The organism is Oceanimonas aquatica, from assembly GCF_030732065.1.
Lineage (GTDB): Bacteria > Pseudomonadota > Gammaproteobacteria > Enterobacterales > Aeromonadaceae > Oceanimonas.
The window spans coordinates 163,965-279,307 of record NZ_JAVBHX010000005.1 but is presented as its reverse complement, the minus strand read 5'-3'; the positions used below and the strand labels follow the sequence as shown (position 1 = coordinate 279,307).

Below are 115,343 nucleotides of genomic sequence, written 5' to 3'. Positions count from 1 at the left end.
TCTTTGAAAACTACAAGCTGGGTCTGAACAACGCAGCCTCTAACCACGATGGCTACGATTCAATCCGTCCTTCTTATGAAGGCGAGAACACTGACATCGTTGGTCGTTTCGTGATTGCTAACGAAACCAGCAACCAGAACATTCAGAAAGGTCAGGTTCGTCTGACCATGACTGGTGACTTCTCTGGTTTCCAGCGTAATGATCAAAACTTCCTGCTGAAAGCCGATGGTACTGCCACTGAATGGAAAATCACCTCTGCCGGCACCGCTCGTCGTCTGGTTGACACTGTAGGTACTCTGCAGAGCCCGACTCAGCCTTCTCAGGTTATTGAGTCTATTCTGTACAACTTCACCCCGAATGATGGTACTGGCACTACTGGCTCTACCAGTGGTGATAACACTGGTAACAACAACGACATTCGCCCGGGTTATGGTGACGTTCAGAACAATGGTGCCATCAACGGCGGTAGCTACAATATCACTGCCGATATTGGTCAGTTCAACCGTGAAACTCTGGAAGCGGAAGCTAACCAGACTGATTCCTACTATCCGTTTGATGCCAATCTGGTCGACATCATCATTGTTGACCGTGATGGCATGAAGTTCGACACCATCACCACTGGTAGTTCTTCTGCCAACAAGATCTTCATCCGTGATGTGTCCAACCGTCTGGGCACCAGCGGTGGCAAGATCCTGGTGACTCTGGTTGAGTACGACAAGCACGGTGCCCACCAGGGTGGTAAAGGTACTGTTCGCGCTGACCGTCAGTTGCTGAAAAACGTAACCCTGCCCAGCGGCGGTGCTGTTACCCTGACCCCTGCTTCTGTTGCTGCAGACCTGGGTATTCAGATCGCTCCCGGACATCAGGCTCGCTTCATCTTTGAAGTTCAAACCAACCAGGGTGAAGTGGCTATCAAGAAGTCCAACTCTGAAGGTGTTGATGTTAAAAACGGTACCCGTAACGTTAACCAGCGTGACGGTGACAACGGCAACCTGGTTGACTTTACCCTGTAAAGCTAACTGGCTTGTTGCAAAGGGAGCTTCGGCTCCCTTTTTTAATGCCCGTCTAATATTGGCAGGTATCATTTCTGCTGGCTCAACATGGCTGTTGTGCTCTGTTATACTGCACTTCTTTTATCAATGTGCTGAGAGCAGATGTATGGCCGTTATCAAGGTTGATGAGGTATTCAAGTCGTTTATTACGACTCAGTCACCTTGGACACTCATTAAAAGGCACTTGCTTAATAAAGGAAATGCTCCTTCTTTTCAGGCACTTAAGGACATCAGTTTTCATGCTGATGCAGGGGAAACTGTTGGCATTGTGGGGCATAATGGCTCAGGCAAGTCTACATTGCTGCAAATTATCTGTGGAGTAATGCAGCCAGACAGCGGTGATGTCACAGTGAATGGCAGGGTAGCTGCGCTGTTGGAGCTTGGTTCCGGCTTTAACCCCGAGTTTACCGGACGGGAAAATGTCTATTTTAACGCCATGCTGTTGGGCTTAAACAGACAAGAAATTGATACTATTTTTGACCAGATTGTTGAATTTTCCGGCATTGGTAACTTTCTTGAGCAGCCGGTAAAAACCTATTCCAGCGGCATGATGCTGCGGCTGGCCTTCTCCGTTATTATTCATACTAACCCTAAAATTCTGGTGGTAGATGAAGCCCTTGCGGTTGGAGATGACGCTTTTCAAAGAAAATGCTATGTAAAGTTAAAGCAGCTTCAGGCTGATGGTGTGACACTCCTTTTTGTATCTCACTCAGCTGGCCAGATTATTGATCTGTGTGACAGGGCGATACTGCTTGATCATGGTGAGATAGTGATGACCGGTGAGCCCAAGCAGGTAGTACATAATTACCATAAACTTTTGCATATAGAGCAGAAAGACAGAGAACAATTTCGAGAATATCTTAAAAGTGGTAAATATAATATTGCTTACACCAGCTCGGATGAAAGTTGTACTCTACAAAAACAGACACATTGTTCTGCCTCATTATTAGACACTGCGATGCTGCCTGAGACTACAGTTTGGTATGAGTCCCGCGGTGCGCAATTAAGCCATCCTCATTTGCAGACCATGAATGGCAAGCCTGTTAATATTCTTGAGTCTGGTCAACGATACCGTTATTGCTATGATGTTACTTTTGATCAAGAAGCATTTGAAGTTGGCTTTGGTATGTTAATAAAAAGCTGTTCTGGTCAGGCAATCGGTGGTTTTACTACCACTCGTAACCATAACCGGCGTATTCCTTATGTTGCTGCTGGTAGCCATTATACTATTATTTTTGAGTTTGATTGTCTTCTTAGGAACGGAACTTATTTTTTGAATTGCGGATGTTCAGCTTTAATTAATGGAGAAAGAGCTTTTCTGCACCGTGGTGTTGATGTGGCCATGTTTCAGGTTATTTCTGAATCTGAAGATGCAACAGGTATAATGGATCTTGGCGCTGCATTTTCTCTTCAAAAGGTAAGTAATTAGTTATGCCAAAGATTAATCTTTTTATAGTTGGAGCTCAAAAGTCAGGTACAAGTGCTTTGGCTGAGTTTTTACAAGAACATGCGGATTTTTGTCTTGTAACAGAAAAAGAAGCTCATATTTTTGATCGTGAAGGTATTGAGGATATAAGTTTAGATAAAATAGATTCCCTCTATAGTGAAAGACTTAAACATTATCAAAATGAAAAAGTATCTTGTGATGCTACACCCGTTTATATGTTTTTTCCTGACATTGCTGCTCAATTAGCCCGGTATAATCCAGATGCTAAGCTGATAGTATTATTGCGAGATCCAGCTGAACGAGCTTTATCTCAATATGAAATGGAAAAGCATCGTGGAAATGAGCAATACGGATTTGCTCGGGCTATTTTTTTAGAGCGTCGGCGACTTTCTTCTGAATCTGGACTATATAAAGATAATTCTTCCTGGCGCATTCATAGCTATCGTAATCGTGGCCACTATAGCCGTCAGCTTGATAATTTGTATTGCTACTTCCATGAAAAACAGGTTTTAATTCTAAGGAGTAGTGACTTACTCCATTATCATTCTGATACACTGAGTAAAGTAATGGATTTTCTGGATCTTTCTCCTATGGAGTCTTCACCCAAAAAAGTTTTCTCTGGTAATTATAATGTAAGCTTGAGAAAGCGTCTTATGCTTTTTTTGTTGAGGTTATATTACCTGCCTGAGTATTGGCGTTTGCGCAAACATTATGGCATAAAGTTCGTGCGTTGAAACTGATATGAATGTGTATGGGGAACTTAAAAGATATAGGGTAATAAAATGACCAAACAGCTATTGGTGGTGCTAGGTATGCATCGCAGTGGAACCAGTGCACTTACTCGTGGCTTGCAGGTGCTGGGTATTGACTTGGGTGAGAATCTTCTGGGGGCCGATAAAGAGGTTAATGCTAAAGGATTTTGGGAAGATAGAGATATCTTGGCATTAAATAATGATATTCAGGAAGCGTTAGGGCTGAGGTGGGATAATTTAAAGCCAATTAGTGAGGAAGATTGTCAGCGTGATGTAGTGAGGGAGTTTATACCTCGTGCTATTGGTCTACTCAACGAAAAAATGGCAGGGAAAAGTTTTTTTGGAATGAAAGATCCAAGAACTTCTGTTGTTCTTCCATTTTGGCGTTATGTGTTTGATCTACTGGGGGTGAAAGTACATTATCTGATAGCCAGTAGAAATCCTTTAAGTATTGTAAATTCTCTTGCTAAGCGAGATGCGTTGATACCCGAGTATAGTCTGCAATTGTGGCAAAACTATATGTTAGCTTCGTTGCAATATACAGAAGGAGAGTCACGACTAGTTGTTGATTTTGATCTTTTGTTAAAAAATCCAGGTAAGCAGCTTGAGCGTATATCAAATCTTCTGAAGCTCGATTTTTCTGTATCTTCTGATTCTTTCCTTGAGTTTAAAGCAGGTTTTCTTGATCAGTCGCTTCGACACACCCAATATGAAATAGAAGATTTTAGAAACACTGAGTATGTAACGTCAGAACAGTTTTCACTTTATCACTTCCTAAGTAAACTTGCTCAGGATGATATAAATTTTGATAGTGAGGAATATAAGGATGAAATAAGTGATCTATTAAAAAAGTACTCTGTGATAAAGCCATTGCTTACACTTTCTGGTATGCAGAGCAGAGAATTAACTCGGTTAGCTTCAAAGTTACATACTCCTCTAGTTCAGATATGTCTTTATTTAGATAATGGTAGTGGGTTTAGTGAAGACCTTGCTCTACGAAAGCAGCTGGATTATCCTTGTGGATATATAAAAGAAAGCTTTTCCTTGGCGGGTATGTCAGGTTTTATCGAGAGTTTTCGGTTGGATCCGATTAATATTCCTTGCGTTATTTCTCTCAATAAGTTTGTTCTTAAGACAGATTTGGGTGAAGTAGATCTTAAAAAGTTCATCTCTCATAATGCTTGTGCATATGAAGGGGGCAAGTATTATTTTGCAACCTATGACCCTCAATTTATCGTTTCCTCTGAATTTATTAATGATAAAACTGTCTCTTCAATTGAAATTGATATAGAATTTCTGGCATTAGAAGAACAAGCGTTGAATTTATGTAAGCAGGCACAAGAAGAACAGCTTAAACGTCTTATTGAAAAGCATAAAGAGCAAATAAACGTTTATTCAAGTAGAGCTGATGAGGTTTGTATGGAACTCGAGCGAAAAAGTGAGTTTCATATAAGAGAAATAGAGCGTATTAAGACTGAGCACACAAATGAAATCGATCTTATTAAATGTGAGAATGAAGAAAACTATGCTGCTTATCAGAAAGCCATAGATGATCTTAACAGAGTGATGGATGCTAAGCAGACTGCGTGGGAAGGAGAGAAAGAAGCTATTCTTCGCTTTGCCTCATGCTGGTTAACGCAGCCTCTGAGAAAAATTATGCTATTTCTTAGGGGGGGTAAGGATAAGTGATTTTCATAATTAAACATTAATAAAAAGCATTGTCCCTGGTGTTATCAATTTAGTGGGTTATTTATATGATGAAGCAACTTGATATTATCGTTCCAGTATATCGTGGCTTACAAGAAACGAAGGAGTGCCTCTTGTCAAGTTTGCAGAGTCTCCCAAGTTGGGCACAGTTAATAGTAGTAAACGATGCTTCTCCTGAGCCTGAGTTAACCTTGTGGCTTAGACAGCAAGCTGATGCAGGTTTTTTTACTTTGCTCGAAAATGAACAAAATTTGGGGTTTGTAGGTACAGTAAATCGTGGAATGAAATTAAACCCTGATCGCGATGTTCTGTTGCTTAACAGTGATGTAGAGGTTGCTGATTCTGATTGGTTAGAGAGAATGCGAGAGGCTGCCTATATTCATGATAAAGTTGCCAGCCTTACACCTTTTTCTAATAACGCAACTATTTGTAGTTTCCCTGACTTTTGTGCTGATAATGGACTGTTTGCTGGGCTCAATGTTACTGAAATTGATGCTGTGTTTTCAGCTATTCCTCTTGAACATAAGCTGATTCAGGTGCCCACAGGTGTTGGCTTCTGTATGTATATGCGCCGTGATTGCATGAATGCAGTTGGTTTATTTGATGAAGAAACCTTTGGTAAGGGTTATGGTGAAGAAAATGACTGGTGTCAGCGTGCAGCCAAAGCAGGCTTTGTTAACTACCATCAGCTGAATGTGTTTGCTTACCACAAAGGCGGAGTCAGTTTTCAGGATGAGGGTGATCCGCGCAAGGCCAGGGCCATGGAGTTATTGCAGGAATTACATCCTGATTATACTGCTGAGGTTCATCGCTTTATTGCTGAAGATCCGGCAAGGCAAGCTCGGCAGCTGGCTGCTCTGGCTCTGGTACGTAGTCATCCATCATCCCGAATACTTTTGGTTACACATCGTCTTGGGGGAGGTGTTACTCAGCATTTGGATGAGTTGCAGAATTTCTTTGCACGTAAAGCCTGTTTTATTCGGTTAAAACCTGCTGCAGATGGTGAGGGGGTGTTGCTCTCTTTGTCTCCTCTTGGGGCAGACGAACTACATTTTAACCTGCATAAGCGAGATGAATATCAGGATATGCTCAGCTTGCTTAAATGGCTTGGAATCACTCGGGTACATTTTCATCATCTGATGGGCATTGATGAAGAGGTGCTTACGTTACCTGCCATGCTTGAATGTGATTATAAAGTAACTGTGCATGATTATTATCTGTTAAATGGCAACCCTAGCCTGACTGATGAACGGGGTCGTTTTGCCGGTGATGATCCAGCTGTTCGTGATATTGCTTGTTCCCGGCATTATCCATTACCAGATGGCACGAATGCTGAAAGCTGGCGTGATCACTGGTTGCCTTGGCTTCAGCAGGCAAAGCAGGTTATTTTTCCTTCTCGAGATGTGGCAGTGCGCTTTTTAGCTGCATTTAATGATGATGCACTACTCACTCAGCATAGCGTGGTTGCATATCATCCTGATAGTGAAAACAAAGACTGGCCAGCAGTGACACCTTTGCTGGCGAGAAAGCCGATTAAAGTATTGATATTAGGAGCGCTCAGTCGTGAAAAAGGGGCTGAGTTGCTGGAGCGGGTCGCATGCCTGCTGCCATCTGGAGAGGTGGAGTTTCACTTGCTTGGCTATGGTTTTCGAGAGCTTAAAAATGTAGTAACTCATGGTGCTTATGTGCCAGAAAACTTGCAAAGTAAACTAAGAGCAATTAACGCCGACTTAATTTGGTTCCCTGCGCTCTGGCCTGAAACTTATAGTTATACTTTTTCTATTGCCTTGGATAGTGGATTGCCAGTGGTTTATCCAAACCTTGGTGCCTTTATGGAGCGCGCTGCAGGTCGTAATGAAAGTTATATGTTGCCCTGGAATTCAACTCCTGAGCAGTTTGCAGCATTTTGGCAGGCAATGGCTGCTGACTTACCCGTGACTCAGTGGCTGGCTGCAGACTCTGAGGAGTTACTTTTATCTGAGCACTTAAGGCCACAGGCTGATTTTTATGGCAAGCATTATCTTGCAGCGTTACCGGCTGCTAATATTCCGACCGAATTATTAAGCGATGTGCTGGTGAAAGCCTCGAAACTGTTGACGCAACAGACTGACCAGCAGCAGAGCTCTGCAGTTACGTCACGAGAAAGGCTGCTCTTATTGCTTTGGCGGGTGCGACAATTGCCTGTTATGCGTGGTCTGGCGCAGCGTGTACCCTATACTTGGCAGCAAAAATTGAAGCTTGCTCTTAGTGAAAGGCAGCTTCATGAAATACTGAAAAAATAAGTTTTTCAGGTGGTTGTGAGCACTAAAAGAGATTTTATTTAAGGCTGAATGCGGAGTGTGAGTATTGAAGGCTATAAGGATTTTATTAGTTTGCTTTAGTTTTGTACCATTATCTTTACCAGCAGGTAATACTCTGATATCTCCCATGGTAGATGGGCTTGATGTGTGCCCGTCAGCATTGAAAAAAGAGATGTCATCACAATCTTCTGCAGCTGAATATTGTTTCAAAGTTGGTGAAACTTCCGCTGGAATTCTTAAAGAAAAACTGAACGAATTCGGCCCTAAAATCAGTCCGAGTGGCAGTTTCAGTATTGGATATACACTTCCTTTTCCGTTGCTTTCTTATGTTGATTTTGATGAAAGTGGTAGCTTTAGTATAGATGAAGCCAAAGTGGCTCATAGACTAAAACTTTTGAAAGAAACTGACCGTGATGTAGTGCTTTACCTTTTTTATAACCATTTCTCTACATCTTATAATGCAGTGGTAGAGAGTGAAGTGGCACGGCTGGATCCAGACGGCTTAATGCAACTTGCGGATGGTTCTATACCTATCGATGGTTATTTTTCTAACAAAACTTATCCTTGGGTAATTAATGATCCTGACGCGCTCATTAATAAGATAAGAGTTGCCGCTATAGATGAGGTAATGAATCAGCTATGTGATATGAATCAAGCTGATATTGACAAAGTTAGAGCTTTGACTGTGTTGGGTGAATTGCATCATATATATCCTGATTTTTTTAATGGTATGAGTTTTCGTAGTGACTTTTTGACCACGGATTACTCTCCTGCTACTGTTGCTCGATTTCAACAATATCTCCAAGATGAGTATGGCAGCATTCAGCGTCTGAATGAGGTGTTTGATGCTGTTTTTACAGAGTTTGAAGATATCTATCCGCCATCTAAAAATATCAACAGTGAACCACTTGAGAGTTTTTTTCAACATGTTGATTATTCTTCATCCGGAATTCTTACCTTACATGGCTGGGCTGTCAGAAAAGACGGAAAGCCAGTAAACATAAAGATATATGTTGATGGTCAGTTTGCTGGTAATGCTGAATATGGTCTCAATAGAATGGATGTGTATCAGGCCAAGCTTGGGAGCGGTCATGCTGCGGTGGGTTATCGTTATTTACTTGATATCAAGAGCCTTGAAGCGGGAGTTCATACTGTTGATATTGTTTATAATGACAATGGCCGAGAAACTTTGCTTAAAACGCTGGAAGTACCTGTTATGGGACGTAGTCAGGCTACACCGAAACTTGTTTCTGATGGACTCAATCTCGAGCAAGAAAAAAGCCTTGATTATTGGCATGATTATCCCAAGTCAATGCAGCCAGTGTTTTATAATCTACTATCTTTAGCTTTTTATGAATTTAGAAAAAAAGCTGTTTCTGAAGAAGTTGAGCGGTATTCCCGGCAGGCTGGTTCATTCTGTTTAGAGAAAAGTAAGGTTTTTTCACACCAGATCGCGCCAGTGTTTAACTCAGACTGGAGTGAAGAGAAACTGGCAGTAAGCGATACCTTTAAGAAAAATGAGTATTACCAACTTGGATTTAATGCGTATGGTGCTGCATTTTATAGTGATTATACATTTTCCTGGTTGCAGGAAAAGGGTGTTGAACTTTATGGGATGCCAGAAGTCCATGCCATGCTTCATGATGAAGAGATGATTTTAAAAGCCTTGAAAAGACACAATGCAGAGGGGGCTGTCTTTATTAGCCCTTATTATGTGGAAATAAAGCCGGGTACGTTCAAAGAAGATGAAGAACACTCCAAGTTCAAGGTGGAAAGTGGCAATGCTGCTTATCACTCTGATAGCTTCTTTAGAGCTGTTGCTGCTGTGATGGTGAAGTGAGAATGTTGTGGTTAGATGCCGAAGGTTGGTGCATGCTATGATGCGACCACATTTTATATTTATTCATCTTTATAACGATCGCAGCGGCAGTCCAGCTGTGCTTGCTCGGGTAATAAGTGTATTGCATCGGGCTGGTTATACTGGTGAACTTCTTACTAGTAAGCATTCTGGCTTTTTGAACGCAGTGCCTGTATTGCGCAGATTATTGTTTTTCAGGCGTAGTGATAATCGCTGGTTAACCCTGTTTTGGTATGTTTTGGGTCAGGTTCTGTTGTTTTTTCAGTGCTTGCGATACTGGCGGCGAGATGTGTGTTTTTATGTAAATACTATGATGCCAGCTGGGGCGGCACTATCTGCTCGGCTTATGGGTAAGCCAGTTATTTACCACCTGCATGAAACATCGGTTAACCCTCCTCAGTTTAAACGCTGCTTACGCTTTGTAATTCGGTTTGCTGCATGCAAAGTAATATTCGTATCTCGTTTTCTTCGATACGTTGAGGGGGGGTTAGGTAAGCAAGAGTACTTGCTGTACAACACATTCTCACCGCCAGAGTACTCAATTTCAGTTAAGCCTGGCTTTGAGGTGTTGATGGTTTGCTCGCTTAAAACTTACAAGGGAGTTGATGAGTTTGTGCAACTTGCCAGTGCTTTGAAAAATAATACTATGATTCGTTTTACACTGGTGTTGAATGCAGATCATGCCGAGATTACACGTTACTTTTCTGGAGTCGACTTGCCTGTAAACCTTGAGTGGTTTGCACGCCAGTATGATGTCAGACCCTTTTATGAGCGGGCTTCTGTATTGCTTAATCTGTCTAGGTCTGACCAATGGGTAGAGACATTTGGGCTGACCATAGTAGAGGCGATGAGCTATGGTTTGCCAGTAATTGTACCAACCAAAGGAGGGCCAGCAGAAATTGTACGTGACGGCGTTGAAGGTTATTTACTGGATTGTAAGCAAACAGAAGAAATTGCTGCTCGTCTTGAGTGCTGGTTGAGTAATTCTGAGTGTTATCAAGGTTTTTCTGAACGAGCAAAAAAGCGAGCTTTTGATTTTGTGCCAGAACGGTTTGAGAAGTGCCTGCTTGCCATTATTAAAGAAACAGAATCATGTTGTTCAGACACTTAAATATACTGGGTATTCGTGGTATTCCTGCTGCACACGGCGGCTTTGAAACTTTTGCTGAACGGCTGGCGTTATATTTAGTGCAGCAAGGCTGGCAAGTGACTGTATATTGCCAGGAGCAGGACAGAGGTCTTGTTTATGAGAGCAAATGGCAAGGAGTACGCCTGGTGCATATACCCGTGGTCGGCGATGGAGCATTGTCTACTATGGCGTTTGACTGGAAAGCCGCCCGCCATGCCAGCAAGCAGCAAGGCCTTTGTCTGACTCTGGGCTATAACACGGCGCTGTTTAATATCTGGCAGCGCCTGGCTGGGCAACACAACCTGTTTAATATGGACGGGCTGGAATGGCAGCGCGACAAATGGATAGGTCCGGCCAGGGCTTGGCTGTGGCTGAACGAGCGGGCCGGTTGCTGGTTGGGCAGTCATTTAATTGCGGATCACCCGCGCATTAAGGCTCATCTGGTCACCCGGGTGAACGAGCGCAACATTACCATGATCCCTTACGGGGCTGATGAGCTGACTAAGGTTGACGCATCGCCACTGCATGGGCTGGGCCTCGAAGCCGGTGAGTTTTCAGTGATTATTGCCCGGCCCGAGCCTGAAAACAGTATTTTAGAGCTGGTGCGAGCGTTTTCTACCGCACGACGCCATCACAAACTGGTGGTGTTGGGGCGCTATGATGAGCGCAATGAGTATCACAGAAGCGTAAAGGCGGCTGCGTCAAACGAGGTGCTGTTTGCTGGTGCTGTTTATGATGCTGACATAGTAGGTGCGCTGCGATGCTACTGCAGGCTGTATTTGCACGGTCACACAGTAGGTGGCACTAATCCTTCGCTGGTTGAAGCTCTGGGTGCTGGCAGTGCTGTGCTGGCTCACAATAATAAATTTAACCGCTGGGTTGCTGGTGACGGAGCTGTGTACTTTGACAGTGTGAATGACTGTGAGCGTAGTTTTGAACATCTGCTGGCAGATGATGCAGCCATCGCTCAATTACAAGCTGCCAGCCGTAAGCGCTTCAGAGCATGTTTCACCTGGTCAAAAGTGCTGGCAGAATACGAAGCTCTGCTTACTCGCTGGCTGCCAGACGAGTAATTGTTCAAGATTTAGGAATTTGCATGTTGCGCCACTCATCAGGATTAACCGAACGCTACCCTGCCCAGCTCGTGGTGCCGGTTTTTGATATGCTGGCATTGCTTGCAGGAGCCTTACTGGCCCATGAATGGCGTTTTGGTCATTTTGATTTGCGAGATCATTATGGTCTGGCTACTGCCATTATGGCGCTGTTGGTGGTACTGATAAACAGTACTCTGGGAGGGTATGAGCGCTGGCGTATTACACGGCTGCCTGCTTTGTTGGCACGTCAATTGGTGGTTTGGGTGCTGGTGGCCTTAGTAGCCGCCTCCATTATATTCGTTACTCATTCAGCCGAGCATTATTCTCGCCAGTGGGTTGGGCTGGCGCTATTGGTATCTTTTTTATCAGCTGCAGCTGGCCGAGTAGCCATTCAGTTATTATTGCGTCAGGCAAGGCGGATGGGGCGGTCGTTGCGCTCGGTATTTCTGGTTGGTCCTGTTCGTAATATTTTACAAGCGGGCCATGGCATGCGCAGTGCCCCTGAAGAGGGCTATTGCATTGCTGGCATACAAAGACTGAAAGAGAAAGTTAGTGAAGAAGACCTGATTAATCTTGCCCGGCGTGTGGCGGCCTCGGGTGCGCAGGAAGTGTGGATTTGTGTGCCGCTGGAGATGGGGCCGGCGGTGCGATCCATTTTTCAGGCGTTGCGAAATCATATGGTAGAAGTGCGCTTTATTCCTGAATTCAGGGATATGCAGCTGCTTAATCATCGCACCAGTGAAGTGGCAGGGCAGTTTGCCTTTGATTTGAGCGTGACGCCCATGAAGGGTGTGGCGCATTTATTGAAGCGCCTGGAGGACATGGTGCTGGGCGGCTTGATTAGTGTTCTGGTGTTGCCGGTATGTCTTGTTATTGCGGTGTGCATAAAGCTGAGCTCTTCAGGGCCTGTGCTGTTCAAGCAGTATCGCACCGGGGTAAATGGCAAGGTGTTTAAGGTGTATAAGTTTCGTTCCATGGTGGTGCATCAAGAGCCGAGCGGCGAAGTAACACAAGCTTGCCGCCACGACAGCCGTTTGACGCCTGTGGGTGCCTTTTTGCGCCGCACTTCTCTTGATGAATTGCCCCAGTTTTATAATGTGCTGCAGGGCCGTATGTCGATTGTAGGGCCACGGCCTCATGCGCTGGCACACAATGAACATTATAAGGAGCTGGTTGAGTCGTATATGCGCCGTCATAAGGTGAAACCCGGCATTACCGGCTGGGCTCAGGTGCACGGCTACCGGGGCGAGACAGATACCATAGAAAAGATGGAAGGCCGGGTTGAGCACGATCTCTGGTACATAGACAACTGGAGCCTGTGGCTGGATTTGCGCATTATCTTTTGGACCATTTTTAAAGGGTTTATCAATAAAAATGCCTATTGAGCGCGCCATTACCAATAGTCCGGCTGGCCGGGCTTTGCCGCTTTTTACCGGGCGTGGTTACAGCAGCCTGGCTGTGTTTTTAATGGGAGCCATCGCCCTGGTGGTGGACAGCGGGTATACCTATGGCGCTGGCCTGCTGCTGCTGGGCGCTCTTGTGCTGCCGTGGCAAAGGCCACAACTGGGGCTTGAACGCCAGGATGTCGCTATGATGGCGGTGCTGGCCGGTTATTCACTGCTATTTGTGCTGCAATTGTGGTGGGAAGGGGCCGATGTCTCGACTTTTGATCGGCCCAGCCGCTTTTTGTTTGCAGTGCCTGTGCTGTTGTTTGTGCTGGCCTTTCCGCCGCGCTTGAGTTGGCTGTGGAGCGGCGTGGTAGCGGGTAGCCTGGCCACCGCTGGCTGGGCACTGTGGCAGAAGTTGTTTCTGGGTATAGAAAGAGCCACCGGCCACACCTATGTGATCCAATTTGGCAATATCAGTATGTTATTTGGTCTGTTCTGCCTGGCAGGGCTTGGCTGGGCGGCAGTGCAGCCCAATACTCGGCGCTGGGTGGCTATGTTATTGCTGGGGGCGCTGTGCGGTGCTCTGGGATCCTTGCTTTCCGGCAGCCGGGGCGGCTGGATTGGCCTGCCTTTTGTGTTTTGGGTGTTGTATCGGGCTTATGGACGGATAGTTGGCCGGCGTTTGGTGCTGCTGGCACTGGCGGCCTTGCTGACACTGGGCACTCTGGTATATACGCTGCCGCAAACCGGTGTACAGCAGCGGGTGCAGCAGGCCTTTGTGGATATTGAGCAATATCAGCAGGGCAATAAGTGGACGTCTGTTGGTGCCCGGCTGGATATGTGGCAGGGTGCAATAACCCTGATTGCCGAAAAACCGTTAACCGGTTGGGGCTGGAATGGTTACCAGCGGGGCATGCAGGTGCTGGCCGACCATGGGGGGGTCATTCAATTTGCTGCCGATAATCACGCTCACAACGAATACCTCGATAACTTTGCACGGCGCGGCATTTTGGGGGTTTTATCCTTGCTGGCGCTTTATTTGGTACCGTTGAGATTATTTGCCCGCCGCTTGGGTAGTGCCAACCTGGAGCTACGTGCAGTGGCCACCGCCGGTGCCATTTTGCCCGTAGCCTTTATGGACTTTGGGCTTTCTCAGGTATTCTTTGGCCACAACAGCGGCGTAATGGTTTACGCTTTCTGGCTGGCGGTGCTGTGGAGCACCATGCGGGCGATGGAACTGACCCCTTCGGGGAGCTGTAAGCCTTAAGCTGTCAGCTGTAAGTAAAACAGGCCATGTTGGTGATGAGTGCAGTGAATCCCAACAGGGTTAATAACAATAATTCGGGATTTCAATGACACCTTTACACCGGCAGCCGCGTTTTGTGGCGTTAACAGCACTGGGCGAGCAAGAAGCCGAAACCACTCTTGCCGAGCGCTTTGCCCAAGACCCTGAGCGGTTTGCTCGCTTCAGTGTTGCTTTTGGCGAGCATATGCGAGTGGATATGTCTCGCCAGGCCTGGTCGGCTGAAGTGCAGGCCCAGCTGTGCGCGCTGGCCCACGACATGAAACTGGGCGAGGGCATTGAACGCCTGTTTGGTGACAATTGCCTTAACCATACCGAGGGCCGGGCCGTGTTGCACACGGCATTGCGCATGCCGGCCAATGCTGTAGTCGTGCACCAGGGGGAAAACGTGGTGCCCGCAGTGCAGGCCGAGCTTGAACGTATACAAGGGTTTTGCGAGCGAGTACATAGCGGTGTCTGGCGTGGTTACACCGGTCAGACCATTACTGATGTGGTCAACATTGGTATTGGCGGTTCCGATCTTGGCCCGGCCATGGTCACCGAGGCATTGCTACCTTATCAGGACAAGGGGATTCGCGCGCATTTTGTATCGAATATGGACGGCGCCCAGCTGGGAGCCGTGCTGTCGAATCTCAATCCGGCCCGCACCCTGTTTGTTGTCTCTTCCAAAACCTTTACCACCGACGAAACCATGACCAACGCGCAGGCCGCCAAGGCTTGGTTGTTGGCGGCCAGCAGCGACGATGCAGCTGTTGCCCGTCATTTTGTGGCGGTGTCTACCAACTTGGAAGCGGTGCGTTCCTTTGGCATTGATGAAGCCAGCATGTTTCGTTTTTGGGACTGGGTGGGTGGGCGCTTTTCATTGTGGGCGGCCATTGGTCTGCCCATTGCGCTGGCGGTGGGGTTTGAGCGTTTTGAGCAGTTGCTGGCCGGTGCTCATGCCATGGATAAACACCTGTGTGATACTCCCTTTGAGCAAAATATTCCGGTGTTGCTGGCCTTGCTCAGCATCTGGAACATCAATGTGCTGGGGCTCAAGAGCGAGGGAGTATTCCCTTACAGTCAGCAGTTAAAGCGTTTCCCTGCCTTTTTGCAGCAGCTGAACATGGAGTCGAACGGCAAGGGCGTAAACAACGCCGGTGAGCCGGTTGAGCACGCTACCGGCCCTCTGGTATGGGGCGAGGTGGGCACCAATGGCCAGCATGCGTTTTTTCAGTTGCTGCACCAGGGCAGTGTGGTGGTGCCGGCGGAATTTATTGGTTTTGTTCGTTCGGCTTATCCTTACCCCGAGCACCTGCGCAAGCTGCTGGCCAATATGCTGGCCCAGGCCCAGGCCATGGCGTTTGGCAAATCCCGCGAGCAGATAGAGCAAGAGCTGGCTGCCGAAGGGCTGAGCAATGATGCCATTGCTCATCTAGCACCTTACAAGGTGATGCCTGGCAATCGCCCCAGCACGGTGATTTTGTGTGACGAGCTGACCCCGTACAACCTGGGCGCACTGATTGCCATGTATGAGCACAAAACCTTTGTGCAGGGCTGGCTCTGGAATATTAACAGCTTTGACCAATGGGGCGTGGAGCTGGGCAAAAAACTGGCTGCTCGCCTGATTGACGATCTCGCCACCGGGACCACCAGCGGCCACGACAGCGCCACCAACGGTTTGCTGGCGCAGATAAAAGCATGGAGTTGAGCAAATATTCCGCTGTATGTGCTTTGGAGCGCAGGCTGCCTGCGCTCTAACGCTGTTACCCGCTGTAGGCCCGGATTTATCCGGGAAAATCATGCTGCATGTAACACCGCTGCCCCGTTTGCAACCGCGTTAAAACGGGGCCTACGGGGCGTTCCGCCTGAGCTCCAACGTCATTCCCCACCCACACCATACTCCCTCTTGCCTGATCCCGCGCAATCCATACCCGCATCACCTCGGCTAAGCTGAAGCCATGAATCCCATTGGAGTCCGGTATGTTCCGTTTGCTGGTAATTGGCTGCTGTGTACTGCTGGCCGGCTGTGAGCCTGCCGGACCGGCGCCCTGGCTGGGCACGCTGGAGCGGGATCGCATTGAGTTGCTGGCGCCCGCCAGTGAGCGGGTGGTGGCGCAGCCGGTAGCGGAAGGGGAGCGGGTGGTCGCCGGTACTCTGCTGGTGCAACTGAACCCGGAACGATTGCAGCTTGAGGTTAACCGGCAGCAGGCCCGCTTGCGCCAGGCCGAGGCGGGGCTGGCGTTGTTATTGGCGGGCAGCCGGGTGGAAGATATCGCTGCCGCTCGGGCCGAGCTGGAGCAACTGCAGGCATTGTTGCCCGAGGCCAGGCGCAATCTGGAACGAGTGCGGGTACTCACTTCCCGCCAGCTGGCCAGCCGGGCGGAGCTGGACCGGGCGCAGGCGCAATTCGATCGTCTGCGGGCCCAAATTGCGGCGGCGCGCCAGCGCCTGGAGCGGGCCGAAGCGGGCAACCGGATTCAGGAGATTGCCGCAGCCGAAGCCGCACGGGACGCCGGTCAGGCCGAGCTGGCGCTGGCCCGGTTTAGCCTGAACGAACTCGCCATCGAGGCCAGCCGCAACGGTGTGGTGGAAAACCTGCCCTACCGAGTGGGGGACAGGGTGGTGGCTGGTGCCGTGGTGGCGGTGCTGGAAACCGAGACGGCGCCCTATGCCGAAGTGTATGTGCCGGCAGCGGCGCGCACCGGATTGCACCCCGGTGATACCATGCGTGTGTGGGTGGAAGGCATTACCGAGCCCTTTACAGGGAGGCTCACCTGGGTAGCCAGCGAGCCGGTGTACGGCCCCTATTATGCCCTCAGCGAAGGTGAGCGCAGCCGGCTGATGTACCTGGCCCGGGTGCAACTGCCTGCCGAGGCAATAAAGCTGCCTTCCGGTGTGCCCGCGCAAGTGTTGCCGGAGTCGCCATGAGCGGGCTGGCCATTGAGGCGCACGATCTTACCCGGCGTTTTGGCGAGCTGGTAGCGGTAAACCGGCTCGATCTCGCCATTCCCGCCGGCACCATTTACGGTTTTCTCGGTCCCAACGGCAGCGGCAAGTCCACCTGTTTGCGCATGCTCACCGGCCTGTTGCTGCCCACGGATGGCCGGGTGACCGTGCTGGGCCTGCCGGTGCCCAAACAGGCCGAGGCCCTGCGGCGGCGGGTGGGCTACATGACCCAGCGTTTTTCCCTGTACGAGGATTTATCGGTGCAGGAGAACCTGGACTTTGTGGCCAGAGTGCAGGGGCTGGGCGGCCGGCAAGCCCGGGAGCGCATAAACGAGTTGCTGAGCACCCACGACCTCACGTCCCTGTCCGGCCAGCTGGCCGGCTCCCTGAGTGGCGGTCAGCGCCAGCGGTTGGCTTTGGCGGCGGCCATAGTGCACAGGCCCGACTTGCTGTTTCTCGATGAGCCCACCTCGGCGGTGGATCCGGAAAACCGCCGTGATTTCTGGGAAAAGCTGTTCGATCTTTGTGATACCGGTACCAGTATCGTGGTCAGTACTCACTACATGGATGAGGCCGAGCGCTGCCACGGTCTGGCGATTCTGGATGAAGGCGTCAAGCGGGCCGACGGCTCGCCGGAGCAGCTGATGAATGAGCTGGGCGCCACCGTGGTGGAAGTGCTCACTACCGGGTTACGCGAGCTGAAACGCGAGTTGTTGGCACTGCCCGAGGTACAGTCTGCCGCCCAGCTGGGACTGCGCCTGCGTGTGCTGGTGGATGGCACTATCAAGCAGCCGGTGGCCTGGCTGCGCCAGCAACTGCCCGAACGCCTTGCTGACGCCGAGCTGACCCTGGTGCGTCCCAGCCTGGAAGACGTCTTTGTCAGCTGCACCGGAGAAAGACAGTGAGCCTGGTCGTTCGTCTGCGCCGTATTCAGGCCATCATGATCAAGGAGTTTCGTCAGCTGTCCCGGGACCGGCTGACCTTTGCCATGGTGATCATGGTGCCCTTGCTGCAGCTGCTGCTGTTTGGCTATGCCATTAACACCAAGGTGCGGCATATTCCGGCGGTGCTGGTGGATCAGGCGCAAACCGGCGACAGCCGGGCCCTGGCGGCGCGGCTGGAAGCGGGCGGTCTGGTGACCTTTACCGAGCGGCTGGCGCGGCCGGCGGAAGCCGAGTCGGCCATCAAGGCGGGACGGGCAAGGGCGGCGCTGGTGCTGCCGGCGGATTTGGCCCGCCGGCGTCAGGACGAACGGCCCTTGGGTCAGTGGCTGGTGGACGGCACGGATCCGCTGTTGGCCGGTGCCCTGTTGCGCCAGGCATCGTTACCGGAAATCCCGTCAGCGCCCGGGCTGAATGCCCCCTTTGCGGTAACTTTGTTGTTCAACCCGGAGCAGCGGGCGGCTGTAAACATCATTCCGGGGTTGATCGGGGTGATCCTCACCATGACCATGGTGCTGTTTACTGCCCTGGCGGTGGTGCGGGAGCGGGAGCGGGGTAATCTGGAGTGGTTGATTACTACGCCGGTCACCCCCATGGAGCTGATGATCGGCAAGATAGTGCCCTACATTTTTGCCGGCCTGGTGCAGCTGGTGATCATACTGGCGCTGGGCGTAGCGTTATTTGATGTGCCCATGAACGGCAGCCCGCTGCAATTGCTGCTGGCCACCCTGTTGTTTATTGCCGCCAGTCTGGTGCTGGGGCTGGTGATCTCCACCTTGGCCCGCAACCAGCTGCAGGCCATGCAGATGACGGTGTTTGTGCTGATGCCGTCCATTTTGCTGTCGGGCTTTATGTTTCCCTATGAGGGTATGCCGGTGATGGCCCAGTGGCTGGCCGAAGGGTTGCCCGCCACTCACTACATGCGCCTGGCCCGGGGCATTTTGCTGCGCGATGCCAGCCTTGCCACCCTGGCCCCCGATGCCCTCTGGCTGGCTGGTTTTACCCTGCTCGGTCTGGTTGTTGCCGCCCGCCGTTTTCACAAGCGGCTGGATTAGCGGCCGCCCGTCGCTTGTGCCAGTGGCGCATCAACACAAAGCCCGCACCCATTACCAGGGCGTAGCCCGCTTCCAGCCCCAGATACACAAACACACCGGCACACAGCAGGGTGGCGACCACCGCCAGGGCACGCCAGAAGCCGGCAAGCAGTTTCACCCCGGCGATCATCGCCAGCAGATACACCAGTACAAAGTTGCCGTTGGCGTAGCGCATCAGGGCTTCCAGTGGCAGCTGGAACAGCCAGGCGGCCAGCACGCACAGCACACTGGCACCCACCACCCAGCACAGGGCGGCAAAGGGAGCGCCGTGACGGTTGAGCCGGCCCAGCGACGGTGGCAGTTTGCCTTCGTCGGCCATGCTCCACAGCAGCCGGCCAAAGCCCTGCACATACAGGTTGAGGCTGGCAAAGCAGGCGGCGTAGCCTACCAGCGCTGCGGCCCAGCGGCCGGGCTCGCCAAACAGCATGGCCAGCAGCACCGGGAAGGAGGTGGTGTTGGTGCGCTCGTCACCAAAGAGACCAAATTTCACCACCGCCATGGCATAGGCGAAATAGATAAAGCCCGCCAGCAGTACCCCGAACAGCAGCGCCAGTGGAAAGTCCCGCTCCGGACGGCGAAACTCCTCGCCCATATGGGTAAAGGCTTCCAGCCCCACAAAGCACCAGAACATCACCGCCAGCACGGCGGGCAGGGCACCCCAGCTCACCGAAGACGGGGCCGGCAGGGTAGTTGCTGCATAAGAGGCCAGATCGCCGGCCAGCCAGACCGCCACCAGCAGGCTGACAATGGTGACTGCAATCAGCAGCTGCACCAGGCCCGAGGCGCCGCTGGGGCGGCTGCCCAGCACCAGCACCAGACTCAGAGTGCCCAGCTGAATCAGCAGATCGCCGGTGTCATTGAGCGGAAACAGTGCATGCCAGAAGCCGGTGGTGAGGGTGAGCATGGCGGGCAGGCCCACCGGCAGCACCGCCAGAAACAAAAAGGCGGCCAGTTTTTCCATCGGCAGACCCAGCGCCCGGCCAATCAGGTGCGGCGCGCCGCCGGCATGAGGGTAGGCCCGGCCCAGGCGGGCAAAGGTAAAGGCCACCGGCAGCACCAGTACCATCAGCAGCAGCCAGGCCCACAACGAGTCTGCCCCCGCCAGGCTGGCGGCCACCGCCGGTACCACGAAAATGCCGCTGCCCAGCAGCGAGGTGGCCATCATGCCGGTGCCGTAGCCCAGACCCAGTTCTTTATGTAAACGTCCCATCGAGTTTCAAATCCGTATTCAGGAATTCTGATATATTACCGCCACAACATTCCAATCCGACTCGGCACTATGACGCTTTCAGTCGGCAAAACGTCGCTTTTACCCGACGTTTGTCCGGCAGCGTGAAAAAGGGGTAGCAGTGGACAAGTTCGACCGGAAAATCCTGTCTTTGTTAACGGAAAACGCCCGCATGGCGGTGGCCAGCATTGCCCGCGAGGTGAGCCTGTCCCGCTCGGCGGTGTCGGAGCGCATCAAGAGCCTGGAAGAGCGCGGCATCATCAAGGGCTACCATGCCCGGCTGGGCCGGCCCCAGGGGCTGGTGCGGGCCTATTTTGCCCTTTGTTACCATGTGCGCCAGTGCGAGCAATATGCCGAGGCCCTGCGCGCCGTGCCCGAGATCAAGCTGTGCTATACCATCAGCGGCGAGACCGATATGCTGGTGTACGTGGAGGCGGAGTCCATGGAGCGGCTCGACGCCATTCGCCACATCATAGAGCACACTCCCCATATCAAGACGGTGCGAACCCACATGATACTGGGGGAGGTGATAAACACCCTGTCCTGAGGCGGCATCATGCACACCTGCAAGGTTCACTGGCTGGGCCAGCTGTTTAATCATCCTTTTTCGGCGGTAGAGCCGGTGAGTGGTGGGGTGGCGCTGCACCTCAAGCGTGAGCAGCACACCATTGACTGGAGCGAGATGAGCACGCCACCGCTGCTTGAGCACGGCCGGCTGTTTCGTCAGCTGGTGCTGAACTGCCACCAGGGCCAGCTGGTGTGCGCCTGGCTGCCCCATGCCCGGGCCGAAGCCCTGGTGCAACGGCTGGAGCAGGGCTGGTTTGCACACCATGCCGCCCGGGTGGTGCCCCTGGCCGAGCGCTGTCTGGCGCTGCTGGAAAGCGGTTATCTGCGCCAGTCCCGCTGGCAGCAACTGAAGCGCTGGCTGAGCGACGAGCCGGTACGCTGGAGCGAGCAAACCCTGCCCGAGGGCCTGAGCGACCGGGATCACGCCGCCTTTGAACTGGTGGCCACCCTTCAAAATGCCGATGACCACTGGCGTGAGCAATGCCAACAAGAGCACTGTGAGCAGGCCCTGGCCGAGCACAAGGAACTGTTCGACACCCTGGAAGCCCATCCGCTCACTGCCGCCCAGCGGCTGGCCTGTGTCACCGATGAAGATCACAACCTGGTGCTGGCCGGTGCCGGCTGCGGTAAAACCAGCGTGATGGCGGCGCGCACGGCCTTTTTGCTGGCGTCCCGTCAGGCCGAGTCTCACGAACTGTTACTGCTGGCCTTTGGCAACGAGGCGGCGGCGGAAATGCGCGAGCGGCTGGCGCGCCGCCCCGAGAGTGCGCGGGTGCAGGTCAGCACCTTTCATGCCCTGGGGTTGATGATCATCCGTCAGGCTACGGGACAAACCCCGGCGCTGAGCCCGCTTGCTCAGAACGAGCAGGAAAAACAGCGCACCTTTGCCCGCTGGCTGTCGGAGCTGGCCGGTGAAGAAGGCTATGGCATGCAACTGCTGGCCTGGCTGCGCCAGCATCGTTTTCAGACCGTGCCGGCGCCGGACTTTACCCGTCTGGCCCGGGAATGGGCGCCGCTGGTGGCCGCACTCAAGCAGTACGGCGAGCCCGAAGAAACCACCCCGGAGCAGGCAACGCAGCTGGCACTGGTGCGGCCGCTGCTGGCCCGCTATCAGCAACACCTGCGTGATACCGGTGAAATCGATTTCGACGACATGATAGAGCAGGCCACCGAGCTGGTGCGCAGCGGCCGCTTTGCGGTGCCCTGGCATCATGTGCTGGTGGATGAATTTCAGGATATCTCCCGGGACCGGGCCGAACTGCTGCTGGCGCTGCGCGACGCAGCCCCCGAGCTGTCGCTGTTTTGCGTGGGCGACGACTGGCAGGCCATTTACCGCTTCAGTGGCGCCGATGTGACACTGACCACCGACTTTGCCGGCTTTTTTGGGGCCACCGCCGTGACCGCCCTCGACACCACCTTTCGCTTCAATAACGTGATTGAGCGGGTGGCCAGCCGCTTTGTCACCCGCAATCCGCACCAGCTGCCCAAGACCCTGGGCACCCTGAACCGCACCGAAGGGCCCTGTGTGCATGTGCTGCCGGTGGCTGACGACGAACGCATGGACCTGGTGGCCCGGCTGTTGAGCCAGATAGCCGCCCGGCGGCCCGAGGCTTCCGTTTACCTCTTGTCCCGCTTTCGCTTCAGCCTGCCCGACGACGCTCTGCTGGCGGGGTGGCGCAAGCGCTTTGCCGGGCTGCAAATTGATGCCCAGACCCTGCACGGCGCCAAGGGCAAGGAAAGCGACTGCGTGATCCTGCTTGGCCTGAGCCGGGGCTGCTACGGCTTTCCGCCGGAAAAAAAACAGGCCGATCTGCTCGACGTATTACTGCCCGCCGAGGAAGACTTTGCTCACGCCGAAGAGCGCCGGCTGTTTTACGTGGGGCTCACCCGCGCCCGCCAGCAGGTATTTCTGCTGGCTGACCGGCAGCTGCCATCGCCCTTTGTCAAAGAGCTGCTGGAATGCGGATATTCGGGGGTGAGCCGCTGGGATGCCTGACAGAGGTCAGTGCGGCTCACTCCGGGGCCGTCAGGGACGGCTCAGGGGAAAGCTGGGCGGAAATATCTCCTGCAATGGCGGATGCTGGTAGCAGCGTTCGGGGTAGCTGGTCATGAAGCGCTCGAACTGCTGCTGGGCCTGATGATGCATGGCCTGCAGGTCAATGTTCACTTTAACCAGCTGGCGGTCCCACACAACTTTTTCGCCGTTGATAATGACGCCCTTGATGTCGCGGCCATTGCCATTCAGCACCATGGTGGTGATGGGATCGAAGTTCTGCCCGGTATAAATACTGTCAAAGTCGAATACCATAATGTCGGCCTTGGCACCGGCACACAGCCGGCCCAGATCGTCCCGTCCCAGCGCTCTGGCCCCCCCCAGAGTGGCCATGTTGTAGTAGTCGGCAGCCGAGGCGGCGGTGATGTCGTTGCTTTCAACCCGGCTCAGTATGGTGCCCATGTGCATGTTCTGAATCATGTCCGGCGGAAAGGTATCCGTGCCCAGACTTAGGTTGATGCCGGCCTGCTGGAACTGGCGTACGCCATGGAAAAACTTGCTGTGGCGTCCGGCAACAATCGGGCAAATTACCGCGTTGACGCCGGCCTGTCCCAGCAGAGCCAGATCCCGCTGCACTTTTTCCGGCGTGCTATGCTTTCCGCCCAGATATTGCAAGTGAGGCAGCAGCAAGCGGCGATCCAGCAGGCCGTACTCGGCCATCAGTTGCACCGACGACAGGCCATTGTGCAGCTCGTGCACCATGTCCAGCTCAAATTGGCCCTGACAACTGTGCAGACGAGCCGGGCAGTCGAGTGTACGCATGGCATCGGCGGTCTGGCGCAGCAGTTCGGGGGTACAGCCCTCGATGCGATCCGGTGCCAGCATGCCGCTGATGGTGTCACCGTACTGGTCCAGCTGTTCAGCGAAGCGCACCGCCTCTTCCAGCCCTTTGAGTCCCCGTTGCTCGTCAAAGCGCATGTCGAGACTGCCGTCCGGGTTCACCACGCCATAGCCGGACATGTAGGCCGGCCCCAGGTAGGCGCGAACACCGAGGCTGGCAGCAATGTCGGCGGCACGGTGAAACTCGTCGGCGGTTTCGGCCCACTCCCGGTAAAGAATGGAGGTAATGGGGGCGATGGTGGTGATGCCGTTGAGCAGCAGCTGAGTAAAGGCGTAGCGTTTGTTGAAGTCGAGCTCGTCGCTGCTGTAGGTTTCCCGCCGCTGCCAGTCGCTGGCGGGCAGCCGGCCTTTTTTCCAGCCGGGCTGATTGTCAAAGGCCAGAACGGTCGAGTCCAGATCCGATAACGCATCCAGATCGATAAAGCCGGGCCCTATCAGGGCATTGCCCATGTCCTGGGTTTCATCCAACGGCCCCTCATAGCCATGGCCGGCAAACAGAATGCGATCACCCTGGTACACCAGTTCGCCGTTTTCATAGATATGATGACCACCATCCTTGAAGCCGATGACGTAACGAGCGGTCATTTTGATGATTTTCATGCAATTTAGCTCCTTTTCGTGCTTGATTGCGGCGCTTAGAACAGGCATTCACCCCGATCTGCCACCAGCTTTCCGGCCTTGAATACGGCACGGTCCTGAGGCGGGTTGGCAATGATTTCTGCCACCGTTTGCCCGCTGACCAGCACCAGGTCTGCGTGGCATCCAGGCTCAAGGCCATAGCCTTCCAGTTCCATGACCTCGGCACCGCCCTGAGTAATGGCGTGCAATGCCTGGGCGATCTCCCGATCCTGGCGCCAGCGGTAGCGCAGTCCCATCAACATGGCCCGCTGCAGCATGTCGCTGTTGCCATAAGGGCTCCAGGTGTCGCGAATGCCATCATTGCCGGCGGTCACGCGAATACCGGCGGCCCGCAGTTTTTCATAGGGGGGAACCGGCCGGTTAGACGGCGCCGTGGTGGCGATGGCGATGTTCATGTCTGCGAGCCCTCGTATCAGGGCATCCTGACGGGGGAGGTCCACTTCACCCAGGCAGAAGGCATGGCTGATGGTGACCCGACCTTTCAGCCCCAGACGTCGAGTACGCTCGGTGATAAGTTCAACCGAAAAGGCCCCCAGTTCGCCGGGCTCGTGCAGATGAATGTCGACGCCCTTGTCGTGCTTGCCGGCCAGCGCAAATATGGCATCAAGGTGGGCCACCGGATCCCGCTCAAAGCTGGAAGGATCAATGCCGCCCACATAGTCGCAGCCCATGCCGAGGGCATCATCCATCAGTTGCTGAGTACCCGGGCGGCCCAGCAGGCCGCTCTGGGGAAAACACACGGTTTCAAGGTAAAGCTGTCCGGCCAGCTTTTCTTTGGTGGCCAGCACACCTTCCACATGGCGCAGTCCGATCTCGGTATCTACATCGATATGGGTGCGGATATGGGTGGTGCCCATGCTGATGGCCTGACGAGCAATACGCTCTGACTGACGCTGACTGTCAAATTCATGGTGACGGCGAAAGTCCCGTTCATTGCTGATAATGGCGGGCAGATCCCGGGATACTTCATTGACATACCACTCCATTCCCCACTGGGATTTGTCGATATGGGCATGACCGTCAATAAACCCTGGCAGCGCCAGACGATGATGGCCTTCAACTATTTCAGTCTGTACCGGTGGTGCTATGGCGGGGGAAATGTGAGTGATGCGACCCTTTTCAATAAGGACATCCTGACTTTCCGGCTGCCCGTTCAGGCGTACGTTTCTGAGCAATGTGGACTTCATGATACCTCCCGACTGGCCCTATTGGTGCTGAGCTTCCTGTGATTGATTAACAAAGCAATAAACATTGATCGCACAACATTATTTCCTTTCCGCTCTATCCCTCCTAACTATCCCTACACTAATTGTTAATGAAGTGATAAATCAAGGTGAATTTAAAGATAAATAATTGTTATCAAAATGTTTACTTATGGTTTGTTTTGTTGTTGGATATAACTGCTTCAGTTGTTGCAATACCGTCGGTCACGGCCGGGCAGACAGGCCTGATTGATGTTTTCACTCAAGGGAAGGAAACTGACGATGAAAATGAAGACAATTACCGCCTGCCTGATGGCGGCATCCTGTACGCTGCTGGCGCAGCAGGCTCAGGCAGAAAACGTGGTGCGCTGGGCGCAACAGGGCGATATTCCCACGCTGGATCCTTACGCCTTTGCCTCCACTCCGGCGCTGGCGTTTCAGAACCATATCTATGAAGGATTGGTGCAATGGAACGAGCAGCTGGAAATGTCGCCGGCCCTGGCAACCCGTTGGGAGCAGGTAGACGATACAACGCTTCGTTTTCATCTGCGTAAGGGGGTCAAGTTTCACAACGGCAATGACTTCAATGCCGACGACGTAGTGGCCTCCATCGCCCGTGTGACCCACCCGGATTCTGGCATTCGCGGTAATGCTTCTTCCATCAAGAGTGCCAGCAAGGTGGACGACTACACGGTGGATATTCATCTCAGCGGCAAGTCGCCCATCGCGTTGAACGAGCTCACCGGCATTCTGATGATGGACAAGGAATGGATGGAGGAGCACAACGCCACCGAGCCCACCAGTATGAGCAAGGGCACTGAGGGGTATGCCACCAACCATACCAACGGTACCGGCCCCTTTATTCTGGAGAGCCGTCGCCGCGACGCGGAAATGGTGATGGTCAAAAACGACAATTGGTGGCAGGCGGAGCAGGCCAGTCACAACATCGATCGCATTGAGTTCCGGCCGGTGGCCTCCGAGTCCACCCGTCTGGCGGGCATGTTATCCGGTGAGTTCGACCTGGTAAGCGACATTCCGCTGCAGGATTTGCCCCGCCTGGAAAGGGAAAAGGGCATCGACGTCAAGGTGCGTCCCTCACTGCGCGTCATGTTCCTTACTCTCAACATGAAGGATGAGCTCAACGCCGGCAACGTGGATGGCAAGAACCCGCTGCAGGACAAGCGTGTCCGTCAGGCCATGCACATGGCTATCGATCGCGAAGCCATCGTCAAGAAGATCATGCGTGGCATGACCTCGGTGGCCAATTCCTATGTGGCGCCCGCCATTGCCGGTTATGACGAAGAGCGCGCCATCAAGCATGGTTATGATCCGAAAAAGGCCAAGGCCCTGCTGGCCGAGGCCGGTTACCCGGATGGTTTCCGTCTCGCCTTTGACTGTGAGCAGGGCTATTACCTGAACTCGGAGCAATGGTGTCAGGCGGTTCAGCGTTACTGGTCCAAGGTTGGGATCGATACCACCCTCAACATGCACACCCGCAGTGTGTATTCCCAGATCCGTGATAACGGTCGTACCGATGTGGCCGTGCTGGGCTGGGCTAACCTGCCGCTCTACGATGCCTACAGCATCAACCAGCAGATGCTGCACTCCAAGGACGGCGGTATCTACGGCGCTTTCAACATTCCCCGCTATCAGAATGACACCATCGACAAGCTGATCGAGCAGTCCTCGTTTGAGCTGGATCGGAAGGTGCGTACCGAGCAGATGGCGGATGTGCTGGCCATGGCCCAGCAGGAGCTGCCGTTCCTGCCGCTGCACTTTGAGCCCATGGCCTGGGCGACCTCCGACAAGCTGGAAATCACCCAGAATCCCGACAACGTAGTACGTCTGTGGTACGCCAGCATCAAGGAAAGCTAAGTGTATGCCGGCCCTCTGGTGACAGGGGGCCGGCGGTGAAAATGGCTTTGCCATTGCAAATCAAAGGAGTGAGATGAATGTTGGCTTTTATCATACAACGGCTGATCCAGGCCTGTGGGCTGATGCTGACGGTCGCGCTGATCGCATTCACCATGTTTCAGTTCGTCGGTGATCCCATCGACGGTATGCTGCCTGAAAGCGCCACTCAGCTTGAACGGGATCAATTGCGGGAAAAACTGGGCCTGAATGACGGCGTCATTACCCAGTACGGCCGCTTTGTCGGCAACATTGCCCAGGGTGATTTCGGCATTTCCTATTACAACAAAATGGATGTACTGCATCTGATCATGGAGCGCCTGCCCGCCACCCTGGAGCTGGTGTTTGTGGCGGTGGTCATTTCCCTGCTGGTGGGATTACCGGCCGGGGTCTGGGTGTCGTTGTCACGCAATAAATGGTTGACCAGTCTGGTGCAGACCATTTCTCTTATCGGTGTATCCCTGCCCAGCTTTATTGCCGGTATCGTGCTGATTATCGTGTTTTCGGTGTGGCTGGGCTGGCTGCCATCCCACGGCCGGGGTGACATTGTGGAATACGGCTGGTGGAGCAGTGGCCTGTTCACCCAGACAGGCTGGGCGTCCATTATTCTGCCGGCACTGTCACTGGCGCTGTTCATGATCACCATGGTCATGCGCCTGGTTCGCAGCGAAATGAAGGAAGTGCTGCGTACCGACTACATCAAGTTCGCCAAGGCCAGGGGCATTAAAAAGCGCAGCATCAATTACGTGCATGCCCTGCGTAATTCCCTGTTGCCGGTGATCACCATTATTGGCCTGCAGATCGGCGGCCTGATTGCCTTTGCCGTGGTCACCGAAACGGTATTCCAGTGGCCGGGCATGGGACTCCTGTTTATTCAGGCGGTCAACTACGTCGATATTCCGGTGATTTCCGCCTACCTGGTGTTCATCTCTCTGATCTTTATCTGCATAAACACTCTGGTCGACATTCTTTACCGGGTGATAGATCCGCGCATGAAAGCCGCCGACTGATTAACACAAGGACGAGGTAACGTATGGCTATCAATACCACCAAGGTGGCGCTGAGCGCCCCGAACAGCCCTCATGCCGGGGGGCTGAAAAAAGTATGGCAGCGGCTGCTGGCGGCCTGGGACAGCGACATCGCCTATAATTTCCGCACCTCCAGGCTGACGTTGTTTGCCAGCACAGTACTGGTGCTGTTGTTGTTTGCCGGTATCGGCGCCTCTTTGTTTTCGCATTACGATCCCTTCGACATGACCGCCTTTGACCTGATGGACTCCGAACTGCCGCCTTCCTGGGTGGCAGGCGGTGAGGCCCGGTTCTGGCTGGGTACCGACATTCAGGGCCGTGACGTGTACTCATTGATCCTGCACGGCCTGCAGGTGTCGCTGATTGTCGGTTTTATCAGCGTGCTGTGTGCCATGGCGCTGGGGGTAACACTGGGGGTCATCAGTGGTTACTTCGGTGGCGTAATCGACGCCCTGATCATGCGAATGGCCGACGCCATGCTGAGCTTCCCCACCATCATGTTTGCCTTGCTGGTAAGCGGTGCTGCCCGTGGCCTGCTGCCCCAGGAAATGCACGATCAGATGGCAGTCTACATCATAGTGATTTCCATCACTCTCACCGGCTGGATGCAGTATGCCCGTACCGTGCGTGGCTGCACCCTGCTGGAAGGTAACAAGGAATATGTGCAGGCCGCCCGGGTGATGGGCAGTAGCAACATGCGCATCATGTTCCTGCATATTTTGCCCAACGTGCTCAGCCCGGTACTGGTGCTTGCCACCCTGCACCTGGCGCTGGCGGTGCTGACCGAGGCCACGCTGTCGTTCCTCGGTGTCGGCATGCCCCCTCATCAGCCGTCACTGGGTACCCTGATCAACGAAGGCAACAAGTACCTGTTCTCGGGGCAGTGGTGGGTGGTGTTGTTCCCGTCACTGGTGCTGGTCGTGCTAGCCCTGTCGGTCAACCTGGTAGGTGACTGGCTGCGCGACGCCCTCAATCCCAAGCTGCGTTAAGGAGAAGTCAATGAACAAGGTTAAGGACAATCGCGGTGAGGTGATTCTGGAGGTCGATGATCTCTGTATCGAGTTCCTGCACCGCAAGGGCAACCTGAAGGCGATTCAGCATGCCACCTTTGACATGCGTCAGGGCGAGATCCTGGGTGTAGTAGGCGAGTCGGGGGCAGGCAAGTCGTTGACCGGCTCAGCCATCACAGGTTTGCTGGAAGCCCCGGGACGCATCAGCGGTGGTGAAATCCGCCTTCACGGCAAGCGTATCGACAACCTCGACGAAGAGCAGCGCCGGCTGCTGCGGGGGAAGGAGATCGGTGCCATTTTTCAGGATCCGCTGACCAGTCTGAACCCGGTACTGACGGTGGGCAAGCAGCTGATTGAAACCATTCAGACCCACCTGCCGCTGTCTTATGCTCAGGCCCGGCAAAAGGCGCTGGATCTGATGAAGGAGGTGGGCATACCGGCGGCAGAGCAGCGTATTGACCAATACCCGCACCAGTTTTCCGGCGGTATGCGTCAGCGTATCGTGATTGCCCTGGCGCTCTGCGTCGAGCCCAGGGTGATCATCGCCGACGAGCCGACCACGGCGCTGGATGTGTCGGTACAGGCCCAGGTGCTGCAGCTGCTGCGCCGGCTGTGTAAAAATCATAATGCCTCGGTCATGCTGGTGACCCACGACATGGGGGTGATCGCCGAGATCTGTGACCGGGTGGCGGTCATGTACGCCGGCAGGCTGGTGGAAATCGGCCCGGTCGAGGCGGTGCTCAAGTCGCCCAGCCACCCTTACACGGCGGGGCTGATGAGCTCCATTCCCCGTATCGGGGTTCGGGAGCAGCGGTTGTCCCAGATCCCCGGATCCATGCCCCGGTTGAATGCCATTCCTCAGGGCTGTGCCTTTAATCCGCGCTGCCCCAACAGCAGTGCCGAGTGCCGGCAGCAGGAGCCGGCACTGAAGGCGGTGGGAGACTCCCGGGTGGCGTGTCTGAAAGTGATGGAAGAGGAGTTGGTGTCATGAGCGAGATGATCAAGGAAAGCAGTCTGCTGGATGTACAAAATCTGCATATCAAGTTTGATATCTCCAAACCCTTTATACACCGACTGCTGAACGGTGCGGAAAAGACCTATGTGCATGCCGTACGCGGTATCGACTTCAGCGTTCGCCGGGGCGAAACCTTCAGCCTGGTGGGTGAGTCGGGCTGTGGCAAGTCAACGGTGGCGCGGTTGTTGTCCGGGCTGTATGAGCCCACCGACGGCACCATAAGCTATGAAGGCACCGTACTGGCCGACGCTACCCGGGAGCAGCGCCAGCACATTCGTCGCCGCTGTCAGATGATCTTTCAGGATCCCTTTGCCAGCCTCAATCCTCGCTGGAAGGTCGAGCGGATCATTGCCGAGCCGCTGGTGCTGTTCGGTCTTATCAAAAACCGGGAAGAAGGCAAGAAACGGGTCGGCCAGCTGCTGGAGCAGGTGGGCCTGGCGGCGTCGGACATGGAGAAGTTTCCCCATGAGTTTTCCGGTGGCCAGCGCCAGCGCATTTCCATCGCCCGGGCGCTGGCCGGCGAGCCGGAGTTTCTGGTCTGCGATGAGCCTACTTCGGCACTGGATGTGTCGGTACAGGCCCAGGTACTCAATCTGATGAAGGATTTGCAGGACGAGCTGGGACTGACTTATCTATTTATCAGCCACGACATGTCGGTGGTGTCCCACTTCTCCGATCGGGTTGGCATCATGTACCTGGGCCGGCTGGTGGAGGTAGGCACGGTGGAGGAGGTGTTCAATCGCCCCCGCCATCCCTACACGCGCATGCTGATGGACGCCATTCCCAGCATGGACGTGATCCACAAGGAGCGTACCCCGGTTACCGGCGAGGTACCCAACCCGATTTCGCCACCGCCCGGCTGTGCCTTCAACCCAAGGTGTGCCTTTGCCACCGACCAGTGCCGGCAGGCTTCACCACAGGCGCAAAATATCAGTGATACCCAGCAGGTCGCCTGTCACCATCCACTGGCCGTGGACTGATCAGGACATCAGCCTTGTTCCAGGGCTGATGCTTCATGTTCCAGGGTCGCTTTATCACTTTTGATAAGGCGGCCTTGCTGTTTTTGTCATGATTTCTTTACACCCGTTTTCCACGTCTCCCGCATCTGAATGCCCCTCGTTCATATACTTAATGTTGCAACATCCGGGGTAAAAGGAGGGCGTCATGGCAGCCAGCAACAACAAGGGCCTGTGGGAAAACCCGCTGGGGACCGATGGTTTTGAATTTGTGGAGTATGCCTCCACCGAGCCCGAGCGGCTGGCGCAGCTGTTTGAACGGTTGGGGTTCGTGGCCGTGTCGCACCATCGCAGCAAGAAGGTGACCCTGTACCGCCAGGGCGACATCAATTTTATTCTTAATGCCGAGCCCGACAGCCAGGCAGCGCGATTTGCCCAGAGCCACGGCCCCTGCGCCAATGCCATGGCGTTTCGCGTGAAAGACGCCGCCGCCGCCCTTCGCCGTTTGCAGGCCGATGGTGCCAAAGTGGTGCCGTCCGGCGCCGGCCCCATGGAGCTGCAAATTCCGGCCATCGAGGGCATTGGCGGCTCGCTGATTTACCTGGTGGACCGCTATGGCGATCACAGTATCTACGACGTGGATTTTCGGCCGGTGGAAGGCGTGGATCGCCACCCCAAAGGCGTGGGGCTCACCTATATCGACCACCTCACTCACAACGTGGCTCAAGGACACATGGACACCTGGGCCGGCTTTTACCAGCGGCTGTTCAATTTTCGGGAGATTCGCTATTTCGACATCGAAGGCAAGCTCACCGGGCTGCGCTCCCGGGCCATGACCAGCCCCTGCGGCAAAATTCGCATTCCCATCAATGAATCGTCCGACGAACGCAGCCAGATCGAGGAATTTCTGCGTCAGTATAAAGGTGAGGGTATTCAGCACATTGCGCTTGGGACCGATGACATCTACCGCACAGTGGAGCAGCTGCGCGCTGGCGGCATGGGCTTTATGGACACGCCCGATACCTATTACGAGCGTCTGGATGCGCGCCTGCCCGGTCACGGCGAAGACCTGTCCCGGCTGCAAAAAAACCGCATTCTGATGGACGGCGCCCCTACCCAGGGGCTGTTGTTGCAGATCTTTACCGACACCGTCATCGGCCCCATTTTCTTTGAAATCATTCAGCGCAAGGGTAATGAAGGCTTTGGCGAGGGCAATTTTCAGGCATTGTTTGAATCCATTGAGGAGGATCAGATACGCAGAGGTGTGCTGAAGGCGGAATAATCTCCACTTTTTAACCCAGGCCGTTTTTTATTTGAGCCCAAGGTGGCAAAATAGCAGGACATGCTGTCAGCCATTCTTTACACCTTTAGCCGGGGTGGCTGATGTTGCCAACAGGCTAAAACAAGAACGGAGTGGGTGTGGTTAACAGTGTGCATGAGGCCGGTGCTCGTCCGGCCCAGTGGTCCAGCCGGTTTGCCTTTATCATGGCGGCGGTCGGCTCGGCGGTCGGACTCGGCAATATCTGGAAGTTCCCTTATATCACCGGTGAAAACGGCGGCGGCGCCTTTGTGCTGGTGTATCTGGCCTGTATCGCCGTGATCGGCCTGCCGCTGATGATGGCGGAAGTCATGCTGGGCCGCCGTGGCGGCCGTAGTCCCATCGGCACCATGGAGCGGGTGGCAGCCAGTGAGGGGCGCAGCCAGGGCTGGGTGGGCGTGGGTATCATGGCCACCCTGGCGGCATTTTTGATCCTGTCCTTTTACAGCGTGATTGCCGGCTGGACCATGCCCTATATCGTGTCGGCAGCCAGTGGCGAGTTTGGCGGCATCTCGGCGGACGATACCGGCGCCCTGTTTGAAGGACTGCTGGCGTCTCCCGGCGAGTTGCTGTTGTGGCACTCGGTGTTTATGGGATTGACGGTGCTGGTGTCCGCCGGCGGCGTGCGCCATGGCCTGGAGCGGGCGGTCACCAAGCTGATGCCGGCGCTGTTTGTGCTGCTGCTGATCCTGGTGGGCTATGCCATGACCACGGGGCATTTCGGCGAGGCGGCCGCCTTCCTGTTCCGGCCCGATTTTTCCGCGCTCACCGCCGAGGCGGTGCTGGTGGCGCTGGGCCATGCCTTCTTTACCCTGAGTCTGGCCAGCGGCGCCATGATGGCCTACGGCGCCTACCTGAAAAAGGAGGTGTCCATCGCCCGCACTTCCGTGGTGGTGGCGATCATGGACACCGGCGTGGCCCTGCTGGCGGGGCTGGCCATTTTCCCCGTCGTGTTTGCCAATGGCCTGGAGCCGGGGGCTGGGCCCGGACTGATTTTTGTGACCCTGCCGGTTGCCTTTGGCCAGATGCCCGGTGGCAGCTTCTTTGCCACCCTGTTCTTTGTGCTGCTTCTGTTCGCAGCCTGGAGCTCGTCCATCTCCATGCTGGAGTCGCTGGTGAGTTACCTGAACGAAAAAGGCGTAAGTCGGGTGAAGGCGGCCATCGGCGGCGGCTTGGTGGCCTGGCTGGTGGGCATTACCACAGTGCTGTCGCTGAACGAATGGTCCGGCTTTACTCCCCTCGACATGTTTGCGCGCTTTGAGGGCAAGACGCTGTTCGATCTGTACGACTACCTCACCGCCAATATCATGATGCCCCTGGGCGCCTTGTTTACCGCCTGCTTTGTGGGCTGGAAAATGAAGCCGGCGCACTCGGCCGCCGAGCTGGGCGGCTGGCACCGGCTGTGGTACCCGGTGATCCGCTACCTTTCCCCCATCGCCCTGCTGATCGTGTTTTATTTCAATCTGAAGTAAAACTCACCGTCAGCCCGATCATACTGCTACTGATGCCGGCCTTTGAGCCGGCATTTGCTCATTCGGCCTCTCAGCCGGTGGCCGCTTATCTGTTTTCACCTTCACGCTTGATATGGATCAATGTTGATTTGTTGTCATTACAATAATTTAACATTCTTTTTTGAGGTTCAAGAGGATAAGGAAGTCGTATGTATCAGCTGTTACTCAAGGCGCATCTGGTGCTTGTTGTGCTCGGGTTTTTAAGTTTTGTGTTGCGTACCTGGTGGGGAGTCACCGGTTCGGCACGGTTGCACAATGCGCTGGCATTGAAGGCCCATAAAGTGGTGACCCTGCTGATGCTGATCAGTGCTCTTGGCTTGTGTTTGGTGATCGGGCAATACCCGGTTACCGATGCCTGGTTAACCGAGAAATTACTGCTTCTGGTTGCCTATGTTGCCGTTGCCATGCTGGCGTTCAGGCCAGTGGCCCCTGCCAGGCAGCGTTATGTGCTGGCGGGAATTAGCTGCGGCTTGTTTGCAACCATGCTGTTGATTGCCAAAAGCCATACTCCCTTGCTGCTGGGATAACAGCCGCCCGTGCTCGGGGACCGGGTGGGGAAATGCCGGGTTTAACACACAGTCATACCGGGCTTAACCCGGAATCCATGCTGCTGAAGGTGATGGCCTGCGTATAAAAAAGCCCGCATCGCGGGCTTTCGTCATTGGTCGTTCTTTCGCGGTAAGCATTAAACCTGAAACTTGCCCACCAGATTATTGAGCTGCTCGGCCAGGCGGGCCAGATCGTTGCTGGAGGCGTTGGTCTGGTTGGCGCCGGCGGAGGTCTGTACCGACAGATCGCGAATATTGACCAGATTGCGATCCACTTCGCGGGATACCGAGGCCTGCTCTTCCGCGGCGCTGGCGATGGTCTGGTTCTGCTCGTTGATCTGCATGATGGCGTCGGCGATGAGCTGCAAGGCCTCGCCCGCTTCCTGAGCGATTTGCCGGGTCTGCACACTGCGCTCGGTGCTGATCTGAATGGCGCTGACGGTGTCGTTGGTCTCGTTCTGAATGGCGTTCATCATCGCCTCGATTTCCTTGGTCGACTCCTGAGTGCGATGGGCCAGCGCCCGCACTTCGTCGGCCACCACTGCAAAGCCCCGGCCCGACTCGCCGGCCCGGGCGGCCTCGATGGCAGCGTTCAGCGCCAGCAGGTTGGTCTGCTCGGCAATGCCCCTGATCACGTCGAGCACGCTGCCGATGTCGCGCACCCGATTGGCCAGGCTTTCCACGCCCTGGCGGGTGTGGGTAATTTCCTGCTCCAGCTCGGAGACGGTGTTGATGGTGTGGGTCACCTTGTCGCGGCCGATACGGGCCTTGTCATCGGCTGTGTCGGAGTTGTGGGAGGTGGCGGCGGCGTTACGGGCCACTTCTTCCACCGCCGAGGTCATTTCGTTGACGGCGGTGGCGGCCTGCTCCAGCTCGTCACTTTGCTGCTGCAGGGTGCGGGTGGACTGGTCGGTGACCACGCTTAGCTCTTCGGCGGTGGAAGCCAGCTGGGAAGAAGAATCGTTGATCTCGAGAATGGTCTGTTTCAGCCGCTGCTGCATGGTAGCCAGCGCCCGAATCATGTCGCCGGCCTCGTCCCTGGCGTCATCGTCGAATTGGGAGGTAAGGTTACCCGAGGCAATGGTGCCGCTCACTTCCACCGCCTTGCGAAGGGGCAGCAGCAGGCTGCGGCTGAACAGCAGTGCTAGCGTCACCACCAGGGCCAGGGCCAGTATAATGGCTGCGGTCATGGCGGTGTTGGAGAAGGAGATGATGTTGTCGGTAATGGTGACCGACTCATCGGCGCGCCGTTTCTGATAATCGCCCAGCTGGTCGAGGTCGGTGCTGACCTTCAGACCCCGCTCGTTAAAGCCCTGATGGCGAAACAGCTGCGCCTGTTCAATCCGGCCGGTATTGAGCATGTTCAGCAGTCGGTGATGCAGCTCGTCATAGTCGGCCTTGCTGCTGACGATATTGCTCAGCAATTGCTTGCCCTCGGCGGACTCCACATGGTGGCTCATTTGCTCCAGGTGGGCTTCAAAGTCTTTTTCCAGATCATCGAGCCGGGTGAGGGCGGCGCGCCGGCGCTGCTCGGTGTCGGCAAACAGGGCATTCATGGTATAGAGGCGGATCAGCAAAAAGCCGCTGCGCATTTCGCCTACTTGAATGGCGGCGGGAAGGCGCTTATCGGCCATGGTCTTCACTTCCTGACCGATGCGGCCAAACTGCATCATGGCAGTCAGCCCCAGCAGCAGGGTTATGGCCCCCAGTAATCCAAAGGAAACAATGGACCTGGGTCCGATTTTGAGTTTTCTCAGCATGGCCATCCCTCGTTGGCGCGATGAAATAGGCGCCAATCATAGTCGCTGTTTGTGTCCATTTTTTTGCGAGAGATCAATAACACAGGTGGTGTTTTTGTGATGGATTCAACTGGTTCCTGGTTGTTTGGTGGTGAATTTAATTGCTTGGTTTCCAACCGGTAAAATGATGCTCTGTCGTGCTGGGAGGCCCGCTGGGTGGGGTATTTCGGGGATGGAAGCAGGGGAGGTTTGCGCCAACAGAATCCAAACAATGGGTTGCAAGTGAGTCTTGTTTTATTTAGATTGCATCACTTGCAAAACATTATGCAAATATGGGGCTGAATTTACCTCAAGTGTGCCCCCTTGCCGCAAGCAAAAAATAGAGAGCAAAAAATGAAAAAAACCATGATCGCGGCCCTGGTTGCCGTTACCGGCCTGTCCGGCTGTGTATCCAACGACACCAGCGGTCTGCTCGGTGCCGGCATGACCGCCTTTAAGGGCGTGACCCTGTCGAAAGCCGAACTGCAGGCGCAGGCCAGCCTGTCGGCGGAGCAGATGGACGCCCAGAGCAAGCTGTCTCCGGCCAACAGCCGTTACAGCAAGCGCCTGGCAAGGCTGACCAAAGATCTGACCAGCATTGACGGCACCCCGCTGAACTTTGCGGTATACGAGTCCGACGAGATCAATGCCTTTGCCATGCCCGATGGTACCGTGCGCGTGTATTCCGGTCTGATGGACGTGATGGATGACGCCGAGCTGGTAGCGGTGATCGGCCACGAGATCGGTCACGTGAAATACGAACACTCCCTGAATCAGTTCAAGACCGCCTACCTGACCGAAGCTGCCAAGCAGGCGGCTGTGGCCGCCGGTGGCAAGGTGGGGGCGCTGGCGTCGTCCCAGTACGGCGACATTGGCACCAAGTTTCTCAGTGCCCAGTTCTCCCAGCAGGACGAGCTGGAGTCCGACGTCTATGGCGTGGAAGTGCTGTGTCAGCTGGGCATGAACCCCTACGCCGCCGCGCGTGCCCAACAAAAACTGATGAAGCACGCCGGTAACGGCGGTGGCCTGTTCTCCAGCCACCCGGCCACCGACACCCGCATTGAAAAAGCGCAGCAAGCGGCCGCCAACGCCTCCTGCCAGAGCTAATCGAGTTCTTCCTTGTTAGTTTTTTGCCGGCTCCTCGAGCCGGCATTTTTGTGTCTGAATGTCCGGTTACAGTCCGTAACGCTCAATCTTTTTCAGCAGGCCCTGGCGCGACAGCCCCAGGGCCTGGGCGGCATGGGTGCGGTTGTTGTCGTGGCGGGCCAGGGCGTCGGTGATAAGCGTTATTTCCAGGGCCCGTACCTGGGCGTCAAGGGTATCACCGGCCGCCGTAAGCGGGGCGGGGGTATGTTCTCTGGCGTCGGGGTAGAGCAGGGCGATGTCGTCCAGGGTAATAATGCCCCCCTGAGCGATGGCAGCCACGCTGTCGAGGGTGCTTTTCAGCTCGCGCACATTGCCCGGCCAGCGTCGCTGAATAAACCATTGAAAGGCGGCGGCGTCCGGGTGCAGGGGCGCTTGGCTGCTGGCTTGAGCCTGCAATTCGAGAAAATGGCTGATGAGCAGCGGAATGTCTTCCGGGCGCTCGTCCAGAGGCCGGGTTTCAATGGTCACGCCCTTGATGCGGTAAAACAAATCCTCTCGGAATTCGCCGCTGGCCACCTTGTCGGGCAGGCTGGCGTTGGTGGCGGAGATCACCCTTACGTTAATGGTTTCAAGCTCTCGCCCGCCCACCGGATAGAAGCTGCCTTCCTGCAATACACGCAACAATTTCACCTGCATGGCTGCGGGCATGTCGCCGATTTCATCAAGAAACAGGGTACCGCCGTCAGCCAGCTTGAGCAGGCCGTCCTTGTTGCGGTCGGCACCGGTAAAGGCCCCTTTGATGTGACCAAACAGCTCGCTTTCCAGCAGCTCGGCGGGAATGGCGCCGCAATGCACCGAAATAAAGGGGCCACCGGCCCGATTGCTGAGATCGTGAATGGCGCGGGAAATCACTTCCTTGCCGGTGCCCGACGGGCCGGTCACCAGTACCCGCACATCGGTGGGGGCAATACGGCTGACCAGGGCGCGGGTAGTGTTCATGGCCGGCGAGGCGCCAATCAGGGTAGTGATGGGGTGTTGCCGGCCCATGCGGGTTTTCAGGCTGTTGAGCTCGCGCACCAGCTGGTGCTTGGTAATGGCGCGCCGGATCACCACCGCCAGCAGATCCGGATCCATCGGCTTGGCCAGCAGATCCCAGGCGCCCTGACGCAGGGCTTCCAGCGCCAGCTCCCGCTCGCCGTGGCCGGTCAGAATGATCACCGGGCGATCCGTGAATTCGGGCAGGGCGCTCAGGGTGTGGTGGGGATCGAACTGAGGCGGCAGCGACAGATCCAGCAGGATCAGATCGGCATCCACTTGCGCCAGCAGGGTGCGCAGGGCATCGAGATCGGCGCCGGTGTGCACCTCGTAGCCTTCCGCCTGCAGCCACTGGGCGCTCAGGGTGCGAAAGGCGGGCTCGTCGTCGATGACGATAATACGGGCCGTGGTCATGATGTGGACTCCTCGGGAAAGGTCAGCTCAAAGGTTACCGGCCAGCCGGCGTCGTGTCGGTGGCGAATATGGCCGCCGTGGGCCTCCATAATGCGCTGAACAATGGCCAGCCCCAGGCCGCTGCCACCGGGCCGACGGGTCACAAACGGCCGGAACAGGCTGTCCTGCATGTCGGGCTCGATGGCCGGGCCGTTGTTGTGCAGCCACAGCACGCCGGGGTTGGGGCTGCTTTCAAGCCGCAGGTGGCCATCCGGGCGATTGCGTAAAAACGACAGGGCGTTGTCGATAAGGTTGGTCAGCACCTGCTGCAGCCGGTATGGATCCGCGTACAGGCAATAATCGTTCGGCAGGGCGTAATCAAAGGTCACTTGCTGCCAGTCAAACTGCGGCCGCAGGCTTTCCAGCAGGGGGGCCAGGGGCAGGGATCTGGGCTGAATTTGCAGCTGACCGGAGTAGGCCAGCATGTCGACGATCAGCCGATCTGCGCGCTTGAGCTGGTCCTGAATCATGGCCTTGCGATCCGCCTCCAGACCGGCGGTGGCCATGGAGATAATATTGAGCGGGTTGCGCAGCTCATGGGCCATGGCCGCCGACAGGCCGCCCAGCTCCACCAGGTGCTGCTCCGACACCCGCTTGCGCTCGGCCTCGGCCAGTTGCAGCGAGCGCTCCAGCAGGCCGCAGCGGGTGGCCAGCAGAGAGCCGAACACCTCGGCGGTCAGGCGCATGCCCGGCGTCACATCGTCAAAGCCCTTGAGCCGGAATTGCCAGCCCTGGGCCTGGTGCAGGCACCACAGCTCCAGCCCGCTACCGGGCTGCAACAACGGCGGCCGGTTCAGCAGCCGTACTGTTACCGGCTGGCCCATTTGCCGGGCCAGCAGCCGCTGGGCGGTGTCGGCCAGTGACGCCCAGCCGTCGGCATCGCGCAGCTGCGCCAGCCAGGTGTCGAGCAGCTGTTCATCGAGCCGGCTGCCCGGATAAATGAGCCGTTCTACCAGCTTGCTCACCGGCTGATACAGGGCCAGCGCCAGCATCAGCAGCAGCAGCGAATACAGCCACAGCTGCCACTGGGGCACGGCAGCCAGGGCCTGCATTCCCAGGCGTCCGGCCATGGCGCTGAACAGCGCCATCAGCCCCAGCAGCAGCGTGGTCATCAAAATCCACAGCAGCGCCCGGTTGGCCCAGGCGTTGACTTCCAGCATCTGGTAGCGCACCACGCCGTAGACCAGCAGCAGCACATAGCTCGGCAGCAGCAGCATGGGCCAGGGGTACCACAGCAGCCCCAGTGACGGAAAAATAAAGCTGGTGGCCAGCAGCAGCCCCCAGGCGCCGGCGGCAAACATGGCGGCAATGGAGCGGCGGCGGTTGCCTCGCTGGCGTACAAAGCCCCACAGCAGCAGGGCATGGGCCAGCACGCCGATGAAAATGGTGTAACCGATATTGAACCAGCCGCTGCCGCGAAACACGAAATAGTGCTCAAAGGGGCCAAAGCCGATGATGTCGCCGCCCCCCCGCCACAGGGTGAGTGAGCTGACCAGCATGGCGGCGGTATAGAGCAGGCCGCGATAGCGGGCCAGCCGGCTCAGCCAGGGGTGCTGCCCCGGGCCCTGATTGACAAAGCCAATGGCAAAGTCGAGAAAGAAGGTGGGCATTAGCGGGTTGGCCAGTATCAGCGCCATGCCGAGATCGTGCAGGCCGTAAAACACCGCCACATGGCCCGCGCACCACAGCGCCATCATGATGCCAAAGCCCGCCAGTGCCTTCATGCTGCGCCGGTTACGGGCGCGCCAGAACAGCCAGGCCGATACCAGCAGGGCGCAGCCGCTGGTAAGTATCATCATCAGTTCAAAGGCGAGTTCCAGGGGCATGAATCGGCGAGTCCGGGTGTAAATGACGTTGACAGTTGGAAGCGAAAAAACTGTAAACCCTGTTGTCGGTGAACACAAGTTTTTGCGTTTTTATTGATCCAAAGCAAGGCGGGGCGGGGTTTTTAAAAGGCTGGCACGCTTCATGCAGAACCAGCTCACCAGACTAACGAGTGAGCAAAACAATAATGAACCTGATCACGCTGTTGATGGAATTTTCCGCAATCCTTGTTGTTCTTCTGATGGCGGGGCTGCCGGCACTGGTACGCCGCCGGCTGGCCCGCTAAGGAGGACCCGTGGAGCTCGATGCCGCCATTTTGTCGCGAATACAGTTCGCCTTTACCGTCAGTTTTCACATTATCTTTCCGGCCATGACCATAGGTCTGGCCACCGCCATTGCCATCTGGGAAGGGCTCTGGCTGAAAACCCGCAACCCGGTGTATTTTCAGCTGGCCAAGTTCTGGATCAAGCCTTTTGCCATCACCTTCGGCATGGGGGTGGTGAGCGGGATCGTGCTGTCTTACGAGTTCGGCACCAACTTTTCCCGCTTCTCCGAGATCACCGGCGCCGTGCTCGGGCCGCTGATGGCCTACGAAGTGCTGACCGCCTTTTTCCTGGAAGCGGGCTTTCTCGGCGTCATGCTGTTCGGCTGGCAACGGGTGGGGGAAAAGCTGCACTTCTTCTCCACCTGCGTGGTGGCACTGGGCACCTGGATCTCGGCGTTCTGGATCATCGTCGCCAACTCCTGGATGCAGACCCCGGCGGGCTATGAGCTGGTGGATGGCCGCTTTGAAGTGGCCAGCTGGATGGAGGTGATCTTTAACCCGTCCATGCCCTACCGGCTGGTCCACATGCTGCTGGCAGCCATGCTCAGCGCCACCTTTCTGATTGGCGGCATCAGTGCCTGGTACCTGTACAAGGGCCGGGATCGCGCCTTTGGTCGCAAAGGGTTGTCGATGGCGCTGTGGGCGGCGCTGCTGCTGGCGCCGCTGCAGGCCATTGTCGGTGACTTTCACGGCCTGAACGTGAAAGAGCACCAGCCCATCAAGGTGGCGGCCATGGAAGGGATCTGGCCCGAAAGCGAAAGTGGTGCGCCGCTGCTGCTGTTTGCCGTGCCCGACATGGAGGCCGAGACCAACCATTTCGAGATTAAAATTCCCAAGCTGGCTTCATTGATCCTAACCCACGAGGCCGACGGCGAGTTGCAGGGCCTGAAATCGGTGCCCGCCGACGAGCGTCCCTATGTGCCGCTGGTGTTTTATTCCTTCCGCATCATGGTGGGGCTGGGCGTGCTGATGATCGGCGCCGCCCTGTGGGGACTGTGGCTGCGCCGCAAGCATGGCCGGTTCGACAGCAAGTCCTTCCAGTGGCTGATGATGCTGATGATCCCCTCGGGTGTCATCTCCACCTTGGCCGGCTGGTACGTGGCCGAGGTGGGCCGCCAGCCCTGGCTGGTGCACGGCCTGGTGCGCACCATGGAGGTGGTGTCACCGTTGCCGGCGGAGCGGGTGTTGTTTTCGCTCACCCTGTTCGTGCTCACCTACAGCCTGCTGTTTTTCGTGTACCTCTACTTTATGGCCAAGCTGGTGCGCAAGGGGCCGCCGGACATGGCCCGGCTGGAGCAGCACATGATTGGCGTCAAGGCCCCCGGTTTTGCCCTGGCCTGGGTGAAGAAACTGCAACACGACGTGGTGGAGAACTGAGATGGATCTGGCACTGTTTTATTATTTGCTGCTGGGCTTTGCGGTCCTGATGTACGTGGTGCTGGACGGCTTTGATCTGGGCCTTGGCATTCTGTATCCCTGGTTTCAATCCGAGGGCGAGCGGGATCACATGATGCGCTCCATCTCCCATGTGTGGGACGGCAATGAAACCTGGCTGGTGTTTGGCGGCGTGGTGTTGTTCGCCGCCTTTCCCGCGGCCTACGCCGGCATACTGGCGACCCTGTATACGCCCATTATCATCATGCTGATCGGGCTGATATTCCGTGGTGTGGCCTTTGAATACCGTTTCAAGTCGCATCGCTCCAAGCCCTGGTGGGACAAGTCGTTCTGGCTCGGCTCCACCGTGGCCACCTTTTGCCAGGGCGCTATTCTCGGCGCCGTGGTGCAGGGTGTGGAGGCCGGCCCCGGCGAGCTGGGCGCGCTGGCCTGGCTCAGCCCCTTCAGTATTTTCACCGGCTTTGCGCTGATGGTGGCTTATGCCCTGCTGGCCTGTTGCTACCTGGTGCTGAAAAGCCGGGATCCCATGCTGGCCCGGGCCGCCCATCTGGGCCGACGGCTGGTGGTGGCCATTATGATGATTCTGCTGGTACTCAGCCTGTGGATGGTATTGGCCAACGAGGAAGTGAGCGCTCGCTGGTTTGACGGCCTCAATCTGCTGTGGCTGTCGCCGCTGCCGCTGCTGAGCGCGGTGCTTGGCTTTTTGCTGTACCGGGATCTGGACGGCGAGCCTCACGAGACCCGGCCCTTCTGGCTGGCCTGTGGCCTGTTTCTGCTGGGCTTTGGCGGCCTGGTGGTGAGCCTGTTCCCGTATTTGATCCCGCACCAGCTCACCCTGTGGCAGGCCAGTGCACCTGATTCCAGCCTCACCTTCCTGCTGCCGAGCATTGCCATCTTTCTGCCGCTGATCTGCGCCTATACCCTGTGGGGTTACCGTATCTTTTCCGGCAAGGTGGAAGACTTCGAGGAAGGCTACTGATGGCCGGCAAGAAAAGCTGGCTGTGGTTTGCCGGCCTGTATCTCGCCGGGGTAGGGGGGATCACCCTGATTGGCATGGCTATACGGTCACTAACTGGATTCTTATGAATCCAAATTGAAACCCATCACAAAGCGACCCGTACGGGTCGTTTTTGTTTGGGGGGCGCGTTAAGATGCGCGAAGAATCACGCGCTTTATAGTGACGCACGCTTTGACACGGGATGTTGATAATGAAAACCACTGCGCCTTTGCCTGCCAACGAGTCGGACCGACTGGCCTGCCTGCACCAGTTGTGCCTTCTCGATACCCCCCCGGATCCGGAATTCGATCAGCTGGTGGAGCTGGCCTGCCTGTTGCTCGATGCCCCCATGGGCGTGGTGTCCCTTATCGACGAAAACCGGCAGTGGTTTCGAGGCCGGCGCGGCCTGTCGGTGCAGGAAACACCCCGTGACATCGCCTTTTGCAGTTGGGTGGTGGCCGACGGCGCGCCGTTGATCGTCGAGGACGCCGGCCAGGATCCGCGCTTTGCCGACAACCCCCTGGTCACCGGTGAGCCCGGCCTGCGCTTTTATGCCGGCTTTCCCCTCTATCTGGAGTCCGGCCTGGTGTTGGGGGTGCTGGCGGTGCTGGATACCCAGCCCCGGACCCTGAGCGAGGAACAGCTGCGCCGGCTGGAATTACTCGCCGGCCAGGCCCGGGCGCTGCTGCGGCTGCGCTGGAAGCGGCAGATGCTGAATGAGCAGGGGCACCTGAGCGACAGCCGGCTGGCCCGTTATGAGGCCATTACCCAGGGGGCCGCCGCCGGCATAGTGCGCATCGACGGCCGGGGCCGGATTCGGGAGATCAACGATTACGCCCTCAATCTGCTCGGCCATGAACGCACTGAACTGCTGGGGCAGAATGTCAGCCGGCTGATGCCGGCCCAGTGGGCAGAGCATCACGATCAGTATCTGCACAACTACCACGAGGGCGGTGAGGCCAGGGTCATCGGCAAGGGCCGCCGGGTGGCGGCCCTGCACAAGGACGGCCATCAGGTGCCGGTGCACCTGGCGGTGGGCCAGGTACGCCGGGACGGTCAGGGCGACGACGCCGAGTTTATCGGCATTCTGACCGACCTCAGTGAAATGCATCGGGCCGAGCAGCGCGAGCGCAAGGCCGCTCACTTGCTGGAGCGCCAGCAGCGGCTGCTGAGCGTACTGCACAAGGGCCTGACCGATTACCACGCGCTTATGTCCGGCAACCAGCTGTGGGCCTTTTTGCAGGAAGCCCTGCGTGAGCTTACCGGCAGCGACTATTCGCTGATTGGCGAAGTGCTGTCCGCCGACACCGGCCCGGCGCTCAAGATCCACGCCATTACCGATCTGTCCTGGAGCGAGGAATCCCGCCAGTTGATGCTCAGGCTGCAGGCGGGGGAGATGCTGCTCACCAACCCCGACAGCATGCTCGGCCAGGTGTTTGCCGGTGGCCAGACCGTGCTCAGCAACCAAATGACCAGCGATGCCCGCCGGGGCGGCTTTCCGCCCGGCCACCCGCCCCTGCACAATTTTCTGGGCGTACCCATTCTCGACGACGGCCGAGTGATTGGCATGTACGCCATCGCCAACGGCCGCGAAGATTACAGTCAGGAACTGGTGGCCTGGCTGGAGCCCTTTACCTCCACCTGTGCCCTGCTGATCAATCTCTACCGCCAGCTTAACGAGCGGGAGGCCTTTACCGAGCAGCTGCGTCAGGCCCGGGATGAAGCCGAGCGCGCCAGCCGGGCCAAGAGCGAGTTTTTGTCGTCCATGAGCCACGAGCTGCGCACGCCGCTCAATGCCATCATGGGCTTTGCGCAATTGCTGCAGAACAACCGGCGCACGCCTTTGGGGGAGCGTCAGCAGCGCCAGGTGGAGCAAATCTACAAAAGCGGCAGCCACCTGCTGAACCTGATCAACGAGGTGCTGGATCTGGCGCGCATCGAAGCCGGCCGCCTCGACATGTCGCTGGAAGCCATTGACGTGACCGACGTGGTGCGCGAGGCCTGCGACATTCTCTCGCCCATGGCCCAGCAGCAGGGCATTCAGTTGCTGATGCAACCGGGGCGCTGCGGCACCGTCACCGCCGATTACACCCGGCTCAAGCAGGTGTTGATCAATCTGTTGTCCAACGCCATCAAGTACAACCGGCCCAACGGCCGGGTGGAGATCGGCTGCCGGCGCGACGGCAAGCGCATGCGTATTTCGGTGCGGGATACCGGTCCCGGCATTGAGGCCCATTACCTCGAGCAGCTGTTTCAGCCCTTTAACCGCCTGGGGGCCGAAAACGGCGCCATTGAAGGCACCGGCGTGGGCCTGGCCCTGACCAAGAGCATCATCGAACAGATGCAGGGAGAGATTGGCGTCGACAGTATGCCGGGCGAGGGCTGCGAGTTCTGGTTTTATCTGCCGCTGGAGGCACCGGCGGCGGTCACGCCGGTGGCGGAAGAACGGCCGCTGCGCGAGGCCATTGCCGAAGGCGGCAAGCGGGTGCTCTATGTGGAGGACAACCCGGCCAACCAGCGGCTGCTGTGCGATCTGTTTGAGGATCTCGATGACTTTGAGCTGGCCTGCGTGCATTCGGCGGAGCTGGCCTTTGAAATGGCCTGCGCCAGCCCGCCGGATCTTATTCTGATGGATATTCACCTGCCCGGCATGAGCGGCATTGACGCCACCCGGCTGCTGGGCCGGCATCCGCGCACCAGGCAGGTGCCGGTGGTGGCGCTGTCGGCCAACGCCATGCCGGACGAAGTACGCCAGGCCCGTCAGGCCGGGTTCCGGGATTACCTGACCAAGCCGGTGGACATTTCCCGGCTGCTGGCCCTGCTGAATGAACTGACCGGAGACACGCCATGACCGCGCCCGTTCATGCCGATGCCCGCATACTGGTGCTCGACGACAACCCGGTCAACGTGGAGCTGTTGCTGTGCCTGCTGGAAGATGAAGGCTATACCCGGGCCCGGGGAGAAACGGATCCGCGCCGACTGGCGCTGCATATGCGTGAGCAGGCAGTAGACTTGTTGTTGCTCGATATTCGCATGCCCCATTTGGACGGTTATCGAGTACTGGAATGGCTGCACACCGAGTGGGGCGAGCGGGCGCCGCCGGTGATCGTGCTGAGCGCCCAGACCGATGCCGAAACCCGGCTTCGGGCGCTGGGCCTGGGGGCCCGGGATTTTCTCAACAAGCCCTTTGATCATCTGGAGGTGCTGCAGCGCATTCGCAACACCCTGGAATCCCACTTTTTGCTGCGTGAGCGCAGTGTGCGGGCCGCCTGTCTGGAAGACGAGGTACGCCAGCGCACCAGCGAGCTGCAGCACCAGGCGATCAGCGATCCGGTCACCGGCCGGCTCAACCGGCGCGGCCTGCTGGAGCGGTTGCAGGGTCGGGCCGGGCACGACGTGGTGCTGTATTTTGTGGCCCTTGATGGCCTGGAAGACATCGCCCGGCTGCACGGTTTGCGGGTGGCCGAAACCCTGAGCCGGACCCTGAGTACGCGCTTGCAGACACTGTTGCCCGAGTCTCATTGTGTGTTCGGCGCCTGGAGCAGCAGCGAGTGGCTGGTGCTGGACTTTGTTCCGCCTCGGCCAGACGCCATTGCCCGGCTGGGGGATGGCCTGCTGCACAACCTGTCCCAGGGCATAGAAGTGGAGCAGCTGCTGTTGCATCTGGATGGCCGTGTTGGCATCAGCCACAGCGACCTGGCTCACGACAGCGCCGAGCACCTGATCCGCCAGGCGGCCATTGCCCTGCCGCCCAAGGCCGGTGAGTGGCGTTGCTTTGAGCCGGCGCTGGAGCAGCGGCTGCTCACCCTTAGTTATTACCGCCAGGCGCTGCGCACCGCCGCCGGGCAGGGCGAGCTGTTTTTGGTGTATCAGCCCAAGGTGGCGCTGCATGATGAGCGGGTGGTGGGGGCCGAGGCCTTGCTGCGCTGGATCAGTCCCGAGTTCGGCTTTGTGTCGCCGGCAGACTTTATTCCCATCGCCGAGAGCAGCGGCGATATTCTGCGACTGGGAGACTGGGTGATCGACACCGCCATTGCCCAGCTGGAACAGTGGCTCGAGCAAAAGCTGGTAGCGCCGGACTTTCGTGTGGCGGTGAACGTGGCGGCGTTGCAGCTGATGCAGCCGGGCTTTGCTGACAGCCTGATCACCCGCCTGGCTCACAGCCGGCTGCCCCCGGGGGCGATAGAAATTGAAGTGACCGAGTCGGGGCTGATGCAAAATATGGAGCTGGCGCTGGTTCAGCTCAACCAGCTGGCGGCGGCGGGCATTGGCATTGCCATTGACGACTTCGGCACCGGTTACTCTTCGCTGGCCTACCTCAAGACCATGCCGGTGTCGGTGCTCAAGATCGACCGCGCCTTTGTGGACGGTATGGACACCGATGAACAGGACCGGGGGCTGGCCCAGGCGGTGATCCACATGGCCCGCATTCTGGGCTGCGATACCGTGGCCGAAGGGGTGGAGCGGCCCGAGCATGTTGAGTTGCTGAAGGCCATGGGCTGCACCCAGATGCAGGGTTACTGGTATTCGCCGCCGCTCAAGCCCGAGGCCTTTGTGGAGTATTGCCAGAGTCAGAACGGGTAAGGGGGATTGGAGCGCAGGCAGCTTGCCCGCAATTTGGCGCAAAGCGCCAACAATGTCGTGTCTAAAGGCCGGTCATTCCGGGCCTGAACCGGAATCCATTCTGCAGATATCTGCGTAACCCGCTCTGGACTCCGGACTCCGGCCTTTGTAGGCCCGGCTAAAGCCGGGCCTACCTGTTACATCATCCAGAAGCCCGCGGCCAGCAGGGCGGCCAGGGTCAGCACGCCGCCGATCAGGGCGTAGGGCAACTGGGTGATGGCGTGATCCATGGTGTCGCAGCCGGCCCCTTGAGCCGAGAGCACGGTGGAGTCGCTAAAGAAGCAGGCGTGGCTGCCAAAGGCCGAGGCCGACAGCAGGGCACCCACCACCAGCGGCATGGGCACGTCCATGGCCTGGGCCAGGGGCACTACTATGGGCAGGGAAATCACGAAAACGCCCCAGCTCGAGGCGGTGCTGAACACCACGGCGGCCATCACCAGAAACACCACGGCGGGCAACAGCGCCGGCGTCAGCAGCGGGGTGACGGTGTCGATGATGTAGCGGGTCATGCCCAGCTGATCGTTCACTTCCTTCAGAATAAAGCCGGCACAGACGGTGGCGAGGGGGTAGAGCATCACCTTGAAGCCGTCCAGGGTGGCGTCCACCTGCTGCTGGAAGGACAGCAGCCGCTGTACCGAATAGAGCACCATGGTCACCCCCAGGGCCACCAGTACGCCTTTCAGCAGATCGATGTCGTAATACACACTGGCCAGCACCAGCACCACCATGGGCAGCAGGAAGTTGGTCAGTCCCAGCCAGCCGGGCACGGTGCGCTCGGGGGCCGGCGTTTCCTCGTCCTGCCAGCCGGTGGGCACCGGCTGACCGCCTTGGGCCCGAGCCTCGGCCTTCTTCATGGCACCCAGATCCGGCAGTTTGCGCGCCGCCACCAGCGCCACCACCAGCAGCGCGGCCCAGCCGTAAAGCATCCAGGGAATGCTGTTGACATAGAGCGACATACCTTTACCGCCCTCGGCGGCGCCGGAGTCTTCCAGCAATGAGGCGAAAAACACCGCCCAGGTGGACACCGGCACCAGAATACAGATGGGCGCGGCGGTGGAGTCGACGATATAGGCCAGTTTTTCCCGGGAAATGCCAAAGCGGTCGGTAATGCGCTTCATCGATGACGATACCGCCAGGGAGTTGAGGTAGTCGTCGATAAACACCACCAGTCCCAGACCGACTGTGCCCACCATGGCGCTTTTCGGGGTTTTGATCAGGCGGGTCATGACGGCGCCAAAGCTGCGCACGCCGCCGCCCCGGGCCAGCAGGTTAATCAGTCCACCCATCATGCCGCACACCAAGATCAGCCAGGCGATGGTTTCGTCCATCATCACCGCCAGGGTCACGTCCGCCAGCGGGCTGACCAGATCGGCAGGGTTGATCAGCAGCAGGCCGAGCAGGCTGCCCGCCAGCAGTGATTCTACGGTTTTGCGGGTGAGCACCGCCATGGTGATCACCAGCGCCGCCGGCAACAGGCTCAGGGCACCGTAATCGCTGCCTTTTTCATGGGTGAAGCCGAGCCAGGCAAAGGCCAGGGCGGCGATCACGGCCACCGCCAGGCCACGCCAGAGCGGTGGCCATTTGACACTGGGGTTAAGGGCCAGGGTGTTGGGTTGTTCCATCATCATCTTCCTTTGGTCGAGAGGTCGGCGCCTGCTGGCGCTCTTTTACCTGTGTGGTGAAATCAGGCGTTTTTCAGCATCCATTCCAGTTCGATGTCGGTAATGCGTGTTTCAAATTCGAGCAGCTCGTCCTGCTTGCAGATGCGGTACACATCAATGAACTCTTCGCCCAGGTAACGCTTGAGCGGCGTGTCACCTTCCAGCCGGGCCAGGGCGCTGCTCTGGCGGGTGGGCAGGGGCAGGCCTTCCTGCTCCAGGCCGTTGCCCACCACCGGCTCCGGCAGCGGCAGTTCGTGGTCGAGGCCATGCAGCAGGCCGGCCAGTATGGTGGCCACCACCAGATAGGGGTTGGCGTCGGCGCCGGGCACCCGGTACTCGATGCGGCGGGCTTCATCGTCGCCGGCGGGAATGCGCAAGGCCACGGTGCGGTTGTTGTGGCCCCATGAAGCCTGCACCGGCACGTACATGCCCGGCTGAAAACGGCGAAAGGCATTCATGTTGGGGGCCAGCAGCGCCATGCTGTCGGGCATCAGATCCAGCATGCCGGCGAGGGAGCGCTTCAGCAGCGGCGAGTCGTCGCCCTGCTCGTCGGCAAACAGGTTTTCACCCTGGTCGTCGGTGACGCTGATATGCACGTGCAGGCCGCTGCCCGGGTGCTCTTCATAGGGCTTGGCCATAAAGGTGGCGTCCATCTCGTACTGTTCGGCCACCAGCTTGATCAGCCGCTTCAGCGCCAGTGCCTGATCGCAGGCCGCCAGTACGTCGCTGCCGTGGTGCATGTTGATCTCGAACTGGCCCGGCGCGGCCTCGGCCACGGCGCCATCGGCGGGCAGCTTCTGCAGCGCGGCAATGTTGTCGATATCGGCGAGGATCTCCGCAAAATTGTTGAGGTTGTCTACCGAATACACCTGGCTGTAGGTATCCCGCTTTTGGGTCAGTGGTGAGCAGGGGGGCTGCAGCCGGCCTTGTTCATCCCTGTCTCTGTCCACCAGGTAAAACTCCAGCTCCAGGGCGATCACCGGCGTCAGGCCTCTGGTTTTTACCTGGCGCCACACCCGTTCCAGCACGTTGCGCGGCTCCAGGGCAAAGGGCTGTTGGTTCTCATCCACCATGGTCAGCAGCAACTGGGCCACGGTTTCGGCGTCGGCCGCCGAGGGCACCAGGGTGCCGGCAATGGGATAGCAGGGCAGATCCGGCTCGCCAATGTCCTGGCCGATGCCGGTTTCTTCCACCACGTTACCGCGAAAGTCCATGGCAAACATGGACGCAGGAAAGAAGCAGCCGGCTTCAAGCTTGTCGAGGGCGCTCACCGGCAGCCGCTTGCCGCGAAAGATGCCGTTGAGATCGGTCAGTAACACGTCTACATACTGGGTATCGGGGTAGCGGTTGAGATAGGCGGCCACCTCTTGTTCAAAGAGAGTCGAAGCCGGTTCGCTGGCCGAAGGAAGAGTCGTTACCTTTGTGTTCGCTTGCATGATGTCACCGTCATGTGGCTGTTAAATATAATTTACGTTGATACGTTAGGTGTGTTCATTTTGTTTTGCAAGTGTTAAAAGTTATTGAGCTTTGAAAGCGCCGGTGCTAGGGTTTTCACTATATTTTTTACGGCACCTGCACGATAACGGGTAAGGTGTTAAAAATTTAAAGCGGGTGAATGAATATGACGATGGTTCATATATTTAACAGGCCCTGGGTGGGCGTCATCCTGTGCCAACAGCAGCTGGGGCCCCATATCGGCCTGACCGTGCAGCAGAAATACCTGGATGCCATTGTGGCCGCCGGCGCCGTGCCGGTGCCTCTGGTGCATCAGCTGGGCGAGGATGAACAAAGCCTGAATGCCATGCTGGCGCGTCTCGACGGCATTCTGCTCACCGGCAGCTACAGCAACATGGAGCCACACCATTACGGCGAAACCGGCGTGGAGGATCATACCGACACTGGCCGGGATCGGCTCAGCCTGCAGCTGATTGCCGCAGCACAAGCCATGAAGCTGCCGCTCTTTGGCATTTGTCGCGGTTTTCAGGAAATGGTGGTTGCCAGCGGCGGCAGTCTGCACCGGCGCCTGCACGAAACCGGCCTGTTTGCCGAACACCGGGAAAACAAGGATCAACCCCTTGAGCAGCAATACGCGCCGGCCCACGACATTCAGCCGGTGGCGGGTGGTCTGCTGGCGCGGCTGGCGGGTGAAGGTGTGCACAGAGTGAATTCATTGCACATGCAGGGAACCAAAACCACAGGCCCCGGTGTGCGGGTGGAAGCCACCGCCCCCGACGGCCTGGTGGAAGCCATCAGCCTTGTGAACCATCCCTTTGCCCTTGGCGTACAGTGGCACCCGGAATGGCACAGCCGTGACAATGCTTTGTACCGGGCGCTGTTTGACGGCTTTGTGGCCGCCTGCCGGGAACACGGCCGAACCCGGAGTTCATCATGAGTGCCGCTCAGGAGCTGGCGCCGGGCAGCCGGCTGGCGGATATTCGCCGGCGGCTGGGGCTCAGTCAGCGTCGGGTGGCCGAGCTCTCCGGGCTGACTCACGGTGCCATCTGCACCATAGAGCAGGACAAGGTCAGCCCGGCGGTGAGCAGTCTGCAAAAGCTGCTCAAGGTGTACGACATGTCGCTGTCGGAGTTTTTTGCCGAGCAGCAGCCACTCACCCGTAACAAGGTGGTGGTCAACGAAGACGAGCTGGTGGAAATCGGCAGCCGGGGTGTGTCGTTCCGGCTGGTGCACAACGGCAATCGCCAGCGGGCGCTGGGTTTTTTGATTGAATGCTATGCCCCGGGCACCAGCACCGGCGGCCACCTCAAGCACCAGGGCGAGGAAGTGGGTACCGTGCTGGAGGGGGAGATCGAGCTGACGGTGGACGGCGAGCACTACCGGCTCAAGGCCGGCCAGAGCTACGTGATCGACACCGGGCTGCCCCATACCTTTACCAATTCATCGAGCCGGGAATGCCGCATTATCAGTGCCCATACCCCGGCCAACCTGTGATCAAGGCGGAGACACATTATGGAGTTCAGGAACAAGGCTCACTGGCAGGACGAAGCGGAAAAGCTGCAACCCGAAAGCCGGCTGTTTATTGAAGGTGAATACCGCGAGGCCGTGGCCGGAGAGCGTTTTGCGGTGATTAATCCCGCCACCAATGCCAGCCTGACCGAAGTCAGCCGGGCCAAAGACGCCGACGTTAACATGGCGGTGATCGCCGCCCGGGCCAGTTTCGAGGCGGGGGTGTGGTCACAAAAGGCGCCCGCCGAGCGCAAGGCGGTGCTGCTGAAGCTGGCGGCACTGATGGAGCAGCACAGGGAAGAGTTGGCGCTGCTGGAAACCCTGGACACCGGCAAGCCCATTCGCCACAGCCTGCGGGACGACATTCCCGGCGCCGTGCGCTGCATGCGCTGGTATGCCGAGGCGGTGGACAAGATTTACGGCGAAATTGCCCCCACCGGCCCCGATGCGCTGGCGCTGGTCAGTCGCGAGCCCATCGGCGTGGTGGCGGCCATTGTGCCCTGGAACTTTCCGCTGTTGCTGGCCTGCTGGAAGCTGGGCCCGGCGCTGGCCGCCGGCAACTCGGTTATTTTAAAGCCCTCGGAGAAATCCCCGCTGTCGGCCATTCGTCTGGCGGCATTGGCCAAAGAGGCGGGCCTGCCCGACGGCGTGCTCAATGTGCTGCCCGGCTTTGGCCATGAGGCGGGCAAGGCCCTGGCCTTGCACGAGGACGTGGACTGCCTGACCTTCACCGGCTCCACCGGCGTGGGGCGGCTGCTGATGGAATACGCCGGTCGCTCCAACATGAAGCGGGTGTGGCTGGAAGCCGGCGGCAAGAGCGCCAATATCGTCTTTGCCGACTGTCCGGATTTGGCCAGGGCCGCCCGTGCCTCGGCCTCCGGCATCTTCTACAACCAGGGTCAGGTGTGCATCGCCGGCACCCGGCTGCTGGTAGAAAGCAGCATCAAGGACGCCTTTATGGCCGAGCTGAAAAAGGCCGCCGAGCACTTCAAGCCAAAGGATCCGCTGGATCCGTCTTCCACCATGGGCACGCTGATTGACAGCGATCATCACGGCAGCGTGTGCCGCTACATTGCCGAGGGCCTGGAAGAAGGCGCGGTGCTGGGCCTGGATGGCCGGGATCAGGCGGGCAACTTTGTCGGCCCCACCGTGCTCGAGCAGGTCAATCCGCACATGACGGTGGCCCGGGAAGAGATCTTTGGTCCTGTGCTGGCGGTGACCACCTTTGAACAGGAAGAGGAAGCGCTGCAGCTCGCCAACGACAGCCAGTACGGCCTGGGCGCCGGGCTGTGGACCTCGGATCTGCGCCGGGCCCACCGGCTGGCGCGCCGGCTCAAGGCCGGCTCGGTGTTTATCAACAACTACAACGACGGCGACATGACGGTGCCCTTTGGCGGCGTCAAGCAAAGCGGCAACGGCCGTGACAAGTCCTTACACGCCTTTGACAAATTTACCGAACTCAAGACCACCTGGCTGGCACTGGATTAAGGGAGTATTTAAACCATGGAACACGTCAACAGCTATTACGCGGCCACCGTCAACAAGCATGCGCCCTGGCCGCAACTGACCGAAAATATTCAGTGCGATGTGTGCGTGGTGGGGGGCGGTTACACCGGCCTGTCCACGGCGCTGTTTCTGACCGAAGCGGGCTTTGATGTGGTGCTGCTGGAAGCCGGCCGCATCGGCTTTGGCGCCAGCGGCCGCAACGGCGGCCAGCTGGTCAACTCCTACAGCCGGGACATCGACGTGATTGAGTCCCGCTACGGCGCCGATACCGCCCGCATGCTGGGCAGCATGATGTTTGAAGGCGGCGACATTATTCGCGAACGCATTCAGCAGTACGACATTCAGTGCGACTTCAAGCCCGGCGGCATTTTCGCGGCGCTGAACAGTCGTCAGCTGCACGAGCTGGAAAACCAGAAGCGCAACTGGGAGCGCTACGGCCACGACGGCCTGGAACTGCTCGATGAAACTCAAGTAGCCGAGGAGATCGACACCAAAAACTACGTGGGCGCCCTGCTGGATCACCGCGGCGGTCATATTCACCCGCTTAACCTGGCGCTGGGAGAGGCCGAGGCCATTCGCAAACTGGGTGGTCGCATCTTTGAACAGTCGGCGGTCACCGACCTTCAGTATGGCGATCCGGCTCTGGCGAAAACCGAAAAAGGCAGTGTCAGTGCCCGCTTTGTGGTGCTGGCGGGCAATGCCTATCTCGGCAACCTGGAGCCCAAGCTGTCGGCCAAGGCCATGCCCTGCGGCACCCAGATTGTGACCACCGAGCCCCTCAGCGAGGATCAGGCCCGGTCCTTGATTGCCAACCAGTATTGCGTGGAAGACTGCAATTACCTGCTGGATTACTACCGCATTACCGGCGACAACCGGCTGCTCTACGGGGGTGGTGTGGTCTATGGCGCCCGGGATCCGGACGATATCGACCGCCTGGTGCTGCCCAAACTGCTGAAGACCTTTCCCCAGCTGGAAGGGGTGAAGATCGATTACCGCTGGACCGGCAACTTTCTGCTGACCCTGTCGCGCCTGCCCCAGTTTGGCCGGCTCGAGCCCAATGTGTATTACATGCAGGGCTACAGCGGCCACGGCGTGACCTGTACTCACCTGGCGGGACGCTTGCTGTCGGAAGTGCTGAAAGGCCAGGCCGAGCGCTTTGACGCCTTTGCCAGCCTTCCGCACCTGCCGTTCTTCGGCGGCCGCCGTTTTCAGGTGCCCTTCAGCGCCATGGGCGCGGCCTACTACAGCCTGCGGGACAAGTTGGGGGTGTAACCCCCGTTTTAATGGGAAAAATGGTGTCTGTCATTCCGGCCTTCGAGCCGGAATCCATTTCTCAGGCGGCTGTGGAACAGCCCAGTGCCGTGCACCATGCCCTGGACTCCGGCCTTCGCCGGAGTGACGGTGTTTTTGTAGGCCCGAATTTATTCACGGTTGTAAACGGGCAAACCGTGCAACATGCGGCACCTTTGCCCGGTTGAAACCGGGCCTACAGCAACTGGTCGGTACGCGCCGCCATGATGAAGTCGTTGCGGTGCAGGCCGCCGATGGCGTGGGTCCACCAGGTCACGGTGACCTTGCCCCACTCCAGCAAAATGGCCGGGTGGTGAAACTCGCTCTCGGCAAGCTCCGCCACTTTGTCGGCAAAGGCCCAGGCCAGCTTGAAGTTCCTGAATTTGAACTCCCGTTCCAGCTGCAGCACGCCGTCCCGGGCCTGTGGAGTCCAGTCGGGAATTTGCGTCATCAGCTCGGCCAGCTCGGCATCGCTGACTTTGGGCGCATCGGCCCGGCAGGCCTCGCATTGTTGTTGGGCCAGGTTGGTCATGAATGCTCCTTAAACGGCGGTTTGTTTGGGTGGGAAAGTGGGCTCAAACAGCCCTAACTGTTGTGCCTTGCGAACCTCGGCCATGATGTCCATATCGGCAATGGCGAACAGATCGTCCAGGCTCTCCAGTACATAGTAGATGGGCTGCATAATGTCGATGCGGTAGGGGGTGCGCAGCACGTCCAGCAGGTTAAAGGGCCGGAATTCGGGCTCGCTCGATTCAAAGGCGTACTGGGTTTCGCCCGGCGACGACAGTATGCCACCGCCGTAGATGCGCCGGCCTTGGGGCGTGTTGAGCAGGCCGAACTCCACGGTAAACCAGTACAGCCGTGCCAGAAAGCCGCGCTCTTTGGGCGTGGCGCTCTGGCCGAGTTGTCCATAGGTATGGGTAAAGCGGGCAAAAGCCGGATTGGTAAGCATGGCGCAGTGGCCAAACAGCTCATGAAAGATATCCGGCTCCTGCAGATAATCGAGATCTTCCCGCCGGCGAATAAAGGTGGCCACCGGAAACTGCCGGTCGGCCAGCAGTTCGAAAAAGCGGTCAAAGGAGATCAGCGCCGGCACTCTGGCCACGCGCCAGCCGGTGGTGGGCTGCAAGACCCGGTTGATCTCGTCCAGCTGGGGAATGCGGTCATGAGGCAGGTTTAGCCGCTTCAGCCCCGTCAGGTATTCATCACAGGCGCGATCCTGCACGCAGCGGAGCTGGCGCGTAATCAGCGTGTGCCAGATGGCGTTTTCTTCCTCCGTGTAATGAATGATGCCATCGGGCCCGGGAGTACGGGCCACGTAGGTGGAGGCGTTCATGCAGCATTGCCCTTCGTCAGTGTCATTTTGTCTTTAAATCTAGAGACTTGAGTGACCACTGAGAAGGGCAGGGTGGCAGTTTGGCGTTACGGTGGTGTCAGCCCTGGTTTACGGTGGGCGTCGGCACCCCAAACACCTGGGACAGATAGGTCAGGTAGCCGGCGTCCTCGCACATGGCCTTGCCCGGGCTGTCGGAGAGCTTGGCCACCGCCTGGCCGTTGCAGCGGGTCATCTTGATCACCATGCTCAGCGGCTTGTTGTCCACTACGTCGTTGGTCAGGTGAGTGCCAATGCCAAAGGCCGGTCGGCACTGGCCGGCGAACCGCCGGTAAAGATCCAGCGCCCGCTCCACGGTGAGGGCGTCGCTGTACACCAGCCGCTTGCTGCATGGGTCGATCTTCAGTTTGCGATAGTGGGCCAGGGCCTTTTCGGTCCAGGCGACCGGATCGCCCGAGTCGTGGCGCAGGCCGTCAAACAGCTTGGCAAAGTAGAGATCGAAGTCGCGCAGAAAGGCATCCACGCCCACCACATCGGTGAGGGCGATGCCGAGCCGGCCCCGGTATTCCCGTACCCAGGCGTCCAGGGCTGCCTTCTGGCTGTCGATAAGGCGTGGCCCCAGTGCCTGAAACGCCTGCAAAAACTCGTGGGCCATGGTGCCCATGGGCGGCCGGCCAATATGCCGCGACAGCATCAGGTTGCTGGTACCGGAAAACTGCTCGGGCAGTCCCTTGGCAAAGGCCTGCACCACTTCCTTGTGCCAACGCCCGGAAAAGCGCCGACGGGTACCAAAGTCGGAAAAGCGAAAGCCCTCGCTGCCCTTGGTACGGGTCACCAGGTCGATTTTTTGCTGCATTTTTTCCCGGGCGTGGTGCCAGTCGGGGCTTGAGTAGTGATGGCGGCAATACACCTCGCTGATGATGGCCAGCAGCGGCACCTCAAACAAAATGGTATGCAGCCAGGGGCCGCGAATGCCGAGCTCCAGCCGGCCGTCAATGCATTCCAGCTGCACAAAGCGCCGGTCCAGCCGGAACAGTCGCAGAAAATGAATGAAATCGGGTTTGAGGTAGTCGAGTCCGGCCAGGTAGTCGAGCTCGTCGTCGGCCAGCTGCAGGGTGCAGAGGTGGTCGATTTCCCGGCTGATGTCATCGAAACAGGCGGAAAAGTCCACGTTCGGTGTACGGCAGCGAAAACGGTATTCCACTTCTGCCGCCGGGTGCTGGTGCAGCACCGCCTGCATCATGGTGTATTTGTACAGATCGGTGTCTAGCAGAGAGCGAATGACGGGCTCAGTCATCGGGCTGCTCCAGCTCGCCGGCATCGTGCACGAAGTGAGCACCCAGCTGGATCATCTCGGCCATGGCATGGCGGCTGCTGTCGTCGGCCACCCCGCGAGTGGCGGCGCGGTTGACGACCACGTTAAAACCGGCAGCCAGCAGCTGTTTCACCGTATGAAACACGCAGTAATCGGTGGCCAGGCCCCCCACCAGCACTGTGCTAATGTCGTTGCCGCGCAGGAACTCAATGACGCCCGTACTCTGGCGCTCGGCCAGATCGTGATAGCAGGCGCCGTAGGGGTGCATGTCGGGCTCGACCCCTTTCCACACGAAAAAGTCGTAGTCGGCGGGGTGAGGCAGGCCGTCGAGCAGTTCAAAGCCTTTGGTACCGGGCACCGCATGCAGGGGCCAGCGAATGTCGGCGTGGTCGCCGTCCACCTTGCTGAAGGCGGGCTTGTCGTCACTGGCGACCCAGGTTGCCGAGGGTGAGTGGGCGTCCTTGGAGCCCAGGCGAAAGCCGGCAAAGGCGGCCTGGCGGTTGAGCTCGGGAGCAATGGTATCACCGCCGGCCACCGGCAGTTCATCGGGACAAACGGGGGTAAAGGTATACTGGGCATCCACGTCAATACTGGCTACCCTGTGTTTGGCGGGCAATTTCATACGCCACCTCCTTAGTTAGTGTGGGCACTGCGTCGCATTGTTTTTAATATTGTTTTGATTGAGTCTAAGGTTAATTTGGTTCAGTATCGCCCCCATTCGGGGTGTCTTCCCCTCATTAAGCCAAAGGTGACCATAATGAGCCAGCTCCACCAGCCAGAATACCAGCGTTTTATCGAACAGGTGAAAGCCGACAACCTGATGTGGGGGCTTCGCTTCGGAGACGAGTGGGTGGTGTGTGATTCCACCGAGTTTCAGGATACCGAAGTGATGCCCTTGTGGTCCACCAAGGCCGAGGCCCAGGCTCAGTGTGTGGACGAGTGGGCCGAGTATGAGCCCTTTGAAATCTCCCTGGCCGAATTTCTGGAAATCTGGGTGGAAGACCTGTCGGAAGACGGCGTACGCATTGGCCCCAACTGGAATGAAGAGCTCGATGGCATTGAGCTGGACGTACTGGAAATGGTGAAGGAATTTGCCTGACGCTGTCGGTTAAGTTCGCAAAAACGGCACTCTCTGGAGTGCCGTTTTTTTGTGCCTTGTGCCTGTCGCAACTAGAGTGTGAAGGGCGGTATTCACAAGGCACAGGAGAAGCGAAATGAGCAAACTGCTGGTGTTGTATCACTCCATGTATGGTCATATCGAAACCATGGCCGAGGCGGTGGCCAAGGGCGCGGGTGAGGTGGCCGGCGTCGAGGTCACCATCAAACGGGTCCCCGAAACCATGCCGGAAGAAGCGTTCAAACAGGCCGGCGGCAAGGTGGATCAAAAAGCGGAAGTCGCCAGCCCGGAGAGCTTGGCGATTACGACGCCATTATTTTTGGCACGCCCACCCGGTTTGGCAACATGAGTGGCCAGATGCGCAATTTCTTCGATCAGACCGGCGGGCTCTGGGCCAATGGCGGCCTGGTGGGCAAGCTGGCCAGCGTGTTCAGCTCCACCGGCACCGGTGGTGGTCAGGAAACCACCATTACCAGCACCTGGAACACCCTGGCCCACCACGGCATGATTATCGTGCCCATCGGCTATGCCGCTCCGGAAGTGGCCGATATCTCACAGGTGGGCGGCGGCACCCCCTACGGTGCGACGACCCTGGCCGGGAGCGACGGCTCGCGCCGGCCCGACGAACGGGAGCTGGCCATCGCCCGCTACCAGGGTAAAACCGTGGCTGAGCTTGCGAGGAAGCTCTTTGGATGAATGTTCATTAGGCCCCATGTTAACGGGGTAATAGCCTGACATACGGCACCGCCGCCTGAATAACTTCGGGCCTACAATTGCCAGCTTAACTGCTGCCAGCCTCGCTCGGTGGCGATGGTGTTCAGGGCATCGCTGCCATTGATCACCGCGGCTTCATCCACGTATTCCAGCAGCGCCAGATCGTTGTGGGAGTCGCTGTAGCCGTAGCAGAAGCCGGGCTCCAGGCCTTGATCCCGCAGCCAGTGACCGAGGCGCACCACCTTGCCGTGCTGAAAGCTGTAAATGCCTTGCGGCCGGCCGCTGTAGCGGCCGTTGGCGATCTCGGTCTGCACGCCAATGGCATCCGCCACGCCCAGGTGATGGGCGATGGGTTTCACCAGGTGCTCGCCGGTGGCGGAAATCACCAGGCAGCGGTGGCCCTGGGCGCGATGCCAGTCGAGCCGTGCCTTTGCCTGAGGGTAAACGATGGGCGCAATGTGACGACCGATAAACTCATTCACCAGCGCAGTGATGTCTTCCGGGCGGCGGCCTTCCAGCGGCGCCAGGGTCAGCGCCATGTAGGCGTCCATATCGAGGATACCGGCGTAGTAATCGTCCATCAGCCGCTGCTCTTCGGCCAGCAGGGCGTCGCTCACCAGGCCGCGTTCGGCCAGAAACGTCAGCCACAGGGTGGCGGAATCTCCGGCAATCAGGGTTTCGTCCAGATCAAATATGGCCAGGTTCATCAGGCAACCTCTTTCAGTTCGTTCTTGGGCAACAGCAGCTCCACTCGGCTGCCTATGGACAGCAGTGAGGCCGGGCCCCGGTTGAGGGTATCCACCTCCAGGGTGGCGTGGGCCAGTCGCATGCGGTAGCGGATCACGTTGCCCAGCAGCTGGTGGTGCTCCACTCGGGCCGGCAGGGGAGTGGTCATGGCCGGACCATAGTCGCGGCCCGGCTCGCGAATGTAAATGGTCTCGGGGCGAATGGCCAGCCGGCCATGAATGTTAAGGCCGAACAGGGCGGCGGCCTGCTCGGGGCCAAGCAGGTTGTAGCTGCCCATAAAGCCCGCGACAAAGTCATTGACCGGCCGGGTGTAGACGCCTTCGGCGGTGTCGGCCTGCACGATACTGCCCTGGTTCATCACAAAGATGCGATCCGACAGGGTCAGCGCTTCTTCCTGATCGTGGGTCACGAATACCGTGGTGAGCTCGAGCTGTTGCTGAATGCGCCGAATCTGCTCGCGCAGCCGTTTGCGAATGGGGGCGTCCAGCGCCGACAGCGGCTCGTCCAGCAGCAGAATGCGCGGCTGCACCACCAGGGCCCGGGCTAGGGCCACCCGCTGGCGCTGGCCGCCGGAAAGCTGAGAGGGGTAGTGCTTCTCACGGCCTTTCAAGTCCACCAGCTCGATCACCTCTGCCACTCGGCGGTTCAGCTCGGCCCGGTTCAGCTTTTGCAGCGCCAAGCCAAAGGCGATGTTGCCGGCTACCGTCAGATTGGGAAACAGGGCATAGCTCTGAAACACCATGCCGATGCCCCGCTTCTGGGGTTTGAGGTGAGTGATGTCTTCACCGGCCACGCGAATATGGCCATGGTCCGGGCTGACCAGGCCGGCCAGGCTGCGCAGCAGGGTCGACTTGCCACAGCCCGAGGGGCCGAGCAGGGTGACCAGCTCGCCCCGGCGAATATCGAAGTCAATGTCGCTAAACACGCGAGTGTCGCCAAAGGATTTGGCGAGATGGGCAACTTCCAGATAGAACATCAGGTGCTCCGGGATTGCAGGCGCAGCGCCACCCAGGTGGCGAGGCCGATAAACAGGAAATAGGACATCACCATGGCGCTGGTGAAGTGGCCGCTGGTGGTGCGCTGGCTGTACAGGTAGACCTGCAGGGTTTCAAAGCGGGTACCCACCAGCAGGTTGGCAAACACGAACTCCCCGAACAGGAAGGAAAACGCCAGAAACAGGGCGCTGAGCAGGCCATTGCGCAGGTTGGGCAGCACCACTCGCAAAAAGGCGCGGGTGGTGCTGGCGCCCAGCAGGTGGGCGGCATCCATCAGATCGGGCAGGTTGACCGCCTCCAGGTTGTTGGCCAGGGCCCGGTACATAAAGGGCAGGCTCAGGGTGAAGTAGCACAGCACCAGGATCCAGGGCGTGCCCACCAGGGGCAGCGGGCCGCCGGCGTACAGTTGCAGCAGGCCCACCGACGACACCACAGGCGGCACCGCAAAGGGCAGCAGCACCAGCAGGTTCATCAGCCCTTTGAGCTTGGGAAAGTAGTAAAACACCACAAACAGCGCCGGCAATATCAGCACCAGGCTGAGCGCGAGCGCCGCCAGACACACCAGCAGCGAACGACCAAAGGCGGCCAGAAAGCGGCTGTCGGTCCACAGTTTGGCATACCATTCGGTACTGAACCCTTGCGGCAGAATGTGGGCGCCCCAGCTCTCGGCCAGGGAGTAGGCCAGGGTAATGGCGATGGGGGAGGCCAGCAGGACCACCAGGGTCCAGACCGTAAGTCGGGCGGACAGGGGAGGCTTAGACATGACGACTCCGGGCAACAAGCCACTGGTTAACGGCGGTGACCAGCACCAGCAGGGCCATCAGCAATAACGACAACGCCGCCGCCAGCTGGGGCTCGAGGAAGATGTCTCCCGCCACCAGGCCGGCGATTTGAATGGTGACCAGGTTGTAGTTGCTGGTCATCAGCGCATAGGTGCTGGCGTAGGCGCCGAGGGCGTTGGCCAGCAAAATGATAAAGGTGCCGAGCAGGGCCGGGCTCAGCACCGGCAGCACCACCCGCAGCCAGTAGCGCACCGGGCCGGCCCCCAGCAGGGCGGCGGCGTCGCGCCAGTCGTCGCGCACGGCATCAAAGGCCGGGTACAGCAACAGCACAGCCAATGGCACCTGGAAGTAGGTGTAGAGCACCAGCAGGCCGCCACGAGAATAGAGGTTGAACTGTTCGGCCAGCCCCAGCTGCTGCAGCAACAGGGTCAGGGCGCCGTTCATGCCCAGCAGCACGATAAAGGCAAAGGCCAGGGGCACGCCGGAAAAGTTGCTGGCCATGGTGGTAAAGGCCACCACGGCGTTTTGCAGCCGGCCCGGTACCCGGCGCAGCGCCGCCGTGCCAAGAGTGGCAATGGCCAGCCCTGCCAGGCTGGACCAGAACGCCAGATCCAGGCTGTTGGTAAAGGACTGGCGGTAATAGGGAGAGCCGAGGACGTCACCAAAGTTGGCCAGGCTCCAGTCGCCGCCGGCCTGAAAGGCGTTGATGGCCACCCAGGCGATGGGCGCCAGCTGAAACAGCGTAAACACCAGGCCAAAGGGCAGCAGCAACAGCAGCGGCAACCGGCGCCGCCAGGGAGAAGGGCGGGCGGCTGCAGGGGTGCCGGTGGCCGCCGGGGGCACGGTGTTCAATGAACGGGCCGGGGTCAGGGTGTGCTCGGTCATGTCAGCAGCTCCCGGCACTGGGGCTTGTGATGGTCGATGCCGAGCAGGCTGGCCAGGGTGCCGCACAGCTCGGTCTGGCGCGGGTGGGCATGCCTGTCGTGACTGAACGCCGAGCCCAGCACGAACAGCGGCACTTCCCGCTCTTCCGGCAGCGCGCCGCTGTGGCTGCGGTCCCGGTTCATGCCGTGATCGCTGGTGATCATGATCTGGTAGCCCTGCTTCAGCCAGCCCGGCACGTAATCGGCCAGCAACAGATCGAAGTGGCGGGCGCTGTTGCGGTACTGGGATGAGTCCAGCCCGAACTGGTGGCCGGCATGGTCCACGTTCATCGGGTGGATCAGCAGCAGCTCCGGATCCGCACTTTGGCGCAGCCACTCGGCGTCAACCAGCAGGTGGCTGTCGGGGTAATCATCCTGGTGGTAGAAAATGCCGTGCTGTATGGGCAGTTGATCGTCCCGAGTGAAGCGATCCCGCACCGGATCGTAGGGCGCGCGGTTATACAGCTCGCTCATCCAGTGGTAGGCCGCCGCCGCCGTGGTGAGACCGGCTCGCTGAGCCAGGTGGAACAGGCTGGTCTCGCTGCTCAGGCGCACCACGCCGTTGTGCACCACGTCGTGGTCCACCGGCCGGGTGCCGGTGAGAATGGTTTCGTACAAGGGGCGCGACAATGCCGGCAGCTCGCATTGCAGCTTGTAGCCGGTGGCGCGGCCCGCTTCGGTCATGGCCAGCAGGTAGCCCAGGCTGTGCCGGGCTACCTCGTGGGCCAAACCGTCAATGATGATCAGTATGACCTTGTGCATGCTTACCTCTGCTGGTGCACCAGCACTTCGGTCTGCCACTGGCGCGGCAGGCGCTTGGTGCTTTGCTCCCAGGTACCGAAGTCTGCAATGGGGCGGGCATTGGCGTACATCTCGTTGGGCAGCAGCTTGGCCTGCACATCGTCGGGCAGGGTCACGTTACTGCGAATGGGACGGGCATAGCCGCGGGCCAGGTTGATTTGGCCGGCATCGCTCAGAATGTACTCCCGGGCCAGCTTGGCGGCGTTGGGGTTTTTGGCGTACTTGTTGATGATGGTGGCATAGCCGGAGATCAGGGAGCCGTCCGACGGGATCACCACGGTAAAGCGATCACGGTCGATTTGATCCCGGTAGTTGAGGGCGTTGAAGTCCCACAGCACCGCCATTTCAATTTCGCCTTTTTCCAGGTTGGCGATATTGGTGTCCACCGGCGACAGCCGTCCTTGACGGGCCAGATCCGCGAACAGATCGAGGGCCGGCGCCAGGTTGGACTCATCCCCGCCCATCGCAAAGGCGGCGGCCAGAATGGCGCTGTTGGCCTGAGCGGCCACGCCCACATCACCCACGGTGACCTGGTAGTCGCCGTCGCGCAGATCCGCCCAGGAAGTGGGCACCTTGCTGACCAGCTCGTTGTTGACGATAAAGGCGATGGTGCCGGTGTAGCCCAGCATCCAGTGGCCGTCTGCATCCTTGGCCCAGTCGGGGATCTCGATCCAGGTGGACGGCTTGTAGGGCTGGGTTACGCCCTGCTGCACGGCGATGGGGGCAAAGGCGGCGCCCACGTCGCCGATGTCGGCGGTGGCATCCTCTTTTTCGGCGGCGAACTTGGCGATTTCCTGGGCCGAGCTCATGTCGGTGTCCTGGTGCTTCAGGCCATACTGCTTACCCAGATCCCGCCAGGTATCCTTCCAGTTGGCCCAGCTGTCGGGCATGCCGACGCTGTTGACTTGGCCTTCGGCCCGGGCCTTGGCTTCCAGTTCGCTGAGGTCGGCAGCCTGGGCGGTGGTGCCCAGGGCCAGGGTAAGCAGACTTGCGGTGAACAACTGTTTCATGAGTGTGGTGTCCTCTGGACTAGGTCAGGTTCGAACTCATGCTAGGCGGGGTTGATGACACTTGGGCGACAGTTTTGAGGCAGTTATGTGGCGGTAAGCCCAGGAATTTCGACCGAATATGACATTCGGTGCTCGAGTGTTGCGCATTTTCACCATCTGCCCGGAATGAATCCGTTATGCTAGGATGAGTCCTTCGCCGGGCCCGCGCGCCCATGAATCATGTTGAGGATGCACGGAATGCGCAAAGTGACCACAAGGGTAACCTTGTTGCTGCTTCTGGGCTTGCTTTGTCGGCCTCTTCCGTTTTCCTACGGCGCGGGCGGCATCAGTGCCGATTTTTCCCGTGTGCACCACTTGATGGAAAACCGTTACGGGCCTGAGCGCGCCACTGTGTCCCGGGAATGGGAGCGCATGCTGAGCGACATCGGCACCCTGCCGGAGCGGGACAAGATCCAGCGGGTTAACCGTTTTTTTCATCGCCACCTTCGCTATCAGCTGGACAAGGATCTGTGGGGTAAAGAGGATTACTGGGCCACACCGCTGGAAACCCTGGGGCGGGGGCGGGGTGATTGTGAAGATTACGCCATTGCCCAGTACCTGAGCCTGCGCATGGCGGGGATCGGTGATGATCGTTTGCGGCTGATCTATGTCCGGGCAAAGATAGGCGGCCCTCGCAGCTCGATCACCCAGGCTCATATGGTGCTTGGTTACTATGCCACCCCGTCATCGGATCCTCTGCTGCTGGACAGTCTGATCCCCGACATTCTGCCGGGCGCGCAGCGAACGGATCTGACCCCCGTTTTCAGTTTCAACAGCCAGGGATTATGGACCCCGGGCGCGACCTCGTCGGCGGCCAATCCGGTGGCCCGGCTGTCGCGCTGGCGGCAGGTGCTGGCAAAAGTTAGACAGGAAGGAGTGAGCTGGTGAAATACACAATGCCCAACCGGGTTTGCAGGGAGAAGGCGCCATGTCACTGAACAAACAGCTGTGGCTGGCCATTGCGGTGTTAATGCTGCTGGCGTTTGTGAGCAGTTTTACCATCAGCACCCTGAGTGCACGCAATTATTATCAGGAACAGTTGCAGCAGAAGAACATCGACAATGCCAACTCGCTGGCGCTGACCCTGTCTCAGGTGGAAAAGGACGAAGTCACCGTCGAGCTGCTGGTGGCGGCCCAGTTTGATACCGGCCACTACCGGCGCATCGAACTGATTGCACCCAGCGGTGAGGTACGGCAACGCAAGCTGTTTGAGCCGGCGGCGCAGCACGATACCGTGCCCGCCTGGTTTGTGAAGCTGGCGGCCCTGTCGGTGCCGGCGGGAGTGGCCCAGGTGCAGGATGGCTGGCATCAGTACGGTACTCTCTATGTGGAAAGCCTGACCGAGGTGGCCTATGCCGCCCTGTGGCAGACCACCCTGCGGCTGTTGGGGTGGCTGTTGCTGGTGGCCCTGCTGTGCGGTGCCCTGGGCAGCTGGTTGCTGAAACAGATCACTCAACCGCTCGAGGATGTGGTTCATCAGGCCGAAGCCATTGGCGGACGCCGCTTTATTACCTCCAGCGAGCCGCGCACCCTGGAGTTTGGCCGCCTGGTAAGGGCCATGAACCTGTTGTCGGGCCGGGTGCGGGACATGCTCGAAAGCGAATCCCGACGGCTGGAAGCGCTGCGCTACCAGCATCAGCATGATGCCGTGACCGGACTGGCCAACCGCGATACCGTCAACAGTCAGCTGGATGCGCTGCTGAGCGAAGAGGATGGCCGCCATGGCATTCTTCTGGTGCGGGTGCAGGAACTGGCGACCATCAACCGGACCCTGGGCCGCGCCGATACCGACAGGCTGTTGCATGAGCTGGCCGAGGCCCTGTTGCAGTGGGCGCCCGACCAGCAGGCCTTGTTTGCCGAAGCGCTTGGCGGCAGGCTCAACGGCAGCGACTTCCTGCTGCTGCTGACCGAGGCCGAAGAGCTGTCCACCCTGAGTGCGGCCCTTGACCTGCGCCTGCGGGCGTTGGCTGAGCGCTGGCCTCAGGTGCAGCCACAACTGCCTCACGGCGCCTGTTATTTTCTGGCGGGCGAGCGTCGTGGTGAGGTGATGAGCCGGGTGGATGGCCTGCTGGCCACCGCCGAGCAGCGCTGTGTTACCTGTGCCGAGGTCAGGGATACTTTCTCTGGCAGCGATAACCAGGGCGCGGGCGAATGGCGCCAGCTGCTGACACCGGCGCTGGCGGCGAAGGCCGTTTCGGCGGTGCGTTTTCCGGTACTGCAATTGGCCGGTGATCAGCCCCTGCATGAGGAAGCCATGATGCGGCTGCAATGGCAGGGCAATACCTGGAAGGCGGGGGAGTTCATGCCCTGGGCCCGACGGCTGGGGTTGTTGCCGGCCTTTGATGTGGCCATGGTGGAAACCGTACTGAACGGCCTGCGCTGCGGCACGCCACAGCCGGTGGCCATCAACCTGTCGATGGAGACCCTGCGCCAGCCTGCCAGCCGGCAGCAACTGATGGCCCTGCTCACCGAGGCGGGGGAGCTGGCCCCCATGCTGTGGCTGGAATTTGCGGAAAGTCAGGTTATTCGTGAGGTGTCGCTGTTCAGGGAATTTTGTGTACAGGTCAAGCCACTGGGCTGCCGGCTGGGCATGGAGCGGGCCGGGCGCGACTTTGCCAAAATTGCACATCTGCAGGAGCTGGGGCTGGATTACCTCAAAGTGGACGGCGCCTTGCTGCGAAACCTGCCCGAGCATGAGGGCAATCAGGGCTTTTTACGGGGGCTCTGTTCGCTGGGGCACTCCATTGGCCTGTGCATGATTGCCGATGGCGTACAGTCACCGGCGGAGCGTGAGTTGCTGCTGGCGCTGGGCTTTGATGCCGCCGGAGGGCCGGGTATACGGCAGGCCGGCTGACCGGCCTTTCAGAGCATGGGGATCTGCTCGTCGTCGTCACCGTCGCCGAGCAGATCCAGCAGGTGCTGTCTGCGCAGTCCCTGGCGGTTCAGCAGCTTTTGCTGCGCCATAACCGGCAGGTCGGTGAACTGGATCAGGTGTTTGTCGATGAGAATGTCGATCAGATCCTCCAGCACCCGTGCCAGCGCCAGATCCGAGGCTTGCAACGCATCCAGCTCGGAGCGGGACGGTGAATCCTGTGCGGCACCGATGAATTGCCATAGCTCAGGCGAATCCGCAGGAATGGCTTCATTAATGTCTTCTGTCGCCTCCAGGCTGGCGGCGCAGATGTGTCCTTCGTCATTGCGTTTAACAAACATCAGCCTTGCTCCTTTCCGTGGGCCAGCAGCATCAGGTGCATGCGATCCCGCGCGCCCAGCTTTTCAAATACCGAGCTCAGGTGCGCCTTGACGGTGCGCTCGGTAATGTTGAGGGTGAGGGCAATGCGCTTGTTGCTGGCACCGCCGAGTACTTCGTCCATGACCTGACGCTCCCGGGCGGTGAGCCTGCTGAGATCACAGCTCGCCGGCTGGGGGCTGGCTGCATTTTTCGCCAGCAGCGGCGACAGCAGTCCCACCATGCGGTTAACCAGCTCCGCCGGCAGCCAGATGCCACCGGCCTCAACGGTGGCCGCCGCCTGGGCAAGAATCGCCGTGCTGGACATGGCCTCCAGATAGCCCCGGGCGCCGGCGGCCAGGGCCTGGCGCAGCTCCTCCAGTTGCGGACGGCGTGTCAGGGCGAGCACGGTCCGGCCCAGTGCGGTCTGCTCCCGAATCAGTTGCTCCCAGCCTGGCAGGCCGGTCAGCACCCACACCAGGTTGGCGTTGGCGGGCTCATGCTGGCCGGCAATCATTACGCTGGCATTGGCAAAGGCCTGCCGCCAGCGCGGGCTGCTGAATCCTTCTTCGGTGATAAACAGTACGTGTCTCATCGTTCGGTCATCGCTCTTGAGGTGGCTCTGAGTACGGGCTTGAGCAGGTATTCCAGGACAGTCTTTTTGCCGGTGAGAATATCAACCTCGGTGATCATGCCGGGAATAATGGCCAGATCATCCGCCAGGCCGGCACGCTGGGTGGCCAGCCGCACCAGATAATGGCTGTTACCGTCTTCGTCCCTGATGGTATCGGCACTGATGTGCCTGACTTCAGCATCCAGGCCGCCATAAATGGCAAAATCGTAGGCGGTAAACTTGATCATGGCGTCCTGCCCGGGGCGAATAAAGGCGATGTCCTTGGGCTGGATTTTGGCTTCGATGATCAGCTCGTCATCCAGCGGGATCAGCTCCAGTACTTCACGGCCGGGAGACACCACGCCCCCCACGGTATTGGCAAACAGGCGCTGCACCGTGCCCCGCACCGGGGCCCGGATTTCGGTTTGCTCCACCCGGTCTTCCAGCGCCGATTCGGCCTCGCCAAGGGCGTCGAGCCGGGCCTTGGCGGTCAGGTATTCCCGGCGCCAGCGGTTGGTGACGTTGAGCTCGGTTTCCCGAATCTTGTTGCGGGCTTCTTCAATGGCGGCTTTGCTTCGGCTGATGGCGGCCCGGGCCCGTTCGGCATCGCCCCGGGCCCGGCCGATCTCCCGCTGAATACGCAGAATGTCCACATCGGACACGGCGCCGAGCTCCAAGAGTGGCCGGGTGACCCTCAGCTCCTTCTGGCTAAGTGCCAGCGACTGGGTGTGTTGCTTCAGCTCGGCCTGAGCTTCAACCAGATCCTGTTGTCGCTGGCTGAGCTGATGATTGTAAATGGCGCGTTGCTCGTCCAGCTCTTCCTGGCTGGCCTTGTACAGACGCAGCTCCCGGCTGATAAGCTCAGGTGCCTGCTGGTGCAGGTCATCGGCAAACACCGGCTCGGTATTGTCAATCAGTGCCTGCAGCCGGGCCACCTCGGCGCTGGCGGACAGGTATTGCACCCGGCTTTCGTTCAGACTGGACACGGAGCGGGTGGGATCGATACGCAACAGCACTTCGCCGGCTTCCACCGTTTGTCCTTCCTTCACCAGTATCTGCTGCACTATGCCGCCGTCGAGGGACTGCACCACCTGCAACTGCCGTGAAGGAATGACCCGGCCTTCGCCCCGGGTGACTTCATCCAGCGGCGCAAAGGCAGACCAGATCAGCAGGGCGAGCAATACCGCTGCCATGGCATAGAGCAGGGCGCGGGCGCGCACCGGCTCCTGCTGCATGCGAGCCCACTGGGCATCCTGAGCCCAGTTGCGACCGGTGTGCGAATGGGGTTTTTGCGGGTTCATGCGGCACTCCCGATTTTGCCCTGGCGCAGTGCGTCGAGTACCTCGGCCTTGGGTCCGTTGGCCACCACCTGGCCGTTGTCGACCACTATAATGCGATCCACCAGGCTCAGCAGGGTGCTGCGGTGGGTCACCAGTACCATGGTCCGCCCTTTGGCGCAGTGCTGCAGACTGTGCTTAATCTGCTCTTCGTTGCGCTGATCGAGGGAGCCGGTGGGTTCGTCGAGCAACAGCACCGGGGACTCCTTGAGCAGGGCCCGGGCGATGGCCACCGCCTGGCGCTGGCCGCCGGATAGCAGCTGGCCGCGCTCACCCACCTGCATGTCAAAACCGGATGGGTGGGTATTGATGAAGTCGGACAGGCCGCTTTGCTCAGCGGCCTGCACCATATGTGCATCCTCCACATGGGGCATGCCCAGCACCAGGTTGTCGCGCAGGGTGCCGTAAAACAGGGAAACATCCTGAGGCACATAGCCCATGCCGCGTCGCAGCTCGGCCGGATCCAGCTGGCGAATATCGGTGCCGTCCATCAGTATGGTGCCGGCATCGGGCTCGTACAGCCCCAGCATCAGCCGCTCCAGGGTGCTTTTGCCCGAGCCGTTGCGGCCCAGTATGGCCACGTGCTCGCCGGCTCGAATGCGAAAGCTTACATCGGTCAGCGCCGGCCGCTCGGCGTTGGGGTAGGTAAAGTTTACATGGCGAAATTCAATGTCGCCCTGCTGAATGGGGCGGCTGACCCGGTGGCGGTCATTGCTGCGCTCCCGCGGGCGCGCCATGATGCCGTTCAGGCTGTCCATGGCGGTGACCGCATGATGATACTGGGACAGCAATGCCGCGGCCTGACCAACGGGGCTCATGGCCCGTGAAGACAGCAGATAACAGGCGATCAGTCCGCCCTGAGTGAGCTGGCCTTCGCGGATCAGGTAAACCCCGAGAATAATCAGGCTGACCGCCACCACATGCTGGGCCCAGAGCGCGCCATTGCTGACCGATGAGGCCAGCAGACGCATTCGGGTGGTAAGTTTTGACAAAAACAGAATGCTGTTTTCCCAGTTACCCTGCATTTTGCTTTCGGCGCCTGTGGTCTTGATGGTTTCCAGGTTGCCGAGGCTTTCGATAAGGGTGGCGTTGCGCATGGCGCTGGCACGGTTCATGGTGTCTGACAACTTGCGCATTTTGCGCTGAGCCAGAGCGGCATAGCCCAGCACCGCCAGTGCGCCAACGATGATGGGAATGACCAGCAGGCCGTTGATAAGCCCGATGATCAGGCAAAACACCAGCATAAAGGGCAGGTCAACCAGCGCCACCAGGGTGACCGAGCCGATAAAGCCGCGCACCGACTCAAAAGACTGCACATTGCTGGCAAAGGAGCCGGCCGAGGCGGGCCGCTCCGACAGTTTCATGCCGAGGATCTGTTCCATGATGGACGCCGACAGCCTGACATCGGCCCGGCTGGCGCCGAGATCGACAAACCAGCCCCGCATCAGGCGTAATCCCAGATCGGCACAGAGCACCACCAGTACGCCCACCGCCAGCACCCACAGGGTGTGGGTGGCGTGGTTGGGCACCACCCGATCGTAGATGTTCATGACAAACAGCGGCATGGCCACCGCCAGCAGGTTGATCATGATGGCGGCGATGATGATGTCACGGTACAAATGGCGGTTGTCGGCGATCACACTCCAGAACCAGTGCCCCTGTGCCCGTCGAGAGTTGCCGGGAGCCCGCTCATCAAAGTGAAATTCGGGCTGGGCGTAGATGAGGTTGCCGGTATATTGCTGCTCCAGGCTGTCGAGCGGCACCGTCACCTCGGCATCAGCCAGCTCCGGCCAGATCACTCGCGCCGTTTGTTGCTCGTTATTGATGCCGGTGATGACACAGGCGGTGTGGTCGTTGAACAGCAAGACTGCGGGCAACAGCGACGAATTGAGTGCAGCCAGGGAATGGCGTTGTACCCGGCTGGTCAGCCCCGCACGCCGCGCTGCCCGGTGAAACACCGAGGGCGTGAGCGCGTTGTCGACCAGCGGCAGGCCGGCCAGGGCGGCATCCGGGGTCAGCTTGCGCTCATGCAGGCGGCACAATATCAGCAGGCATCCCAGCAGGGGACCACCTGGTTGCTCTTGATGTCTTGCTTGTGGCATTTCCGTTTCCGTTAAATTCCCCGGTGCTTACCGGGCCGGGCTGTAGCGGGCCATGGCAGTGATGTTATCGGCCGGACAGGCCGACTCCGCATCCACTGTCATGGGCTCGGCACCCAGTTCGTTCAGGGTAGGCAGATCGTTACTGACCACTTCCAGCGCCGGTAACAACTGGCCCATGGCGGTCAGGGTTCTGGCAATGGCCGTGCCCCGGTCGTATACCGCATTGGTGTAAGCTCTGCTGGCCTGAAAATACTCGTTTTGCGCATCAAGTACATCCAGCAGGGTGCGCTCGCTGATACCGAACTGGCCCTTGTAGGCGGCCCGAACCCGGTTGGAGGATAACCGGTGCTGGTTCAGAATGGGTAGTTGCTGATCAAGCTTTTGTACGTCGTTATAGGCAATTTGCAGAGTCTGGCGCATGTCGATACAGGCCTTATCCCGCAGATCCCGGGCCTGGTTGAACTCTTCACTGGCCTTGTTCAGGCTGGCCTGATCACGGCCGCCACGGTACAGGTTGTAGCGCAGATCCAGACCAATGCGGCCTTCATTGCGGCGCTCATCCACCTCACCGTTAACATAATCCTGAGTACCGTATCTGGCGCTCAGGTTCAGCTCCGGATGAAAGGCGGCTTTCTGGCTGTCGATGGCGGCATTTTGCGCCTCGATATTGCGCAGAGCAGCATGAAACGCCGGGCTGCCCTGGTAGGCCAGGGTCATGGCTTCTTGCAGGCTAACAGGCAGTTTGCTGTTGTTCAGCTCCAGCGGCGCCATGTCGGCAGCCGGCAGCTCACCCACAATGCGCAGGTAGCGGGCGCTCACATCGTGCAGGTTGGCCAGTTCCGTCAGCAGGTTGGACTCGGCCAGCGATACCCGACCGCTGGCCTGCTCGAGATCAGCGCGCCGGGCAACGCCCGCCCGGGCACTGACTTCAATCTGCTCATATACCTCAAGGTGGCTGGCCAGGTTTTCTTCGGCCAGGGCAACGAGCTCCCGATAGCGTTGTACATCCTGATAGGCGCGCACGGAAGCCAGGGCTGTGTCTTCAAGCTGCGTCAGCAGCTCGAAATAGCGCACCAGCTGGGCGTTTTCAAAGCGTTTTACATCGCTGGAGGTTTTAAAGCCGTCATACAGCATCTGTACCACGAAGATTTCGGCGGCGGCACCGCTGAACTCCCTGGGATCGTCATAGTTGCGCCATTGCTTGCCATAGCCGGCAGTTACATCGGCGGTGGGCAGGTAGCCGCCTTTGGCAAAGTCGATGTCGTATTCGGCAGCACGAAAGGTGCGCCAGCTGGCCTGAACTTCGGGGTTCGTATCAATGGCCTTTCTGACCACGTCGGCTGCATTGCTGGCCGGTGGCTGGGCCCAGGCCATACCGGCACACAGGCCGGCAATCAGTACTGCACAAGATTTAAATGGATTCATGTTTCAGGGTCTTGTTGGCTTAAGCACACTTGTGGAATAGGTAGAGTCGATATGTTAGCGAGAGCATTCTTGGGTTCTGTTGTTCGAAGGCTTCCGTGTACGCACCGCTCTGCATATCGGTTCGTTTACATTTGAATCCCAATCATCCCATATTAACGCTTCAGGCGAAAATACCTCCTGTACTTCAGTCCAATACTTTTTCGCCGGTCGCCGGGAGATGATAACAGCAATTCAGAATGAAAAGAGGTCGGTGAGATCATGAGTATTCCAATTGCAGTGGTAACCGAAGTTAGCGGCCAGGTAACGGCACAGGCGGCGGATGGTTCCATTCGTGATCTGGCTGCTGGTGACACTCTGTTTGCCGGTGAACGGCTGATCACCGGTGACAATGCCAGTGTGGTGATTGATTACGGCGATAACGAAACCGTGCAATTCGGCAGTAATCAGTTATTACAGATGACCCCGAACATGCTGGCCTCGGCCGAGCCCGAAGTACAGGAAAGCGCGTTACTCGACCCCAGCGTGGAGGCCGTGCTGGCGGCACTGGAAAATGGCGATGATCTGCTGGAAGAGCTGGAAGCGCCTGCTGCAGGTCTGGCCGGTGCTCCAACGGGAGGTGGCAGCTCTGTTGTGACACTCACCCGTGTTGCCGAGACCGTCGACCCCCTTGCATTTGATTTTGATATTGAACCGGTTAGCCCATTTGAAACATTGGTGGGAGCCGGAACTGCTTTTGATGACGTAGCTGCTGAAGACAGCGATGCCGACGCGGATGCGGATGCAGACGCCGATGCGGATGCTGACGCTGATGCAGATGCCGACGCAGATGCCGACGCAGATGCAGACGCCGATGCGGATGCCGACGCGGATGCGGATGCGGATGCAGATGCTGACGCCGACGCTGATGCCGACGCTGATGCGGATGCAGATGCCGACGCAGACGCCGATGCGGATGCCGACGCCGATGCAGATGCTGACGCCGACGCGGATGCCGACGCTGACGCGGATGCGGATGCGGATGCTGACGCCGACGCCGACGCCGATGCGGATGCCGATGCAGATGCAGACGCTGATGCGGATGCCGACGCCGATGCGGATGCCGACGCCGATGCAGATGCTGACGCCGACGCTGACGCGGATGCCGACGCTGACGCGGATGCGGATGCGGATGCGGATGCTGACGCGGATGCTGATGCCGACGCCGATGCGGATGCCGATGCAGATGCAGACGCTGATGCGGATGCCGACGCCGATGCTGATGCCGACGCTGACGCCGATGCTGACGCCGACGCAGATGCAGACGCCGATGCGGATGCCGACGCGGATGCGGATGCGGATGCAGACGCCGATGCGGATGCAGATGCTGACGCCGACGCAGATGCAGACGCCGATGCGGATGCCGACGCGGATGCGGATGCGGATGCAGACGCCGATGCGGATGCAGATGCTGACGCCGACGCTGATGCGGATGCAGATGCCGACGCAGACGCCGATGCGGATGCCGACGCCGATGCAGATGCTGACGCCGACGCGGATGCCGACGCTGACGCGGATGCGGATGCTGATGCCGACGCCGACGCTGATGCCGATGCCGACGCCGATGCTGACGCCGATGCTGACGCCGACGCTGATGCCGATGCAGACGCCGATGCAGATGCTGACGCCGACGCTGATGCAGATGCTGACGCTGATGCCGATGCCGACGCAGACGCCGATGCGGATGCTGACGCGGATGCCGATGCAGACGCTGATGCGGATGCCGACGCTGATGCCGACGCCGACGCCGACGCCGACGCCGATGCCGATGCGGATGCGGATGCCGATGCCGACGCTGATGCCGATGCCGATGCGGATGCCGATGCAGACGCTGATGCGGATGCAGATGCCGACGCAGACGCCGATGCGGATGCCGACGCCGATGCAGATGCTGACGCCGACGCCGACGCCGACGCTGACGCGGATGCCGATGCCGATGCTGACGCGGATGCGGATGCGGATGCTGACGCTGACGCTGATGCGGATGCCGACGCTGACGCGGATGCTGATGCTGATGCCGACGCTGACGCCGACGCGGATGCCGATGCCGACGCGGATGCTGACGCGGATGCCGATGCTGACGCCGACGCTGATGCCGACGCTGATGCCGATGCAGACGCCGATGCAGATGCAGATGCTGACGCCGACGCGGATGCCGATGCCGACGCAGACGCCGATGCGGATGCTGACGCGGATGCCGATGCAGATGCCGACGCTGACGCGGATGCCGATGCGGACGCGGATGCCGATGCGGACGCGGATGCCGACGCCGATGCCGACGCTGATGCTGACGCTGATGCTGATGCCGATGCCGACGCAGACGCAGACGCCGATGCGGATGCTGACGCTGATGCCGATGCCGATGCCGATGCGGATGCGGATGCTGACGCGGATGCCGACGCAGACGCCGATGCTGATGCTGATGCCGACGCTGACGCGGATGCCGATGCGGACGCGGATGCGGACGCCGATGCAGATGCTGACTCGGATTCTGACGCCGACGCCGACGCTGATGCCGACGCAGACGCTGATGCCGATGCCGATGCGGATGCTGACTCGGATTCTGACGCCGACGCCGACGCAGACGCTGATGCCGATGCCGATGCGGATGCTGACTCGGATTCTGACGCCGATGCTGATGCTGACTCGGATTCGGACGCTGATGCCGATGCCGACTCGGATTCGGACGCCGATGCCGATGCCGACTCGGATGCTGATGCCGATGCAGATGCCGACTCGGATTCGGACGCCGATGCCGATGCAGATGCTGACTCGGATTCTGACGCCGACGCGGATGCTGATGCCGATGCCGATGCCGACTCGGATTCGGACGCGGATGCCGATGCAGATGCTGACTCGGATTCGGACGCCGATGCCGATGCCGACTCGGATTCGGACGCTGATGCCGATGCAGATGCTGACTCGGATTCGGATGCCGATGCAGATGCTGACTCGGATTCGGACGCTGATGCTGATGCAGATGCCGACTCGGATTCGGACGCTGATGCCGATGCTGACTCGGATTCGGACGCCGATGCTGATGCAGATGCTGACTCGGATTCGGATGCCGATGCAGATGCTGACTCGGATTCGGACGCTGATGCCGATGCGGATGCCGACTCGGATTCGGGAGCTAATGCGGATAACGACCTGGACCCGCTGGATCACGCTATCTCAAATGCCACCTTCTATGTCGAAGGCAAGGATGGAAGCCTTAAGGAAGTTAAGCTCGACTATAAGGTTGACGGCATAAAGAATGCCGCTCAGCCACAGGATCTGATTGCCGAGATTGAGAATGGATCTGGTGGTGCTGTTGTTGGCTACACCATTAAAGGCGGAAAGGATTACACCCATATCAAGCTGGAAGGGGATAGCTGGCAAGAGGTTAGTGCTGCTGATATGCCGGTTGATAATCCGGAAGCGCATAATGATCAGGATTACGAAGGCACCTGGAATGGCAGTAATGTAGATATTGACTGGTCTGCTCAGGGTGGCGAGGATGATGCTGCCTCTGCAGGGAGCGAAAAAGAACCTAGTGGTAAACCGGATAAAGGTAAAATGCTCAAGCAGGGCACTCCTCAACAATCCGAAGAGGAACAAACGGAAGATGATGACTCGCAGAGCACCGGTGATCAAACTGTAGAGCATCAAGGAGAGGCTTCAGAGGGAGAAAGTCCTCGGGCACTGAGCTTCTTTGCTGATGAAGAAGACGATACGATTCCCATGCCTGCAGACAATGATACGGATAAAACGTCGGAGTCCGGCAATGCAGAAGAGCAGCAAGGACAAGGAAAACCGTTGGAGGTCGGCAGTCTGCTTTCCGGTGATGACGATGACCTTGGATTGAATGACGCTGGTTCAGACGAGACTGGTAAGCCGGCAGGCTCTGGAGACAGCGGCGGAGCTCCTGATTCGGGATTCTCAGGAGATGCGGGGGATCCGCTGATGGAAGATCCATTTGACTCAACCGGTTCTCAGGGGGCAATCGATCAATAAGGTGGGGTTGTCTGGTCCTGTCGGCGTACAGTGATATGCCTTGCTGAGGCCGACAGCTGGTCCAAAACCACCGTGTGATTGCGTTCTCATGTGCCTTGCCGGTGTTATGCTCATGGGCCCTCTTGATGAGGGCCTGTTTTTTATGCTTCCCATGGTAGTGTCCGTTGTCAGGCATGTGGCCATGAATTTGAGAAGCGGATTCTGGGAGATGTGATTGAGGTGTTGAACACATTACTTGAGCAGGCGTATGCCGAGCTTTCTCATCTTTTTGAGCGGGTGCGGGCCATCAAGGTTGAAAGGACCCGCACATCAAGTGACATTCCTGAACCGCTTTTTCCGAGGATGGTGCTGTTTTTCTCCCTGAGCAATGGGCATGAAAAGGCCCGTGTGATAACCGCTGTCGGACATGATTTTGAAGAGGCTTGGGAGAAAGGGGAGGAGGTATGCCGCCAGGCAGATACCGATACTGCTCTTCCGGTAAAGTGGCTGCGAGTAGACTGGGTTACCAGGATCAAGCCCATGAAGCAAGCCGAGCTGAATGACCTTCTGAGCAGAACCAAGCGCAACTACTTCCGCTATGGCCTTTCCTTTTCTGAAGATTTTGAGCAGGCACTGCTGGAGCAGGAACTGAATGCCAACGCCATTCTTTATGCCGGTAGTGAAGTGCCTCATGCCAGCCTGAATCAGAAAAACCTGGCTGCCTATGCCAAAAAACGTTTTGGTAACCGACTGGTTCTGAATGTGAATGATGATGCCCCTGTATATATGTTTTCCACTCGTGGGCGATTCTATGCGCGGGATCCGGGCCTTGATGACTTGCCAGGGGCTAGCAGCAAGGGTATTGCGCTGGCTGGTCCGGGGCGTAATGGTGGCCGGCGTCAGCCCGGGCTGCTGAACTCGGAGCAGGTATTCAGCCTGGTGAATCGCGGTGCTTCCTTTCTTGCCCGGCAGGTGATGCCGTCGGGCAAGTTCATTTATGGCTACTTTCCCTGCTTTGGCCGCAAAATTTCCAATTACAATGCGCTGCGCCATGCCAGTACTACGTACGCCATGCTTGAAGCCTGGGAGCTGACAAAGAATGATGAGCTGAAAGTCGCCATCGATCGTGCCCTTGCATGCCTTGCCAATGAGCTGATCCATACTTACCCGCTTAATAGTGAACAGCAGGCGGCCTACCTGGTAGACACCGGTAACGAAATCAAGCTGGGAGGCAACGCTGTTTGCCTGCTGGCCATGGTGAAGTACACCGAGTTGACCAATGATGAACGTTATTTATCACTAATGGAATCCTTGGCGGTGGGCATTGAACTGATGCAGCACACCGATACTGGGCAGTTTGTACATGTTCTGAATGCGGAAGATCTTTCCATTAAAGAGCCGTTTCGTATTATTTATTACGATGGCGAAACCGCGTTCGGACTGATGCGTTTGTATGGTTTAACGAAAAATGAACGCTGGCTGAAGTTGGTTGAACGTGCTTTTGATTACTTTATAGATAATAAACACTGGCAAGCCCATGATCACTGGCTTTCCTACTGTGTGAATGAGCTGACTCGTTATCGTCCGGCAGAAAAGTACTTCCGTTTTGCGGTTAACAATATCGCGGGCTATCTCGATTTCATCCAAAACAGACGAACTACCTATCCGACCCTGCTTGAACTGAGCATGGCCTTTCATCATACGCTGGATCGCATCAAGCAGTTGCCTGAGATGCAGCATCTGCTGCAAGATTTTGATGAAGAAGCGTTTTATACGGCATTGCACGCCCGGGCCAATTATCTGATGAACGGCTTTTTCTGGCCCGAATTTGCCATGTACTTTGCCGAGCCTGAAACAGTACTGGGCAGCTTTTTTATTCGACATCATTCATTTCGAGTAAGGATTGATGATGTTGAGCATTATCTTTCGGGGTATGTGGCTTATTGGGCATTGCTCAGAAGTCTGGAGGAAGAGGGTTCAACTAAACCTTTTTCTGCAGAGCCTGAAACTGAGTCCGTGCTGCTGGCCTGGGGGGGAGATGTCAATCTGGGACGGCGACAGCATTATCGCACAGCCAAACTGGGGGCAGAGAAAGTGCTGAATATCCCGGTACTAAGAGAGTCCCACTTGAGCCTTATTAACCTGGAGTGCGTGGTCACCACACAGGGAGAGCAAGGAGTGGATAAGGGCGAGGGGGGACCCTACTACTATCGCGCTCGCCCCGAGATGCTGGAGGTGCTGGTCCGGGCGGGTGTTGATGTGGTGACCACGGCCAATAACCACAGTGGTGACTATGGTTCTGACGGACTCCTTGATCAGCAGCGCTGGCTGGCTGCGACGGGCATTGAGCAGATTGGCTCGGGAGAGAATCTGGAATCGGCCTTCCGGCCTCTATTTCGACAGTTTGGGGCATTGCGGTTGGCTCTGATGGCGGTGGATGCCACCCAGCAAAGTTTCGCCGTTACCGGGAATAATCCGGGTACGGCTTATCTGTCATTGCAGGATACGACCGCCTGGCAGCAAATGAAGCACCGCATCGACAGGGCGCGGGAAACGGCAGATATCGTGCTGGTCTGTGTGCACTGGGGAGCCAACCATGCCGTTCACCCCAGTGAGTCACAGATAGCGGCAGGACATGCGTTAATTGATGCCGGTGCCGATGCCGTATTGGGTGCTTCTGCTCACCGTTTGCATGGGGTGGAGCTGTATCGACAGAGGCCGATTATCTACGATGCTGGCGATCTGCTGTTTGATGCGGTGCGTTCTTCTCCCAAGTATGGCGGCATCTTTCAACTGGAGTTAAGCAATAAAGGGGTTGAACGGATCATTTTTGTTCCGGTCGAAGTGGGTTTTGGTCACTCATGGCAGGCAGAGGGAAGCAGAGCGCAGAATATATTGAACCTGTTCACCAAAAGGTGTCAGCCTTTCAATACTCGCTTTGAATCAAACGATGATGGCACCGCTGTGCTGGAAATACACTCGACGCCGCGAAGCACATGTCTCGCGCCTCTTCCGTCCAAGACTTTTCGGCCTTCATCCAAGCTCTGGGCTTCAGTGCTGGACTCTTCCTGGGCGGTAAAAGAAGTGCCCCTGGAAGCGAAGATGGACCCGGTCACTTTGGGACCTTTTACTTTACTGGGGCTTAAAGCCGGTCCCCGTTGGATAACACAACGACAAATGATCTGGGTCGAAAGCTTCTGGTACATCGATGCCCCAGTGGATGAAGACTTCCGGCTGGAAGTAACGGCGGTGCCAACCTGGGAAGAAAATCTCAAGCCCTGGGGGCTGGGGATGGATCACGACTTCTGCGACTGGGTGCACCCTGCCAGTCGGTGGCAACCCGGCGTTATCTATCGGGATTTTTACGGTATTCGCCCTCCTGTAAGAAAGGAGTGGGTTAATACCGAGCTGCATTTACAACTGAGGCTACTCACTGCTTCGGGATCCGAAAGTGCCCGGCTCAGGCTGCCCATTCATTTTGGTTTGGGGTTGCCCGAAAAGCCGGCCATGCGTTGGCCCTTTATTCAGAGCGGCTATCGCAAAGATTTTTCCTGGCTGCCTTTTAATAAGGAGCAGCAATATGCCTGGGATGCAGAACAATTGCAGGCAGTAACCGGCGGAAGCTGGCTGACGCCTCCCCTCGATGACTGGCATGTGAATTCAGTGATACGGGGGCGAAGCCATGCTGCCATGGTGAAGTCTCCTACCCTGTATGTGGCGTCCACCTCGCTCGAGCTGGCTCGTCATGAACAATATTCAGCGATTGCCAATTGCTACCGACGTGGCTGGGACAGTCATCATGTACTGAAAGGGCTGCCCAAGGTAGTGGTCGGGGTGATTGTTAGCCGCCCGGTAGCCGGCTTGCCAAAGGAATTGCCGGTATTGATGGTGGAAGATCCCGTCAAGGCGTTTATTGAGCTGGGTATCGCGTCCCGGCAGAGATTGTCTTGTCCCTTGGTGGCAGTGACCGGCAGTGCGGGCAAAACAACACTGGTATCCATGATCCAACAGTTATTCTCGGAGCGGCTGGAAGCTCATTCCACCTACGATAACTACAATTCCCGCGTAGGTATCTTTGCGGTAATGGCGAGCATACCGCCATCGGCACAGCTGGCCGTACTGGAGGTGGCCGTGTCCGCCATCAATGCCAGAGAGTCTAGAAGCGTCAAACTGCTTGCCCCCGATGTGGCGGTGATCACCAATATTGGTCCGGCTCACCTGCGTGGTAACGAAGGTACGATTGCTATTGCCGCCAGGAAGGCAAAGCTTTTCAAAGGTGTACGCCGGGGCGGCTTGGCCATTGTGTGCCGTGATACCGCCCATTACGATGAAATAGCGGTACGGGCGCAGGCGGAAGGACTTGTTCTTATCACTTATGGTGAACATGAGCAGGCTGATTGCCGGTTGCTGGCTTTTGATGGCAAGCATGGACAGGCTGTGGTGAGTTATCTGGGGCGTGAGCTTGAATACTCATTAGGAATGGCTGGCCGTCATTTTGCGGTGAATAGCCTGGTATGCCTGATCCTGGCCCGGCATCTTGGTATACCCCTGGAGGTGATTACTGAAGGTTGCACTGCATTGAAACCGGTGGAAGGACGAGGGGAATTGCTGCCGTTAAATATTGATGACAAGCGTGTCATGTTGCTGGATGACAGCTATAACGCCAACCCCTTGTCCATGGTGGCAGCGTTTCAACAGCTGACAGCGCTTGCTCACCGGGGGCGCGTTTTGTTGGTGCTCGGAGATATGCTGGAGCTGGGACAGCGAGCACAGCAGTATCATTTGAAGTTGGTTCCTGACATTGTCAGGAGTTCACCCGACAAGGTATATCTGGTTGGTACTTACATGAAAGCGGTAGCTGAGCGGTTGAGTGAGCAGGGCGTTTCATGCAGCTGGTTTGAGCGGTCTGGAGCCGTGATGAGCGGCCTTCGGCAGGATTTGCAGGAAGGGGATCTACTATTGGTGAAGTCGTCCAACGGCATTCGTTTAAGCGAGGTTGTGAATGCGCTTAAGCGTTTGTCAGAGTTTTCTTCGTTGAAAGAGTAGTGAACTAGAATGTATAAGAAAGGTGCTGGTAAAAAATCAATATCCAGGAATTATCAAAATATTAACTGCTCAGGGAGTGAAGCAGGCTGTAATTATAAGTCCAAGGTGGTTAATTGGGGGAGTATTGAAGGTTATACATTAGGTAAAAAACTCGGCGAAGGAACTTTTTCTGAAGTCTTTAAAGGTGTTCATAAAAAGTCGGAGGCTAATGTTGCTATAAAAAGGATAATGAAGGGTAACCCCGGAAAAATAAAAAGAGAAGTGTCTATACTCAAGCGTATAAAGGGTAGTAAGAATAATGCCCATATTTTCGATTCGGTAAAAGGGAACTCTGGTAGTGAAAAGTATATTGTCATTAACTATTACGTTGATGACAGGTTAATAAAAAATAACACACCTATTTCTGAAGCTGAAGTTAAAGAGTACATGTTTCAGCTTCTTAACGGGTTGGATGAAGCTCACAGTAGAGGCGTTATACATCGAGATATTAAGCCTGCTAATATTGTCATTAACAGAAAGAGAAGTCGTTTAAAGATTATTGACTGGGGTATGGCTGACTTTTATCATCACTTATAGTGAATATCCCATTACTGTTAGTTCTTATCATTATAGAGCTCCTGAGCTTTTGCTTGGCATGAAGCAATATGATTACTCTTTGGATATGTGGTCTTTTGCTTGCATTTTCGCTGGCCTTGTTTGTAATTCTTTTCCTTTTGTAAAAGGTAGAGATAAGTCTAATGTTGAATTGCTACGCAATATTTCTGGCTTGCTTGGTGAAAATGAGTTTTGGAATTACATTGAAAAGTATGGTCTGAATGGAGTTAGTGAGGAAATTCTGGGGGCTATTGTTAACCCCAGCGAGGAAGGCAGGCTTGTTTTGATGCGTTCAGACTCTGCTCTTAAATCTAACTTGGCATTGGATCTGATCTCTAAAGTATTGAAAGTTGATCACCAGGAAAGATTGACAGCAAGAGAAGCGATGGAGCATCCATATTTTGATGAGGTCCGTAAAACATAGCCTCGTGATTGGCTCTTTTTATCTTTATATGGCTTAATCCATTTATTCTGTTGCTGTAGGAGCCCTAATGACCCCCTTATCCCCCTACGCCGCCTATTCTGCCGCCCTTGAGTCCGGTTTTGTCGAGGATGCCGCCCAGCGTCATGCAGCCGAGTGGCTGGAAGGTTGTTACCGTGGTGTACTGGCCGATGAACCGGGCACACAGGGCGTGTATCTGTGGGGGCCGGTGGGCCGGGGCAAGACCTGGCTGATGGACCGGTTTTTTGCCAGCCTGCAAGGCGCCGGTGTGCCGGCCCGGCGGCTGCATTTTCATCACTTTATGCAGCAGCTGCACCGGCGGCTGTTTCAGCTCACCGGCACCGAAGATCCGCTCAAGGTGCTGGCCCAGGAGCTGAGTGCCGAGGTGCGGGTATTGTGCCTGGACGAGCTGTTTGTCAGCGACATTGGCGATGCCATGTTGCTGGGCCGGCTGCTGCGGCACCTGTTTGAGCAGGGGCTGGTGCTGGTCACCACCTCCAACCAGCACCCCGAGGGGTTGTATGCCGACGGCTTTAACCGGGCGCAGTTTTTGCCGGCGGTGACCGCCATGACCGAACATATGCAAGTGGTGCCGATGCACGGCGAGCAGGATCATCGCCTGCACCCGGGGCAGCAGCACCAGCGCTATTGGGTACAGGAGCCTGAGGCGCTTGCCGCCGTGTTTGAGCAAGTGGCCGGTAAGGCCAAAAACACCGAGCCACTTATACTGGGCAACCGGCCCATTGCCGTACTTGGCCGCAGCGAGCGGGGGCTCTGGTGCCGTTATGCCGATCTGTGCGAACAGCCATTGGCGGCCCAGGATTTTATTGTGTTGTGCGACCAGTTTGAGCAGGTATTGCTCAGTGACGTGCCCCGGCTCAGTTGCGACAGCCGGCAAAATTCCATAGCTCGGGGTACCGAAGACGGTGCCGTGCGAGTGGCCGCCGGTGATCGCATACTGCCGGCATTGTCCCGCCAGGACGACGGCGTGCGCCGCTTTATCGCTCTGGTGGACGAATGCTACGACCGCAGCATACCACTTTACATAGACGCGGCGGTGCCGATGGATGAACTCTACCTTGATGGCGCCCTGGCATTTCCGTTTCGTCGCACCCTAAGCCGGCTGAAAGAAATGCAGCTGGCACGGTTTGGAGAGAGTGCCTTGCAGGCCGAATAAACCGGGCCTGGAGAAATATTGTCACTCCGGCTCGGTGGCCGGAATGACCAAAGCTCCGGCAATCTCTGCTGCTGCTTCAGTCTTTATAATGCTTTCGCATTTCCGCCATATAACGCAGGCTGGCCTCGGTGGACGGCGTCAGTGCGCCGGTGGCCTGTGGGGTTACCAGCAGGTTGCCGCTGGCTTCCCGGGTTACCAGCCCCATGCTTTCCAGCTTGCTCACCTTTCTGCGCACCGTCTCTCTGGCAATGCCGCTGCACTCCGCTACCGACTGAATATTGATGGGCCGGCTGGCCGGCACCGGCCGGTCGTTTGCCATAAACTGGCTATAGGTCATGGCGCTGGCCTGACGTGCCGGCTGGGTACGGGTGCCGATAATGCCGAGGATCAGCATTAAATCGAGATCGCCGTCAAACTGCTGCCGAAGCTGTATTAGCAGGCCGGTCAGCGCTTCCACATGGGCCGGCCAGATGCGCCCGAAATGGGTGGTCAGATGATCGTCGTCTATCGCCATGGTTTCTATATCTTTATGAAAAAAAAGAAAAAATGATTGCCCATTTTGGGCGGCTCCAATCTTGTTGGCAAGCGGGCTTTGACCGACACTAAATAACAGCGCAAACCCTTCGACCCCGGTTAATGCAAAACCAGACTCAAATAAAACAAGAGTGATCAAGCTATGGGAATAAAACATGCTGTGTTCGGCCTGCTGGGTGCAGCCTTGATGCTGGCCGGCTGTGATCAAAACGCGCCGCCGGCCAACACGAAAGAAACCGTGCGTCCGGCGCAAATCATGCAGGTGGGCGCAGGCTCCGGCGACAGCAGCCTGCGTTTTCCGGGCCGGGTGCGGGCAGTGCAGCGGGCCGAGCTTGCCTTTAACGTGCCCGGTCGCATTGTGGAGCTGCCGGTGCGGGAAGGTCAGCGGGTGGAGCAGGGCACCCTGGTGGCCCGGCTCGACGGCGAAAACTACCAGATCCGGCTCAACTCCGCCGAAGCCGAGTACAACAAGGCCCGCACCGACTATAACCGGGTCAACCGTATCTGGCAGCAGAGCCAGGCGGTGGCCCGGGCGGAAGTGGATCAGAAGCGCACCGCCATGGAAGTGGCTCGGGCCGGTTATCTGGCCGCTAAAAAGGACATGGACGACACACGGCTGCTGGCCCCGTTCGATGGTGTGATCACCCGTCGCCAGGTGGAAAACTTCAGCAATGTGCAGGCCAAGCAGCCGGTGCTGAGCCTGCAGGACACGCAAAATCTGGAAATTGTGATCAGCGTACCCGAGCGGGTGGTGCGTACCGCTCCGAGGCAGGTGGAAGGCCTGGCGGTGTTTGCCGACAGGCCCGAGCAACCCCTGCCGGTGCGGCTGAAGTCGTTTTCTGCCGAGGCGGATCCGCAAACCCAGAGTTATGAAGCCGTGCTGGCGCTTACCGCCGAGCCCGGCTTTATCCTGTTGCCGGGCATGTCGGTAGAAATCATGCCCAACGCCATGGAGCAGGATCCGGCTGGTCCGGTGACTATTCCGCTGCGGGCGGTGGTGGCCGGACCCGATGGCAGCACCAGCGTGTGGAAGGTAACCCCCGAGAGCGAGCGGGTGGAGCGCCAGCCGGTCACCCTGGGCCCCATTCAGGGCGATAACGTGGTGGTGAACGCGGGTCTTAACGTAGGCGAGCGCATTGTGACCGCCGGTGTCAGCCAGTTGCGGGAAGGCACCAGAGTGCGCCCCATGCCATCCACTCCCTGAACAAGGATATCTGCGTGAATATTGCCGAACATACCCTTGCCAGGCGCACCATTGCCTGGATGGCCTGCCTGCTGGTGCTGGTGGGCGGTTACATCAGTTACCAGAGCCTGGGCCGGTTTGAAGACCCGGAGTTTGTTATTCGTCAGGCGGTGATCTCCACTCCTTATCCCGGTGCCCTGCCCGAGCAGGTGGCGGAAGAGGTCACCGAAGTTATTGAAGAAGCTGTACAGCAATTGCAGGAGCTGAAGGAAGTGACTTCGGTGTCGCGCATGGGCGACTCCCTGGTTAAGGTGGATATCGACATGCGCTTTGCTCACAGCGCCCGGGAGCTGGAGCAGGTGTGGGACAAGCTCAGGCGCAAGGTCAACGACGCCCAGCGCAAGCTGCCGCCGGGAGCGGGGCCGTCCGTGGTGAACGACGACTTTGGCGATGTGTATGCGCTGTTTTTTGCGGTGACCGGCGAAGGCTTTACCCTGCAGCAGGTTAAAGACTATCTGCGCGGGCTGGAGCGGGAGCTGCTGCAGGTGCCGGGGGTGGCCAGAATCGCCACTCTCGGGGCGCCTCAGGAAGCCATTTATCTGGAAATTTCTGCCGCACAGGCCGCTCGCCTGGGTGTGCCCCTTGGCAATATTTATCAGGCCCTGCGCCAGCAAAACGTGATAAGCGACGCCGGTAATCTGCAGATTGGCCCCCAGCGGGTGTATTTCAGCCCCACGGGGCAGGCCGACTCGGTGGCCGCCCTGGGTAATCTTGCCATTACTTCTCAGGGTGGCCACCGGGTGGTGTTCCTGAAGGATCTGGCCACCATTACCCGGGCCGAGAGCGAACCGCCTTACGCGCTGATGAAATATGACGGTCAGCCCGCCATTGGTCTGGGCATCTCCCAGGTGGCCGGCGGCAACGTGGTGAATATGGGCGACGCGGTGCGGGCCCGGCTGGCCGAGCTGGACAGCGAGCGGCCCATTGGCATGGAGCTCAATGAAGTCTCCTACCAGTCCGACTCGGTGCGCGAGGCGGTAAACGGCTTTGTGGCTAACCTGGTGGCGGCGGTGGCCATAGTAGTGCTGGTACTGGTGCTGTTTATGGGGCTGCGCAGCGGCATTATTGTCGGCGCCGTGCTGCTGCTCACCGTGGCCGGCACCCTGATTGCCATGAAGCTCGATGGTATCGCCATGCAGCGGGTGTCTTTGGGGGCCTTGATCATTGCCCTGGGCATGCTGGTGGATAACGCCATTGTGGTCACCGACGGCATTCTGGTGCGCATGCAAAGGGGCGAGCGGGCCGACCAGGCAGCGGCCGCCGTAGTGCAGGCCACCCAGTGGCCACTGCTTGGCGGTACCGCCGTGGGTATTCTGGCGTTCAGCGCCATTGGCCTGTCGCCCACCGACATGGGGGAATATGCCGGCTCGCTGTTCTGGGTGATCCTTTATTCCATGCTGCTCAGCTGGCTGTTTGCGGTCACGCTTACGCCGCTGCTGTGTGTGGCGCTGCTGAAGGTGTCGCCAACCGCAGAAAACAGCCCCGAGTCGGGCGTGCTGGTGCGCTATCGCGGCCTGTTGCGCTCGGCGCTGCATCACAGGGCCATTACCGGTGGCCTGCTGCTGGTGCTGCTGGCCGCCGCCATCTTTGGCTTTAAATGGGTGCAGCCCGGCTTTATGCCCGAGTCGGCCCGGCCCCAGTTTGTGGTGGACATGTATCTCCCCCAGGGCACGGATATTCGGGAAACCGAAGCGGAGCTGGCACGGATGGGGGATTTTGTTCAGCAGCAGGACGGGGTGATTCATGTGACCAGCTTTATCGGTCAGGGCGGCCTGCGCTTTATGCTCACCTACGGGCCGGAAGATCCCAACACCAGTTACGGCCAGTTGCTGGTGGACGTGGACGATCCCACGCAAATTGCCGGCATGGTGGCGAGTTTGCAGCAGCAGTTGTCTGAACGTCATCCGCTGGCGGATATCAAGGTATGGAAGTTCATGCTGGGCCGGGGCGGCGGCAAAAAGATAGAAGCCGCCTTTATGGGGCCGGAGCCGGCGGTGCTGCGCCAACTGGCAGAAGAGGCCAAGGCCATTATGGCCCAGGATGAGGGTGCCATTGCCATTCAGGACAACTGGCGTGAAAAGGTACCGGTATTACGTCCTGTGGTGGACGAAGTGGCCGCCCGCCGCGCCGGACTGACCCTCACCGACATCAGCCTGGCCATTAATCGCGCCTTCAGCGGCGAGCGCATTGGCGTGTACCGTGAAAGGGACCAGCTCATTCCCATTATTTCCCGGGCGCCAGCGGCCGAGCGTGCCAGTGCCGACATGGTAGAAAACGTGCAGGTGTACAGTCCCGCCGCCAAACAGTATGTGCCGGTGAGCCAGTTGGTCACAGCGGTGCAGCTGGAATGGGTGGATGCCATTATTCGCCGGGTGGACCGCTTCCCCACCATCAAGGCCCAGGCCGACCCGTTGCCCGGTGAGCTGTCCGGGCCGCTGCTGGAGCGGCTGCGGCCCGAGATTGAAGCCATGACGCTGCCCCCCGGTTACCGGCTGGAATGGCATGGGGAAGATAAAGCTTCAAAAGAAGCCAACGAAGGACTGACCCTGTCGGCGCCTTATGGCTTCAGTGCCATGATCCTGGCGGTGGTGGTGATGTTTAATGCCCTGCGTCAGCCATTGGTGATCTGGCTCACCGCGCCCCTGGCCATTATTGGCGTGACCCTGGGGTTGGTGCTGTTTCAGGTGCCGTTTGAGTTTATGGCCATACTGGGGCTGCTCAGTCTGATCGGCATGCTGGTGAAAAACGCCATCGTGCTGGTGGATCAGGCAGATGCGGAAATAACAGGAGGCAAGCCGGGCTTTACCGCCGTGGTGGACGCCGCCGTCAGCCGGGCCCGGCCGGTGTTTCTCGGGGCACTCACCACCATACTGGGGGTGGCGCCGCTACTGATGGATCCCTTCTTCAAGAGCATGGCGGTCACCATCATGTTCGGTCTGGCCTTTGCCACCGTGCTTACCCTGGTGGTGGTGCCGCTGCTGTATGTGGTGATCTTTCGCATAAAGCCGGTCTGAGCGCTGGATCACTGACAAAGCGCCCGCCCGGCAAGGAGCGGGCGTTTTTTATGGCTCCTTATCGCCCACCTTGCAGCCTGCACCACTGGAAAATATACTGTTTATATATACAGTATTTTGGCGGGGTGAATATGGCAACTCTCATGAGGCCCTTGCAGGTCCATTGGCATTCCTTGCTGCCGCTGCTGGCGGATCGGGTCTCCTGTGGCTTTCCCAGTCCGGCTCAGGATTACGTGGAGCAGGGCATTGATCTCAACGATTACTGCATTCGCCATCCGGCGGCTACCTATCTGGTGCAGGCCGCCGGCGACAGCATGATCAATGCCGGTATTTATCCCGGTGATCTGCTGGTGGTGGATCGCAGCCTGGAGGCCACCCATGGCCGTATTGTCATTGCCTGCGTGAACGGTGAAATGACCTGCAAGCGGCTGGAGCTGCACCCCGTGGTGCGGCTGGTGGCGGAAAACCCACACTATGCGCCACTGGTGCCGGGTGAGGGCACCAGCCTGGAGGTTTTCGGCGTGGTCACCAGCGTGGTGCGCAGGCTGGCGCCATGAGCCCCCTGTTTGCGCTGGTGGACTGCAACAACTTTTACGCTTCCTGCGAGCGGCTGTTTCGCCCGGATCTGACCGGCCGGCCCATAGTGGTGCTGTCGAATAACGACGGCTGTGTGGTGGCCCGCAGTGCCGAAGCCAAGGCCCTTGGCATTCCTATGGGCACGCCCTGGTTCAAGGTGAAAGCCCGGTTTGAACGCGCCGGCGGCGTGGCCTTTTCCAGCAATTATGCCCTCTATGCGGATATCTCTGCCCGAGTGATGCACACCCTGGAGCAGCTGGCCCCGCGGGTGGAGGTGTATTCCATCGACGAGGCTTTTCTTGATCTGGCCGGCATTCGAACACCGGCCGCCCTGGGCCGTGATATTCGCGAAACCGTGCAGCGCTGGACCGGCATTACGGTCGGCGTGGGCATGGCGCCGAGTAAAACCCTGGCCAAGCTTGCCAATTACGCCGCCAAGCGCTGGCCCGCCACCGGTGGCGTGGTGGAGCTGACCTGCCCACAGCGTCGGCTGCGGCTGTTACAACGCGTGCCGGTAAGCGAGGTATGGGGCATTGGTCCGCGGCTGTCCCGTCAGTTGCAGGCGCTCGGTATTCACACCGGCTGGCAGCTGGCCAGGGCCAATACCAAGGTCATGGGCCGGCGCTTTTCCGTGGTCATGGAGCGCACCATCTGCGAGCTGAACGGCGAAAGCTGCCTGGCGCTGCACCAGCTGCCCGAGTCCAAACAGCAGATCATCAGCTCCCGCAGCTTTGGCGAGCGGGTAAGCGAGTGGCAGCCGCTGCGGGAAGCGGTCAGCAAATATGCCGCCCGGGCGGCGGAAAAACTGAGGGAGCAGCAGCAATACTGCCGGCTGGTGCGGGTGTCGGTGCGCACCAGCCCCTTTGCCACGCGCGAGCCGTTTTATGGCAACAGCGCCATGGTGACGCTGCCGGTGCCCAGCCACGACAGTCGAGAGCTGGTGCGAGCAGCCTGTCACTGTCTGCAGCAGATCTGGCGGCCCGGCCTTGCCTACCAGAAGGTGGCGGTTATGCTCACCGACTTCTGGCCGCCGGGCAGCTTTCAGCCGGAGCTGTTTGAGGTACATGAGCCCAAGCCTCACAGCCGGCCCCTGATGCGAGTGATGGACCGCATCAACCGCACCGGCAAGGGTCGCGTGTTCCTCGCCGCCGAAGGCATTCAGCAGGGCTGGCAAATGAAACGGGCCTTGCTGTCGCCGGCCTACACCACCCGTATCAGCGATCTGCCCCGAGTATATTGAGCCCGGGATGAAGAAAGCCGGCTCAAGGTTTTCCACAAAACCAATACGTGCGAAGATGCGCCCCGTGTTTTTGCTGTGACCTTAAAAGAAAAGGCCTTTTGCTCATGCTGCTGATGATCGATAATCGACATTCTAGTCCATCGGTGTCTATTAAAGTCTCTCAGTAAATCACTAAATCATTAAATATCAGTGCTTTAGCTCCATTTTCGGTTTTTGGCGTCTATTGCCATCCATGAAAATTGCGGGTATCGTTGCGGGTATCGAAATCAGGATACCCGCATTATGCCGCTGACCGATGCCAAAGTTCGTAACACCAAGCCTGCCAGCAAACCTCAGAAGCTGGCCGATGGACAGGGTCTCTACCTGGAGGTTAGACCTTCGGGATCCAAGCTGTGGCGGTATCGTTACCGCATTGCCGGTAAAGAGAATGTCTTTGCCATTGGCGAGTACCCAACCCTGAGCCTGGCTGGCGCACGTACCGCGCATGACAAGGCGAGAGCCCTGGTCAAGCAAGGGCTCCACCCGTCACACCAACGACAAGCGGAACGGCTGGCGAACCAGGCAGCGAATGCCAGTACCTTTGAATCGCTGGCGCGAGAGTGGATAGACAAGAAATCTCCCGGCTGGACGCCTTACTACCAACGTCAGGTTGAGCGCTTTATGGCGGCAGATGTGTTTCCCTATATCGGAAAGCTTCCCATTCGCAATGTGGCGGCAGCCCACCTGCTGGAAATTATTCGGCGAGTAGAAGAACGGGGAGCGGAAACCGTGGCCCTGCTGATCCGGCAGTGGTCGTCTGCCATCTTCCGTTACGCTGTTGCCACTTTGCGTGCTGACCACGATCCTGCCGCCGCTCTGAAGGACGCAATTCACCGTCCCAAGGTTGAGCACCGCAAACCCCTCACTCGAGAGCAGATTGTTCAGTTCATCAAGGCACTGGACGGGTATGGTGGCTACAGAACCACAGTGATAGCACTGCGGCTGATGCTGCTGACTTTTGTGCGCACTGTAGAGCTGCGTAAAGCAGAATGGCACGAGTTTGACCTGGAGCGGGCCGAATGGCGGATCCCGGCTGAAAAAATGAAGATGCGCCAGCCTCACATAGTGCCGCTTTCCCGCCAGGCGGTTGAGCTGCTGCAAGAGCTGCATACCTTCACCGGTGGCCGACCGTTGCTGTTTCCCAATCTGCGTAACCCGGATACTTACATGACTGCAACCACGCTGAACCGAGCCCTGGAGCGTATGGGATTCAGCGGCAAGGGCAGCATTGGCTTCTCGGCTCACGGCTTTCGGGCCACTGCCTCTACCATGCTGAACGAAATGGGCTACCGTTCGGATTTAATAGAGCGCCAGCTGGCGCACGCCGAGCGCAACAAGGTAAGGGCCAGCTACAACCAGGCCCAGTATCTGGACGAACGGAAAGCCATGATGCAGGAGTGGGCAGATTTGATAGATGAGCTTACGCAAACAAGGGATGGATAAACCTCAAATATACAGAAGGTCTTGTACTGCCTAGCAATATACATTTGGCTCCAATCCATGTAGGGTGTTTTATGAACAGCGATCTTAGCTGGAGAGCACAGGAGCGTGTAGCTGATGGCGGCCAGGGAATGTTCATATCAACACTTTTATCTTTCGCAGATCAATCGCGCTTTGGCAGGTGGATCAACACTTGCAGGTTTAATTGAAGTCAATGGGCCCACAGGGCTGGGTAAAACCTCAGCACTTTTCAAGCCCAGTCCAGAAAAGGTTTCATCTGTTCTCAGTTACCTTAAAGCGAAAGGGCTACAAGGGATTTTCGTAACACATCGCTGGAATATCCTACATGAATTGATACGTGACGTGATAGATTGCCAGCATCCTTTAAGTGTTCTTTATTCTCGCCAAGAACAACTGTCGGCAGCTGTCTCAGGTAAACCTCTACCTCATGAATCCGTAACCACTGAGCTGCTTCCATGGCAGCAGCATATTCAATCTCTGTCAGAGGCCCAGCTGTGGGTTAATGAATTATGTCCTCTCGACGTTTTACATCGATTATGTACTACGATTGAAAATCGTGCTAATCGACTGGAGCGGATTCAGAAAAGCCAAAATCCAGATGATCTAGACCTTAAGCTTCAATTTGAACAAGAGTTAGGGCGTACTTGCAAGCAGCTAGAGAAAGCTGTGCTTCAAAATATGGCTTTTTTAGTAAAACTTAGCCAAAAAAATAATATAAAGACTAAAGGTAAACGTCGTAATAACATAGGTCTTGATAATCCAGGATTAAAAAAGCTGGAACAGTATCGTCAGCACCCTTGGATACGTAAAATATTACCAGCTATTGTCTGGAGAGATGAATATCAACCGCTTTTAGTAATGACAACTCATAAGTTTTTCAATGGGTTCTATGATGGACAACAACGAACCAGAATGGGAGACATGAACCTTGAAGGTTATGTTGTTTTCATAGATGAATTTGAGTATCAAGAACCTGTATTACTAGAGTTGTTAAGCCAGGCACAAAGGGTCCAGGAATTGCCCCAGTGCTTGGGTGTGCTGGTTGATGAGGGCAGTCGATTGATCGCTCGCTCTAGAATTGCAAATAGTAAAAATGAAGAACTTCTTAGGATATTGGATGAGCTCGAAGGTGATTTTGAAAAAACACTTCTTGCTCTTAGTGATAAAGGTATTGATTTTCCCAATCAGCGAGCATTAGTTAGGGATGACAGTTGCGAGTTTATACCACGCTATTTGTTTCGCTCAGACTATGCTATTAGTCAATCACCAACTCATTTGGAGCCTGCTCCTCATGGCCTAATGGTAGTTCAAAATCGTTCTAAAACATCAGTAACTGCAGGATTCTTCCTTGCTCAATTAGAACAGCTGTTACGTCATACTCTGATCAGATTGTCTAGATTGCCAGTTGAAGCCCAAATTGGATCTGGTCGTAGCCTGCGTGATGAGTTTATGCATCTTCTATTTAATAGTGTCAATGACTATCAGAGTGGTCACTATCATCAGAGTCTAAATAACGCAGTATTTTTAGGTGCTATTCCTAATACTAATTTACCAGAGTTAGTAGACTTAAAAAACACTAATGTTTTACCACACACTCAAGCTCATGTTCATGGTTTTAGCTGTTGGATGTTTACAGGAGCATCTGAACAACTTGATAGTTTACGTATTGTTCAAAAACGTGCACATATTCCGACAACACCAGAGGCTATTTTAGTTACACTTGCCAGTCGAAATCTAGTTTTTGGCCTCTCAGCCACGTCCATGATCGAGCGGTCTTTGGGTAACTTTGATATGAAGTGGGTATACAGTGCTTTAAATGAGATCGCACGAAAAAGGAAGGATGAAGATGGCAATCTTCCAGTTCCAATAACACCTCATGAAAATTGTATTAGAAATCAGAGTGAGCTGATTGATGTCCTGAAAAGGAAAAAAGCTAGTAAGCGATGCAATCAACTTTCTGTTGAAGTGTTTGATTTTACGAGTAAAGATGAAGCGAGTGGTAAAGATATAGCAGATTCATTAGATCATCTACCTGCTGATTTTTTTCAACATGATCGAGAGACTATTCCTGATTCTACTAAGGAACATCGTCGTAACTGCCTGCACGCTATGCTAGAAATTATGAATATTGCCTCAAGTAATAATAAGCATAAAGGGCATTTGACATATGTTAACTCTATACATTTTTTCTGTAAATGGCTTAATGAAGAGTCAGCACATGCTAGTCGTAAGAGATTAGAATGGTTTAATGATGAGATCGATAGTAAAAATAAATGTATGATTCCATTACTAGTGGGACAATCGCCTTGGTTTAAGCCAGTAATTGTGAAAGGGCATGTTGTTATCATTTGTTTTTTGACAGCTCATAGCCAGAAAGATCCTCTTTTTTTAGAGCAATACTCAAAAGCTTTTGGGACGAATTTTAGAGTCATAATATTCACGCAGGTTGCTTCGGCAACTAATGGTATCAACCTTGATTTTGAGGTTGTGGAGAATGATCTTTTAAAGAGAACTGATTTGACCTGCCTATACCTTTATGAGGCTAGACACTTTTACTTCTCTGTTCCTGATAAAGAAGATGCAGGTGAACGTATGGCGTCAATAGGAGCTCAGATACGTAAACTTCAAAAGTTGCGTCAGTCTGCTCAGGTGTCAGAGAAAGATTACAGGCACTATATAGGCGCATTGATGCGATCAAATAAACGTGAAGTCAGTCAGTTAAATAATGCGCTGTACAAAAGTACTCCGGATTTTGTCTGTAATCTTGCTGCTGATGTACAGCAGCAAGTTGGACGTATGGAGAGGGTGTGGGATAAAACTCCAGAAACAAGGATTTATATTCAAACTGAGCTTGCGCAAACGTTAAGAAAATATGCTGATGATATTCACGGATATGGTAAACATAAAGACTTTATCAGTACACTTAATGAGGGTTTATTACAAGGCCTACAAAAAGCTAACTTCTCTGTTGATCCTTTAGCTCTAATATTTACTCCAGCTCAGCGAGGGGAAAAGATCAGAGAAATTATAGATGAATATCTTGTTGGCAATATCCGTAAGTCAAGAAAAGATAACAACAATGTTGACGTGGTATCACTACATAAAACTTGGGAGTCAATAGGCCGTGCAGCACTACGCCGAGATCTTGCATGCTCATTTACAGGGTCTGAACTAGGAGTTTTTGAAAAAGATAAGCTGACGCTTAAGGATTGGGCCTGTATTCACCTTCCTTGCGGTGCAGATCCAGAGAAAGGTGTCTGGTACTATCCAGATGGACGTTTCTTGGCTGAATCAGATTACAACGCAAGGCATTATAGGTTACAGCCTATCTATCGCTGGATAACTCATCATCATGCGATTACCACCTGGTTCAATCGGCATGGTTATGTGACAAGTGAGGCTGTGGCCAGTGGTCTTGAGACTCAGTATCTATTTCATCCAGATTTTGCACAAAGAATTTTACAAGGGAGAATTGGAGAAGAGAGTATTAGGGCGCTTCTTGATGAAGAAGGAATTACTAGTACTACAGAGCTGTTGCACAATAATACTCTTGAACTATATGACTTTAATATTTCCGGAACACCACTGTTTATTGATGCTAAATATTGGGGGATGGATACACAAAGAGAGGCAGATATAGCCTTTCAGAATGCAATCCAAGAGCAGACAGGTAGCCAAATATTTTCACTTTCTGATAAGGTAAAAGAGCTGCGCCGGCTTATTTCATCTGAAGCAAAGATTGTAATTTTAAACCTAGTTGGTTCTGATGGTAATGCGACTCTTAAAAGCTTTGATTTGAAAATGTCACCCGTAGGATTTAGTGATGCATCTATTTTTGTGCTTTCGAGTTGTTTGGATCCTTATTCCCCCGATGTTACTACTCCTGGTTTTATTGGTTTGTGCGAGCTTATTCGTCAATTTAAATCACGTAGTTCCCTACTAAATTAAGGAAGGCTTCATGGCAGAGTTAAAAACATCTTTTTTAACTTATCAGGATGATAATATTAATTCTACGTTGGCTGGTAAGTTAGTTGTGTATCGCTATCCGCTCACCATGAGTAGAATGAAGTGGTGGCAATGGCGAGAATGTCTTGATGAGCAGTTGTCAGAAAGTTCATACCCTTACTACATGTATAATAAAAATTTATATGTTGCGCTACCTGATGAAAGCCATGTGTTACCACGGATTCAGACTCAAGATAAAACCTTTTTGGTGGCCGAGAAAGTAGAGTATCTGCCTGAACTTAATCCTGTATGGTTGAAATTGATTCTGCGCCAAGTTGGCCATCAGGTAGGACAGACTCGAGGTTATCGAGCGCTAGGTAAACCATTGCTTAAGCTTAATGAATGGGGTGGTGATAATCCTGGTATCGAAGCAATTGATATAGAGGGTGCAGTTCGTCAGCGGAAAGACAAAAATACAACAGAGGTAAAAATAACATTTAGTAATGTAAGTCTTAGGAAACTTAAAGTTGAATCACCCAGAACAGGGAAGCTTTGGTTACGAGACCAAGATGGTTGGCTTGGACGTTGGTTTCCTGGAAATGAAGAGCTAGGAGAGTTATATCAAGAAATTAAAAAATCTAAAGGTATTCGTAAACAGCGTCCATTTATTGACTTGAAGTCACCTGAGGGCTTAAAGACTAGTAGGAGTTATTTTATTCAGCAGTTTGTATCTGCATATGTTAAGTCAGCCCATGATTATGGATTTTATCTGGATAATGAAGTGCTTCATCTTGATAAATATCCTAGCACGCATAAGCCAGATAAAAAAAGACGCTTGAAATCTTTGCCTTTGGAAAAATTTCCGATTACTTTAATTGATGCCCGTGAAAACTTAGATTCCCCTATTTCTGAAGTGAAAAAGTGGTTCGTGAAGTTATTAGAGGATGAAGGGCTTAATATCAAGATTGATTTATTCTCTAATCAACCAGTTAATCTTCAAGAATTAAAGTTGAAGCCGTGCCAACGTTATTTAGTTGTGCTAGATCAGGGGAAAGGGTTGCCACAAGACCCTTATGAAATCACTCGCAATTTTTCTGATGATTGTATAGTTCAACATATCATTCTTAATCCCTATGAGTTGGATGATGATTTTGTTGTCGAACAGTGGTTTATTCGTGACGATGAAGATAATATTACTCAGGTTTTTGATGATTACTTCGATTATACATTTGAACAGATAACTGAGTTTAAGTCTATTGTCTCTTTAAAGCTGGTAGTAGCGGTTAAAGAATTGCATTTCAAGCAACTTATGCGGGATCCAGCAGCTACTGTTACTGACTACTTGCCTAATCACAATGAGTTGCTCAAAGATCTTACTCTAATATCTGAAGGTTATCTTTTTACTTTGTCAAAGGACAAACCCGTTGTTGTAGAATTTTCTCTCTCTGACCCTATTGTGGTTAAGGAACTAGATGGTTTGTTAGAACGTCATGATATAAATTGTAAGAAGCTAATTGGTGAAATTGTTAACAATTGGCCTTATGGATATACACCTGAAGAAGAAATAAGAAAGGATGTTGATGGTTTTTTGAAACGACAGGTTGTTCTTTTTATTGGTAAAGAACGAGTGCTTTTACAAAGCCCGGGAAACCATACTCCTATACTTACTCCAGATGGCTTGGGAGAAGTGATGCCATTACTTGAGGGGAGGAAAAGTATGTATCCGGTGAGCAGCTGGTTATTACCTGCTGACTATGATTGTTGGATAAATGAAGACAATGTTAGAACATTGCTTTCATTGCCAAAAGAAGATTGCGATCGTATTGATAAATTATTGAAATGCCTACCTGAACTTTGCAAATGTTGGCAGCAGACAGTGTACGATCATTTTTCACTTGGCCGTGTTGCTTATAATAGGTTAAGAAAGGAATTTAACTCTAGAGCCTCCGATTTAATTGGAGGGGATAAAAAGGTAATGGGGCAATGGTGGATACTATTATCATCTTTTATTGAACGTCCGGTGTATGATCCCCGTACTTGGTTGAGGAAAATACCTGGTCTTACTGGTTTATGGTTTGATGCTGAAAAAGGTTATTACTTAGTAGGAGATTTGAATAATTTGAATTTGACAATTAATCGCCAGCCAAGTATTTATAGATGGCATGCGTTACGAGGTGATTCAAGCCCTGAAGTGATAATGCCACTCCTCGACGTTGATTTTATTCGTATCGGCAGGTTTGCTGGCAGAGTATTCCCAAGTATTTTTATTCGCAGCTATCGAGATTATGAGGAGTGAATTTACTAAATTAATATTTAGTTGCAAGCGTGGTTTTTGATTAATACTAAATTAAGGGAGTTAGGGATGCGTCGTTCAGCTTTTGTTTCTTTGTTTTTTTTAAGTAATGTAGCATTTGCAGATGTTGAAAGTTGTTTAGATGATAAGATAAGTGCTCACAGGGAAGTAGTTGGCGAAGAAGCACCAATAAGTTATGGAATGTTATCTGAGTGGGAGGCTGAATGTGAAGGAGGTTCTTCATCGTCTAAGTCTAATATAACTTCCTCATCTATCAACGTATCTTCTAGTTTGGAGCCAAACCGCTATGGAGGTCAAAGTCACTATCTTCTGATACAAGGAAGAGAAGATTTAGTGACTATAAATGGCGTAAGAGTAAATAGAGGTAATTGCCCTATCTACGATATTAGAAATGTGGGAGACACAAAGAGAATATTTCCGATGAAGTTGGGGTTCGGGCAAACCGGAAAGGTTTTGATAAGACATGGTTGTGACATATTAGAAGCTGAGATTAATGTTGATGGTGTGGTTTTATCATACAGATGGAATTGATTTTAGTTTTTCATGTGGTTTGATTTCACTGGCTTTATAAAGGTGGAGTTCACAACCAATCACTTTTTTGATCCAGGCTTTTGTGTGGGTGAGGCAAAGTTGTCCAGGAACTCACCTACACATGAATACATTATAAAGTAGTGACGCTCATCGATCATCTCCCTATGCCCCTGGTCGCCACGCCACATTGTGTTAGAGCTCGGCTGAAAATGCGGGCCACCCGATATGTTCAAACCTTGGAGTAGGGAAGTGCTGTACATGGCCAGCTGACGGTCCAGGTAGGGCAGTGTTTCAGCTAGTTGAGCCGTCTTGTTGACTCCTGGTTAGGAACCTTTTGAATCTTCGAGAGCATATCATCGACCTCGACGACCGGGAAAAGGTAAACTACCGGTTTGATTGCTGACTGTGTAATGAGGGAAGGCGTGAAGTTAACCAAACTAACTCTGCAAAATTACCGCCGATTTGAAGATTTTGAGATCACGTTCCATCCCGAGTTGACAGTGATCGCCGCACGTAATGGCCAGGGGAAAACAACGGCTCTGGAAGCCATTGCTGCTGCTCTGGGGCCCTTTGTGGGTGCCTTTGACATGGGCAAGTCACAGCAGATAGCACGCACCGATGCCCGTTTCAGTGTGGTCGGTAACGGCTTTGAGAACGAGCAAAACTTCCCCGTGGTTATTCAGGCCGAAGCCGATGAGCCCGCCATACAGTGGCAGAGAGCGCTGAATAGCCCTAAAGGCCGCACCACGACCAAAGAGGCCGCACCACTGGCCGACTGGGGCAAGCAGCTTCAGTCTGAGATACGGGATGACCCCAACACCGAGTTGCCGGTGGTGGCTTACTACCCGTCAAGCCGCCTATGGGTGAATCATAAGGACGTCTCGGGCAAGTCGGTTATCAGTGGTAGCCGCAGCCTGGGCTATGAAGACTGCCTAACCTCATCTTCCAGCTTTAAACAAATGCAGAAGTGGGTTCAGGACGCCACCCGTTCGGCCCAGCAGGAAACCGAGTTTAAAGGCTATCAAAAGTCCAACTTAAAGCCCCGGCTGGATGGTATACAACGTGCTGTAAACCAGGCCATGCAAGATGAGGGCTGGAGCGAGTTTCACTACAGCTTTGCTCATGGCGAGCTGGTGATGTGGCATGTGGATCATGGCCTGTTGCCGGTGAGTTTGTTGAGTGACGGTGTTCGCGCCATGATCTCTCTGGTGGCAGATATCGCGTTTCGTTGTGCTCGCCTAAACGGTCATTTAAATGAGCAAGCACCTGAGTTGACGCCAGGTATTGTGCTGATCGATGAAGTGGACTTACACCTGCATCCGGCCTGGCAGCAACGTGTGATTAACTCGTTGCGTAGTGCCTTTCCGAACATACAGTTCATTGTGAGTACTCATAGCCCACAAGTACTGTCGTCAGTTCACAAAGAGAGTATCCGTACCATTGGGCGTAACGCCGATGGCAAGTTTGTTGCTGAGATCCCCCTTGCCCGGAGTTATGGTGAAATAAGCAGTGATGTGCTGGAAACCATTATGTTGGTTGACCCTTACCCGCCTATTGCCGAAAGAAAAGATCTGAATAGGTTAGTAGAGCTGGTTGATCAGGGATACTACCAAACACAAGAAGCCGACTCACTCTTTAAAAAGCTCGCTGCTTCTTTGGGAGAGAACCACCCTGCCTTGGTGCGTTTGCAACGCAGTATCCAAAGGCAAGAGGTGCTGAAAAAGTGAAAACAATCATCAAGCGGGGAGTGCATCATCGCTTGCTTGAAAAGGCAAACGAGCGGCCTCCAAAAGACGGTGAGGAAGCTGCAAAACGCTGGAGTGGACTGAAAGAAAAAGGAAAGTTGCAGCAGCTTTTGCTGAATGAACAGTTCCTGCTTTGCTGCTATTCCGAGATTCGTGCTGATCTTGAAGGCATTGGCTACCACATTGAGCACATCAAGCCCAAAAGCCAGTATCCAAAGAGCACCTTCGATTATCACAACCTGGCGGCGAGTGCCATACACAGCGAGAAGCTTGCTCAACTGGAAGATGTGTTTGGTGGCCATGCCAAGCTGAGCAATTATGACGAGGAACGGTTCGTTTCGTGCCTGGACTCTGACTGCGCGAGTTACTTCAAGTATCTGTCTGATGGCCGTGTTGTTCCCTCTGCAACGCTAAGTGCCCCTGATACAGATAAAGCGGAATACACCATTGACCTGCTGAACCTTAACAGCTCTTTTCTGGTAAATCGGCGAAGAGCCTGGTGGAGTGAACTGGATGAGCTTGTGCAGGAACACCTTGATAACGATATGGATTTGCATTATCTAGCTTCTATAGACCTTATTCCTACGAACAATGCCTTGAGCCCATTTTTCAGCCTCACACGGCAGTTTTTTTCCAATGTGGCTGAAGAAGTTCTGAAGAAAAATCATTCTGCTTTGTGAGCCATGAATAAGCAGAAAACGTATAAAAAAGAGCCCTCATGTGTATGATGGCTCTTTTTATTTTATTGCTGATTGAAAGGTTATTGCCGTCAGCTGGTTACTTTTTTAATTAGATCACGAATGGCCTCTACCCCATCCTGCTCAAAAAGAATATGCCAGTCCTTTAGCTGCTGTTCCGTTACCAGCTGGCCCTGGTCATCCCGCCAGTCACCCAGCAGTGTGGCCTGGGGAGTGTTGGAGATCAGGAAGGCGTCCAGTTGAATACTGGAGTCGGCCAGTTTTTCTTCTATTTCCTTGATGGCTTTATGGAACTTCACCTTGGGGCTTTGTGGTTTATGATTACGCAGTCCTTTGGGATCGACAAATATTACATGCTGCTTGCCGTCTTTAACCAGCCAGAGAATAAAGTCCGGATAAAAACCACCATCAACAAATACACCTACGGCACCCTGTCCGGTCTGGTTTCTGAGCAGGTACAACTCGTAACCATTAAACAGTTTTTGTTCCCATGCTGATTGCAGATCCTTAACGAACTGGGCTTCTCCTTTATTTAAAGAAACAGGGCTGATCTGAAAATCGAAACCTTGAGTTGCAGCAACCAGTGGTTGATAAAAGTGGCGTTCACACCAGAGGAATTCCAGTCCATCCAGTATTTTGTTTTTCCACTTATCAATGTTACCTGCAAGCAGATTTCCTCTCAGGTTTTCCAGTTGCTTGATCAGTGACTCATGACGCAATGAGTCCAGGGTCAGGGTGTAACTGCCTTCGGGCGATGTGTCGGTAATACCAAACAGGTATTTGTTGTTTTCGGTAATGGGACGGTATTCCAGCTTGTCGGCTTCCCATTGCTTGCGACGATAACCGTAGAACATTTCGCAGTATTTACGCAGCAAGGCAATGGCCATTTCGTGCCACAGCGTGATTTTATCCAGTTCGCCAAGCTCCATGACCTGATCCGGCGCATAGAGCTCATACCAACCACTTTCAGACAGCAGAGCGATGATTTGCTCCTGAGATATGGTCAGGTTGGACCAACGGCGATCCCGCTTGAAGGCCAGCAACTCAAAATAGAGGGCTTCGGTATCCATCAGTGCCAGATGCATGGCAGTAAATCGCTGGGTACTACGCTTTACCAGTTGTTCGCCGGTATTGTCGGTCGAAAAGGCAGCCACCCTGGGATAAAAGTCCAGCTGAACACGGGGCGAATCGCAGAAATAATCATAAGCGCCTGTTTCGCCCTGTGCTAAAAAATAGCTGGGTGGCAGCAGTTCTACCTGCTCTGCCAGCTCCAGAAATGCAGATCCGGCACCACCAATGGCCTTGCCGGCCACCGAGGGTTTAATGCGAATCACCGGCAGGTTGTTCGGCAGGTTTTTCATGGGAACCAACGGCAGCTCGTATTCAATCAGGCCATGGTTAACCGGAATTTCTTCGTCTTCCAGCTCCTTGCGGAACTGAGCAATGTAATCGGCCTTGATGCCGAACAGGTTCAGGGTTTCAAGAATGCCAATATGGCGAGGGCGCTCCAGGCCGGCCTGTTTGAGTTCATTTACCAGCTCGGCGGAGCGTCGCAGCGTACTCTGAAAACCTTTAAGACGCACGCCTCGGCCAAATAGCTGAATAATCTGGGCACCTTCGTTCCTGCCCACGTTCATCAGCGTCATGTTGGAGACACGCCAGCTGCTCCAGCCCTCGGTAAACTTTTTCGAGCCCAGCAGCAGATTGATTCGGGACTGATCGCTGTTGATGGTGTTGAACAGCGAACTGCCAAAACGGGCATCCTGGGCAATGAGTCCGTGCTTTTCACACAGCTTTATCAGCTTGCCGTCGTCCCCAACGTTGATCACCCCAAAGGGAGTATCGGAGGCACCGGCACGCAGGGCGATTTCACCGGAAACACCGTTGATGTTTTCTATATAAAGCTGACCGCCGCTGGTGTGGAAAATCCGCTCCATAATGTCGGCATACAGCTCCGCTGCCGGCTGATCCAGCTCTTTAAGATAATTGAAGCGGCCACTCAGCAGGTTGCGACCGGCGGCCGTTTCCATCCCCTTGTTCAGCAGGTGATCAATGGCATTTATGGTGGCTTCACGCTGGCTTAATACCCGCTGAATAAACTGCAGCACCTGCACCGTGTCGGAGGCTTCGCCGCTGCTCAGGGTGGCGGTGACCTTGGAGCTGACAAACACCCATAAAGGGCGATAGAGGTTAAAGCGTTTGAACAGCTCACTGTCATCATCAAACAGGCGCAACTGTTGGTAGTAGCTGAGCAGGGAGGCAACCAGATAGCGGAATTCATCTTCGCCATCGAGGTTTTTCTCAAGGTTGAGGATCTGGGACTGTTTGCCGTAGCCGTCGCTGTAAAAGTGACGGTAGGAGTAATCGAACAAAATCGACTTGGTATAAGTCTGACGCAGATTCTCATGCTGGCCGCCCGACTGGGCGAAGGTAGCCGAGTATTCAAACGAAAAGCCATGGGCACACAGTTTTTGGCGATAGTCGTACCAGGTGCCACCGCCGCTGGCGGTGCCCCTGTGACCTTCGTCCACCAGCAGCAGGTTGTTGCCGCCAAAGCTGTCTACGGCCACGGTTTTGGCCTTTTCGCTGTCGCGCAGCTTGTTGACGTCAATCACCAGCACCGGCTTCTGGGCATAAAACATATCGCTGGTGGGGGTTATGGCGCGGCTGCTGAATTCGGCTGCCGCAATGCCGGAGATCTCAAGCTCCTGCAAATGCTGGCGGGTCAGGCCCTCATTGGGTGTCAGCAGTATGATGTTGTTAATGTCTCTGGCCTTGCCAAAGCGCTTGAGGTAATAGCGGAACTGCTGAATGTTGGCGTGCATCAGCAGGGTTTTGCCCGAGCCGGTGGCACTCCAGAAGGCAATCCGGCTTAGCTGCGGCCAGAGGTCGTCGTCCGGATTCAGCAGCGCCAGCGGCTTGTGATTGTAGTCCTTTTCATCCAGCCAGTGCTGGTTCCAGCGCTGAATTTGCTCATTCAGCTCGGTCAGCAGTTCGTCTGGTCGGGTAAAGAAATAGTCCAGATAAATTTCGGTAAACAGCAGCGTAAGATACTGAAAATACTTCCATTCCAGCTCTGTTTCACCGGCGCTCAGGCGTGACTGGTTGATCTTGTCGGTGAGCTGCTTGATGTGGCGATCGTAGTCCAGCAACTGCTCTTCGGTCAGCTTGATGCGGTTGGTGTCTATCTGCCCGGGGCCATTATCAAAGTTCTGAATAATGGCTTCGATGATGTGGTGTATGCCGTCGCTGTTGCGGCCGGTGACATCTCCCATCAGCTGAAAGCGATCACGAAAGGCTTCCAGGGTGGCGGCTTCGCGCTGGCCGGTTTTATCTACCGGGTAACGGCCGGATACGGCGTCGAACCCGAACAGAGAAAACAGCCACTGGTTGAGCACCAGGTGGTGACGAAATTCCAGCGTATTTTTCTGGCCTTTTTTGCCGCGCACACCGCCGGCCTTGCCGGTTTTTTTAGGTTCCGTTGCCATTGTGCTCCCCTTACAGTGCGTTGCCGTCGGTGTTTGCAAACATCAGCCGGTGAAAGGCTTCTTCAATCATTTGCACTCGGGCCTCTTCCATGGGCTCGCCCCGGCGGTTTTTGGGAATGGCAATGTTGTGGTCGCCGTTTACATAGAGAATGTCTACTTCGTCATCCTGGCTGGCGGTGAGGCGAATGTTCAGTTTCTCCAGCAGCACGGCATCGAGTACGGCGTTGTCTTTCAGCAAACCCTTGTCTTCTTGTGCCAGCATGGAAGGCAGGTTGCGCCATACCACCAGTACCTTCTGGCCGGCGCGGTTAACGCCGTATACGGTGCGGAACCACCACAGCCGGCCGCGTTGGTTTTCGTCCATGGTGTTCAGTTCGGCCTGATCAATGTGCTTTACCGTGGCCTGCCAGCGACCCAGTTCGGCCTGGCTTAGGTCGGCATCAAACCACAGGGGCGGGGCAATATGCTCTACGGTCAGGCCCAGCAGGTAGTTAAAGGTTTCCAGCAAATCAACCTTAACCGCGCGGGTTTCATCACCGCCGGCGGAGCGCACATTTAGCTGATAGGCGGTGGGATCGGTAAACAGCCTGGTATTGAGCAGAGAAGCGGAGCCTCGGGTTTCCACCTCCAGCAGGTAGTTCATCACATAGCTCTGGCGGGCGGCATCCAGCGCTTCGTTATCGAACGAGTCCAGTAGCGACTGCTGGCCCATGCTGCGCTGCAGGCTCAGATTACCCAGGGCGTCTTCATAGCTTTCCAGGCGAATATACTTGAAGCAATGAGATACACCGTTGAAGCCGCCATCCTCGTTTGCCACGGGAGCACCGGCTTTCCAGTTGTCGGCATAGACCACTTTCTGAATGCGGGGTTTAAGCACAGTGTCGAAGTAATCACCCATCTCCACCAGCAGGTATTTTCGCTGGCCGTTATCCTCACGGTTAAGGTCAATCACGGCATGGCCGGTGGTGCCAGAACCTGCGAAGAAATCAAGCGTTACTTCATCATTATCCATTGAATGGATAAGTATATCCTTCAGAAAGTATAATGACTTCGGTGAAGAAAAATCAGTGTTAGGTATAATATTCCTAAGGGTTTTACCACCACCGTCGGTTGAGTAGCGGCTACCAATCCAAGTGGATTTTGGTTTTGATGTCCTTACTTTTCCATCATTTTCTAAATAAATACGATAGCTACAGTTCCAGCGCACATCATCGACTTTAGAACATTCGATTATCTCGATGTTTTTTTGTACCGTATCTTTTCCCCAACGCCAGCATCCATCAGAGTTATCAGATTTCTTCGGATATATCTCAATATCATCAATATTTTTTCTTGTGATTGAAGCTGTTCTTTCTGATGGGCTCCAATATATAGGGAAAAACATATTTGGTCTTTCCTCTCTGGTGTCGGCACCACCACGCTTTCTGAGATCCCGTAAGGAGTACTTTAGGCCGTTAGAATCAGAGAGCTTATAGTCTGATATTTTATCTTCACTTAAAGGGAAACCGTTGGACTCAAAGTTTTCCTTTGCATATAAAAGAACATTTTCATGAGCAGTTGCAATGTGCTCTTTATCCTGCCTTCCTTTCCAATTGTTAACTACGGCGATGTCAGCAATAAAATCCATTTTTTCGGATTTAATGTCCATCAACTTTCTGAGGTTTGGCTGCTCTCTTCCATCAATACTTATCCATAAACAAGAATTTTCTGAATGTAATCTTGAAGACATATCAACTCTGTCTTTCAGGCATGAAAGCCAGCTTGAATGCTGATATGTATCTTTATAAGCAAAGCCGTCACCACCAGTGTTATAGGGCGGGTCAATATAGATACACTTTACCTGCTCGCGGTAGCGTTCCTGCAGCAGGTTCAGAGCCTGAAAGTTTTCGGAGTGCACCAGCAGGCCGTCGCATTGCTGATCCAGATCGTCCATGGTGGCCAGCAGTTGCGCCTTGAACTCAGGGCTAAAGTGACGGGTATCCAGCATCAGGTAGCGATATCTGGCCTGCGGCAGCAGCCCGGCCGGGCCATTTTGCTCCAGATCCTTTTGCAACTGAGCCAAATCCAGCCCGTAAAGGGTGGCCCAGTCCGCCTGCTGGGCGGGATTGTCAAACACCTGGGCAAGCAGGGTGTCGTGTTCGGACAGGCGGTCGAGGGTGAGGCAATACTGGATGTCGGTAACGAACTTCTTTTTCAGCCACAGCTTTTTCTGAAAGTTCTCCAGCTGGGCCAGAAAGGCGATGATGTTTTCGCCCAGTTTGCGGATCACTTCCACCTTGCTCAGCAGCGGTGCCAGCCGGGCCGGGTTGTGCTTGAGGGCAGCCAGGTCGTCCCAGCTGAGCAATTCATTTTTGATGTAAAAATCCAGCTCGCGGGTGAGAAAGCCGCCCAGATCCTTGTGAATAAAGTAATCGAAGCTGTTTTTCTTGGTGTAGTTGTTGAGCTGGCCCTGCAGCTGGCTGTAGTCGGCGGGCTCGCCATCGGCCTTGGTGTAGGGCAGAGCCAGTTGCTTGCGCCATTGCTCGGGCAGCTGGCTGTCTGCACTCAGCAGCCAGTTCACGGCGCTGGCCACCAGCACGCCCTGCACCGGCGGCTTCTTCTTGGCGGCGACAGTGGCCTTGCCAAATTCGGCCCGAATGGCGCTGTTGGTCTGCCAGTCATCCTGAGTGGCGGCGCGGAACACAAAGCGAATTTGCAGCTCGGTGTGCTGGTTGCCCTGTTCGTCGGGCTCGCCTTCCAGCAGCTCAAAGGGCTGGGTGTGGTCGAGTACAAATACCCGTTTGCTGCTATCACTTTCCTTGTTGTTGTTCTGGGCGCCGGCTTCGGCATCCACCAGTTTAAAATGCACCCGCATTGGGTTGGGCTCGGCGCTACTGGGATGCGGGTTCAGGCGAAAGCTGTAGTCACGCAGGGTTTCGCTGCTTTTAACGTAGTACTGATCCTTGTTGGCCCAGTGCAGTACCACTTCTTCACCCTGGTAGGGGATGGCGTAGGTGCCGTCTTTGTAAACACGGCGGGAGATAAAGTCGCCTTCGTCGTAGTAGCGGCTAAAGAAGGTCACCAGAGCATCGTAGACCTCGCCTTCTTCCCGGGCCAGATCAAAGCCGTCGCTGAGCTGGGCTTTCAGCTGTTTTACCTTGGGCAGGGTATCGGGATCCATTTCCAGCGCTTGGGCTCCCTGAATGGCTTTATCCAGTTCTTTTTGTAGCTCGGCCTTGTCACTGCTGGCAAAGTTGGCAAAGGCATCGCGGGTGAGGCGGGGCAAATCCTGTTCGATAAAGCGGTTTATATCGTCTTTGCGGGCATGCATGATGCGATACAGGCCAAAATCCAGCTCGGGCTGATTGAGCTGAAACATCTCGCGCAGCAGATGGGCAAACTTGTCCCGGCGCTGGTTGGCCTTGTGCACCTGGGTCTGGTTGGAGCTGAGTGGCTGTTGATCGTTCATGCGTTATCCCTGGGAATTATTAATATTGCGCATATTCTGCGTCAGCGAAGCACCCAAGGCTAGACACAAAAAGACAATGCCCGACAACTGCCCAAGATTTTGCCAGTAGGACGGGCATGGCATGTATGATCTGGTAAGCGATCCAGTTGCTGGTTCTTTAAGAGGGCTTTTTACTACACCAGTCGCCAGCGCAAGGTGAACAATCTCTGGGTGCTGCTCTTCTGGTGCAACTGTTGTTCCAGCGCGTCTATGTGCGCATCGCGGCGGGCCTCGATGGCATCTTCTACGGTGAATATTTCCTGCCGTTGTCGTCGCTGCTGGCGCTCCAGCCGCTTGATGGCTTCCTGAGCTTCCTTTTGCTCATCCAGGGTATTGGCCTGGCGAGAGAGCTTTTTGGCCTGTTGCAGCTCTACCCGAGTATCATCCAGTTTTTTCTGGGCGGATCGCATTTGATCTTCCGCCCAGTCTTCCAGCTTGTCGCGCTCGCGCTTGAAGTATTCCTTGTTTTCATCCAGCAGCTTGCTGAGCCTGGCGTCCAGCTGGCGCTTGGCATTTTGCTCCAATGAGTCTGGAGGCACGGCTTCGGCAAGGGGTAGGGGCCTGGCGTTGAGCAGGAACATATCGGCGCATTGCTCTGTATCCAGTAGCTGGCCGTCATCGGTAAAGGCGGTAAAGACCAGGTGTTCTTCATTCTGGAAGCTCGACAGTTGCAGCTGATTAAGCTCCAGCCAGCCACTCTGGCCCTGCAGCGGCTCCAAAGAAGACAGTTTTTTGCTGAACTCCGAGAGGTTGAACTCCACCATGGCCGGGGCTGTGTCCAGCCGGCGACCGCTGTCGAGCACCCATTCTCCGAGCGGGTGACCCAGCCGGTATTTATGAGCCTGTGCCAGCGGCTGGAGTTGTTTGTTCTTGCTGACCAGCTGATACAAGCCGGCAGGAGCATTCAGGCCGGCAGGAGGGCTGGCCAGCTCAAAGCTGAGGGTGGCGGGGGTAAAGGTGGCGCTGGGGGCCAGCATATGTTGGCTAAGGCTCCAGAACATGCGGCTCATTTGATCCAGCTGTTGCTGTGCCTCCTCATGCCTTAGCTTGAGCTTGTCGTGAATGTTGGCGTCGAAATGCTGAAACAGTTTCTCGCGGGTTTCGTTCATGCGCTTGGCGATATCTTCTTCCAGCTCTTTCTGCAACTGGTCGAAGGCGGCCTGAATGTCGGCGGGCTCGCGGCATTCGTTGTAGATGGCGGCAATACGCTTTTCAATGTCGAGACCGGATTCTATGCTGCCCAGCACATCGTCTGAGGCTCCGAAGAGGCCGTCAAACAACTGAAATTTGTGACTGAGCAGCTCCAGTACACGGCGGTCGGCCTCGTTTTTCTGGTTGAGAAAGTTAATCACCACCACATCGTGTTTTTGGCCATAGCGATGACAGCGGCCTATGCGCTGCTCTACCCGCTGGGGGTTCCAGGGCAGATCGTAGTTGATCACCAGGCTGCAAAACTGCAGGTTGACCCCTTCGGCGGCTGCTTCGGTCGCGATGAGAATGTCGGCATCGGACCGGAAGTGGTCAATGATGGCGGTTCTTACATCCACAGCCCGGCTGCCGGTGACCTGATCCGTCCCCTGATTCTGCTCCAGCCAGTGCTGATAAATGGCTTTGGTGCCGGGAGTATTGTTGCTGCCGCTGAACAGCGCAACCTTGCCGGCATGGCCATGCCGCTCCAGATGACTGGCCAGGTATTCCTGGGTACGGCAGGACTCGGTGAAGATGACCGCCTTGCGCTCGGCACCGCGCAGGGCCATTTTTTCAAAGCCTTGCTCCAGAGCGGTGAGCAGGGCCGCGGACTTGGCATCTTCGTGAATTCGGCCGGCCAGTTCGCGATATTGCTCCAGCTCGGCAATTTCCCCTCTCAGCTGGTCGGGATCCAGATCGCGATTGCCAAAAGAGTTCTCATATTCCATGGCCGTTTCGGCGGCTTCCAGCAGTTCGTCGTCGAAGTCATCATCCAGCAGGTCGCCCCAGTCATCCTCGCCAGCCAGGCTTGGGCTGCCTTGTGCTTCTAGCTTTTTCAGACGCTTCAGCAGGCTTTCGAGGGTTTTGCAGACGGCGGCCGTGGACGAGGCCAGCAGCTTTCTGACCACCAGGGTAACCAGGTGGCGTTGTTGAAGGGGAACGCCGTAGGTGTCCGGCCGCTGTAAGTAGGCAGACACCAGATAATAGAGGCGCAGTTCGTCTTCCGAAGGCTCAAACTCGTAGGTATAGGCCTTGCGCTCGGTATAGGGCACATATTCCAGCACCTGTTTACGCAGGGTACGGTGTACAAACTCATCCAGCCGTCCTTTCAGGCCGAGTAGATCGCTGTCGCTTCGCATGTATTGCTGGCGGAAACTGGCTTTGTCGCCAAACAGGTTTTCATCGATGATGGTAGAGAGGCCAAACAGCTCCAGCAGGGAGTTTTGCAGTGGTGTGGCCGTTAACAGCAGCTTTTTGCAGCCGGCAAAGGTTTCCCGTATGCAGTTGCCTATGACGTTGCTGTCTTGATGGGCATTTCTCAGCTTGTGCGCTTCGTCGATAACGACCAGATCCCAGGGGGTCTGACGCAGCTGCTGCTCCATACGCTTGGCAAACTGAAAGGAGAAAATCGAAATAACCGGCCTGTCGAAGGGATCCGGAATGCCTTCCTTGCGCAGTGTTTGCCAGGTTTTGTTATCCAGCACCTGTGTGGGCAGGTGAAACTTTTCGGCCAGTTCGTTGGCCCATTGTTTACGCAGGGCTGCCGGGCAGATCACCACTATATGGCGCTTACGCTCGGCCCAAAGCTGGGCCATGACCAGAGAGGCTTCAATGGTTTTACCCAGACCTACTTCGTCTGCCAGCACCACCCCTTTGACCAGTGGATTTTGCAGTGCAAACAGGGCTGCATCTATCTGGTGAGGGTTAAGATCCACCGACGCATCGAACAGCGAACTGCCTAGCCGGCCAACATCGCCACCCCGGCGCTGACGAGTAAGCTCATATGCAAAATACTTGGCGTGATAATCGGTAATGGGCGATGTCATGACGATTCCTTGCGCTCGGGACAGTACTGTTCATTCTGTCTCACCCGAGTACCAAGCGCAAAGATATCACCACTTTGAGTATTTATCGTTTTTAACGCTTCTCCTGCCTTCATGGTTTAGTGGTTTGATAGCAACAATATGGCTAATCACTCGTTGGCTGCTGAAGCTGTTTTCTATTCCAGCGGGTTCAGCACTAAGCCATGTCCCGAATTCGGCACTAATTCGACATAGAGGGATTGTCGTCCGACGATAACAGCAAGTGTTGGCCGTTTATCCCGCCGTTTAGTTGATAAGTGTTTCCATTCCGTTCTATCTAGTCCAGAAGGATGAGGATGGTCTTCGGGATGAGTGTGCCACTCGCCTAAGTAGCGGACAGTACCTTGACTCGTCGCCCACTGAGACTGAGCGATTGCTTCGTGGCCAAATGGCATCCGTTCAAACAGGTATGGGAACCTTTTGTCGCATGCTGTAGGGACCGTTGCTAGTTCAATTAGCATGTGGGATCCATGAACTGAACCAAGCAAAAGTCCGCCAGCTTCACAGTCAATATCACGGACCTGAATGTGCTGACAGAATGTCTCTATCGATGAGGCTGAGAAATGCAGCAGTGTCCTTTTATCGTCGGTGGCCCAGGAACTCAAGAACTGCATACAGGACACTCCCGGTCCCGTGGTGGGTCACAATCGGGCGAAGCAAGCTGGTGGGTGTGGTCGATCAGTCGAGTTCGTAACGCAGGGGAATAGACGCCATTGATCCAGTCAAGAGTCATCTCAGCGCCAAGGCTGGCTGCATGCATCGCTACCGAAGCGGGAAATGGTACGTACAAGCCTTCACATCCATGCCCCGCCAGGATGGTAGGAAGGGGAGCAAGGGTGGAACGGAGTTCGCCTCTTCTGTTGCTATGCCAAAGACATCGATAGCATGCTCCAGATTCGTTCGTTCTTAGGAGCGAGCGGACAGCCGTTCCTGGCCCCTCGATCCAGATTGAAAGCATGGGCGTAGTAGAAGTATATTGACCGCACAGCCAATGCCCAAGAGCTTCTTCCCCGGTGGCATCTATGAGTAGATCCAGCTCTCCCAATTGAGATTGCCTAACATCCACGGGCAGTGCACGAATCTCGGCCCCTGGCGCCGAGCGCTTGAGTTCCCTCGCCATGGCCTCGGCTTTATTCGACATCAAATCCGGAAATCCTAGACGATGACGCCCAATATTTTGCGGAAGCAGAATGTCGAGATCCACTAACGTAAGTTTGCCGCCGCAGGTCCCCGCACCGGCCTTTACCAGCATGTCTGATAGATAGCCACCAATCGTGCCACATCCAATGACGGCGATGCTCTTTCCTGCAAGCGTCTTTAATTTTGGTATATTCCGCTGGGCAAGGTACCTATCATCAATCCTGACAACTGAGATGGGCATCACCTTCAATCCAAAGCTTGAATCCCTGCTATTTACATGTTTGCTCTTTGGAGCTGGTTGTTGTTGATTATAGAGAACTGCAAACCCATAAGTCATCAAAGGGGATTCGATGATGATCAGAACTCCGTTGGCCTTTTTCTTTTTCCCTTCTTTGATGCGTTTATGAATCTTGCGTCGGCACCGGGGGTCCAGGATGCTTTGCCAAGCCAAAATATCCCCAACGGTTTCGGGAGGCCAGTGGTTGGTAAGAGGACGAGGTTGAGCACCAGTTTTGACCCGGTAAGTTAGTACTGTTTTATCGGTGACTTGGTAGCCGAGAGACTTCAGTTTCTCAGTTGTTCGATCTTCGTTGTCGGTGATGAACCACAACGGACTTTCATTGGCCTGCGCGACAATGCAGTTCTGTAGCCCTAAGACATTGTCTTGTATGTCCACAAAGCAAGGCCAACCATGCCAATAGGCAAAGAACTCTTCCGCTAGATCTTCGAGCATCTCCCCTTTCACGATATGTCCGAACACAACAGCCGCACGTTGTAGACACGCTAGCAACTGCCCGACAGGATCGTATATATCTAGAACGACGGAGCCTTTGGCTAGGTAGCAAAGTCCGCCGTCTGCGCCAAGATGAGGAGCTGCTGCGGGCAACTCCGGGGGAATTTTCAGCAGCCGGATACGAGGCAAGTCGAAGAATTTGGGGTCGAGTTGAATTTCACATGGATAGCCCTTGTCCGCTTGGGGAGGGAGCAAATCCCCATGAAGCTTGAACCAGCCGTCATCTGTCTTACCAACAAACTTGAAGCCGTGCTGCTTGCAGGCTTCGATCACGTCTGCAACCGCTGAGGCGCTCATCCGGCCTTCGTTCTCCCGACAAGTTCGCTCGGACCTGCGGTGGCGGGAGTTGCGGCAATGGTTGCAGCAACGGATACTGCTTTGACCCGCTCTGGCTCGTTTGGAAAGCGCGAGCCGAATTCACCTTGCATCCAGATGCATGCCTGTGAAGGACTACCGGTGCCGGTGGCTCCGCGAAGCACATCCTCGAATTCTTCGAATGCCTTGGCCGCTTCTTCGACACCCGCGTGGCCTAGTCGC

At 56.1% G+C, this 115,343-nt stretch carries 85 protein-coding genes (2 of these 85 cut by a window edge); 53 read left to right on the top strand and 32 right to left on the bottom strand.

All coding sequences use genetic code 11. From position 1 onward, the window contains the following. The 14 genes from Q9290_RS09535 to Q9290_RS09470 all read left to right on the top strand — a co-directional run. Positions 1-1,013, top strand: partial view of a VapA family S-layer protein gene (locus Q9290_RS09535; RefSeq protein ID WP_306079420.1) — the 3' portion only. The gene continues 733 nt to the left of window position 1, outside the view; only the last 1,013 of its 1,746 coding nucleotides appear in the window; the start codon falls outside the window, past its left edge; it ends in the stop codon at positions 1,011-1,013. A 145-nt stretch (positions 1,014-1,158) separates the two neighbouring features. Next, the gene (locus Q9290_RS09530) at positions 1,159-2,481 is read left to right on the top strand and encodes an ABC transporter ATP-binding protein (RefSeq protein WP_306079419.1); all 1,323 of its coding nucleotides are present in this window, start codon (positions 1,159-1,161) and stop codon (positions 2,479-2,481) included. Between the two features lie 2 nt (positions 2,482-2,483). Continuing rightward, a complete protein-coding gene (locus Q9290_RS09525) occupies positions 2,484-3,233 on the top strand; it encodes a sulfotransferase domain-containing protein (protein ID WP_306079418.1) in 750 nt (249 codons plus the stop codon). 48 nt (positions 3,234-3,281) lie between these two features. After that, positions 3,282-4,940, top strand: coding sequence for a sulfotransferase family protein (locus tag Q9290_RS09520; protein WP_306079417.1), 1,659 nt, complete (start codon positions 3,282-3,284; stop codon positions 4,938-4,940). A 65-nt stretch (positions 4,941-5,005) separates the two neighbouring features. Continuing rightward, entirely contained in the window at positions 5,006-7,240 is a 2,235-nt protein-coding gene (locus Q9290_RS09515; protein WP_306079416.1) for a glycosyltransferase, read from the top strand. A gap of 145 nt (positions 7,241-7,385) precedes the next feature. Next, complete coding sequence (locus tag Q9290_RS09510) at positions 7,386-9,098, top strand: beta-galactosidase (RefSeq protein WP_306079415.1); 1,713 nt, start codon at positions 7,386-7,388, stop codon at positions 9,096-9,098. Positions 9,099-9,135: 37 nt separating this feature from the next. Continuing rightward, positions 9,136-10,227, top strand: coding sequence for a glycosyltransferase family 4 protein (locus Q9290_RS09505; protein WP_306079414.1), 1,092 nt, complete (start codon positions 9,136-9,138; stop codon positions 10,225-10,227). Beyond that, positions 10,209-11,318 carry a DUF1972 domain-containing protein gene (locus Q9290_RS09500; RefSeq protein ID WP_306079413.1) on the top strand — a complete coding sequence of 370 codons (1,110 nt, stop codon included), beginning with the start codon at positions 10,209-10,211 and terminating at the stop codon, positions 11,316-11,318. The genes Q9290_RS09505 and Q9290_RS09500 overlap by 19 nt, the downstream gene beginning before the upstream one ends. Beyond that, the gene (locus Q9290_RS09495) at positions 11,249-12,724 is read left to right on the top strand and encodes an undecaprenyl-phosphate glucose phosphotransferase (protein ID WP_306079412.1); all 1,476 of its coding nucleotides are present in this window, start codon (positions 11,249-11,251) and stop codon (positions 12,722-12,724) included. Before Q9290_RS09500 ends, Q9290_RS09495 begins: the two co-directional genes overlap by 70 nt. After that, on the top strand, positions 12,714-13,994 hold the full coding sequence (locus Q9290_RS09490; RefSeq protein WP_306079411.1) for an O-antigen ligase family protein: 1,281 nt from the start codon (positions 12,714-12,716) through the stop codon (positions 13,992-13,994). The genes Q9290_RS09495 and Q9290_RS09490 overlap by 11 nt, the downstream gene beginning before the upstream one ends. 85 nt (positions 13,995-14,079) lie before the next feature. Beyond that, a complete protein-coding gene (gene pgi / locus Q9290_RS09485; RefSeq protein WP_306079410.1) occupies positions 14,080-15,720 on the top strand; it encodes a glucose-6-phosphate isomerase in 1,641 nt (546 codons plus the stop codon). Between the two features lie 272 nt (positions 15,721-15,992). Continuing rightward, positions 15,993-16,940: an HlyD family secretion protein gene (locus Q9290_RS09480; protein WP_306079409.1), complete on the top strand. Its 948-nt coding sequence runs from the start codon at positions 15,993-15,995 to the stop codon at positions 16,938-16,940. Next, positions 16,937-17,863, top strand: coding sequence for an ABC transporter ATP-binding protein (locus Q9290_RS09475; protein WP_306079408.1), 927 nt, complete (start codon positions 16,937-16,939; stop codon positions 17,861-17,863). Before Q9290_RS09480 ends, Q9290_RS09475 begins: the two co-directional genes overlap by 4 nt. Positions 17,864-17,898: 35 nt before the next feature. After that, positions 17,899-18,954 (top strand): ABC transporter permease, encoded by a 1,056-nt coding sequence (locus Q9290_RS09470; RefSeq protein ID WP_371930915.1) that lies wholly within the window; start codon positions 17,899-17,901, stop codon positions 18,952-18,954. On the opposite strand, the gene yjeH is transcribed toward Q9290_RS09470, so the two are convergent. After that, complete coding sequence (gene yjeH / locus Q9290_RS09465) at positions 18,899-20,203, bottom strand: L-methionine/branched-chain amino acid transporter (RefSeq protein WP_306079406.1); 1,305 nt, start codon at positions 20,201-20,203, stop codon at positions 18,899-18,901. The two genes, Q9290_RS09470 and yjeH, sit on opposite strands and share 56 nt — an antisense overlap. A gap of 139 nt (positions 20,204-20,342) precedes the next feature. Here yjeH and Q9290_RS09460 point away from each other — a divergent pair, with 139 nt between their 5' ends. Next, a complete protein-coding gene (locus Q9290_RS09460; RefSeq protein ID WP_306079405.1) occupies positions 20,343-20,768 on the top strand; it encodes an Lrp/AsnC family transcriptional regulator in 426 nt (141 codons plus the stop codon). A 9-nt stretch (positions 20,769-20,777) separates the two neighbouring features. After that, entirely contained in the window at positions 20,778-22,784 is a 2,007-nt protein-coding gene (locus Q9290_RS09455) for a UvrD-helicase domain-containing protein (protein ID WP_306079404.1), read from the top strand. 30 nt (positions 22,785-22,814) lie between these two features. Here Q9290_RS09455 and Q9290_RS09450 read toward each other — a convergent pair whose 3' ends face one another. Then, entirely contained in the window at positions 22,815-24,281 is a 1,467-nt protein-coding gene (locus tag Q9290_RS09450; RefSeq protein WP_306079403.1) for a chlorohydrolase family protein, read from the bottom strand. A 35-nt stretch (positions 24,282-24,316) separates the two neighbouring features. Then, complete coding sequence (locus tag Q9290_RS09445) at positions 24,317-25,507, bottom strand: amidohydrolase family protein (protein ID WP_306079402.1); 1,191 nt, start codon at positions 25,505-25,507, stop codon at positions 24,317-24,319. Positions 25,508-25,804: 297 nt separating this feature from the next. Here Q9290_RS09445 and Q9290_RS09440 point away from each other — a divergent pair, with 297 nt between their 5' ends. The 8 genes from Q9290_RS09440 to Q9290_RS09405 all read left to right on the top strand — a co-directional run bounded on the left by Q9290_RS09440 (position 25,805) and on the right by Q9290_RS09405 (position 34,798). Then, positions 25,805-27,397: an ABC transporter substrate-binding protein gene (locus Q9290_RS09440; RefSeq protein ID WP_306079401.1), complete on the top strand. Its 1,593-nt coding sequence runs from the start codon at positions 25,805-25,807 to the stop codon at positions 27,395-27,397. Positions 27,398-27,474: 77 nt separating this feature from the next. Further along, positions 27,475-28,443, top strand: a complete 969-nt coding sequence (locus tag Q9290_RS09435; RefSeq protein WP_306079400.1) for an ABC transporter permease — start codon at positions 27,475-27,477, stop codon at positions 28,441-28,443. A gap of 23 nt (positions 28,444-28,466) precedes the next feature. Next, on the top strand, positions 28,467-29,450 hold the full coding sequence (locus Q9290_RS09430) for an ABC transporter permease (protein WP_306079399.1): 984 nt from the start codon (positions 28,467-28,469) through the stop codon (positions 29,448-29,450). Positions 29,451-29,460: 10 nt separating this feature from the next. After that, on the top strand, positions 29,461-30,462 hold the full coding sequence (locus tag Q9290_RS09425; protein ID WP_306079398.1) for an ABC transporter ATP-binding protein: 1,002 nt from the start codon (positions 29,461-29,463) through the stop codon (positions 30,460-30,462). Beyond that, positions 30,459-31,466 carry an ABC transporter ATP-binding protein gene (locus tag Q9290_RS09420; RefSeq protein ID WP_306079397.1) on the top strand — a complete coding sequence of 336 codons (1,008 nt, stop codon included), beginning with the start codon at positions 30,459-30,461 and terminating at the stop codon, positions 31,464-31,466. Before Q9290_RS09425 ends, Q9290_RS09420 begins: the two co-directional genes overlap by 4 nt. Before the next feature lie 184 nt (positions 31,467-31,650). Beyond that, complete coding sequence (hppD, locus tag Q9290_RS09415) at positions 31,651-32,724, top strand: 4-hydroxyphenylpyruvate dioxygenase (protein ID WP_306079396.1); 1,074 nt, start codon at positions 31,651-31,653, stop codon at positions 32,722-32,724. Between the two features lie 137 nt (positions 32,725-32,861). Further along, positions 32,862-34,232 carry a sodium-dependent transporter gene (locus Q9290_RS09410; protein ID WP_306079395.1) on the top strand — a complete coding sequence of 457 codons (1,371 nt, stop codon included), beginning with the start codon at positions 32,862-32,864 and terminating at the stop codon, positions 34,230-34,232. Positions 34,233-34,420: 188 nt separating this feature from the next. Then, positions 34,421-34,798: a SirB2 family protein gene (locus tag Q9290_RS09405; protein WP_306079394.1), complete on the top strand. Its 378-nt coding sequence runs from the start codon at positions 34,421-34,423 to the stop codon at positions 34,796-34,798. A 158-nt stretch (positions 34,799-34,956) separates the two neighbouring features. Here the strand turns inward: Q9290_RS09405 and Q9290_RS09400 are convergent, their stop codons facing one another. Then, positions 34,957-36,579 carry a methyl-accepting chemotaxis protein gene (locus Q9290_RS09400; protein WP_306079393.1) on the bottom strand — a complete coding sequence of 541 codons (1,623 nt, stop codon included), beginning with the start codon at positions 36,577-36,579 and terminating at the stop codon, positions 34,957-34,959. A gap of 372 nt (positions 36,580-36,951) precedes the next feature. On the opposite strand from Q9290_RS09400, the gene Q9290_RS09395 reads away from it, so the two are divergent. Beyond that, positions 36,952-37,704: a M48 family metallopeptidase gene (locus tag Q9290_RS09395; protein ID WP_306079392.1), complete on the top strand. Its 753-nt coding sequence runs from the start codon at positions 36,952-36,954 to the stop codon at positions 37,702-37,704. A gap of 66 nt (positions 37,705-37,770) precedes the next feature. On the opposite strand, the gene Q9290_RS09390 is transcribed toward Q9290_RS09395, so the two are convergent. Continuing rightward, complete coding sequence (locus Q9290_RS09390; RefSeq protein ID WP_306079391.1) at positions 37,771-39,132, bottom strand: sigma-54-dependent transcriptional regulator; 1,362 nt, start codon at positions 39,130-39,132, stop codon at positions 37,771-37,773. Continuing rightward, positions 39,129-40,997: a sensor histidine kinase gene (locus tag Q9290_RS09385; RefSeq protein WP_306079390.1), complete on the bottom strand. Its 1,869-nt coding sequence runs from the start codon at positions 40,995-40,997 to the stop codon at positions 39,129-39,131. Before Q9290_RS09385 ends, Q9290_RS09390 begins: the two co-directional genes overlap by 4 nt. 293 nt (positions 40,998-41,290) lie before the next feature. Here Q9290_RS09385 and Q9290_RS09380 point away from each other — a divergent pair, with 293 nt between their 5' ends. From Q9290_RS09380 to Q9290_RS09365, 4 genes are all read left to right on the top strand, one after another. Beyond that, on the top strand, positions 41,291-42,697 hold the full coding sequence (locus Q9290_RS09380; RefSeq protein ID WP_306079389.1) for a cytochrome ubiquinol oxidase subunit I: 1,407 nt from the start codon (positions 41,291-41,293) through the stop codon (positions 42,695-42,697). Position 42,698: 1 nt separating this feature from the next. Then, entirely contained in the window at positions 42,699-43,694 is a 996-nt protein-coding gene (cydB, locus tag Q9290_RS09375; protein ID WP_306079388.1) for a cytochrome d ubiquinol oxidase subunit II, read from the top strand. Positions 43,695-43,923: 229 nt separating this feature from the next. Continuing rightward, positions 43,924-46,563 carry a GAF domain-containing protein gene (locus Q9290_RS09370; RefSeq protein ID WP_306079387.1) on the top strand — a complete coding sequence of 880 codons (2,640 nt, stop codon included), beginning with the start codon at positions 43,924-43,926 and terminating at the stop codon, positions 46,561-46,563. Next, on the top strand, positions 46,560-48,296 hold the full coding sequence (locus tag Q9290_RS09365; RefSeq protein WP_306079386.1) for a putative bifunctional diguanylate cyclase/phosphodiesterase: 1,737 nt from the start codon (positions 46,560-46,562) through the stop codon (positions 48,294-48,296). Before Q9290_RS09370 ends, Q9290_RS09365 begins: the two co-directional genes overlap by 4 nt. Positions 48,297-48,472: 176 nt before the next feature. Here Q9290_RS09365 and Q9290_RS09360 read toward each other — a convergent pair whose 3' ends face one another. Next, complete coding sequence (locus tag Q9290_RS09360; RefSeq protein ID WP_306079385.1) at positions 48,473-49,957, bottom strand: Na+/H+ antiporter NhaC family protein; 1,485 nt, start codon at positions 49,955-49,957, stop codon at positions 48,473-48,475. A 62-nt stretch (positions 49,958-50,019) separates the two neighbouring features. Further along, a complete protein-coding gene (locus Q9290_RS09355; RefSeq protein ID WP_306079384.1) occupies positions 50,020-51,432 on the bottom strand; it encodes a glutamine synthetase family protein in 1,413 nt (470 codons plus the stop codon). Between the two features lie 185 nt (positions 51,433-51,617). Here Q9290_RS09355 and puuD point away from each other — a divergent pair, with 185 nt between their 5' ends. The 4 genes from puuD to Q9290_RS09335 are packed head-to-tail and all read left to right on the top strand — an operon-like array spanning position 51,618 to position 55,738. After that, positions 51,618-52,388, top strand: coding sequence for a gamma-glutamyl-gamma-aminobutyrate hydrolase (gene puuD / locus Q9290_RS09350; RefSeq protein ID WP_306079383.1), 771 nt, complete (start codon positions 51,618-51,620; stop codon positions 52,386-52,388). Next, positions 52,385-52,945, top strand: a complete 561-nt coding sequence (gene puuR, locus Q9290_RS09345) for an HTH-type transcriptional regulator PuuR (RefSeq protein ID WP_306079382.1) — start codon at positions 52,385-52,387, stop codon at positions 52,943-52,945. Before puuD ends, puuR begins: the two co-directional genes overlap by 4 nt. A gap of 18 nt (positions 52,946-52,963) precedes the next feature. Continuing rightward, on the top strand, positions 52,964-54,448 hold the full coding sequence (puuC, locus tag Q9290_RS09340) for an aldehyde dehydrogenase PuuC (protein WP_306079381.1): 1,485 nt from the start codon (positions 52,964-52,966) through the stop codon (positions 54,446-54,448). 15 nt (positions 54,449-54,463) lie between these two features. Next, a complete protein-coding gene (locus Q9290_RS09335; protein ID WP_306079380.1) occupies positions 54,464-55,738 on the top strand; it encodes an NAD(P)/FAD-dependent oxidoreductase in 1,275 nt (424 codons plus the stop codon). Positions 55,739-55,952: 214 nt separating this feature from the next. Here Q9290_RS09335 and Q9290_RS09330 read toward each other — a convergent pair whose 3' ends face one another. The 4 genes from Q9290_RS09330 to Q9290_RS09315 form a co-directional block, all read right to left on the bottom strand. Further along, positions 55,953-56,288 carry a 4a-hydroxytetrahydrobiopterin dehydratase gene (locus Q9290_RS09330; protein ID WP_306079379.1) on the bottom strand — a complete coding sequence of 112 codons (336 nt, stop codon included), beginning with the start codon at positions 56,286-56,288 and terminating at the stop codon, positions 55,953-55,955. Positions 56,289-56,297: 9 nt separating this feature from the next. Further along, positions 56,298-57,092: a phenylalanine 4-monooxygenase gene (phhA, locus tag Q9290_RS09325; RefSeq protein WP_306079378.1), complete on the bottom strand. Its 795-nt coding sequence runs from the start codon at positions 57,090-57,092 to the stop codon at positions 56,298-56,300. 97 nt (positions 57,093-57,189) lie between these two features. Then, positions 57,190-58,386: a nicotinate phosphoribosyltransferase gene (gene pncB, locus Q9290_RS09320; RefSeq protein ID WP_306079377.1), complete on the bottom strand. Its 1,197-nt coding sequence runs from the start codon at positions 58,384-58,386 to the stop codon at positions 57,190-57,192. After that, positions 58,379-59,026, bottom strand: coding sequence for an isochorismatase family protein (locus Q9290_RS09315; protein WP_306079376.1), 648 nt, complete (start codon positions 59,024-59,026; stop codon positions 58,379-58,381). Before Q9290_RS09315 ends, pncB begins: the two co-directional genes overlap by 8 nt. 135 nt (positions 59,027-59,161) lie before the next feature. Here Q9290_RS09315 and Q9290_RS09310 point away from each other — a divergent pair, with 135 nt between their 5' ends. The 3 genes from Q9290_RS09310 (at position 59,162) to wrbA (ending at position 60,217) form a co-directional block, all read left to right on the top strand. Continuing rightward, complete coding sequence (locus Q9290_RS09310) at positions 59,162-59,503, top strand: DUF2750 domain-containing protein (RefSeq protein ID WP_306079375.1); 342 nt, start codon at positions 59,162-59,164, stop codon at positions 59,501-59,503. Positions 59,504-59,618: 115 nt separating this feature from the next. Then, positions 59,619-59,870, top strand: coding sequence for a flavodoxin domain-containing protein (locus tag Q9290_RS16490; RefSeq protein WP_371930912.1), 252 nt, complete (start codon positions 59,619-59,621; stop codon positions 59,868-59,870). After that, positions 59,834-60,217 carry an NAD(P)H:quinone oxidoreductase gene (gene wrbA / locus Q9290_RS16485; RefSeq protein ID WP_371930914.1) on the top strand — a complete coding sequence of 128 codons (384 nt, stop codon included), beginning with the start codon at positions 59,834-59,836 and terminating at the stop codon, positions 60,215-60,217. Before Q9290_RS16490 ends, wrbA begins: the two co-directional genes overlap by 37 nt. A 71-nt stretch (positions 60,218-60,288) precedes the next feature. On the opposite strand, the gene Q9290_RS09300 is transcribed toward wrbA, so the two are convergent. The 6 genes from Q9290_RS09300 to Q9290_RS09275 are packed head-to-tail and all read right to left on the bottom strand — an operon-like array spanning position 60,289 to position 65,493. After that, a complete protein-coding gene (locus Q9290_RS09300) occupies positions 60,289-60,942 on the bottom strand; it encodes an HAD family hydrolase (RefSeq protein ID WP_306079374.1) in 654 nt (217 codons plus the stop codon). Then, the gene (locus Q9290_RS09295; protein WP_306079373.1) at positions 60,942-61,958 is read right to left on the bottom strand and encodes an ABC transporter ATP-binding protein; all 1,017 of its coding nucleotides are present in this window, start codon (positions 61,956-61,958) and stop codon (positions 60,942-60,944) included. The genes Q9290_RS09300 and Q9290_RS09295 overlap by 1 nt, the downstream gene beginning before the upstream one ends. Next, on the bottom strand, positions 61,958-62,740 hold the full coding sequence (locus Q9290_RS09290; RefSeq protein WP_306079372.1) for an ABC transporter permease: 783 nt from the start codon (positions 62,738-62,740) through the stop codon (positions 61,958-61,960). Before Q9290_RS09290 ends, Q9290_RS09295 begins: the two co-directional genes overlap by 1 nt. Further along, a complete protein-coding gene (locus Q9290_RS09285; RefSeq protein WP_371930913.1) occupies positions 62,733-63,602 on the bottom strand; it encodes an ABC transporter permease in 870 nt (289 codons plus the stop codon). The genes Q9290_RS09290 and Q9290_RS09285 overlap by 8 nt, the downstream gene beginning before the upstream one ends. 38 nt (positions 63,603-63,640) lie before the next feature. Then, positions 63,641-64,444, bottom strand: coding sequence for an alkaline phosphatase family protein (locus Q9290_RS09280; protein ID WP_306079370.1), 804 nt, complete (start codon positions 64,442-64,444; stop codon positions 63,641-63,643). A 2-nt stretch (positions 64,445-64,446) separates the two neighbouring features. Continuing rightward, entirely contained in the window at positions 64,447-65,493 is a 1,047-nt protein-coding gene (locus tag Q9290_RS09275; RefSeq protein ID WP_306079369.1) for an ABC transporter substrate-binding protein, read from the bottom strand. Between the two features lie 237 nt (positions 65,494-65,730). Here Q9290_RS09275 and Q9290_RS09270 point away from each other — a divergent pair, with 237 nt between their 5' ends. Next, the gene (locus tag Q9290_RS09270; protein WP_306079368.1) at positions 65,731-66,420 is read left to right on the top strand and encodes a transglutaminase-like cysteine peptidase; all 690 of its coding nucleotides are present in this window, start codon (positions 65,731-65,733) and stop codon (positions 66,418-66,420) included. Positions 66,421-66,460: 40 nt separating this feature from the next. Continuing rightward, complete coding sequence (locus Q9290_RS09265) at positions 66,461-68,386, top strand: bifunctional diguanylate cyclase/phosphodiesterase (RefSeq protein WP_306079367.1); 1,926 nt, start codon at positions 66,461-66,463, stop codon at positions 68,384-68,386. 8 nt (positions 68,387-68,394) lie between these two features. Here the strand turns inward: Q9290_RS09265 and Q9290_RS09260 are convergent, their stop codons facing one another. From Q9290_RS09260 to Q9290_RS09230, 7 genes are all read right to left on the bottom strand, one after another. After that, the gene (locus tag Q9290_RS09260; RefSeq protein ID WP_306079366.1) at positions 68,395-68,745 is read right to left on the bottom strand and encodes a tryptophan synthase subunit beta like protein; all 351 of its coding nucleotides are present in this window, start codon (positions 68,743-68,745) and stop codon (positions 68,395-68,397) included. After that, positions 68,745-69,356, bottom strand: a complete 612-nt coding sequence (locus Q9290_RS09255) for a response regulator transcription factor (RefSeq protein WP_306079365.1) — start codon at positions 69,354-69,356, stop codon at positions 68,745-68,747. Before Q9290_RS09255 ends, Q9290_RS09260 begins: the two co-directional genes overlap by 1 nt. Beyond that, positions 69,353-70,675, bottom strand: a complete 1,323-nt coding sequence (locus Q9290_RS09250) for an HlyD family type I secretion periplasmic adaptor subunit (RefSeq protein WP_306079364.1) — start codon at positions 70,673-70,675, stop codon at positions 69,353-69,355. The genes Q9290_RS09255 and Q9290_RS09250 overlap by 4 nt, the downstream gene beginning before the upstream one ends. Further along, positions 70,672-72,813: a type I secretion system permease/ATPase gene (locus Q9290_RS09245; protein WP_306079363.1), complete on the bottom strand. Its 2,142-nt coding sequence runs from the start codon at positions 72,811-72,813 to the stop codon at positions 70,672-70,674. Before Q9290_RS09245 ends, Q9290_RS09250 begins: the two co-directional genes overlap by 4 nt. Positions 72,814-72,840: 27 nt before the next feature. After that, positions 72,841-74,238 carry a TolC family outer membrane protein gene (locus tag Q9290_RS09240; RefSeq protein WP_306079362.1) on the bottom strand — a complete coding sequence of 466 codons (1,398 nt, stop codon included), beginning with the start codon at positions 74,236-74,238 and terminating at the stop codon, positions 72,841-72,843. A 507-nt stretch (positions 74,239-74,745) separates the two neighbouring features. Next, positions 74,746-77,442: a hypothetical protein gene (locus Q9290_RS09235; RefSeq protein WP_306079361.1), complete on the bottom strand. Its 2,697-nt coding sequence runs from the start codon at positions 77,440-77,442 to the stop codon at positions 74,746-74,748. Between the two features lie 6 nt (positions 77,443-77,448). Continuing rightward, positions 77,449-77,655: a hypothetical protein gene (locus Q9290_RS09230; protein ID WP_306079360.1), complete on the bottom strand. Its 207-nt coding sequence runs from the start codon at positions 77,653-77,655 to the stop codon at positions 77,449-77,451. Between the two features lie 18 nt (positions 77,656-77,673). On the opposite strand from Q9290_RS09230, the gene Q9290_RS09225 reads away from it, so the two are divergent. The 5 genes from Q9290_RS09225 (at position 77,674) to zapE (ending at position 85,508) form a co-directional block, all read left to right on the top strand. Continuing rightward, on the top strand, positions 77,674-78,270 hold the full coding sequence (locus tag Q9290_RS09225; RefSeq protein WP_306079359.1) for a hypothetical protein: 597 nt from the start codon (positions 77,674-77,676) through the stop codon (positions 78,268-78,270). Positions 78,271-78,480: 210 nt separating this feature from the next. Beyond that, positions 78,481-83,295: a CapA family protein gene (locus tag Q9290_RS09220; RefSeq protein WP_306079358.1), complete on the top strand. Its 4,815-nt coding sequence runs from the start codon at positions 78,481-78,483 to the stop codon at positions 83,293-83,295. 9 nt (positions 83,296-83,304) lie between these two features. Then, positions 83,305-83,871, top strand: coding sequence for a protein kinase domain-containing protein (locus tag Q9290_RS09215; protein WP_306079357.1), 567 nt, complete (start codon positions 83,305-83,307; stop codon positions 83,869-83,871). After that, positions 83,834-84,313: a protein kinase domain-containing protein gene (locus tag Q9290_RS09210; protein WP_306079356.1), complete on the top strand. Its 480-nt coding sequence runs from the start codon at positions 83,834-83,836 to the stop codon at positions 84,311-84,313. The genes Q9290_RS09215 and Q9290_RS09210 overlap by 38 nt, the downstream gene beginning before the upstream one ends. A gap of 67 nt (positions 84,314-84,380) precedes the next feature. Then, positions 84,381-85,508 (top strand): cell division protein ZapE, encoded by a 1,128-nt coding sequence (gene zapE / locus Q9290_RS09205; RefSeq protein ID WP_306079355.1) that lies wholly within the window; start codon positions 84,381-84,383, stop codon positions 85,506-85,508. A gap of 76 nt (positions 85,509-85,584) precedes the next feature. On the opposite strand, the gene Q9290_RS09200 is transcribed toward zapE, so the two are convergent. Further along, positions 85,585-86,022: a helix-turn-helix domain-containing protein gene (locus tag Q9290_RS09200; protein WP_306079354.1), complete on the bottom strand. Its 438-nt coding sequence runs from the start codon at positions 86,020-86,022 to the stop codon at positions 85,585-85,587. 162 nt (positions 86,023-86,184) lie between these two features. Here Q9290_RS09200 and Q9290_RS09195 point away from each other — a divergent pair, with 162 nt between their 5' ends. From Q9290_RS09195 to Q9290_RS09150, 10 genes are all read left to right on the top strand, one after another. Then, on the top strand, positions 86,185-87,246 hold the full coding sequence (locus Q9290_RS09195; protein WP_306079353.1) for an efflux RND transporter periplasmic adaptor subunit: 1,062 nt from the start codon (positions 86,185-86,187) through the stop codon (positions 87,244-87,246). Positions 87,247-87,260: 14 nt separating this feature from the next. After that, positions 87,261-90,299 carry an efflux RND transporter permease subunit gene (locus Q9290_RS09190; RefSeq protein WP_306079352.1) on the top strand — a complete coding sequence of 1,013 codons (3,039 nt, stop codon included), beginning with the start codon at positions 87,261-87,263 and terminating at the stop codon, positions 90,297-90,299. A 131-nt stretch (positions 90,300-90,430) separates the two neighbouring features. Continuing rightward, entirely contained in the window at positions 90,431-90,856 is a 426-nt protein-coding gene (gene umuD, locus Q9290_RS09185) for a translesion error-prone DNA polymerase V autoproteolytic subunit (protein WP_306079351.1), read from the top strand. Then, complete coding sequence (gene umuC, locus Q9290_RS09180; RefSeq protein WP_371930911.1) at positions 90,853-92,115, top strand: translesion error-prone DNA polymerase V subunit UmuC; 1,263 nt, start codon at positions 90,853-90,855, stop codon at positions 92,113-92,115. The genes umuD and umuC overlap by 4 nt, the downstream gene beginning before the upstream one ends. Before the next feature lie 282 nt (positions 92,116-92,397). Further along, on the top strand, positions 92,398-93,597 hold the full coding sequence (locus Q9290_RS09175) for a tyrosine-type recombinase/integrase (RefSeq protein WP_306079350.1): 1,200 nt from the start codon (positions 92,398-92,400) through the stop codon (positions 93,595-93,597). A gap of 114 nt (positions 93,598-93,711) precedes the next feature. After that, positions 93,712-97,563 (top strand): hypothetical protein, encoded by a 3,852-nt coding sequence (locus Q9290_RS09170; RefSeq protein ID WP_306079349.1) that lies wholly within the window; start codon positions 93,712-93,714, stop codon positions 97,561-97,563. A 10-nt stretch (positions 97,564-97,573) separates the two neighbouring features. Next, the gene (locus Q9290_RS09165; RefSeq protein ID WP_306079348.1) at positions 97,574-99,856 is read left to right on the top strand and encodes a hypothetical protein; all 2,283 of its coding nucleotides are present in this window, start codon (positions 97,574-97,576) and stop codon (positions 99,854-99,856) included. Between the two features lie 66 nt (positions 99,857-99,922). Beyond that, positions 99,923-100,405: a hypothetical protein gene (locus tag Q9290_RS09160; protein ID WP_306079347.1), complete on the top strand. Its 483-nt coding sequence runs from the start codon at positions 99,923-99,925 to the stop codon at positions 100,403-100,405. 422 nt (positions 100,406-100,827) lie between these two features. After that, positions 100,828-102,132, top strand: coding sequence for an AAA family ATPase (locus tag Q9290_RS09155; RefSeq protein WP_306079346.1), 1,305 nt, complete (start codon positions 100,828-100,830; stop codon positions 102,130-102,132). Continuing rightward, positions 102,129-102,830, top strand: coding sequence for a retron system putative HNH endonuclease (locus Q9290_RS09150; RefSeq protein WP_306079345.1), 702 nt, complete (start codon positions 102,129-102,131; stop codon positions 102,828-102,830). Before Q9290_RS09155 ends, Q9290_RS09150 begins: the two co-directional genes overlap by 4 nt. Positions 102,831-102,919: 89 nt before the next feature. Here the strand turns inward: Q9290_RS09150 and Q9290_RS09145 are convergent, their stop codons facing one another. From Q9290_RS09145 to Q9290_RS09120, 6 genes are all read right to left on the bottom strand, one after another. Then, positions 102,920-106,336 (bottom strand): DEAD/DEAH box helicase family protein, encoded by a 3,417-nt coding sequence (locus Q9290_RS09145; protein WP_306079344.1) that lies wholly within the window; start codon positions 106,334-106,336, stop codon positions 102,920-102,922. 10 nt (positions 106,337-106,346) lie between these two features. Beyond that, positions 106,347-109,784: a site-specific DNA-methyltransferase gene (locus Q9290_RS09140; RefSeq protein ID WP_306079343.1), complete on the bottom strand. Its 3,438-nt coding sequence runs from the start codon at positions 109,782-109,784 to the stop codon at positions 106,347-106,349. 173 nt (positions 109,785-109,957) lie between these two features. Further along, entirely contained in the window at positions 109,958-112,837 is a 2,880-nt protein-coding gene (locus tag Q9290_RS09135; protein WP_306079342.1) for an SNF2-related protein, read from the bottom strand. A 173-nt stretch (positions 112,838-113,010) separates the two neighbouring features. Further along, the gene (locus Q9290_RS09130) at positions 113,011-113,487 is read right to left on the bottom strand and encodes a Mov34/MPN/PAD-1 family protein (RefSeq protein WP_306079341.1); all 477 of its coding nucleotides are present in this window, start codon (positions 113,485-113,487) and stop codon (positions 113,011-113,013) included. Then, positions 113,475-115,103: a ThiF family adenylyltransferase gene (locus Q9290_RS09125; RefSeq protein WP_306079340.1), complete on the bottom strand. Its 1,629-nt coding sequence runs from the start codon at positions 115,101-115,103 to the stop codon at positions 113,475-113,477. The genes Q9290_RS09130 and Q9290_RS09125 overlap by 13 nt, the downstream gene beginning before the upstream one ends. Further along, positions 115,100-115,343: the 3' portion of a CBASS cGAMP synthase gene (locus Q9290_RS09120; RefSeq protein ID WP_306079339.1), read on the bottom strand. The gene runs 896 nt beyond the window's last position; only the last 244 of its 1,140 coding nucleotides appear in the window; its start codon lies beyond the right edge, outside the window; the stop codon is at positions 115,100-115,102. The genes Q9290_RS09125 and Q9290_RS09120 overlap by 4 nt, the downstream gene beginning before the upstream one ends.

What these genes read in the sequence shown, in the direction of transcription:
- Q9290_RS09405 (WP_306079394.1), top strand. Translation starts at nt 34,421, where the DNA reads ATGTATCAGCTGTTACTCAAGGCGCATCTGGTGCTTGTTGTGCTCGGG.
- cydB (WP_306079388.1), top strand. Translation starts at nt 42,699, where the DNA reads ATGGATCTGGCACTGTTTTATTATTTGCTGCTGGGCTTTGCGGTCCTG.
- yjeH (WP_306079406.1), bottom strand. Translation starts at nt 20,203, where the DNA reads ATGGGACGTTTACATAAAGAACTGGGTCTGGGCTACGGCACCGGCATG.
- Q9290_RS09225 (WP_306079359.1), top strand. Translation starts at nt 77,674, where the DNA reads ATGCCGGTTGATAATCCGGAAGCGCATAATGATCAGGATTACGAAGGC.
- Q9290_RS09440 (WP_306079401.1), top strand. Translation starts at nt 25,805, where the DNA reads ATGAAAATGAAGACAATTACCGCCTGCCTGATGGCGGCATCCTGTACG.
- Q9290_RS09395 (WP_306079392.1), top strand. Translation starts at nt 36,952, where the DNA reads ATGAAAAAAACCATGATCGCGGCCCTGGTTGCCGTTACCGGCCTGTCC.
- Q9290_RS09505 (WP_306079414.1), top strand. Translation starts at nt 9,136, where the DNA reads ATGATGCGACCACATTTTATATTTATTCATCTTTATAACGATCGCAGC.
- Q9290_RS09125 (WP_306079340.1), bottom strand. Translation starts at nt 115,103, where the DNA reads ATGAGCGCCTCAGCGGTTGCAGACGTGATCGAAGCCTGCAAGCAGCAC.
- Q9290_RS09480 (WP_306079409.1), top strand. Translation starts at nt 15,993, where the DNA reads ATGTTCCGTTTGCTGGTAATTGGCTGCTGTGTACTGCTGGCCGGCTGT.
- Q9290_RS09130 (WP_306079341.1), bottom strand. Translation starts at nt 113,487, where the DNA reads ATGCAGTTCTTGAGTTCCTGGGCCACCGACGATAAAAGGACACTGCTG.
- puuC (WP_306079381.1), top strand. Translation starts at nt 52,964, where the DNA reads ATGGAGTTCAGGAACAAGGCTCACTGGCAGGACGAAGCGGAAAAGCTG.
- Q9290_RS09425 (WP_306079398.1), top strand. Translation starts at nt 29,461, where the DNA reads ATGAACAAGGTTAAGGACAATCGCGGTGAGGTGATTCTGGAGGTCGAT.
- Q9290_RS09195 (WP_306079353.1), top strand. Translation starts at nt 86,185, where the DNA reads ATGGGAATAAAACATGCTGTGTTCGGCCTGCTGGGTGCAGCCTTGATG.
- Q9290_RS09365 (WP_306079386.1), top strand. Translation starts at nt 46,560, where the DNA reads ATGACCGCGCCCGTTCATGCCGATGCCCGCATACTGGTGCTCGACGAC.
- Q9290_RS09260 (WP_306079366.1), bottom strand. Translation starts at nt 68,745, where the DNA reads ATGTTTGTTAAACGCAATGACGAAGGACACATCTGCGCCGCCAGCCTG.
- Q9290_RS09265 (WP_306079367.1), top strand. Translation starts at nt 66,461, where the DNA reads ATGTCACTGAACAAACAGCTGTGGCTGGCCATTGCGGTGTTAATGCTG.
- Q9290_RS09520 (WP_306079417.1), top strand. Translation starts at nt 3,282, where the DNA reads ATGACCAAACAGCTATTGGTGGTGCTAGGTATGCATCGCAGTGGAACC.
- Q9290_RS09390 (WP_306079391.1), bottom strand. Translation starts at nt 39,132, where the DNA reads ATGACCACGGCCCGTATTATCGTCATCGACGACGAGCCCGCCTTTCGC.
- pgi (WP_306079410.1), top strand. Translation starts at nt 14,080, where the DNA reads ATGACACCTTTACACCGGCAGCCGCGTTTTGTGGCGTTAACAGCACTG.
- Q9290_RS09160 (WP_306079347.1), top strand. Translation starts at nt 99,923, where the DNA reads ATGCGTCGTTCAGCTTTTGTTTCTTTGTTTTTTTTAAGTAATGTAGCA.
- Q9290_RS09170 (WP_306079349.1), top strand. Translation starts at nt 93,712, where the DNA reads ATGGCGGCCAGGGAATGTTCATATCAACACTTTTATCTTTCGCAGATC.
- Q9290_RS09215 (WP_306079357.1), top strand. Translation starts at nt 83,305, where the DNA reads ATGTATAAGAAAGGTGCTGGTAAAAAATCAATATCCAGGAATTATCAA.
- puuR (WP_306079382.1), top strand. Translation starts at nt 52,385, where the DNA reads ATGAGTGCCGCTCAGGAGCTGGCGCCGGGCAGCCGGCTGGCGGATATT.
- Q9290_RS09500 (WP_306079413.1), top strand. Translation starts at nt 10,209, where the DNA reads ATGTTGTTCAGACACTTAAATATACTGGGTATTCGTGGTATTCCTGCT.
- Q9290_RS09310 (WP_306079375.1), top strand. Translation starts at nt 59,162, where the DNA reads ATGAGCCAGCTCCACCAGCCAGAATACCAGCGTTTTATCGAACAGGTG.
- Q9290_RS09360 (WP_306079385.1), bottom strand. Translation starts at nt 49,957, where the DNA reads ATGGAACAACCCAACACCCTGGCCCTTAACCCCAGTGTCAAATGGCCA.
- Q9290_RS16490 (WP_371930912.1), top strand. Translation starts at nt 59,619, where the DNA reads ATGAGCAAACTGCTGGTGTTGTATCACTCCATGTATGGTCATATCGAA.
- Q9290_RS09240 (WP_306079362.1), bottom strand. Translation starts at nt 74,238, where the DNA reads ATGAATCCATTTAAATCTTGTGCAGTACTGATTGCCGGCCTGTGTGCC.
- Q9290_RS09355 (WP_306079384.1), bottom strand. Translation starts at nt 51,432, where the DNA reads ATGCAAGCGAACACAAAGGTAACGACTCTTCCTTCGGCCAGCGAACCG.
- hppD (WP_306079396.1), top strand. Translation starts at nt 31,651, where the DNA reads ATGGCAGCCAGCAACAACAAGGGCCTGTGGGAAAACCCGCTGGGGACC.
- Q9290_RS09490 (WP_306079411.1), top strand. Translation starts at nt 12,714, where the DNA reads ATGCCTATTGAGCGCGCCATTACCAATAGTCCGGCTGGCCGGGCTTTG.
- Q9290_RS09200 (WP_306079354.1), bottom strand. Translation starts at nt 86,022, where the DNA reads ATGGCGATAGACGACGATCATCTGACCACCCATTTCGGGCGCATCTGG.
- Q9290_RS09450 (WP_306079403.1), bottom strand. Translation starts at nt 24,281, where the DNA reads ATGAAAATCATCAAAATGACCGCTCGTTACGTCATCGGCTTCAAGGAT.
- Q9290_RS09135 (WP_306079342.1), bottom strand. Translation starts at nt 112,837, where the DNA reads ATGACATCGCCCATTACCGATTATCACGCCAAGTATTTTGCATATGAG.
- Q9290_RS09515 (WP_306079416.1), top strand. Translation starts at nt 5,006, where the DNA reads ATGATGAAGCAACTTGATATTATCGTTCCAGTATATCGTGGCTTACAA.
- Q9290_RS09145 (WP_306079344.1), bottom strand. Translation starts at nt 106,336, where the DNA reads ATGGCAACGGAACCTAAAAAAACCGGCAAGGCCGGCGGTGTGCGCGGC.
- Q9290_RS09470 (WP_371930915.1), top strand. Translation starts at nt 17,899, where the DNA reads ATGATCAAGGAGTTTCGTCAGCTGTCCCGGGACCGGCTGACCTTTGCC.
- Q9290_RS09295 (WP_306079373.1), bottom strand. Translation starts at nt 61,958, where the DNA reads ATGTTCTATCTGGAAGTTGCCCATCTCGCCAAATCCTTTGGCGACACT.
- Q9290_RS09400 (WP_306079393.1), bottom strand. Translation starts at nt 36,579, where the DNA reads ATGCTGAGAAAACTCAAAATCGGACCCAGGTCCATTGTTTCCTTTGGA.
- Q9290_RS09530 (WP_306079419.1), top strand. Translation starts at nt 1,159, where the DNA reads ATGGCCGTTATCAAGGTTGATGAGGTATTCAAGTCGTTTATTACGACT.
- umuC (WP_371930911.1), top strand. Translation starts at nt 90,853, where the DNA reads ATGAGCCCCCTGTTTGCGCTGGTGGACTGCAACAACTTTTACGCTTCC.
- Q9290_RS09275 (WP_306079369.1), bottom strand. Translation starts at nt 65,493, where the DNA reads ATGAAACAGTTGTTCACCGCAAGTCTGCTTACCCTGGCCCTGGGCACC.
- Q9290_RS09250 (WP_306079364.1), bottom strand. Translation starts at nt 70,675, where the DNA reads ATGAACCCGCAAAAACCCCATTCGCACACCGGTCGCAACTGGGCTCAG.
- Q9290_RS09245 (WP_306079363.1), bottom strand. Translation starts at nt 72,813, where the DNA reads ATGCCACAAGCAAGACATCAAGAGCAACCAGGTGGTCCCCTGCTGGGA.
- Q9290_RS09175 (WP_306079350.1), top strand. Translation starts at nt 92,398, where the DNA reads ATGCCGCTGACCGATGCCAAAGTTCGTAACACCAAGCCTGCCAGCAAA.
- Q9290_RS09300 (WP_306079374.1), bottom strand. Translation starts at nt 60,942, where the DNA reads ATGAACCTGGCCATATTTGATCTGGACGAAACCCTGATTGCCGGAGAT.
- Q9290_RS09330 (WP_306079379.1), bottom strand. Translation starts at nt 56,288, where the DNA reads ATGACCAACCTGGCCCAACAACAATGCGAGGCCTGCCGGGCCGATGCG.
- Q9290_RS09445 (WP_306079402.1), bottom strand. Translation starts at nt 25,507, where the DNA reads ATGAAGTCCACATTGCTCAGAAACGTACGCCTGAACGGGCAGCCGGAA.
- Q9290_RS09455 (WP_306079404.1), top strand. Translation starts at nt 20,778, where the DNA reads ATGCACACCTGCAAGGTTCACTGGCTGGGCCAGCTGTTTAATCATCCT.
- Q9290_RS09510 (WP_306079415.1), top strand. Translation starts at nt 7,386, where the DNA reads ATGGTAGATGGGCTTGATGTGTGCCCGTCAGCATTGAAAAAAGAGATG.
- Q9290_RS09280 (WP_306079370.1), bottom strand. Translation starts at nt 64,444, where the DNA reads ATGCACAAGGTCATACTGATCATCATTGACGGTTTGGCCCACGAGGTA.
- Q9290_RS09290 (WP_306079372.1), bottom strand. Translation starts at nt 62,740, where the DNA reads ATGTCTAAGCCTCCCCTGTCCGCCCGACTTACGGTCTGGACCCTGGTG.
- pncB (WP_306079377.1), bottom strand. Translation starts at nt 58,386, where the DNA reads ATGACTGAGCCCGTCATTCGCTCTCTGCTAGACACCGATCTGTACAAA.
- Q9290_RS09140 (WP_306079343.1), bottom strand. Translation starts at nt 109,784, where the DNA reads ATGAACGATCAACAGCCACTCAGCTCCAACCAGACCCAGGTGCACAAG.
- Q9290_RS09335 (WP_306079380.1), top strand. Translation starts at nt 54,464, where the DNA reads ATGGAACACGTCAACAGCTATTACGCGGCCACCGTCAACAAGCATGCG.
- Q9290_RS09255 (WP_306079365.1), bottom strand. Translation starts at nt 69,356, where the DNA reads ATGAGACACGTACTGTTTATCACCGAAGAAGGATTCAGCAGCCCGCGC.
- Q9290_RS09315 (WP_306079376.1), bottom strand. Translation starts at nt 59,026, where the DNA reads ATGAAATTGCCCGCCAAACACAGGGTAGCCAGTATTGACGTGGATGCC.
- Q9290_RS09165 (WP_306079348.1), top strand. Translation starts at nt 97,574, where the DNA reads ATGGCAGAGTTAAAAACATCTTTTTTAACTTATCAGGATGATAATATT.
- Q9290_RS09435 (WP_306079400.1), top strand. Translation starts at nt 27,475, where the DNA reads ATGTTGGCTTTTATCATACAACGGCTGATCCAGGCCTGTGGGCTGATG.
- Q9290_RS09270 (WP_306079368.1), top strand. Translation starts at nt 65,731, where the DNA reads ATGCGCAAAGTGACCACAAGGGTAACCTTGTTGCTGCTTCTGGGCTTG.
- Q9290_RS09420 (WP_306079397.1), top strand. Translation starts at nt 30,459, where the DNA reads ATGAGCGAGATGATCAAGGAAAGCAGTCTGCTGGATGTACAAAATCTG.
- zapE (WP_306079355.1), top strand. Translation starts at nt 84,381, where the DNA reads ATGACCCCCTTATCCCCCTACGCCGCCTATTCTGCCGCCCTTGAGTCC.
- Q9290_RS09430 (WP_306079399.1), top strand. Translation starts at nt 28,467, where the DNA reads ATGGCTATCAATACCACCAAGGTGGCGCTGAGCGCCCCGAACAGCCCT.
- puuD (WP_306079383.1), top strand. Translation starts at nt 51,618, where the DNA reads ATGACGATGGTTCATATATTTAACAGGCCCTGGGTGGGCGTCATCCTG.
- umuD (WP_306079351.1), top strand. Translation starts at nt 90,431, where the DNA reads ATGGCAACTCTCATGAGGCCCTTGCAGGTCCATTGGCATTCCTTGCTG.
- phhA (WP_306079378.1), bottom strand. Translation starts at nt 57,092, where the DNA reads ATGAACGCCTCCACCTACGTGGCCCGTACTCCCGGGCCCGATGGCATC.
- Q9290_RS09525 (WP_306079418.1), top strand. Translation starts at nt 2,484, where the DNA reads ATGCCAAAGATTAATCTTTTTATAGTTGGAGCTCAAAAGTCAGGTACA.
- Q9290_RS09475 (WP_306079408.1), top strand. Translation starts at nt 16,937, where the DNA reads ATGAGCGGGCTGGCCATTGAGGCGCACGATCTTACCCGGCGTTTTGGC.
- Q9290_RS09385 (WP_306079390.1), bottom strand. Translation starts at nt 40,997, where the DNA reads ATGCCCCTGGAACTCGCCTTTGAACTGATGATGATACTTACCAGCGGC.
- Q9290_RS09370 (WP_306079387.1), top strand. Translation starts at nt 43,924, where the DNA reads ATGAAAACCACTGCGCCTTTGCCTGCCAACGAGTCGGACCGACTGGCC.
- Q9290_RS09495 (WP_306079412.1), top strand. Translation starts at nt 11,249, where the DNA reads ATGTTTCACCTGGTCAAAAGTGCTGGCAGAATACGAAGCTCTGCTTAC.